The sequence below is a fragment of the Bradyrhizobium sp. USDA 4452 genome (genome assembly GCF_054063575.1).
In genome coordinates this window covers 4,631,133-4,743,606 of sequence record NZ_JBSSGK010000001.1, presented here as the reverse complement: position 1 = coordinate 4,743,606, position 112,474 = coordinate 4,631,133, and the positions used below count along the sequence as shown (strand labels likewise).

The following is a 112,474-nucleotide window of genomic DNA, read 5'->3' as shown; positions in this document are numbered from 1 at the left end:
ATGCGCGAAGGTGAAATGCGCGGTGTCGATCGAACCTTCCACCGCCTGAACCCAATTGCAGTCCTGCCATTTCTTGGTGACGAAGCGGTGCGAGGCCGGCAGCAGCGCCATCTCCAGCGCCGGCAATTCGGGCATCTGATCGGCCGGACCCATATAGGCCCAGATCATGTCACCCCATTCGCGCACCGGGTAGGACTTGATGCGGATCAGGTCCTTGGCGTTGAGATCCGGGTAGGACGTCGGCATGTCGACGCAGCGGCCGTCGGTATCGAACTTCCAGCCGTGATAGACGCAGCGGATGCCGCATTCCTCGTTGCGGCCGAGCCAGAGATTGGCGCCGCGATGCGGGCAATATTGGTCGATGATTCCGACCACGCCTCGCGAGTCGCGGAAGGCGAGCAGCTCCTCGCCCATGACAACGATCTTCTTCGGGTCGCTGTCGGGCTCCGGCAGCTCTTCCGACAGCAACACCGGGATCCAGAACCGGCGCAGCAATTCGCCCATCCCCGTCCCTGCACCGGACTCGGTGAGAAATCTGTTGTCTTCGGCGCGAAGCATGGACGCTCTCCCGATTTATTTTCGTTTTAGTTCGTAGGATATCTCACACCGGCCGCTCGCCCTTCACGGTGACGCGGGTGCCGGAGCGGGTGTGCGGCCAGTAGTCCCACATCGCACGGTGCTGGGCGCAGCGATTGTCCCAGAATGCGATCGCGTTCTCGGTCCAGCGGAAGCGGCACTGGAACAGCGGGTTCTCAGCGTGCTGGTAGAGATAGGCCAGCATGGCATCGCTCTCGTCGCGCGGGATGCCGACGATGAAGCGGGTGAAGCCGCGGTTGACGTAGAGCGCCTTCTTTCCGGTCACGGGATGGGTGCGCACCACCGGATGCTCGGCGCGCGGATAGCTCTGCTTGTCGGCGACGCCGTAATTGGCGTACAGGCCGCGATAAGTCTGCTCACCGTCATGCAGCGCGGTCAGCCCGTCGAGATAGGCCTTCATGCGGTCCGACAGCGCCTCATAGGCGGCGTACATGTTGGCGAACAGCGTGTCGCCGCCGCGCGGCGGGCACTGCTTGATATAGAGGATCGAGCCCATCGGCGGCTCGAGATCGCAGGACACGTCGGTGTGCCAGCCCTCGCCATTGGCGCGCGGCGAATCCTTGTCGGCATAGATCTTCATCAGCGCCGGATCGCCCTCGTTGGGCGCGGCCGGGTGCACGTGCAGCTCGCCGAACTTGCGCCCGAAGGCGAGATGCTGGTCGGGGCTGATGTGCTGGTCGCGGAAGAAGATGACGAGGTTTTCGGCGAGCGCGCGATGGATCTCGTCCATCTGGCGGTTTGAGCGCGCATCGTCGCCAACCAGTTTGCCGATATCGACGCCGGAGATTTCCGCACCGATGATCGGCGTCAGCTTCTCGACGCCGATGGTCTCATAGGGCTCGGATTGGTCGGCGAGGTGGCGGTAGCGCGGACCCTGCTTGCCGGACAACGAGCTCATGGGCGTTCTCCCGATGGTTGTTGTTTTGACCATCGTAGCCCGGATGAAGCGAAGTGCAATCCGGGACCAGCCCATGCATGGCAGCACCGCCCCGGATTTCGCTGACGCTCAATCCGGGCAACAGGACCGCGCTCTACTCAGCGGCGCCGGCCGGCTCCGGCAGCTTGGCGCCGTTGCCGTAGCGCTGGTCGATATAGTCGATCACCAGCGCCTTGAAGTCGGCGGCGATGCCGGGACCGCGCAGGGTGCGGAACTTCTTGCCGTCGACGAACACGGGCGCGGCCGGCGCCTCGCCGGTGCCGGGCAGCGAGATGCCGATATTGGCGTGCTTGGATTCGCCGGGGCCGTTGACGATGCAGCCCATGACCGCGACGTTGAGCTGCTCGACGCCCGGATATTTGGTCTTCCAGGCCGGCATCTCGTCGCGGATGAAATCCTGGATCGAGCGCGCCAGCTCCTGGAACGTGGTCGAGGTGGTGCGGCCGCAGCCCGGGCAGGCCGCGACCAGCGGCACGAAGGTGCGGAAGCCCATGGTCTGCAGCAGTTCCTGCGCGACCTGCACTTCCAGCGTGCGATCGCCGCCGGGCTCCGGCGTCAGCGAGATGCGGATGGTGTCGCCGATGCCCTGCTGCAAGAGAATGCCGAGCGCGGCCGAGGAGGCGACAATGCCCTTCGAGCCCATGCCGGCCTCGGTCAGGCCGAGATGGATCGCATAGTCCGAGCGGCGTACGACTTCCTGATAGACCGCGATCAGATCCTGCACGGCCGAGACCTTGGCCGACAGGATGATCTTGTTCTTCGGCATGCCGAGCTCTTGGGCGCGGGCCGCCGACAGCAGCGCCGACTGCACCATCGCCTCGCGGGTTACCGCACGGGCATCGCGCGGATTGGCCGATGCCGTGTTCTCGTCCATCAGCTTGGTGAGCAGCTCCTGGTCGAGCGAGCCCCAATTGGCGCCGATGCGGACCGGCTTGTTGTTCTTGTTGGCGATCTCGATGATGTCGGCGAACTGGGTGTCGCGCTTGTTCTTGAAGCCGACATTGCCCGGATTGATGCGGTACTTGTCTAGCGCCTCGGCGCAGGCCGGATACTCGGCGAGCAGCTTGTGACCGATATAGTGGAAGTCACCGATCAGCGGCGTGGTGATGCCGCGCTTGCGCAGGCCGTCACGGATGTGCGGCACGGCGGCAGCGGCTTCCTCGCGGTCGACGGTGATGCGCACCATCTCGGAGCCGGCGCGGGAGAGCGCGGCGACCTGGGCAATGGTGCCGTCGATATCGGCGGTGTCGGTGTTGGTCATCGACTGCACGACGATCGGCGCACCGCCGCCGACGGCAACGTTGCCGACCATGACCTGCGTGGTTTGGTGCCGGGCTTGAGGACCTGCGACGTCGTCTTGCGGCAAAATCTCGGGCTTGTTCATGGCGTCTCGAATATCAGGTTTTGGTGACATTCACCAAGGGGGCGATGGGCCTCGCGCACGGCGGGCCAAACGGTGATGTTTCGGAGTGAATTCAACAGCTTATGACGCCGATCGAGGCCAAAGGCAAGCCATGCAGCGGCGTCCTGCATGGTCAGCTATATTGGGCCGAATTGGGGTGAATCAAAGGGCAAAGTGACAGCTTTTCATGTGATCTGGCGCATCTTAGCATCCCGTTAAACACAGACCGGGAGGGCGTCACATGGCCGGCCATAGCGAGCTGATCACCACGGCGGAACTTGCCGAGATCCTGACCCGTCCCGAGCTGCGCCTGTTCGACTGCACGACCTATCTGGAGCCGGCCCCTGCGGGGAGCAACATACCCTATATTGTCGTCTCGGGCCGCCAGACCTTCGAGGCCGGCCACATTCCGGGCGCCAATTTCCTCGATCTGCAGGCCGAGTTTTCCGACGCCCACACTGATCTGCGCTTCATGATGCCGCCGACGGCCCAGCTCGAGGCCGCGTTCGGCCGCCACGGCATCTCGGCGAGCAGCCGCGTGGTGCTCTACTCGATCGGGACGGCGATGTGGGCGACACGATTCTGGTGGATGCTGCATTCGCTGGGCTTTGCGGGCGCTGCGGTGCTCGACGGCGGCATCGACAAATGGACCGCCGAGGGACGCGACATCGAGACCGGGCTTGCCGGCGGCTATCCGCCGGCCACGTTTCCGGCGCGGCCGCAAGACGGCATGTTCGTCGGCAAGCACGACGTGCTCGCCGCCACCACGGAGCGCGACACCGTGATCGTCAATGCGCTCGGCCCGCAATTCTACAAGGGACTGGAGCCGAGCCGCTACGGCCGGCCCGGCCGCATCCCCGGCAGCGTCAGCGTGCCGGCGGCAAGTTTGATCGATCCCAAGGACAAGACGTTCGTGCCGCTGGCCGAGGCCGAAGCAACCTTCGCCGCGCAAGGCATCACCAGGGACAAGCGCGTCGTGGCCTATTGTGGCGGCGGCATTTCCGCAACCATCGACCTGTTCCAGCTGCATCGGCTCGGCTACGACAATCTCACGCTCTATGACGGCTCGATGGGCGAATGGGCGAAGGATGAGACGTTGCCGATCGAGAGGGGTTAGAAGGGCTGCGGCGCCGAGGTCTCACGCCGGCACGTTGGGATCCGGCGTCACCTTCGGGTCGGGCTTGTTGACCAGATAAAGCCCTGCGATCACCAGCAGCGCGGCGACGCCGAACACCGGCGTCAGCGTGTCGTGCATGATGAAATAGGCCGCGACCACGCCGAACAGCGGCGTGACGAAGGTGAAGGCCGACAGCTTGCTCGCCGAATAGGTCTTCACCATCGCAAACCAGATGACAAACGTGCAGCCGACCACCCAGACCGCCTGATAGGCGAGCAGCGAGATCGACAGCGCGCCCGGCACGTGCGCGATGCGCTCGCCCGCGATCCAGGCGGCGAGGCCCAGGATCGGGATCGAGATCGCGACCTGGTAGCCGAGCGCCTTTTCCGGCGCGGCCTTGCGCAGCTGCGTGCCCTTGGCAACCAGCGTTGTTGCCGCCCACAGCGCGCCGCCGCCGACCACCATGAGATCGCCGAGCAGTACCTTGGCGTCGACATTCGGCTGCGGCACGCCGATCGCGAGCGCAACGCCGGCAAAGCTCAGCGCCAGGCCGCTCCATTGCACGGTCGACAGACGCTCGCCGAGAAACTGGTGCGAGCCGAGCGCGACGAAGAACGGTGCAGTGTAGAGGAACACCGAGGCGCGCGACGCCGAAGTGAAGGTGAGCCCGGTGAAGATCAGCACGAACTCGCAGCCGAACATCAGCCCGGCGATCACGCCCGGCAGCAGCGTGCCGTCGCGCTCGAAGAACCTGACGCCGCGCAGCCAGCCGACGATCAGCATGACCGGCAGCGCGCCCGAGGAGCGGATCAACGCCTGCAGCATCGGCGGCACGTCGGGCAGCGCGAGCTTGACCGCGAGCTGGTTGAAGCCCCAGCTCACGCACAGCATCAGCATCAATGCGATGGCGCCCGGCGGCAACCCATGGCCGACGCTGACGGGCCTCGTGACACTGGCGGAGATCGCTTGGGTCGACATTGTTTCCTCGCGGGCCGGCTTGTCGGCCTGTTGTTGTTAGTGTTCGCGTGTCGCTTGGATCGTCATTGCGAGCGGAGCGAAGCAATCCATTTCACCACCCGCCGAAGCATGGATTGCTTCGTCGCTGCGCTCCTCGCAATGACCGGGGTGAAAATCATTTCTGGCAATGCGCGCAGGTGCCGGCGATCTCGACCACGGAGAGCTTTGGGATGAAGCCGGAGGCCCGGGCCGCGGCGGTCAGGCTTTGCGCGACCGGCGCGGCGGGGATTTCGCCGACCGAGCCGCAATGATCGCAGATCAGGAACGCCACCATCGAGGTCTCGTCATGATCATGCGCGCAGGCGAGGAAGGCGTTGCGGCTCTCGATGCGGTGAACGAGGCCATTCTCCATCAGGAAGTCGAGCGCGCGATAGACGGTAATCGGGGCCGGCCGCGGCATCGTCTTGGCCAGCTCGTCGATCACCTCATAGGCGCCGAGCGGCCGATGGCTCGACAGCAGCGCCTGCAGCACCTGACGGCGGATCGGGGTGAATTTTTGGCCGCGGCGCGCACAGACCTGCTCGGCATGCGCCATCGCGTCTGCGGCGCAGCGGCCGTGATCGTGGTCGGGTGCAGGGAATGTCGGCTTGGCCAGGCTCATTGCCCTGATATGTAGCATTCTTGCGTCGGTTCCCATAGCCCGGGCCAGCCGTGCCCGGTCGCTCGCTGCCTTCCAGCCATGTCCGCAGAGCGGGGCAGCCTCCCGTTAACCCGGCATGCGGGAATCATAAGCAAGCTTATTATATGCCAAGCTTATGGAGGCAGCACCGATGCGCGGTTCCGTGGACACGGAGTTCATGTTTACGCTGGGCGAATTGTTCCGGCTGATCCGTGTCTATGCCGACAAGGAGGCCGCGCGCTACGGCATCACCCGGGCGCAATGGGCGGTGCTGTCGAAGGTGGAGCGCCAGGAGGGGCTGAAGCAGACCGAGCTCGCCGAGCTGCTCGAGATGCAGCCGATCACGCTGACGCGGCTGATCGACAAGCTCTGCGACAACGGCTGGATCGAGCGCCGCAGCGACGACAACGACCGCCGCGTCAACCGCCTCTATCTCAAGAAGGCCGCGCGCCCGCTGCTCGGCAAGCTGGCCGGCCTGCGCTCCGAACTCACCGCGACCGCGCTCGAGGGCATCAGCCCCACTGATGCGCATCGCCTGCTCACCCAACTGGAATCGATCAAGGAAAACGTTCGCAATGCCATCCAAAGCCCAGCCGGCGAGCCCTCCCGAAAGGAACAACGCTATGGCTGAACCCGTCCTCAAGCTGGCGCCAGAGCAGAAGAGCAATCCGGGCGAGCCCGTGCCGGCAGGCAAGGCCAGCCGCGCGCCGCGCCGTCGCCTGATGGCGGGCCTGCGGCGCTATCGCCGGGTGCTGCTGCTCGTCGTGCTGCCGATCGTGGCGGTCATCGTCGGCGGCGTGTTCTATCTCAATGGCGGCCGCTATGTCGGCACCGACGATGCCTATGTCGGCGCGCAGAAGGTGCTGATCACGCCGGAAATCTCCGGCAAGATCGACAAGATCGTTGTGAAGGAAGGCCAGCACGTCAAGAAGGGCGACGAGCTGTTCGAAATCGACCCTGTTCCGTTCCGCCTCGCGGTGGACCAGGCCAAGGCGGCACTCGACCAGACCAGGACCACCTATGACACCCTGGTCGACAACATCAAGATCAACACCAGGATGCTGGACTTCGCCCAGCAGAGCATCGAGTTGAAGAAGCGCGACGTCGAGCGCAAATCGACGCTCGCCAAGCAGAACTTCGGCTCGCAGCTCGACCTCGACAATGCGGCCAACGCGCAAGTGACCGCCGAGAGCCTGGCGCAATACATCAAGCAGCAGATATCGAAGGACAAGACCCAGCTGCTCGGCGATATCGATCTGCCGATCGAGCGGTTCCCGCCCTACGCCCAGGCCAAGGCCAAGCTCGACGACGCCCAGCGCAATCTCGATCACACCGTGCTGCGCGCGCCGATGGACGGCGTGGCAACCCAGGTCGACCAGATTCAGCTCGGCCGTTTCGTCACCGCGGGTGCGCCGGTGTTCTCGGTGATCGATGTCGACCATCCCTGGGTCGACGCCAATCCGAAGGAAAGCGACTTCACCTATGTCGCGGTCGGCCAGCCGGTCGAGCTCGACGTCGACGCGTTCCCCAACCACCAGTTCAAGGGCAAGGTCGGCTCGCTGTCGCCGGGCACCGGCGCACAGTTCGCGATCCTGCCGCCGCAGAACGCCACCGGCAACTTCGTCAAGGTGGTGCAGCGCGTGCCGGTGCGGATCTACTTCGACGAGAACGATCCGTTCGTGAAGAAGCTGAAGGCCGGCATGAGCGTCTACGCGACGATCGACACCAACCACCGCCGCACGCTGGCCGGCCTGCTCGGGCTGCGCTCAGCCTCCGCGCACCCGGACCACCAGGAGTAAGATGAAGCAAGATCGAAGCCCCGCGCGTCACCTCTCCCGCTGTGGGAGAGGTCGGATTGCATCGCCAGATGCAATCCGGGTGAGGGATTTGGCTCTCTCGTGGGACCTGCGCCCCCTCACCCGCGCCTTCGGCGCGACCTCTCCCCGCTGGGGAGAGGTGATTCCCTGCTGCATCGACGAATCGGACTAACGCCAATGAATGCACCGTCACCATCCGCCGTGCCCGGCATGCGCCGGAACATGGTGACGATCTGCGCGATGACCGCGACGATCATGCAGGCGCTCGACACCACGATCGCCAACGTCGCGCTGCCCTACATGCAGGGCTCGCTGTCGGCCTCGCAGGACCAGATCAACTGGGTGCTGACCTCCTACATCGTCGCGGCCGCGATCATGACCGCGCCGGTGGGCTGGATCGCCAACCGCTTCGGCCGCAAGCGCATCTTCATCATCTGCTCGGCCGGCTTCACCATTGCCTCGGTGTTCTGCGGCCTCGCGCAGGACATCAACCAGATGGTGCTGTTCCGCCTGTTGCAGGGCGTGTTCGGCGCGGCGCTGGTGCCGCTGTCGCAGGCGGTGATGCTCGATTCCTACGCGCTGCACGAGCGCGCCAAGGCGATGTCGATCTGGGGCATGGGCGTGATGATGGGCCCGATCATGGGCCCCTCGCTCGGCGCCTGGCTGACCGAGACCTATTCCTGGCACTGGGTGTTCTTCGTCAACCTGCCGTTCGGCGCCATCACCGTGCTCGGCCTTGCGGTGTTCATGGACGAGACCAAGCAGGACCTCCGCCTCCGCTTCGACTGGTTCGGCTTCGGCGCGCTCGCGGTCGCGATCGGCGCGCTACAGCTCGCGCTCGACCGCGGCGAGCAGCTCGGCTGGCTGGAATCCAACGAGATCATGATCGAATTCGTCGTCGCGGCGGTCGGCGCCTACTTCTTCTTCGCCCATTCGTTGACCACCGACAAGCCGTTCATCCAGTTCGCGATCTTCAAGGACCGCAATTTCCTCGGCGGCGTCGTGTTCATGACCGTGATGGGTCTCGTGCTGTATTCGACCATGGCACTGTCCTCGCCCTATCTGCAGAACGTGGTCGGCTATCCGATCATCACTGCCGGCCTGTTGCTGGCGACCCGCGGCGCCGGCACCTTCGTCGCGATGATGCTGGTCGGCCGCATGATGCGCTATTTCGAAGCGCGCACGCTGATCGTCTCCGGGCTGGCACTGACCGCGGCGTCGCTGTTCCAGATGACCGGCTGGACCGACATGACTCAGGCGCGCGAGATCATCGTCGTCAGTGTGATCCAGGGATTCGGCTTCGGCCTCGTCTTCGTGCCGCTGTCGACGGTGGCGTTCCTGACGTTGCCGGGCCAGCTGCGTACCGACGGCACCTCGATGCTGACCCTGTTCCGCAACGTCGCGAGTTCGGTCGGCATCTCGATCGTGATCGCACAGCTCACCGAGGGCGGACGGCGGATCTACGCAAAGCTGTCGGAGCAGATCAATCCGTTCAACCACGCGCTGCAGATGCCCGATGTATCGGGCATGATCAACCTCAACACCGACGCCGGCCGCGCGATGGCCGACAAGATGGTGGCTGCGCAGTCGCAGATCATCGCGTTCTCGCACGACTATCAGCTGGTGATGCTGTTCATCCTGGTGTCGATCCCGCTCGCGCTGATGATCGGTTCGACCAAGGCCACGCTGCGCGCACAGTCGGCGCCGCCGGATCATGCCGCGGTGATGGAGTAGGCTCCTCGTCATTCCGGGGCTCGCGAAGCGAGAGCCCGGAATCCATTCATCAGCAAGGTTCGCGGCCCGATGGATTCCGGGCTCGTGCTTCGCACGCCCCGGAATGACGAGGGGAGAAAGCCACGCTCACCCCCTCCCAAAGCGCAACACGCCGCACCCGTAAGCCGCGTTGACTTTCCGACATCGCCTCCCAATACTCCCCGAAAAATAAAATCCGTCGCAAATGACGGCTTCAGGGGAGGACGCGATGCCGACTTCACGCAGGACGCTGCTGAAGACCTCAGCGGCTGCCGCCGCTGCTTTCAGCTTCGATTGGACCCGCGCGCAGGCGCAAGCCGAAACGGTCCGGATCGGCGTGATCTACGACCTGACCGGTCCGTTTGCCGCCGGCGGCTCGGTCGCTTCCTCGATCGGAACGCAGATCGCGATCGATCTCGTCAACGAAAAGGGCGGGGTCGGCGGCAAGTACAAGATCGCGCCGGTCAACGTCGATTCCCAGAGCAAGCCGGATGTAGCGATCAACGAGGCCAATCGCCTGATCGATCAGGAGAAGGTCGACATCCTCAACGGCGTGTTCGCGAGCTCGCACGCGGTGCCGCTCGCCGCCAAGGTCGAGCAGCAGAAGCGGATCCTCTGGATCACGACCGCGGTCTCGACCGCCGTGTTCAAGGACAAGAACCTGCAATACGTGTTCCGCGCCCAGATCCATTCCGACCAATACGGCCAGGCCTTCGGCGGCTTCCTCGGCGAGCACGCCAAGGCCAGGCTCGGCATGGAGCCGAAGGACGTCAAGGTCGCGCTGATCCATGAGGACGGTCCCTATGGCGTCGGCGTTGCCGCCGCCGACGAGATGTTCGCCAAGGAAGCCGGGCTGCAGGTCGTGCTCAAGGAAGGCTATTCGGCCTCCGCGCCCGACCTCTCGGTGCTGGTGACCAAATTGAAGCGCGCCAAGGCCGACATCATCTCGCATGCCGGCTACAACCCCGACATTACCCTGTTCCTGCGCCAGGCGCGCGAGAGCGGGCTGAAGTTCAAGATGCTGTTCGGCGCCGGCGCCGGCTACAGCCAGCTCGACAAGCTGCGCACGACGTTCGGCGCCGACATCGACAATTTCTGCAACATCGACCCGGTCCCCGCCCAGTTGCTCGATCCCGCCAAGCTGGCGCCAGGTGTCGGCGACCTCACCAAGGTGATGGTGGCGCGCTATCGCGAGAAGACCAGCGCCACCGAAGTGCCGCCGCACTGCTCGATGGGGTTCAACCAGACCTGGGTGCTGCTCAACAATGTGCTGCCGGTCGCCAAGGAGAAATATGGCGGCTTCGATCCCGAGGCGATCCGCAAGGCCGCGCTCGACGTCGACATCCCTCCGGGCGGCACCATCCAGGGCTACGGCGTGAAATTCTATCCGCCGGGCACGCCGATGTCAGGCCAGAACGAGCGCTCGACACCGGTCGTGATGCAGAACGCCGGCGAGCGCATCACCGTGGTGTGGCCGACCAACATCAGGACGCAGGACCCGGTATTCCCGCTGCCGAAGGGATCAGTGTACGGGGCGTAGGGACGATCGTTTGCTATGCGGCTCGCCGGAGAATTATCCCCGTCATCCTGAGGAGCCCGCACTTGCGGGCGTCTCGAAGGATCGACGGCCACCGGCCGGGGCCGTGCATCCTTCGAGACGCGCTACGCGCTCCTCAGGATGACGGGTCTGGCGTGAGTATACGCGCGTAATCTCGTCGTTCCCGCCACCCTACAACACCACCCGCCGACCCTCATCCGCCGCCCAATAGCCGGCGTAGTTCACCTTCGTCGTCTCATAGGCCAGCGCAAGGTCGGCGAGCGGTGCGCGGCCAGTTGCGACGCACTCCATGAAGTCCTGGACCTCCTGCAGGTAGCCGCGGGTCCATTCCTCCTCGAGGCAGACATATTGCCAGCCGGTTTTGCGATCGACCTTCTCGGTGATGTAGACCGAAGCGAGCTTCTCCTCTGAGGTCTGGTAACTCATCAGATGCGTGTTCGGCGTGATGTTGGCGAACAGCGAGCCACCTGAGGTGTAGGTCTCGATCAGATTACGCACCCCGCCCATGATCATGTCGCCGGAAAACACCGTGGTTTTGGTGCCGTCGGAGAAGGTCGCGGTCAGCGTGCCCCAATCCTCGACATCGACCGGATTGGCCTTGATGTAGGCGCGCTCCTCCGGCTTGAGCGAGGCGGTGACGTTGCCGACATCGCAGGTGACGCTCGCGACCTTGATAGTTTCCCCGCGGGCCTTCGCCTCGACCTGCTTGAGGTAGAGCACGGCCGACAGCGGATGGCAGCCCATCCGGATCAGCGAGCCGCCGCCGGTCATCGCCCACTCCGCGGCGTGCGCGGCATGCGAGCCGGAATGGCTCTCCTCGCCCTTCATGAACAGGATCTTGTCGCCGGTCGCGCGGATGATCTCCGCAGTCTTGGTCACCGCGGGTGCGTAGATCCAGTCCTCGGCATACATGAAGAGCCTTCCGGTCCTCTCGATCGCGGCGCGGGTCGCCTCCATCTCCTCCATCACGCGCTGGTACATCACGGCCTTCGGCACGTGCCTGCCGATCGGCGTCTTGTCGCCGGGCTGCCCGAAATAGCCGCTGAACGGCTTCTCGCAGATCACGTGCTTGCCGGCCTGCATGGCCTCGACGATCATCGCGGCGTGCAGGTTGGGCGGCGTGCAGATGTCGATGACGTCAAGATCGCGGTCGGCGACCAGCTCGGCGAAGCTGCGATAGGCGTTCGGGATGCCGTGCTTGCGCGCGAACTCGACCACATGATCGCCGCGCGCCGCGACCGCGCGCACCTCGACATCGACGCCATAGACCCGCCGATAGGCGTACATATGCAGCTCCGACACGAAGCCGCAGCCGGCCAGCCCGATCCTGATTTTTTTCATTCAACGCTCCCGCCGTTCAGGCAGGCGGAGAGTAGCGTGCAGCCATCACGGCGTCGAACGCATTTGCCATCGCCGCATGCGGCGGGGCCAATCCGGTGAACAGCTTGAATGCGTCGGCCGAGGCGTTGATTGCGAGGTCACGTCCGGTCAGGACGCTTGCGCCCTTGGCCCTGGCCGCCGTCAGCAATGGAGTCCAAAGCGGCGTGTAGACCGCGTCGGCGACCCACATCGACTGACGCAGCAGCGCATCCGGCACCGGTGTGTCGCGGCTCGGCAGCATGCCGACCGGCGTTGCGTTGACGAGGCCCGTGGCGCCGTCCACCGCGGCCGCTACGCTTGTGGCGTGAACCGCATGGTGATCTTGCAGCTGGGCCGCAAGCTGGGCGGCCTTTCCGGCCTCGGCGTCGAAGATGCGCAACTCGGTGACGCCCAGCCCGGCGAGCGCGAACGCGATTGCCTTGCCGACACCGCCGGCGCCGATCAGCGCGATCGGGCCGTGCGGCGCTGACGCAAGCAACGGCTCGATCGCGCGCGCAAAGCCGGTCGCATCGGTGTTGTACCCGACCAGCCGCGGGCCACGGACGACGATGGTGTTGACCGCGCCGATCGCACGCGCATCCGGCGCGAGGTCATCGATGAGATCGACGACCGCTTCCTTGTAGGGAAAGGTGACGTTGACGCCGGCAAAGCCGAGCCGCCGGATTCCCTCTAACATCGCACGCAGATCGTCGCGCCCGGCGCCATCAGCTTCGATGAGCTGGTAGTGACAATGAACGCCGAGCGCGGCGGCCGCCTGCTCGTGCATCGCAGGCGCCGCCGAATGCGCGATCGGATACCCGATCAGACCGGTCAGGAAACGATCGCGCATTGTCCCTCACGTCAGTGTGCTCAGCTCATGCGGTCGAGCCGAGCATAGCTGTCTTCCATGCCGTGCTCCATGCCGGTCGCGAGCATTGCCGCGCGCGTTTCGGCATCCGGCAAGGTCATGCGCATCGTCATCACGGTGCCGCTGCCGTCGGGCGCGAAGCGGGTCTCGACATGATTGTCCGGTGTCGGATCCGGCAGATGCATGCGCTCGACATGCACGATGCGGCTGAACGGTTCGAGTTCGAGATATTCGCCGGTCAGATGAAAGCCGCCGCCCTTGCCGTCGGTCCACTCGTAGCGGATCTTGCCGCCGGGCCTGAGCTCGCTGATGCAGACCGGCATGGTCCAGCCTTCCGGACCGAGCAGCCACTTCTGCAGCAGCTCCGGCTCGGTATGCGCGCGATACACCGCCTCGGGCGGCGCGACGAAGCGCCTGGTGACGACGATCTGGCGGTCGCCTTCGGTCTTCAGCGTCAACTTGCTCATGGGATACCCTTCAGGTCTCTGGCTTCATGGCGGCCAGCACTCCGTCCAGCCGGTCGTAATTGGTTTCGAGCGCCCGCCGCAGCATGCCGAGCCACTGATCGATCTCGGCGACCGCCGACGGCGCCAGCCGGCACGGCCGCTTGGTGCCTTCAACGCGGCGAACGATCAGGCCGGCACCCTCGAGCACCTTGAGATGGCGGGAGATCGCGGGCTGGGTCAGCTCGAACGGCTCAACCAGCTCCATCACCGTCGCCTCCCCCAGAGCGAGGCGCGCCAGGATCGCCCGGCGGGTCGGATCGGCCAGCGCGGAGAAGGCGGCGTCAAGGTTGGGCATATTCCATCTCGCATCAGTTATATAAATAATATGTTATATAACCGATCTCGCATGGTCAAGCAAAATCCGCTGCGGCGATGGCACGCAGCAGCGGATTTTGGTCATCCCAGTGTTGGATTGGCGCGCCGAGGCGCGGTCAGGGGTTAGACGTCGAAAAACACGGTCTCGTTGTCGCCCTGCAGGTGGACGTCGAACGTGTACGTGCTGCCCGCACCGGCCTTGCGCCTAGCAATCAGCGTCGCGCGGCGATCGGCCGGCACCAGTGCCAGCACGGAATCGGCGGCGTTGCCGGCTTCGTCGTCGAAATAGATCCTTGTGTAGAGATGCAGCAGCATGCCGCGCGCGAACACCGCGAGCACGATGTGCGGCGCCTGCGGCTTGCCGTCGGCATCCGACACCACACCGGGCTTGATGGTGTCGAAGGCATAAGCACCACGCTTGTCGGTGCCGACGCGGCCAAAACCCTTGAACGAGGAGTTCGGCAGCGCGCGCGCATCCTGCGGATCGGAGAAGCGGCCCTGGCTGTCGGCCTGCCAGATCTCCAGCATGCAATCCGGGATCACGGCGCCGTCGCCGTCATACACGGTACCCTCGATGCGGATGCGCTCGCCCGAAGTATCAGGCGTCAGCAGATTGTTGGTGAAGGCATCGTTCCATTCATACTCGCCGTTCGGCGTCAGGCCGTATTTGAAATAGGGGCCGACGGTCTGCGAGGGCGTGATTCCATCAGGACGCTGGTTCGACACTTACTTGGTCTCCATCGGCGTGGCGTTGCGCCCGCGCAGCACGATATCGAAGCGGTAGCACAGCGCCCATTCCGGCTTGGTGTTCTCGAGATCGAATGAGGAAATCATCCGCGCCCGCGCCTTCTCATCCGTCACCGAATTGAAGATCGGATCGAACGGAAACAGCGGATCGCCGGGGAAATACATCTGCGTCACCAGACGCGAGATGAAGGAATAGCCGAACACCGAGAAGTGGATATGCGCGGGCCGCCAGGCGTTGTGGTGATTGCCCCAGGGATAGGCGCCGGGCTTGATGGTGATGAACTTGTAGTAGCCGCTCGCATCGGATTGCGTGCGGCCCGCGCCCGTAAAATTCGGATCGAGCGGCGCCGGGTGCTGGTCGACGACGTGGATGTAGCGGCCACAGGCATTGGCCTGCCACAGCTCGACCAGCGTGTTGGGCACGCCGCGGCCGTCCTCGTCGCGCACATGACCATGTACGATGATGCGTTCGCCGAGCGGCTCGCCCTTGGCCTGGATGGTGAGATCGTTGTCGTGCGGGCGCACCGTCTCATGGCCATAGACCGGACCGGTCAGTTCCGAGAGCGTGTGCCGCATCGGGATCAGCGGCTTCTGCGGTGAACGCTTCACGGTGGAGCGATAATCCGGCGACAGCCGCGCCGGATGGGCCGCAAGCGATTGCAGCGGGTACAACAAGGTCATGGCGAATTCCTCCGCGGCCCACGCGCCCGGCGGGCTCACATCAGATCATTATAGCGCATAACCAAATTGGGGAAGGGCTGTTTTCATCCCTTCCAAGCCATTGCATTAGTTCAGCTTTTCGATCGCTACCGCGACGCCCTGGCCGACCCCGACGCACATAGTTGCCAAGGCAAGCTTCCCGCCCCGCTTCTCCATGCCGTGCACGGCGGTCAAAACCAGCCGCGCGCCGCTCATGCCGAGCGGATGGCCGAGTGCGATCGCACCGCCATGCGGATTGACGAAATCGGCGTCTTCCTTGACGCCGAGCTGACGCAGGCAGGCGATGCCCTGCGAGGCGAAGGCTTCATTGAGCTCGATCAGATCGAAGTCCGACACCTTGAGGCGGAGACGCTCGACCAGTTTTCTGGTCGCCGGCACCGGGCCGATGCCCATGATGCGCGGCGGCACCGCAGCCGAGGCGAGGCCGAGGATTTTTGCGCGCGGCGTCAGGCCGTGCTTCTTCACCGCGGCCTCCGAGGCGAGGATCATCGCGGCGGCGCCGTCATTGACACCCGACGCGTTACCCGCGGTCACCGTGCCCGGATTGCGCACGATCGGCTTCAACTTGGCGAGACCTTCCAGCGTGGTTTCGGGGCGCGGATGCTCGTCCTTGTCGACGGTAATCGGGCCGGCCTTGCCGCCCGGCACCTGGATCGGCACGATCTCCTCGGCGAAATAGCCCGACGCGATCGCAGCACCGGCGCGCTGCTGCGAGCGGATCGCCATCGCATCCTGATCGGCGCGCGAGACCTGGAATTCCTCGGCGACGTTCTCGCCGGTCTCCGGCATCGCATCGACGCCATACTGCGCCTTCATCAAGGGATTGATGAAACGCCAGCCGATCGTGGTGTCGTAGATCTCGGCCGAGCGCGAGAAGGCCTCCGACGCCTTGCCCATCACGAACGGCGCGCGCGTCATCGATTCGACGCCGCCCGCGATCGCAAAATCGATCTCGCCGGCGCGGATGGCGCGGCCGGCGGCGCCGACCGCGTCGAGGCCGGAGGCGCAGAGCCGGTTCAGGGTCTGGCCGGGAACCGATTCCGGCATGCCGGCGAGCAGCAGCGCCATGCGCGCGACATTGCGATTGTCCTCGCCGGCCTGGTTGGCGCAGCCGAAATAGACCTCGTCGACCTCGTTCCAGTTGATGGTCGGGTGCTTGGCCATCAGCGCCTTGATCGGAGCCGCCGCGAGATCGTCGGCGCGCACCTTGGCGAGCGAACCGCCGAAACGGCCGATCGGAGTCCGGACGGCATCGCAAATGAACACATCACGCATTGAATCTCTCCCTGAATGCCGCGACTTAGGCGCTGGATCGGCTGGAACTCGAGGTGAGTTTTAGGAGCGTGCCCGCGGCAGGTCAATTGACGCGGCAGCGCGCCTCGCACGCATTACCGTGAGGGCTGTCATAACTGCACCGTGGACAGGGTGGAAAACCCCGGCTTCGCGGATAGGACCGCGCGGCGAAATTTTGTAGTTTCCCGGCCCTCATGACCATCCAGCAGCCCATTCCCGTTCCGCCCGAAGCCGCTCCCGCCGAGACGCCGTCGCGCGTCACGCCGATGATGGAACAGTATCTGGAGATCAAGGCGGCCCATCCCGGCCTGTTGCTGTTCTACCGGATGGGTGATTTCTACGAGCTGTTCTTCGAGGATGCCGAGATTGCCTCGAAGACGCTCGGCATCGTGCTGACCAAGCGCGGCAAGCATCAGGGCATGGACATCCCGATGTGCGGCGTGCCGGTCGAGCGCTCCGAGGATTACCTGCACCGCCTGATCGGCGCCGGGCACCGTGTCGCGGTGTGCGAGCAGACCGAAAATCCCGCGGAGGCAAAGGCCCGCGGCAACAAGAGCGTGGTGCGCCGCGGTGTGGTGCGGCTGGTGACGCCGGGCACGCTGACCGAAGACACGCTGCTCGACGCCCGCACCAACAATTACCTGATCGCGATCGCGCGCGCCCGTGGTTCGGCCGGCGCAGATCGTCTTGGCCTCGCCTGGATCGACATCTCGACCTCCGAATTCATGGTGACGGAGTGCGCGACATCAGAGCTCGCGGCGACGCTGGCGCGCATCAATCCGAACGAGGCGATCGTCACCGACGCGCTCTACAGCGACAACGAGCTCGCGCCGACCCTGCGCGAGCTGCCGTCGGTGACGCCGCTGACCCGCGACGTGTTCGACAGCGCCACATCAGAGCGGCGGCTGTGCGACTATTTCGCGGTCGCGACCATGGACGGCCTGTCGGCGATGTCGCGGCTGGAGGCGACCGCCGCGGCCGCGGCCGTCACCTATATCGACCGCACCCAGGTCGGCAAACGCCCGCCGCTGTCGCCGCCGGCGCGCGAGGCCGCCGGCACCACGATGGCGATCGACCCGGCGACCCGCGCCAATCTCGAGCTGACGCGTACGCTCGGCGGCGAGCGCCGCGGCTCGCTGCTCGATGCGATCGACTGCACCGTCACCGCGGCCGGCTCGCGCCTCCTCGCGCAACGCCTTGCCGCGCCGCTGACCGATGTCGCCGTGATCACGCGGCGGCTCGATGCCGTCTCGGCGTTCGTTGCGGACTCAGCGGCCCGCGAGGACATCAGGACCGTGCTGCGCGCGGCGCCCGACATGTCGCGGGCGCTGGCGCGGCTCTCGGTCGGCCGCGGCGGCCCGCGCGATCTCGCCAGCCTGCGCGACGGCATCCTGGCCGCCGACCAGGCGCTGGAGCTGTTGGCGCAGCTGACCAATCCACCGGCGGAAGTCTCCGCGGTGATGGCGGCCTTGCAGCGCCCCTCGCGCGATCTGGCGCGGGAATTCTCCCGCGCACTGTCAGAGCAATTGCCGCTGATCAAGCGCGACGGCGGCTTCGTCCGCGAGGGCTATGAAGCCGCGCTCGACGAGAGCCGCAATCTGCGCGACGCCTCGCGCCTCGTCGTCGCCGCGATGCAGGCCCGCTACGCCGAGGACACCGGCATCAAGACGCTGAAGATCCGGCACAACAACGTGCTCGGCTATTTCGTCGAGGTCACCGCGCAGCACGGCGACAAGCTGTTCGCGCCGCCGCTCAATGCAACCTTCATCCACCGCCAGACGCTGGCGGGACAAGTCCGCTTCACCACGTCGGAGCTCGGCGAGACCGAGGCCAAGATCGCCAATGCCGGCGAGCGTGCGCTCAATCTCGAGCTCGAGATCTTCGAGCGGCTCAGCGCGCTGGCGCTCGCGGCCAGCGACGATCTGCGCAATGCCGCGCATGCCTTTGCGATGCTCGACGTCGCGACCGCGCTGGCGAAGCTTGCGATCGACGACAATTACGTGCGGCCTGATGTCGACGGCTCGCTCGGCTTTGCGATCGAGGGCGGACGGCATCCTGTGGTCGAACAGGCGCTGAAGCGTGACGGCCAGCCGTTCATCGCCAATGCCTGCGATCTCTCCCCCGCACCCGGACAAAAATCCGGCCAGCTCTGGCTGATCACCGGCCCGAACATGGCCGGTAAATCGACCTTCCTGCGCCAGAACGCGCTGATCGCGCTGCTGGCGCAGATCGGCTCCTACGTGCCGGCGTCGCGGGCACGGCTCGGCATCGTCGACCGGCTGTTCTCGCGCGTCGGCGCCGCGGACGACCTGGCGCGCGGCCGCTCGACCTTCATGGTCGAGATGGTCGAAACCGCCGTGATCCTCAACCAGGCGAGCGAGCGATCGCTGGTCATCCTCGACGAGATCGGCCGCGGCACCGCAACCTTCGACGGCCTGTCGATCGCCTGGGCCGCGATCGAGCATCTGCATGAGAGCAACCGCTGCCGCACGCTGTTTGCCACCCACTATCACGAGCTGACCGCGCTCTCGGCCAGACTGCCGCGAATGTTCAACGCCACGGTGCGGGTCAAGGAATGGCAGGGCGACGTCGTGTTCCTGCACGAGGTGCTGCCGGGCTCGGCCGACCGCTCCTACGGCATCCAGGTCGCCAAGCTCGCCGGCCTGCCGCCCGCCGTGATCACACGCGCCAAGTCGGTGCTGGCCAAACTCGAGGCCCAGGACCGCGGCCAGACCGCGCGCGCCCTGGCCGATGACCTGCCACTGTTCGCCGTGCCCTCCCGCGCCGCCAGTGAGGACAAGCCGCCGAGCGAGGCGGATTTGCTGGTGGAAGCCGTGAAGGCGCTGCATCCCGACGAGATGTCGCCGCGCGAGGCGCTCGATGCGCTCTATGCGCTACGGGCAAAGCTGCCGAAGTAGTGATTGCGTAGCCCGGATGCAGCGAAGCGAAATCCGGGAACGCTCTCTCCGTTGCACAACCGCCCCGGATTGCGTTGCGCTCCATCCGGGCTACGCATTACCCTTCTCCTTCCCCCTGTAAGGGGGAAGGTCGGGATTGGGGGTCCAGCCGTAGACGACACTGTTTGCGGAGAGGGCAGATCCCCACCCGCTTTGCTCTACGAGCAAAGCGACCTCCCCTTTTCAAGGGGAGGTCAAGATGCCTTCACGGCTTTCCTCCGCCCGAGCTGCCACAGCGCCAGATTCCAGACGATGCAGGTGGCGAGCGCACAGCTGAGCCCGATGGCTGAGCCAAATTGCGCGACCGCGACATGCAGCACGGCGATGCCGAGACCGAAGCCGAGCAGGCCCCAGGCGCTGTTGGCGAGCACCGCCGCGGTGGCGGGGCCGCCGATCCGCGGATGCAGGATCAGCATCATCGAGGAGAACACGATCGGAAACAGCGCGATCACGCCGGTGACGCGCGGCCCGACCCAGCTCGACGCCGTGACCACGGTGCCGACCAGGCTTGCGACCAGCGCCGCACGCAGCGGAATGTCGTACCAGCGCCGCGCGATCAGCGGCATCTTCGCAACATGCCGATAGGGCCTGAGCAGCGGGATGCAGATCGCGAACGCAACGGCGTTGAGGATCAAGCCGCCGGCAAGCGTCCATGCGAACTGGCGGATGATGGTGCCGAGCACGAGCCACAACGCGATCGCGCTTCCCGCGCTGATCCACATGCTGAAGCGCTGCGCCAGCACCGCGTAGGTGAGACCCATGAAGATCGTCGCCGCATTGACCGGCAGGCTCGACAGCGCGCCTTCGGCGATGAAGGCGGCGTGATGGTCGAGCGCGAGGAAAGTGTAGGACGGACCGGCCGAGATCGGCAGGGTGGCGATCAGCGCGCCGATCACCGGTCCCGAGCGCTCCGTGATGATGGACGCGCTGACCACGAAGGCGGCCGCAACCGCCATGCGCAGCACAAGGAGCAGGACGAAGTGGAGTTCGGGGGACATTTTTCCGTCGTCCCGGGCAAGCGAAGCGCGACCCGGGACCCATAACCACGACGCTAGCGGGGAACGAAAGCCGTCGAACAGCAGAATTTCAACGATGGGACACGGCGTATAGGTCCCGGCTCCGTGCGTAATCGCGCACTAGGTCGGGACGACACCGATTAGACCCGTTTAGACCCGCTGCATCGTCACCGACACCTTCGGGCCATTCTTGATGGTCTGGTAGACCACGCAATAGCGCTCGGTGAGCTTCAGCAAGAGATCGAGCTTGTCCTGCGGCGCATCGGTGCCGACGTCGAAGCGGAGGCGGATCTCGCGGAAGCCGACCGGGGCCTCCTTGTCGACGCCGAGCGTGCCGCGGAAATCGAGATCGCCCTCGGCGAACACATTGCCGACCTTCAACGGCACCTCGACGGCGGTCGCGACCGATTTCAGCGTGACGCCGGCGCAAGCGACCAGCGCCTCCAGGAGCATGTCGCCGGAGCAGAGCTCGAGCCCGGAGCCGCCGGTGGCGGGATGCAGGCCGGCAACCGCGAGCGCGCGGCCGGTTTCGACCTTGCAGGACAGGCTGTCGTTGTCGATCGTGCCCTTGGCTTTCAGCGTGATCACGGCGGCCTGGGGATCGGTCTTGTAGCGCTCCTTGATCGGAGCCTGCATCGCGCGGAGTTCGGCGGAGTCCATGGTTCTGCTCCCGGCTATTCTTCTTTATTCCGATGTAAGGCCTTACGGCGCCGATGTCACCACCACATCGCCTCACCGGCGCTGGATTTGTCCGTGACGTCACGCACGGAGCGATCCAGCGAGCGGTCGAGCGCGGTCAGCACACGGCGCTTGAAGGTGTCGAACAGTTCCGATTTGCGGTCACGGGGCCGCGCGAGGTTGATGGTGATCTGCTCGAACAGCCGGCCCGGTCGCGGCCGCATCACCAAGACGCGGTCGGCCAGCACCACCGCCTCGTCGACGTCATGGGTGACCAGGATCAGGGTCGGCCGGGTGTCGGCCCAGAGATCGAGCAGGTGATCCTGCAGGTCGCGCCGCGTGAAGGCATCGAGCGCCGAGAACGGCTCGTCGAGCAGCAGCACTTCGGGCTGCGGCACCAAGGCGCGGGCGATCGCGACCCGCTGCGCCTGTCCGCCGGAGAGCTCGCGCGGCCAGGCGGCGGCCTTGTCGGCAAGGCCGACGCGGGCCAGCGCCGCCGCGACCCGCTCGCGCCTGACGTCGGCGGGAAGGTCGGCGAGACCAAAGCCGATATTGTCGGCGACGCTGAGCCATGGCAGCAGCCGCGGCTCCTGGAAGATGATGCCGATCTTGGCGTGCGGCGATGATATCACCGCATTGTCCAGCGTCACGCTGCCGGTGCTGGCGCGATCGAGGCCGGCGATGGCGCGCAGCAGGGTCGACTTGCCGCAACCGGAACCGCCGATGATGGCGATGATCTCGCCGGGCGAAATCTCGGCCGAGAACCGCTCCAGCGCGTGAACGCCGTTCGGATAGGTCTTGCCGACTTCTTTGAGCGCCAGCATTACTGCCCTCCCCGCGCGCCGAACGCGTCCTGCCAGCGCAGCAGCGGCGCAGCAGTGACTTCGATCAGCCAGTCGGTGAGCTTGCCGAGGATCGCGAAGATCACGATGGCGGCGAGAATCTGCGCCGGCTTGCCGAGCTGCTGGCCGTCGAGCAGCAGATAACCAAGACCTTCCGAGGCGCCGATCAATTCGGCCGCGACCACGAACATCCACCCCAAACCAAGGCCGACCCGCAGCGCCACCACATAGGCCGGCAGCACGGCCGGCAGCAGGATGCGGCGGATCATGGCGGGTCCGGACAGGCGGAACACGCGACCGACCTCGACGATCTTGCGATCGACCGACAGGATCGCACCCATCACGCCGAGATAAATCGGAAAGAAGACGCCGACCGCGATCAGCGCAATCTTCGAGGTCTCGAAGATGCCGAGCCAGAGCACGAACAGCGGCACCCAGGCGAGCGAGGGGATCGCGCGCAGCGCCTGCACGGTCGGATCGAGCAGCCGCTTGGCGAAATCCCAATAGCCGGAGATCGCGCCCATGATGGTGCCGGCGATGACGCCGAGCGCAAAGCCTGCGCCGACCCGCCACAAGGTCGCGAGGATGTGCCGTGACAGCTCACCGCTTTTGGCGAGCACCACGATGGTCTCGAACACCTTGGACGGCGGCGGCACCAGGCGTCCGTTGGAGTAGCCGAGACCAACGACAAGTTCCCAGCCCAGCGCGATCACGACCGGTACCACGAGCCCCAGCGCCGGCCGCGCAAGGCGCGACCACCGCGCGGGCGCAGCCCGCGGCGTGGCCGTCTGTTCCAGCACGGGCAGGTCAGCGGTCATGGCCATAGCAAGAACTATTGTTCCGGTGGGATTGCAAGGTGGGGTGACGTGGTCCGCGGCCTTCTTCCCTTCTCCCCTTGTGGGAGAAGGTGGCGCGGACACAGTCCGCGACGGATGAGGGGTCACCATCCGCGGAGACAAACCCCTCACCCCGCTTCGCTGCGCGAAGCGACCCTCTCCCACGAGGGGAGAGGGTGCAGCGGCGGCTAGTTCGTCGGCAGCGGGACCTGGTCGTCGATCAGCGCATCCAGTGCGGCCTTGACGTCGGTCTTGGCGTCGATCACGCCGGCCTGCTGCAAGGCGAGGCCCGCGGCCAAAATCGACTCTCGCTGCGGGGCGCCGATCCGGCTGTGGGTCAGCTCGGTGCGCTCCTTGAGCTGCTTGTCGACCACGGCATCGGGCAGCTTGGTGACGGCGATGAAGGTCTTCTTCAGCTCGTCATAGTTCGCCAGCGAATATTTCCGCGCCTCTTCGTAAGCCCCGAGCACGCGGCGGACGATATCCGGACGCGCCTTCAGGAACTCCTCGCGCACATTGAGGATGCCCCAGGTGTTGGCATCGGCCTTGCGATAGAACAGTTTTGCGCCGTCCTCGACCTCCGCTTGCGCCATCATCGGATCGAGACCGGCCCAGGCGTCGACGTCGCCGCGGATCAGCGCGGTCTTGCCGTCGGCGTGCTGCAGCAGCACCGGCGTGATGTCCTTCTCCGTCAGCCCGGCGCCGAGCAGCGCTCGGACCAGGAAGATGTGCGGGTCGGTGCCGCGCGTCACCGCGACGCGCTTGCCCTTGAGGTCGGCGACCGAGGTGATCTTGGAGTCCTTGGTGGTGACCAGCGCGGTCCATTCGGGACGCGAATAGACGTAGATCGACTTGATCGGATTGCCGTTGATCTTCGCGACCAAAGCGGCCGAGCCCGCGGTCGAGCCGAGATCGATCGAACCGGCATTGAGGAATTCGAGCGCCTTGTTGGAGCCGGCCGACTGCACCCAGACGATGCTGATGCCGTCCTTGGCGAATTCCTTCTCCAGCAGGCCCTTTTGCTTGAGGACCATCGACACCGGATTGTAGGTCGCCCAGTCGATCCGGATCTCCTTCAGCGCGTCGGCGGCGAGCGCTGTACCGGGCAACAATGTCGAGACCGCGAGCAGCGCAGCGAAGCTGCGCCGGGAAAATTCGTGCATTCGTCGATCTCCTCGATCAGATTGTGAAACAATCTTTTAATTCAATGAGTTAGCCTTGCGGTCAACGAGAAAATCTCTACCCTTTGGGCGACGGCGCGAGAACGATCTTGCTCGCGGCATCGTCAGGAGAGCATGGAGCTGCTGTCGTTATACTTTGGTCAGTGACAGCAACAGCTCCGTCCGATATCGGATGAACGTATGGACAGCGTCGCAGCCGAAGTCCGCGCTGAAGCGGATGATCGTTTCGAGACCGAGCGGATCACCGCGGCGGTCAATGCACTCGCCGAGCAGCATGCCGGCCGCGAGGACCAGTTCCGCGCCGCGATGGCGCAGTTGCTCAAGGCAGAGCTGATCGCGGCGCGCGCCACCGCACAGACGCTGCTGCTGAAGGACCGACACGGCCGGCGCTGTGCCGAACGGCTCTGTTTCGTGCAGGACGAGATCATCCGCATCCTCTACGCGGCGGCGACCCGGCATCTCTATCACTCGCCGATCCCCTCGGGCGCCGAGCGCATGGCCGTGGTCGCGACCGGCGGCTATGGCCGCGGGCTGATGGCGCCGGAATCCGACATCGATCTGCTGTTCATCCTGCCCTACAAGCAGACCGCCTGGGGCGAGCAGGTCGCCGAGGCGATTCTCTATTGCCTCTGGGACATGGGGCTGAAGGTCGGCCACGCCACCCGCTCGGTCGATGAATCGATCCGCCAGGCGCGCGGCGACATGACGATCCGCACCGCGATCCTGGAGACGCGCTTCCTGACCGGCGACCAGCCGCTCTATGACGAACTGGTCGAGCGCTTCGACAAGGAAGTGGTGCAGGGCACCGCGGCGGAATTCGTCACCGCCAAGCTCGCCGAGCGCGAGGAGCGGCATCGCCGCGCCGGCCAGTCGCGCTATCTGGTTGAGCCCAACGTCAAGGACGGCAAGGGCGGCCTGCGCGACCTGCACACGCTGTTCTGGATCGCGAAATACGTCTACCGCGTGCGCGAGACCGGCGAGCTCTTGGAACGCGGCGTGTTCGACGCCCAGGAATACCGCACCTTCCGGCGCTGCGCCGACTTCCTGTGGTCGGTGCGCTGCAACCTGCATTTCTTCGCCGGACGCGCCGAGGAGCGGCTGTCGTTCGACATGCAGCGCGAGATCGCGGTGCGCCTCGGCTACACCTCGCATCCCGGCATGCAAGACGTCGAGCGCTTCATGAAGCACTACTTCCTGATCGCGAAAGACGTCGGCGACCTCACCGCGATCCTGTGCGCCAGGCTCGAAGAGGAGCACAACAAGCCGGCACCGGTGCTGAGCCGGATGGTGGCGCGGCTGCGGCCCGGTACCAAGCGGCGGCGGGTCAACGGCAGCGACGACTTCATCGTCGACAACAACCGCATCAACCTCGCCGCCCCTGATGTGTTCAAGCACGATCCGGTCAACCTGATCCGGATCTTCCGCCTCGCGCAGCAGAACAACCTCGCCTTCCATCCCGACGCGATGCGCACGGTGACGCGCTCGCTGAAGCTGATCAACACCCAGCTCCGCGACGACGAGGAAGCCAACCGCCTGTTCATGGAGATCCTGACCTCGAACGACGCCGAGACCGTGCTGCGGCGGATGAACGAGACCGGCGTGCTCGGCCATTTCATCCGCGCCTTCGGCAAGATCGTCTCGATGATGCAGTTCAACATGTACCACCACTATACGGTGGACGAGCACCTGATCCGCTGCATCGGCTTCCTGCAGGACATCGAGCGCGGCGGCAACGAGGAGTTCACGGTCGCCAGCGATCTGTTCCGCAAGATCCGTCCCGAGCACCGCCCGGTGATCTATATCGCAACGCTCTTGCACGACATCGCCAAGGGCCGGCCCGAGGATCATTCGATCGCCGGCGCCAAGGTGGCGCGGCGGCTGTGCCCGCGGCTCGGCTTCTCCGCCGCCGACACCGAGCTGGTGGCCTGGCTGATCGAGGAACATCTGACGATGTCGACGGTCGCGCAATCGCGCGATCTGTCGGACCGCAAGACCATCGAGAATTTCGCCGCCGTGGTGCAGTCCGTCGAGCAGATGAAACTGCTCACGATCCTGACCACCGCCGACATCCGCGGCGTCGGCCCCGGCGTCTGGAACGGCTGGAAGGCGCAGCTGTTGCGCACGCTGTATTACGAGACCGAGCCGGTGCTGACCGGCGGCTTCTCCGAGGTCAACCGCGCCCAGCGCATCGCGGTGGCGCAAGCCGAGTTCCGCCGCGCCTTCACCGAATGGCCGGAGACCGAGCTCAACGCCTATATCGGCCGGCACTACCCGGCCTACTGGCTCAAGGTCGAGCTGCAACGCAAGATCCGCCAGGCGCGCTTCATCCGCGCCAGCGAACAGGCCGGCCACAAGCTCGCGATCAATGTCGGCTTCGACGAGATCCGCGCCGTCACCGAGCTCACGATCCTGGCGACCGACCATCCCTGGCTGCTGTCGATCATCGCGGGCGCCTGCGCTTCGGCCGGCGCCAACATCGTCGACGCGCAGATCTACACCACGACCGACGGCCGCGCGCTCGACACCATCTCGATCTCGCGCGAATACGACCGCGACGATGACGAGGGCCGCCGCGCGACGCGGATCGGCGAGATGATCGAGCAGGTGCTGGAAGGCAAGCTCAGGCTGCCCGAGGCGGTCGCCAAGCGCGCGGTGCGCAGCAAGGCGCGGCCGTTCATCGTCGAGCCCGAAGTGACCATCAACAACCAGTGGTCCGACCGCTACACGGTGATCGAGGTCTCCGGCCTCGACCGCCCCGGTCTGCTCTACCAGCTGACCACCGCGATCTCGAAGCTCAACCTCAACATCGCCTCGGCCCATGTCGCGACCTTCGGCGAACGCGCCCGCGACGTGTTCTACGTCACCGACCTGCTCGGTGCCCAGATCACCGCGCCGACCCGGCAGGCCGCGATCAAGAGTTCGCTGTTGCATCTGTTGTCGAGCGAGGACCAGGCGGCGAAGCCGGCGGCGTGACGGGAGCGCTAAACCTCCACGCCCTCATGCCTTAGCAGCCAGCGCTTCCTTTCCAATCCGCCGCCATATTTCACCAGCGAGCCGTTGGCGCCGATCAGGCGGTGGCATGGCACGACGACGCTGATCGGGTTGGAGCCGTTGGCATGGCCGACCGCGCGCATCGCATTCGGCACTTTCAGTTCCGCCGCCAGCGCGCCATAGCTCATGGTGGTGCCGTGTGGAATCTTCGGCAGCGCGTGCCAGACCTTCTGCTGGAACGGCGTGCCGGCGACGCGCCATTCGACATCGGCGAGTCGATCGAGATCGCCGCTGAAGTAGTCACTGAGCGCCTTGCGCATCGCGGCCGGCGCGCGGCCGTCCCGCAAGGTCACGGCGCCATAGTGCAGCCGCAGGAGGTCGAGCATGCGCGCTTCATAGTCGTCCCAATCGAGCGCGCGCAGCACGCCGTCGTCGTCGGTTACCAGCAGCGCGGTGCCGATCGGGGTCTTGAGGCGGTCGAGGTTGAAGGTCTGCGCGGTCTTGCGGTCGGCCATATCAGTCGTTCTCGAAACAGTCGCTCGGCATACAATTCACCGCCCGCATGCTAGCGTCCACCCGAATTCCGGTGAGGGGGCCGAGCATGCTTTGGATAGCCAATTTTCTGGTCGCGGTGGTGGCCGCGCTGCATACCTGTTTCCTCGTGCTCGAGATGTTTCTCTGGACCAAGCCGCTCGGGCTGAAGACCTTCCGCAACTCGATCGAGAAGGCAACGGACTCGGCAGTGCTCGCCGCCAATCAGGGACTTTATAACGGCTTCCTTGCCGCCGGACTGATCTGGGGCCTCGTGCATGGAAGTCCAGCCTTCGCGTTCCAGATCAAGACATTCTTCCTGCTCTGTGTGATCGTCGCCGGTGCCTATGGCGCCGCCACCGTCAGCCGCCGCATCCTTTATGTGCAGGCCGCGCCCGCTGCGTTGGCGCTGATCCTGCTCTGGCTTGCCTGACGCGACATCGCGCGCAGGGACATCGCCTTGCAATGCCCCCGTGGTTCCTCCATCATCCCTGACAACGGTGACATCCGCCGGCTTGAGCCTTGCGGACAAGATCACCGGCAACATGGGAGGTCACGGACATGAGGAGCGTGCAATTGCTCGCTGCGACAGCGCTTGCCATCGCGTTGTCGGTTACATCGGCCGCCGCGCAGAAGAAATACGATATCGGCGCGACCGATACCGAGATCAAGATCGGCCAAACCGTGCCGTTCTCGGGCCCTGCATCCGCCTATGCCGGCATCGGCAAGACCCAGGCGGCCTACATGAAGATGATCAACGATCAGGGCGGCATCAACGGCCGCAAGCTGAACCTGATCCAGTATGACGACGCCTATTCGCCGCCGAAGGCGGTCGAGCAGGTGCGCAAGCTGGTCGAGGGCGACGAGGTGCTGTTCACCTTCCAGATCATCGGCACGCCGTCAAATGCCGCCGTGCAGAAATATCTGAATGCCAGGAAGGTGCCGCAGCTGCTCGCCTCCACCGGCGCCTCGCGCTTCTCCGATCCGCAGAACGCGCCATGGACCATCGCGTTCAATCCGAACTACCAGTCCGAGGGACGCATCTACGCCAAATACATCCTGGCCAATCACCCCAACGCCAAGATCGGCATCTTCTACCAGAACGACGATCTCGGCCGCGACTACATCACCGGCCTGAAGAGCGGGCTCGGCGACAAGGCCGCGAGCATGATCGTCGCCGAGGTGTCCTATGAACTGACCGACCCGACCGTCGACTCGCAGATCGTCAAGCTGAAGGCCGCCGGCGTCGACCTGCTCTATAACGCGTCGACGCCGAAATTCGCAGCTCAGGCGATCCGCAAGGTCGCGGACCTCGACTGGCACCCCGTGCACATCCTCGACATCAATGCGAGCCCGGTGTCGGCGACGCTGAAGCCGGCCGGCCTCGACATCTCCAAGGGCATCATCTCGACCAATTACGGCAAGGACCCCGCCGATCCGCAGTGGAAGGACGATCCCGGCGTGAAGGCCTATTTCGCCTTCATGGACAAGTATTATCCGGAGGGCGACAAGCTCAACACCGTCAACACCTACGGCTACTCGACGGCCGAGCTCTTGATCCAGGTGCTGAAGCAGTGCGGCGACGACCTCACCCGCGAGAACCTGATGAAGCAGGTGACCAGCCTGAAGAAGTTCGTGCCGAGCCTCGCGCTGCCCGGCATGTCGATCACGACCGGACCGAACGACTATCGCATCAACAAGCAGATGCAGATGATGAGGTTCAACGGCGAGCGCTGGGAGCTGTTCGGCCCGATCATCGAGGACACCGGCCCGGCGGGTTAGGTTCGCGCCGCATCGAAGCCGCGCATGCAGCTGTCATCCCCGCGAATGCGGGGATCCAGTACGCCGCGGCTTATCGGCTCACTCTCAAATGCCTCTGGAATACTGGATCGCCCGCTTTCGCGGGCGGTGGCAGCTGAGATGCGCGGTGACGTAGCGGAGCGCCCTCCGCTTCCCCCGTTCCCCCTTTTCGCGCCGCCCCCTACTTTCGTTGACTGAAATCGCTCACCTTTTCGGCATCGCTCGTCTTGCATCGCAGCAACGGTTCCGCCAGTATCCCGGCCCAGCGATGGCGACCGCGGGACCTTGAACCCACGGACAAGATCATCGGCCAATCATCAGTCACGTGAGGAAAACAGCATTATGAGGAACGGGATTTTCCACCTGGTCACGGGAACGGCGCTCGCAATCGCGCTGTCTGCAACGTCGGCCTCCGCACAGAAGAAATACGATCCCGGCGCGAGCGACACCGAGATCAAGATCGGCCAGACCGTCCCCTTCTCCGGACCGGCCTCCGCCTATGCCTCGATCGGCAAGACCCAGGCGGCCTATTTCAAGATGATCAACGACCAGGGCGGCATCAACGGCCGCAAGATCAATTTGATCCAGTATGACGACGCTTATTCGCCGCCGAAGGCCGTCGAGCAGGTGCGCAAGCTCGTCGAGAGCGACGAGGTGCTCCTGACCTTCCAGATCGTGGGCACGCCGTCGAACGCGGCCGTGCAGAAATATCTCAACGCCAAGAAGGTGCCGCAGCTGTTCGCCGCCACCGGCGCCTCGAAGTTCACCGACCCGAAGAACTTCCCCTGGACGCTCGGCTTCAATCCGAACTATTTCGTCGAAGGCCGCATCTACGGCCAGTACATCCTGAAGGAGCATCCGAACGCCAAGATCGGTGTGCTCTATCAGAACGATGACCTCGGCAAGGATTACCTGAACGGCATCAAGGCCGGCCTTGGCGACAAGGCGGCCAAGATGATCGTGGCCGAAGCTTCCTATGAGGTCTCCGACCCGACCATCGATTCCCAGGTGATCAAGATCAAGGACGCCGGCGCCGACCTGTTCTTCTCGGCCTCGACGCCGAAGCAGGCGGCGCAGGCGATCAAGAAGATCGCCGAGCTCGGCTGGCATCCGGTCCACATCGTCGACATCAACGCCACCTCGGTCGGCGCCGTGCTGCAGCCGGCGGGCCTCGAGGCTTCCAAGGGCCTGATCTCGACCAACTACGGCAAGGATCCGGCCGATCCGCAGTGGAAGGACGATCCGGGCATGAAGCGCTATTTCGACTTCATGGCCAAATATTATCCCGACGGCGACAAGAACTCGAACTTCAACACCTATGGCTATTCGACCGCCCAGCTGATGGTGCATGTGCTGAAGCAGTGCGGCGACGAGCTGACCCGCGAGAACGTGCTGAAGCAGGCGACCAATTTGAAGAACGTCGACCTCGACATGGCGCTGCCCGGCATCAAGGGCAACACCACGCCGAACGACTATCGCGTCAACAAGCAACTGCAGATGATGCGCTTCAACGGCGAGCGCTGGGAGCTGTTCGGCCCAATCCTCGAGGACGCCGGCCCGGCGGGCTAGTGGTTCGCGCAGGTGTGAAACGCAATCGGCGGCCTCCCGGCCGCCGATTTTGTTTTTGACGTCCCTCAGCGTCATTGCGAGGAGCAACAGCGACGAAGCAATCCATCGCTTCGCAAGCGGCGGAATGGATTGCTTCGCGGAGCCTGTCATCCGGCGGCGCTTCGCGCCGACCGGGTGGCTCGCAATGACGTGGATGGAGCGAAGCACTCCATCGCCATCACCCTGAAGGAGGCCACGCAGCGGCCGTCTGGAAGGGTCGACGGCCAGCCACTCGCGGGGCCGTGCATCCTTCGAGACGCCGCTTCCAGATTAAAGATCCTCGCTTCGTGCGCTCACGCCGGAATCTCGCCGAAATTCTTGCCGACCGGCAGCACGGCATGGCGGATCAGCCGCGAGTCCTCCACCGCGGCCTGGCGGTGCTTCACCGCCTCGCGATAGACGGGATCGCGGATCATCTCGACGAAGGCGGCGACGCTTGGATACTCCGCGATGAAGCAGTGATCCCAGCGCTCCTCCTGCGGGCCGATCAGCATCAGCTCGAAGCGGCCCTGCCAGACGATGCGTCCACCAAGCCGTTCGAACACCGGGCCGCTCTCGCGGCCATAGGCGGCGTAGGCCTCCGCGCCGGTCGCCTTGCGGCCGTCGGGATAGGCGGCCCACTCGCGCAGGCGCACCAGATTGAGCATGTGGATCGGGCCCGGCCGGTTGTTGTCCCGGAATTGCGCGAAGACGTCCTTAGTCGGGTCGATATGGCCCATGCGGTGATCCTTTGTTTTGTTGTTCCATCTACATGTAGCACGCGCCGCCTCACCTCCTAATCCCCCGTTAAGCTTTGCGTAACCGCCCCTTAAACCGGGAACGCTAGCGTGCGACCCTGTCAGGGTGTGAGCGTTGCGGATGGCGTGGGGACGTAAGAAAGGCGGTGCGCGCAAGGAGCCGCTGTTCGGGCTACCGGCCGCGCTTGCCGATCTCCGGCTGTCACCCTCCGATCGCGTTCCCGGCGGCGCCGACGACAAGCCCGCCAAATCCAAACCCAAGAGCAGCGACAACGGCAGCGGTTCCGGCAGCGAGAAACCGCGCGCCTCGCGCGGCGGCAGCAAGCGGCGCAGCAGGTCGCGCGGCTTTGGCATCGGCCGCCTGTTCTATTGGACCGCCGTGCTCGGCCTGTGGGCCGGCATTGCGATGATCGGTGTCGTGGTGTGGGTCGGCGCGCATCTGCCGCCGATCCAATCCCTGGAAATTCCAAAGCGTCCGCCGACGATCCAGATCGTCGGCATCGACGGCAGCGTGCTGGCGCAGCGCGGCGAAATGGCCGGCGCCAACATCGCGCTGAAGGACCTGCCGCCCTATCTGCCGAAGGCCTTCATCGCCATCGAGGACCGCCGCTTCTATTCGCATTTCGGCGTCGACCCGGTCGGCATTTTGCGCGCGGCCGTCACCAACGTGCTGCATCGCGGCGTCTCGCAGGGCGGCTCGACGCTGACGCAGCAGCTCGCCAAGAACCTCTTCCTGACCCAGGAGCGCACCATGCAGCGCAAGCTGCAGGAGGCCGAGCTCGCGCTGTGGCTGGAACGCAAGCATTCCAAGGACGAGATCCTCGAGCTCTATCTCAACCGCGTCTATTTCGGCTCTGGTGCCTACGGCGTCGAGGCCGCCGCGCAGCGCTATTTCGGCAAGTCGGCGAAGAACGTGACCTTGCCGGAAGCCGCGATGCTCGCGGGCCTCGTCAAGTCGCCGTCGCGGTTGGCGCCGAACCGCAATCCCGAGGGCGCCGAGCAGCGCGCGCAGGTCGTGCTCGCGGCGATGGCCGACGCCAAATTCATCACTGAAGCCCAAGCAAAAGCCTCGATCGGCCAGCCCTCGATCGCGGTGAAGCCGGCCGGCGCCGGGACCGTGAACTATGTCGCCGATTGGATCGGCGAGGTGCTCGACGATCTGGTCGGCCAGATCGACCAGGACATCGTGGTGCAGACCACGATCGATCCGAAGCTGCAGGCCGTCGCCGAAGCCGCCGTGATCGACGAGCTTGCCGCCAAGAGCGTGAAGTTCAATGTCAGCCAGGGCGCGCTGGTGGCGATGACGCCCGAAGGCGCGGTGCGTGCCATGGTCGGCGGCCGGAACTATTCCGAGAGCCAGTACAATCGCGCCGTGACCGCGAAGCGGCAGCCGGGCTCGTCGTTCAAGCCGTTCGTCTATCTCACCGCTGTCGAGGCCGGGCTGACGCCGGACACGATCCGCACCGACGCGCCGCTCGATATCAAGGGCTGGAAGCCGGAGAACTACACCCACGAATATTTCGGCTCGGTGACGTTGACCCAGGCGCTGGCGATGTCGCTGAACACGGTGGCGGTGCGGCTCGCCGTCGAGGTCGGGCCTAAGAACGTGGTGCGCACCGCGCACCGGCTTGGCATCTCCTCCAAGTTGGAACCCAATGTGTCGATCGCGCTCGGCACCTCGGAAGTGTCCGTGCTCGAGCTGGTCGGCGCCTATGCGCCGTTCGCCAATGGCGGCTACGCCGCGTCGCCGCATGTGGTGACCAGGATCAAGACCAGCTCCGGCAAGCTGCTGTATGACCGCCCGGCGGATCCGCCCAACCAGGTGATCGAGCCGCGCTATGACGCGATGATGAACGCCATGATGCGCGAGACGCTGATCTCCGGTACCGCGCGCAAGGCGGAGATCCCCGGCTGGACCGCGGCCGGCAAGACCGGCACCAGTCAGGATTATCGCGACGCCTGGTTCATCGGCTACACCGCCAAGCTGGTCACCGGCGTCTGGCTCGGCAATGACGACAACTCGCCGACCAAAAAGGCGACCGGCGGCGGGCTGCCGGTAGAAGTGTGGACCCGCTTCATGAAGGCCGCGCATCAAGGCGTGCCGGTCGCGGCGATCCCGAACTCGCAAGGCAGCTGGGCCCCGGCGAACCTGATGCAGATCTCCTCGCAGATATCAGCGCCTTCGGGGCCGGCGGCACCGCTGCAGATTCAACCGCCGATGCAGGCGCCACCGCCCGCGCCACCCCCGTCCGGCGGCTATTATCGCCAGCCACCGCCGATGCCGGCCCGCGCCCCAGCGCCGCCGCCGAACCCGAACGCGCGGCCGGAGGCTGCGGCGGGGCTCGATGGCTGGCTGGCGGATCGGTTGTTTCGGTAGATCGACTGCGCCTGGTTTCGTAGCCCGGATGAAGCGAAGCGAAATCCGGGACCAGTCGCGCCATCGGTGAAAGCTGCCCGGATTACGCTTACGCTCCATCCGGGCTACGTTCCGCGCCTGCATTCACGCTCAGACCGTCATCCCCCGCGAATGCGGGGGACCCTGTACGTCGCGGCTTATCGGCTGAATACAAATGCCTCTGGAATACTGGATCGCGCGCTTTCGCGGGCGATGGCAGCAGAGGACGGGGCGAAGAGTCCGCCTACTCCTGAATCCCGTAGCGGTGCAGGTCGTTGCCGTGGGTGTCGAGCCAGTTCTTGGCGCGCGTGACCGACGCGCAGACCCTGTCGACCACCCGCCAGAACCGCGCCGAGTGGTTCATCTCGACGAGATGGGCTACTTCATGCGCGGCGAGATAATCGAGCACGAAGGGCGGCGCCAGGATCAACCGCCACGAGAACGACAGCGAACCCGCCGAGGTGCACGAGCCCCAGCGGCTGGACTGGTCGCGGATCGAGATCCGCCGCACCCGTACACCGAGTTCCGCTGCGTGAAGTGCAGCCGCCTTCTGCAGGTCCTTGCGCGCCTCGCGCTTGAGGAAGTCGTGCACCCGGCGGTCCATGTGCTCGACGCCGCCGGCGACGCAAAGGATCTTCTCGCCGCTGTCGCGCGTCTCGGTCCAGACCGTGCCGCGTTCGCCCGAGCGATGCACCAGCCGGTGCGGCACGCCGCGGAGCGGCACCACGGTGCCGGGCTGGAACGGCGCGGCCTTCGGCAAACGGCCGAGACGGGCGGCGATCCAGCCGCCATGAATGTTGGCGAACTCCTTCGCCTCCACGATCGTGCCGCGTGGCGGCATGGTCAGGATCGCTTCGCGGTCAGTCGGATGTATCCTGAGGGTGTAGCGGCGCGCGCGCCTGTGCCGGCGCAGCCTGACGGTGAAGAACTGGGAGCCGTGTCTGACCAATACGGTCGCGGGTTCGGCAGGCCGCCGATAGAGGAGCGCGCGAGTAGCCATTTCTGAGAGTCCGGGGAGCAGGAGTTCGCCCGAACTTTGCCATATCCGCCGCCAGGGAAAGCGCTCGGCGCAAAAACAAATCATTTGCCCAATATACAGGGGCTGGCCGTTAATTGACCTCTACAGGCTGGGGTCGGAACCGGTATTTTTGCGATGAATCAGAGTCGCAAAAAAGGCCCAAGGAATGAAAATAAATTCATCACTTAAGCCTTCGCTGATTTGAGATTCTTTTAGTTAAATCAGTGACTTGCGCGACCGCAGCAATCACGGCCGGGGTGATACCTATTCGGCCGCGGCAACCAGCGAAAGCCGGGTATTGGCCGCCGAAACCATGAAATCGGAGATCCGAGGCACGATTTCGGAGCGGAAACGCGAGCCGTTGAACACGCCGTAGTGGCCGACGCCCTTCTGCACATAGTGCACGCGGCGATGGTTCGGAATCGCGGTGCAGAGCGCGTGCGTTGCCTCGGTCTGACCGAGACCGGAGATGTCGTCCTTCTCGCCTTCGACCGTCATCAGCGCGACGCGGCGGATCTTCGACGGATCGACCGGCTTGCCGCGATGGGTCATCTCGCCCTTCGGCAGCGCATGCTTGACGAACACGAGGTCGACGGTCTGCAGGTAATACTCGGCAGTGAGGTCCATCACCGCGAGATATTCGTCATAGAATTCACGGTGCTTGTCGACGAGATCGCCGTCACCCTTCACCAGATTGGCGAACAGCGCCTTGTGCGCGTCCATGTGCCGATCCAGGTTCATGCTGATGAAGCCGTTGAGCTGCAGGAAGCCCGGATAGACGTCGCGCATCACACCCGGATGCGGGAACGGCACCTTGGTGATGACATTGTTGCGGAACCATTCGATACCGCGCTCCGCAGCCAGGTCGTTGACCGCGGTCGGATTGCGCCTGGTGTCGATCGGACCACCCATCAGCGTCATCGACAGCGGCACGAACGGGTCGTGATTCGCCTCCATTACGGAGACCGCCGCAACCACCGGCACCGAGGGCTGGCACACCGCGATGACATGCATGTTGCCGCCGAGCGCATGCAGCATCTCGATCACGTAATCGACATAGTCATCGAGATCGAACCGGCCTTCCGCGAGCGGCACCATGCGCGCGTCGGCCCAGTCGGTGATGTAGACTTCATGCGTCGGCAGGAACGCTTCGACCGTGCCGCGCAGCAGCGTCGCATAGTGGCCCGACATCGGCGCCACGATCAGCACCCGCGGCTGCGGCGCGCGCAACGGGCGCGTCAGCTTGCGATCGAAATGCAGCAGGCGGCAGAACGGCCTTTCCCAGACCGTGCGAACCTCGACCGCGGTGCGGATACCGTTGACCTCGGTGGTCGGCAGGTTCCAATCCGGCTTGCCGTAGCGGCGCGTGGTGCGCTCGAACAACTCACAGCCGGCGGCGATCGACTTGCCGAACTCGGTGTGCGTCCACGGATTGAGCGGGTTCTGAAACAGGATCTTGGTGGCGTCCGTCACGGCGCGTACCGGATTGAGCGACGCATGCGCCATCTCATACATCCAGTATAGCGGCGTCGTGAGTGCCGGGCTGCCTTCCGCCGCTAGTGGCGGGGCACCGCCAAATTCACCGATGGGCATAGTATTTTCAGACCCCTGTTTTGCGCCGCAGCAGAATGACCGCTGCGTAACAATGCGTCAATGCGCTGCGAGCCGAATCTGGGGCCGATATCGGGCTAAAACACCGAGAATCCACGTGAAAGTGACATTTATTCACCACCCGCGAGCAGCGATCCGTTGCGCTTGGCGCTCTGCAAAAGGGCAAGGAAGACCGCAAAAGAGGCAACGAACAGGATGGCATTGATGGCCAGCGCCCAGGCCATCAGGTCGGCGCGGAAGACGTGGTCGATCAGCAGCGACCGCATGCCTTCGAACACATAGGTCGGCGGCAGCGTCCAGGCGACATATTGCAGCCAAGTGGGCAGCACCTCGACCGGATAGTAGATGCAGGCGAGTGGCATCACCGCGAACATCAGCGTCCAGACGATGCTTTCCGCCCCTAACCCGTTGCGCAGCACGAGGCCCGAGGCGAATACGCCGACCGACCAGCTGGTGAAGATCAGGTTGCAGAAGAACGCGATCAGCGGCAGCCCGATGGCGTAGAAGTTGAAGCCGAAAAAGAACAGCGCCAGCAGCGTCATCGGGATCACGCCGATGGCGAGCCGGATCAGGCTCATGATCATCAGCGAGAGCAGGAATTCGATCGGCTTCAGCGGGCTCATCATCAGGTTGCCGAGATTGCGCGCCCACATCTCTTCCAGGAACGAGATCGAGAAGCCGAGCTGGCCGCGAAACAGGATATCCCACAGGATCACGGCGCCGATCAGCGTGCCGCCCGCCCTGGCGAAGAAGCCGGACGCCTGCGAGATGTAGTTCTGCAGGAAACCCCAGGTGATGATCTGCAAGGCCGGCCAGTAAACCAATTCCAGCAGCCGCGGCCACGACGACATCAGCAAATACCAATAGCGCAGCACCATCGCATTGATGCGTTGCAGTGAAATGCCGCGCGGCTGATGGCTGACGATCTCGCTCATGGTGTCCCCTCTGGCGCGCCCTCCCGGAGGCGACCGCGCGCCACGTCGAGAAACACCTCTTCCAGCGTGTCGCGGTTGTAGCGCGCCATGATCGCCTCGGGGCTGTCGTCGTCCTCGATCTTGCCGCGCTTCATGATGATGACGCGGTCACAGAGGCGCTCGACCTCCAGCATGTTGTGCGAGGCCAGCAGGATGGTCGCGTTGTGGGTCTTGCGGTAGGTCTCGAGATGCTGCCGCACCCAGTCGGCGGTATCCGGGTCGAGCGATGCGGTCGGCTCGTCGAGCAGCAACAGATCCGGCTCGTTGATCAGCGCCTTGGCCAGCGCGACGCGGGTCTTCTGCCCGGCGGAGAGCTTGCCGTTGGAGCGGTCCAAGAATTCCTTGAGATCGAGATCGGCGGCGAGCTGGTCGATCCGCTCGCGCAGATGTTTCACGGCATAAAGTCGCCCGAAGATGGTCAGGTTCTGCCGCACCGTGAGCCGCATCGGCATGTCGACATAGGGGCTCTCGAAATTCATCCGGCCCAGCACCTCGTAGCGCTGTTCCGGAATTTTTGCGCCCAGCACCGCGACGCTGCCCGAGGTCGGCAGCACCAGCCCCATGATCATCGCGATCGTCGTGGTCTTGCCGGCGCCGTTGCCGCCGAGCAGGCCGGTGATGCTGCCGCGCGCGATGCGGAAGGAAATGTCGTCGACCGCGCGGGTGGCCTTGTAGACCTTGACCAGATGCGCAACGTCGATCGCGGCCGATCCGCCCTGATCGGCCGCGGGCGCGTGTCCCTGACCCGTCCCGCTCTGTTGCATATGGCCGTCATTGAGCCATTGCGACAATAAGCGCAAGGCTTGCCTCGCGTGCTTGCGCTAAGTCGCGAATTTGTGCGCCGCCCACGGCACAGCTAAGGTCCCTGACATGACCGACGTCGCTTCCGATTTCCGCCAACCTCGCCGCTACGTCCGCCTGGATACGATCCTGCGGCTGCGCTGGCTTGCCGCGCTCGGCCAGCTCGTCGCGATCTTTATCGTGGCCCAGGGACTGGAGTTCGACGTTCCGATCGTCCCCTGCGTCATCATCGTGGCGTTCTCGGCGCTGCTCAATCTGGCGCTGCAGATCGCGTTCAACCCGATGCAGCGGCTGGAGCCGGCCTATGCCGCGGCCCTGCTCGCCATCAACATCGTCGAGCTTGGCGGCCTGCTATACTTCACCGGCGGATTGCAGAACCCGTTCTCGTTCCTGTTCCTGGCGCCGGTGCTGATCTCGGCCACGGTGCTGCCGATCCGGCTGACAATCGCGCTCGGCTGCCTTGCAGTCGCCTGCGCCTCGGCGCTGTTCTTCTACCATCTGCCGCTGCCCTGGGATGGCGACGATCCGCTGGTGCTGCCGCCGATCTATCTGGTCGGCGTCTGGCTCTCGATCCTGCTCGCGATCGGTGTCACCAGCCTTTACGCATTCCAGGTGACCGAGGAGGCCCGCCAGCTCTCCGATGCGCTCGCCGCGACCGAGCTGGTGCTGACGCGCGAGCAACATCTGACCCAGCTCGACGGTCTCGCCGCCGCCGCCGCGCACGAGCTCGGCACGCCACTGTCGACGATCTTCCTGATCTCGCGCGAGCTCGAGAAGACGGTGCATGATCCAGCGATCGCCGGCGACCTCAAGACGGTGCGCGAACAGGCGCAGCGCTGCCGCGACATCCTGAGCAAGATTGCGCAATTGTCATCGAGCGGCGCGCCGTTCGACACCATGAAGCTGTCGACCCTGATCGAGGAGGCGGTGGCGCCGCATCGCGATTTCGGCATCAACATCAAGGTGCGGCTTGCTGTCGCAGCAACGCGCGAACCGGTCGCGGCGCGCAATCCCGCGATCCTTTACGGCGTCGGAAACATTCTGGAAAATGCGGTCGATTTCGCGCACCAGACCGTCGAGGTGAACGCGTGGTGGAACGCCGAAACCATCGAGATCGTCGTCTCCGACGACGGCCCGGGCATCGCACCTGACATGCTGAAGCGGATCGGCGAGCCGTATTTGTCGCGCCGCCGGGGCGCAGATGAGGCCCAAAACGCCCGTGGCGGCCTGGGCTTGGGCGTTTTCATCGCAAGAACGCTGCTGGAGCGCACCGGAGCCAAGGTGTCGTTTACCAATCGGCCGTTCCCCGATCACGGCGCCGTGGTGCAGATCGTCTGGCCCCGCGAGCGCTTCGAGGAAGCCGCACTGGCGACGAAGCCGAATCCTGAGAAAGGTTCTTAATCGCACCTCCTGGCATACCGGATGCAGCGCTCTTTCCAGAGCTGCACGCGACTTTCGGCTGCCTTGGCAGCGCCGCAGTAGGCCCCCATATATTGGATGTCTGCCACAGGGAAAAATGGATCGTGAACGCCATCGCTGAACTGAATGACCATGCCGACCGCTCGCTCCTCATTGTCGAGGACGACAAGCCGTTCCTGGAACGCCTGTCGCGCGCGATGGAGACGCGCGGGTTCGCAGTGAAGTCATGCGACACGGTGTCTGATGGTCTCGCCGAGATCGGCCGCGCCGCGCCCGCTTTCGCGGTCGTCGACCTCCGCCTCGGCGACGGCAACGGCCTCGACGTCGTCTCGGCGTTGAAGCGCAAGCGTCCCGAGGCGCGCGCGATCGTTCTCACCGGCTACGGCAACATCGCGACCGCCGTCACCGCGGTGAAGATGGGCGCCGTCGACTATCTCTCGAAGCCTGCCGACGCCGATGACGTCGTTGCTGCGTTGCTTGCGACCGGCACCGAGAAGTCCGAGCTGCCGGCCAATCCGATGTCGGCGGACCGGGTGCGCTGGGAGCACATCCAGCGCATCTACGAGATGTGCAACCGCAACGTCTCGGAGACCGCGCGCCGCCTCAACATGCACCGCCGGACCCTGCAGCGCATCCTCGCCAAGCGCGCGCCGCGCTAAGCGGCATTGATATTGTTTTGCGATGGCCGGGTTACTGCCCGGCCATTTGCTTTTGCGGGATGGATGGAGCGGAGCGAGACGGCTTCGCTCCAGCCATCCTACGGAACCGCGCTTCTAAAATTCGTGCCCCTGCGGATCGACCAGGCGATTGATCCGCTGCGCCGCCGCCATCGCAAACCGCACCGTCATCGCCTTGCGGGTGGCCGCAGGCAGGCGATGCTCCGGCGCCTCGCAATGCAGATGCGCCCCGTAGGCGTCGGCGATGATCAGGCCGGTGTCGGCGGGGAAGATCTCGCATGGCAGATCCTGCGTGAAGGCGAAGAACAGCCGGTCGCAATGCATCCGGTAGTCTTGCCATTTCTGGTCGGCGCGCAGATCCTCGAGCGATGACTTGATCTCGACGATCCAGATCTCGCCGCGTTCGTTGAGCGCGACCAGATCGGCGCGGCGGCCCGGACGGCAGAGGCAATTCGCTGATACAGGAGAATCCCAGCGATCTCAAAAGCCGCGCGGTGCCGCGCGCGATCGCAAGCGCGGTCTCCGACTGGCGTCGGTCGAGCGCGGGCACGAGCGCGATCTGGCGGGCGGGTGACTCCATTCAACGAGATTAGCCGATTCCGCGCGAGCATGATCCGGAAAAGTGGAGCCGGCGCGACAAATACGTCGCCGACCACCGCAGGAGCGCGCCGAAGGCATCATCGTTCGACCGCGTGGTCGAGGATACGCTGCACGGCTCATGGTGTCGGCTCATGGTGTCGGCCTGCACCTTGCAGGACGACACTTCGGGCAGGAACCCGTTGCCGCCTCGCCGCTTATCTCCGAACCGCCACGGCGGACCGGAGAGGATAGCCTCGTGATCGACGACCTCTGGTACAAGAATGGCGTGATCTACTGCCTGTCTGTAGGCACCTATATGGATGCCAATGGCGATGGCATTGGCGATTTCAGCGGCCTGCTGCGGCGTCTGGATTATCTGGATGGGCTGGGCATCACCACGATCTGGCTGATGCCATTTCAGACTTCGCCCAACAGGGACGGCGGCTACGACATCTCGGACTATTACGGCGTCGATCCGCGCTACGGCACGCTGGGCGATTTCGTCGAGTTCACTCATGGCTGCCAGCAACGCGGCATCCGCGTGATCATCGACCTCGTCGTCAATCACACCTCGGATGAGCACGCCTGGTTCAAATCCGCACGGAGCTCAAAGGACTCGCCCTTTCGCAACTGGTACGTCTGGTCGGACAAGAAGCCGGCCAACGCCAACACGGGCATGGTGTTTCCCGGCGTTCAGAAATCGACCTGGACGCGCGACAAGCAGGCAGGCGCCTGGTATTTCCATCGCTTCTACGATTTCCAGCCGGACCTCAACACATCGAATCCGCACGTGCAGGCCGAGATCCTCAAGATCATGGGGTTCTGGATTCAGCTCGGCGTCTCCGGCTTCCGCATGGACGCCGTGCCCTTCGTGATCGCGACCAAGGGCGCATCGGTCCGCAAGCCGGTCGAGCAATACGACATGCTGCGATCGTTCCGCGAATTCCTGCAATGGCGCCAGGGCAACGCGATCATCCTCGCCGAGGCCAATGTACTGCCCGAGACCGACATGGAGTATTTCGGGCGCGACGGCGACCGCATGCAGATGATGTTCAATTTTCACGTCAATCAGCATCTGTTCTACGCGCTGGCATCGGCCGATACGAAGCCGCTGGCGAAGGCATTGACGGCGACCAAGCCACGGCCTCCAACGGCGCAATGGGGCCTGTTCCTGCGCAACCACGACGAGCTCGACCTCGGCCGCCTCACCAAGGCGCAGCGCGAGACAGTGTTCAAGGCGTTCGGTCCCGAGAAGAGCATGCAGCTCTATGGCCGCGGCATTCGTCGACGCCTCGCGCCCATGCTGGGCGGCGACCGGCGGCGCCTGGAGCTCGCCTACAGTCTGATGTGCACGCTGCCCGGCACGCCCGTGATCCGCTACGGCGATGAACTCGGCATGGGTGACAATCTCGATCTGCCCGAGCGCACTTGCGCGCGCACGCCGATGCAATGGTCGACCGAGCCGCATGGCGGCTTTACCGAGAGCGATCGGCCATGTGTGCCCGTGATCGACCAAGGTCCGTATGGCTATGAACACGTCAACGCCGCCAAGCAGCGACGCGACCCGAATTCGATGCTGAACTGGACCGAACGCATCATTCGCATGCGCAAGGAAGTCCCCGAGATCGGCTGGGGGGACTTCAAGGTTATCAGCACCCGAAATCCTGCCGTTCTGGTCATTCGTTACGACTGGCGCAACAACTCGGTGCTGTTCGTGCACAATTTCGCGGAGAAGCCGCTCGAGATTTCTTTCGACGTTGGGCTACCCGACGACGCCGGCAATCTCCTGGTCAACCTGCTGACCGAGGATCACAGCCGCGGCGGCGATGGCCGTCACAAGCTTCTGATCGAGGCCTACGGCTATCGCTGGTACCGGGTCGGCGGGCTCGACTACCTGCTCAAGCGCAGCGATATCGATACCAAGACGCCCCGCACATCCCGCTAATCATCCTGGTGCGGACCGAGGATCACGCCCTCATTGCCGCGCAGGTCGAGCACGCCTTCGATCTTCTCGCCCTGCCGGTCCATGGAGGTCGAGAGCAGCACCTCGTTGCTGAATCCGATGGCGCTGGAGGAGACCGACGCGGGCGCCGCGCCGAAATTCAGCGCAATTACGACGACGCCCTCGGCGCTGCGCCGCCGGTAGAGCAGGACATCGCCGTGCGCCGCTGCCGGCTCGTAGCTGCCATGGACGAGCTGCGGCAGCTTTCGCCGCAGCGCGATCAGCGCCTTGTAGAAATTGAGGATCGACGCCCGGTCCGCCTCGAGGCTCGCGACATTGTCGCGGGCGAAATCCTGCGCCAGCGGCAGCCACGGCCGCGCGGTCGAGAAACCGGCATAGCGCTCGGCGCTCCATTGCATCGGGGTGCGGCAGCCGTCGCGGCCGACGCCAATGCCAGGCACGTTCTTCTCGAAGGGATCGCGCACCTCGTGCGGCGCGATCGCAACCTGACGCATGCCGACCTCGTCGCCGTAATACAGCGTCGGGGTGCCGCGCAGCGTCAGCAGCAGCATCGCCGCGACCGGCGCCTGCGCAGGTCCGACCCGGCTCGCCACCCGCGGCCGGTCGTGATTGCCGAGCACCCAGTTCGGCCACGCCCCCGGCGGCAGCGCCTTCTCATAGTCGGCGATGATCTGCTCGACCGCGCGCGCACTCCACAAGGTCGACAGCAGCGCGAAATTGAACGGCATCTGCGCGCCGCGCAGATCATTGCCGTAATAGGCGACCAGCCGGTGCAGCGGCAGGTAGATTTCGCCGATCAGCACGCGGTTGTCGAACTCCTCGGTGACGCGGCGCATCTCGGTGATCACGGCGTGCACTTCGAGCTGATCGGTCGAATATTGCGTCAGCACCTTCTCGTGCGGCGGCCGGCCCTCGCGATAATGCGGGTTCGGCGGATTGTCGCGGAATTCGGCATCCTTGATCAGGTGCCAGATCACGTCGACGCGAAAACCGTCGACGCCCTTGCGTAGCCAGAATCGCATCACATCGTAGATCGCGTCCCTGACCTCGCGATTGCGCCAGTTGAGATCGGGCTGCTGCGCGAGGAAGGCGTGATAGTAGTATTGGCCGGAGGCCTCGTCATACGTCCAGGCGCTGCCGCCGAACTCCGACAGCCAGTTGTTGGGTGGACCGCCATCCGGCGCCGGATCGCGCCAGATGTACCAGTCGCGCTTCGGGTTATCGCGCAAGCTCTTCGCCTCGATGAACCAAGGATGCTGATCCGATGTATGGTTCGGCACCAGATCTAGGATCAGCTTGAGGCCGGAATCGTGCGCGGCCGCGACCAGCGCGTCGAAATCCTCCATCGTCCCGAACAGCGGATCGATGCCGGTGTAGTCGGAGATGTCGTAACCGAAATCGGCCATCGGCGAGGTGAAGATCGGCGACAGCCAGACCGCGTCGACGCCAAGTCGCCTCAGATAAGGCAGCCGCGCGATGATCCCCCTGATATCGCCGACGCCATCGCCGTCGCTATCCCCGAACGAGCGCGGATAGACCTGATAGAAGATGCCGCGCCGCCACCAGTCCCTGTCGTCCTGGTCCATCCATTCCCCCTCGCTCGTCGCCCCCGTGTCCCCGGGGTTGTCCGCAAGTTCAGGGATGACGCATAATTCAGGACGGAAAGATGGCGGCGTAGCGCGGTAGCCCGGATGGAGCGAAGCGCAATCCGGGGACCACTGGCACAACTGGCGAGATTCCCGGATTTCGCTTCGCTCGATCCAGGCTACGAGCAAGCCTAATGCCGGGCCACCGCCAGCTGATAAATGGTGATCAGCACCTCGAACAGGATCAGGAAGACAATGATCAGCTCGAGCCGCAGCGAGCGGCTGGTGTCGATGATGTCGGTCAGCACCTGCGCGGTCTCGGCGACGACTGCGAGCTTGCGGTTCAGCGATTCCGCACGCTCTTTCAACTCGTACTCGTCCTCGAGCCGGGCATAGAGGCGTTCGAGGTGCGGCTTGTCCCAGAGGATGTCGGGCTTCTCCGACACCTCGACCGGGCCGGCCACACGATGCCGCACCAACAGCGCGTTGCCGATGTGCTTGAGGATCGCAACGCGGCCGCCACGGACCTGGCCGCCCTTGGCGAGCTCGCGCGCCAACGGCTCGGTGGTGTCGAACACCGCCCGGACCTCACGCTCATGCCGCGCCAGCACTACGCTCTTGGCCAGCGCTTCGCCGACCAGGATCAGCCGCTCCGGCGACAGGCTTTGCAGATAGATCGGACCGCCCGGCGGAATCTGGTCTTCCTTCTCGGCGGCGAGCTCGATGATTGCGATCTCCTCCTCGCGCCGCGTGAACAGACCGGTCATGCGCGACTGCAGGCTGCGCAGGAATTCATCTTCCTCCAGCGCATTGAGGCCGATCAGGACCACGACGCCATAGCGGAACAGGATCGCCACACCGTTGTCATTGACGCGAAACGCCAACGGCGTCGTGGCCAGCACGTCGCCGCGTTCGAGGCCGGACGTGTTGATGCGGTCCGCGACGAAGAAGGCGCGGGCGGTGGTCCGGGGTCCGCCGAGCGGTGAATTAGGGGCCTGGGTCATGAAGTTCCGGACTGCGAGGACTTAATCGGGATCGAGAGCAACTGCATGCCAGCCTGCTCACGAACCTGTTCGGCTGGAGGTGACCTTATCACGGTCCGTTTTGGGATCACACGCCGGGGCAAGCGCATTTGGCGTGTGTGTTGACGGCATTTCCCGGTAGCCTATGGTGCCCCCATGAACGAGACAACCGACACCAAACCAAAGGCCGGCGCGATCATCGTGCCGGTGACGCTGTTCGAGCAGAACTGCACCATCATCTGGGACGAGCCGACCAAGAAGGCCGTGGTGATCGACCCCGGCGGGGACGTCGCGAAGATCCAGGCCGCGATCAAGCAGACCGGCGTGACAGTCGAGAAGATCTGGCTGACCCACGGCCATATCGACCATGTCGGCGGCGCCGCCGAACTGCGCGATGCGCTACAGGTCAAGATCGAGGGCCCGCATATCGCGGACAAATACCTGCTCGATAACGTGGTCTCGAGCGGCGAGCGCTTCGGCATGACCGGGGTGCGCAATTTTGGACCGGATCGCTGGCTCGACGAGGGCGATCAGGTCTCGATCGGCGACCTCACCTTCGATATCCTGCACTGCCCCGGCCACTCACCGGGCAGCGTGGTGTTCTTCAACAAGGAGCTGCGCTTCGCCCATGTCGGCGACGTGCTGTTCGCCGGCTCGGTCGGGCGCACCGACCTGCCCGGCGGCAGCCATCCGGAACTGATCAAGTCGATCAAGGAGAAGCTGCTGCCGCTCGGCGACGACGTCGGCTTCATCTGCGGCCACGGCGCCGGATCAAGCATCGGCCAGGAGCGGATGACGAACCCGTTCCTCACCGGCGAGATGTAGTTACTTCATCAGGCCTGCGGCGGTCAGCGCCCGCGTGATGACGCCGCCAACGTCGACACCCTTGCTCCGTCGCTTGCGCGGCCGGTCGCTCTTGCGGCCGGATGCGACCTCGGGCGCTTCGGCAGGCACCGGGATCGTCATCGAGATCGTATCGGCGCGCTCGCGCGGGACTCCGGTCGGCGCGATATGTGGCTGACGGACCTTGTCGGTCAGGCCGAAGAAGCTCGCGATGTGATACGACGAGGAAATCCCGGCCTCGATCAGGAACGCCCCCTCCACGCCATAGCGCTCGTCATTGTCGGCCAGCCCGAGCGGCGTGCCATGCGCCATGTCGGTGATGGAGAACGATTCGACCAGCGTTTCGCCGTCGGCGTTCCACCAGACCTCGCGGGGATGGCCGTCGACATCCGCCTTCGACATTGCGGTCAGCGGCAAGCCGTGAACGTCGAGCCACTGCCGTACGATCGCATCGGCATTGCCTGGATGCACGGTGCGGTCGGCGCTGCCGTGCCACACCGAGATCTTCGGCCATGCGCCGTCATGCGTAGACGCGTTGCGGACCAGACCACCGAGCTCGGGCGCGGACAGTGCGCTCGCATGCATCATGGCATTGAGCGCCTCGCGCAGATCAGTGGCGACGCCGAACGGCAGGCCGGCGATGATGGCGCCGGCCGCGAACACATCCGGATAGGTCGCGAGCATGACCGAGGCCATCGCGCCACCGGCGGACAGTCCAGTCACATAGATGCGGCGCGGATCGATCTGATGCGCGCCGACCATCTGCGCGATCATCTGCCGGATCGAACAGGCTTCGCCCTGCCCGCGCGCGATGTCCTGCGGATTGAACCAGTTGAAACAAGTGTTGCCGTTATTGATCGCCTGCTGCTCGGGCATCAGCAGCGCAAAGCCGTAATGCTTCGCCAATGTCGACCAGCCGGCGCCGAGATCATAGGACGCAGCCGTCTGGCCGCAGCCATGCAGCACCACGACGAGCGCAGGCGACCGCGCCAGTTGCGCGGGCACGGACGAGAACATCTTCAGATCGCCGGGATTGACGCCGAATTCGGTCGTCTCGACGAGCGGCGTCGGCACGGCCGGCGCAAGCGCACTGAGGCCGTTGAACGCGTTCATCTTTGGCAGATGACGCAAGAATTCGACGTTGTTGACCAGGGACAACAGCAACTCCTGAGGTGATTCATTCTTCTGTGTCACCCGATCAGATAATTGCTGCACTGCAAAATGAAAAGACCGTGCGCTGTCTTTCCCTGCGGAAATGTGAGAATCGGCGTTAACGTGTGATCGCGCCACGGGCTGGCCGAGATAGTTGCCTTAGCACCTTGTTCGGGCACCAACTTTTCGAAAGTCTGCGCCAGATCACGCGGATCTATGCGCGCGCACGTCGCATCCATGACAGAAATGCGGCTGAAATAATGATCGACAGCACAAACAATGCGCATGCCGCAAACAGCGCCAGACGCGCAGATGCCGCAGTCTCGACGGCGAAGAACACTGCGCCGATCGCGGCAACGCCGGCCGCGTTGCCTATCTGCGTCGTCGTGCCGTACATGCCGGAGCCGGCACCGGCACTTGCAGGCTTCACGCTCGACAGCACCGCGCTCGACAGCGGCGCCATCACCAGACCCTGGCCGTAGCCGAAGATGACGAGCACCAGTGCGAGCAGCGGCGCCGACGGTGATGCGATCGCCTGAACCGTCACGACCAGCACGGCGAGCCCGACGATCTGCAGCGCGCAGCCCTCGATCAGCACCAGCGTGCCGCGATGCCTCGCGCGCACGCCGCTGTGGCGCGAGGCGATCACGAAGGTCAGCGCCAGCGGCACGAACACCAGCCCGGCCTCCAGCGGCGCGATCCGCAAGCCCTTCTGCATGAACATGGTCATGACCAGGTAGAAGGACAGATTGGCGAAGAAGAAGAAAAACACCGCAACCAGGCCGCGCATGAAGGCGCGATCGGACAGCAGCGACAGATCGATCAGCGGCATGCCGCCGCCGCGGGCGACGCTGCGCTCGAAGCGCACGAAGGCGGCAATGATCGCAACACCTACCGCCATCACCAGCCAGACCCATGCCGTCCAGTCGAGATCGTGACCGAACAGCAGCGGCCCGATCAGGCACAGCAGGCCCGCAAACAGCACGATGGCGCCGGGAAGATCGAGCCGCGTGCCGGATCGGCGCGGCACCGTCGGCATGATCTTCAGCGCGGCAGCGATGATGATGACGCCGAACGGCACGTTGACGAAGAACACCGCGCGCCAGCCGAGGCCGGCGAGATCGAGCGCCACCAGCACGCCGCCAAGCATGAAGCCGGCCGCGCCGGCGAGCCCCAGCACGATGCCGTAGATGCCGAACGCCCGCGCGCGGGCGGCATCGGAGAACAAGAGATGCAGCGTCGCCAAGACCTGCGGCACCATCAGCGCCGCCGTCGCGCCCTGCGCGAGCCGCGCGACGATCAACTCGGGTCCGGACTGCGCCAGACCGCACCACAGCGAGGTCAACGAGAAGCCCGCGACGCCGGCAACGAACACGTTCCTTGTGCCGTAGATATCGCCGAGCCGGCCGCCGGTGACCACCAGCGTCGCGTAAGCGATCAGATAGATCGCGATCACGGCCTCGAGCTGCGCCGGCGTCGCATGCAGCTCCGTCGCAATGGTCGGGATCGCGACGTTGACGATGAAGGCATCCACGCCGAACATGAATTGTGCCGACACCACGATCGCGAGCACCCACCAGCGGCGGGAGGTCTCCGCCCGTGTCGAAACGATCTGGTGCATGCCCGGTCCTGCCCGAAATGACGTTATGGCGGACATCAGCAGATTCCGGTCATCAGCTCGATTACCTCGGACGTAAGCGTTGGTTCACGGGCACGTCATCCATGACCATCCCCCGCTTGCCCGCGCTCCGTCGCGCAATTTGCGTTGATGCGCTGGGAAACATTCCGGAGGACGGCAATCGCCGCCGATTTGCGCAACAACCATGCGGGCGCCGCAACCCCGGAGCATTGCCTTGCCCCGGGCCACCCCGTAGGTTGGCGGAAAGCCCCACGAAAACAATCATCCGGAGAGAACGACCCATGGCGCGCCTCAAGTTCGGAGCCTTCCTCGCCCCGCATCACCCGATCGGCGAGCATCCGATGCTGCAATTCCGCCGCGACCTTGATTTCGTCGAGCAGCTCGACGCGCTCGGTTACGACGAATTCTGGTGCGGCGAGCACCATTCCTCGGGCTGGGAGACCATCGCCTCGCCGGAAATGTTCCTGGCCGCCGCCGGCGAGCGCACCAAGCGGATCAGGCTCGGCACCGGCGTGATCTCACTGCCCTATCATCACCCCTTCAACGTCGCGCAGCGCATGGTGCAACTCGACCACATGACCGGCGGCCGCGCCATCTTCGGCTCCGGCCCCGGCGCGCTCGCCTCCGACGCACATACGCTCGGCATCGACCCGATGACCCAGCGCGACCGCCAGGACGAGGCGATCGCGGTGATCCGCCGCCTGTTCAACGGCGAGCGCGTCACCGCCAAGACCGACTGGTTCGAGATGCATGACGCCGCGCTGCAGATCCTGCCGCTGCAGGAGGACATGCCGTTCGTGGTGGCCTCGCAGATCTCGCCGTCGGGCATGACGCTCGCCGGCAAGTACGGCATCGGCATCATCTCGCTGGGCTCGATGTCGACCCAGGGCCTGATGGCGCTGCCGCAGCAATGGCAATTCGCCGAGGACGCCGCCGCGAAGGCCGGCACCACGGTGAGCCGCGCCAACTGGCGCGTGCTGCTGTCCTGGCACATCGCCGAGACCCGCGAGCAGGCGCGGCGCGAGGCCGGCGCCGGGCTGCTGCGCTGGCACAACGAATATAACGTCGGCACCCTGATGCGGCCGGGCCTGACCGCGTTCGCCTCGGCGGACGAGGCCGTCGACAAGACCGCTTTCGTCGAAGGTGCTGCGTCCACCATCGGCACGCCGGATGACCTGATCAAGATGATCAAGAACCTGGTCGACGTCTCCGGCGGCGTCGGCTCGATCATCGGCTTCGCCCATGACTGGGCCAACCCCGAGAACACGCGCCGCAGCTGGGACATGGTCGCGCGCTATGTCGTGCCGGAGATCAACGGCTATATCGACGGCCTGCGCAAGTCGCGCCAGTTCCTGGTCGATAACCGCTCCGTGTTTGAACGCGCCGGCCAGGCCGTGATGGCCAAGATCATGCAGAACGACAAGGCCGCCGCAGCGCTCCAGCATACCGGCACAGGCCGCGTCGCGATCCCGGCCGTGAATGCGCCCGATCTCGCGAAGGAAGCGGCGAAGCAGAAGGCGTGAGGGCAAGAGCCGTCCTGATGTTCGTCCCGTCATCCCGGGGAGCGCGAAACGCGTCGCGAAGGAGGCGCGGCCACGGTCGGGCCGTCGTGCTTCGAGGCTCGCTTCGCTCGCACCTCACCATGACGGAGATGAGACGTCGTCCCGGCCTTCGCCGGGACACCGATGAGGATGGGGGCGCAGCCCAAACAGCGCGATGTCATCCGCCGACATTCCGAGACGAGCCCGCTCTCCCGACGCTAGCTCCCCTCGTGGCTCAGCGCCTGAAACTTGATCTCATCGACCCGCGAAAGCACGAACTGCAGCAACGGAGAGCGGTTCGTCTCGTTGTAGCCGATCACCAGATCGACCATCGGCGGCGCGCCCTGGATTGGGCGGGAGACGATGGTTTTCGGGATCAAGTTCTGCGCATAGAGCGGAAGCAGGCTGATGCCCCCGGTGGAGGCGATCAGTGAAACAGCCATCGCCAGATTTTCGGCCTGGTGCGCTGCCTCGATCGCCAGCCCGTGACGCTTGAAGAAGTCCTCGATCGCCGCGCGCAGCGTTGGCGCCCTTGCCAGGGAGACCCCGATGTAGGTCTGTCCCATCAGATCCTTCGGACGCACCGCGGAGCGTGCCGCAAGCGGATGATCTCGTGGCATCATGGCCAGGATCGGATCATGGCGGAGCAACTTGAACTGAAGACCCGCCGCACTCTTCTCCGGACGCATGAACGCAAGGTCGATCTTGCCCCGCGTGAGTGCCGCAGCGAGCTCAGGAGAGTCCTCGCTACGGATCGTGATTTCCGTGCTGGGCAGCTTGCCGCGCAGGATATTCATGACCGCCGGAAGCCAGTCCATCTCGTAGCCAGTGAGAAACCCGATCGAGAACGCCGATTTCGCCGGCTGGGCGGCACGCCTCGCGGCTTCCGCGGCGGCCTCGACCTGCAGCAGAGCCACCCGCGCGTGGTCGAGAAAGACGCGCCCCGACGGCGTCAGTTCGATGCCGCGCGGTCCGCGCACGAACAACTGCACGCCAAGCTCCAGTTCGAGATCGTGGATCTGACGGCTCAATGATGGCTGCGCGGTGTGCAGGCGCTTTTCGGCTGCAACCGAGAAGCTGCCCTCTTCGGCCACGGCGACGAAGTAACGAAGGTGCCGGAGCTCCATAGCTATCCCTCGAAAGTATAGCTCCAACCTTACGAAGTCTTTCTCAAGGAAGCCAGCCCCAACTAGATCTCCTGTCACTGAAGCCATGCCGACGCAAACGCCTCCGAGGCCCCGCTGCGGACGGGTTGGCGAACCAGGCCGATCAAGCATATCGGCCGCACCAATTGGAGAGTGACATGAGCAAACCCGTTGTTCTGATTACAGGTGCCCTTACCGGTATCGGCCGCGCCACCGCGCTCGCCTTCGCCCGCGAGGGCGCCAGCTTGGTCATTTCTGGGCGCCACGACGATGCAGGCCGCGAGCTGACCGCTGAACTCCGCTCGCACGGCGTCGAAGCCGAATTCGTCCGCGCCGATGTCCGGCGCGAGAGCGACGTTTCGGCACTGATCGAGCAGACGATCAAGCGATTCGGCCGGATCGACGTGGCAGTCAACAACGCCGGCACCGAAGGCGTGCCCGGCCCGCTGACCGAGCAAACCGCCGAGAGCTACGCGGCGACGTTCGATACCAACGTCCTCGGTGTCCTCCTGTCGATGAAGCACGAGCTCCGGGTCATGCAGCCACAAGGCTCCGGCAGCATCGTGAACATCTCGTCGACCATGGGCAGCCGCGGCGCACCGAACGCTTCGCTCTACGTCGCCAGCAAGCATGCTGTCGAAGGCTTGACCAAATCCGCCGCGCTGGAGGCCGCAGCTTTCGGCGTGCGCGTCAACGCCATCGCACCGGGTCCGATCGAGACCGCGATGCTCGACCGATTCACGGGCTCCGCCGATCGCAAGGCCGGGCTGGTCGCCGGAATTCCGCTGAAGCGAGCCGGACGCCCCGAGGAGCTTGCGGACGCCATCGTGTTCGCGGCCTCGAGCAAGGCATCGTTCATCACCGGCCAGATCATCAGCGTCAACGGCGGCAAGACCGCCGCTTGACCAACCCCGACGACAATCCAATCAGGAGAAAAATCATGACCGACCTCATCAGCCGAACTGCTCTCGTCACCGGAGCTTCCCGCGGTATCGGCCGCGCCACCGCCCGCGCACTCGCTCTCGCCGGCGCCCGCGTCATCGTTCACTACGGCAATTCGGCCGAGGATGCGCATTCCCTGGTCGCGGAGATTCGCGAAGCCGGTGGGCAGGCAGACGCCGTCGGCGCCGATTTGTCCGCATCCGATGGCGCGCAGAGGCTCGCCGCCGAGGTGCGCAAGCTCGTCGTCGGCCAACTCGACATTCTCGTCGCCAACGCGGGAATTGCGGTACCTGCCACCATCGAGGCGCAGAGCGTCGAGGATTTCGATCGCATGTTCGCGGTCAACGTCCGCGCGCCATTCTTCCTGGTGCAGCAGTTGCTCCCCATATTGGGCGACGGCTCCAGCATCGTGATGACGTCGTCATTGGCCGCGCGGGCCGCTGTCGGGCAGTTGTCGGCGTATTCCGCCACCAAGGGCGCGATCGACACGATGGTGAAGCACTTCGCCTCGCTCCTTGGACCGCGCGGCATCCGCGTCAATGCCGTGGCACCGGGCATCATCGACACCGACATGTCGGAATTCGCCAAGACGGATGAAGGCCGCGATTACGCGCTCAAGATGCAAGCCCTGCAACGGATCGGTCATGCCGACGACGTCGCCGACGCGGTGACCTTTCTCGCTTCGAATTCCGCCCGCTGGGTCACCGGCGACACCATCCAGGTCGGCGGCGGCTCAAAGCTTTGACTGCGGGAGATCCACCATGAAGCTCTATCAGTCCTCGGCCTCGCCCAACTCGCGCCGCGTCCGGATCTATCTCGCCGAGAAAGGCATCACGATGCCCTTGGTGCCGGCCGATCTCGCCTCGCGCGAACAGTTCTCCGACGCCTACGCGGCAATCAATCCGCGGCGCGTCGTACCCGCCCTCATGCTGGACGATGGGACAGCCATAGCGGAAGTACCGGCGATCATCCGCTATCTCGAAGAGACGCATCCGAACCCACCGTTACTCGGAGGTTCGCCGAAGGAGAAAGCGACCGTCACCATGTGGGAGCGCCGTATGGAGCTGGAGGGTTTCGCTCCCGTCATGGAGGCCGTGCGCAACGGAGCCCCCGGCCTCAAGGGGCGGGCGATCGCAGGTCCTCATGGCTACGACCAGATCCCTGAACTGGTGGTCCGTGGCCATCGCCGGATCGCTGATTTCTACGGCGATCTCGAGGCACGGCTATCCGAAACGGCGTTCGTTGCGGGTGACACGTTCAGTATCGCCGACATCACAGCGAGCGTCGCGATCGATTTCGCTGGCAAGGCCCTCGGATTATCCACGCCGGAAAAACACGGGGCGACGCGCCGATGGTACAATTCCATCGCTTCGCGCCCCAGCATGACCGCCTAGGCATCGAGCGCGATCAGATACCCTGCGATCGATTGGCGGTTCTGGTGCAATGAGAACGTTGCTGTCACTTCCGCCCGCTTGTAGCAGAAATGAGAGCTTACGCCGCCGCTTCGATCCCAACCACGTCGATGCCGTCGACGCGGCCGCGGATCGGCAAGGTGCCGAGATCGCTCACCGGAAATGGCGGCGGCGCGGCGAAGCGCGCCATCGCCGCACGCGAGGCGAGAAAGCCGCCATCGACCTTGCGGCTCAGCTCCTCCAGCCGGGCTGCGGTGTTCATGACGTCGCCGTTGAACACGATCGCGCGCTTGATGTCGCCGATCTCGCCGACGATCACCGGACCGAAATGCAGGCTGCCCCGGATCTGCGGCACCGCGCCGAACTCGCGCTCGAACTGCGGCGCCGCCTTTTGCAGTGCGCGGCGCATTGCCACGAAGCAGCGCAGCGGCCGGCAATCGACCGCGCCGTGCCCCTCCGGCCAGGTCACGATGATCTCGTCGCCGATGTAATTGAGCACCTCACCACGATAATCGACCACCGACTGCGTCAGCAGGCGGAAGGTGCGGTCGAGGAAGCGATGGATGCCGATGCCGCCGAGCCGCTCGGCAAGCCCGGTCGCCCCCGCGATATCGACGAACAGCACGAAGCGGTCTTCCTCGACCGGGGTGTGATAGCGCCCGGTGACGAAGTTCATGAAGGCGCGCGGGCCGATCAGATTGGCGATCGCGAAGCCCAGGTTGATCAGCACCGAGACGCCTGCGGAGTAGGCGAAGCCCCACCAGAAATCTCCAAACGAGGCCCCCCACGGTATCCCCGCAATGCGCTCACCCGGGTGCAACAGCTGGATGCCGATGATGATGGCGGCGTAGACCGCGCTGCGCACCGCCAGGTTGGCGAGAAAGGACAGGCGGCTGAGCCAGCCCCAATCCTCGAGCACGAACAGTTCGACCGTCCCGATGATTGCGCCGAGCAGGAAACCGTAGACGGCACCGGTGATCAAAGGTCCCGTTCCGCTGCCATGGGTGAGGCCAACCGCGATCCCGGACAGGGTGCCAACCACGATCACGGCGGCAAGACGGTGCAGCTTCCGCTCGAGCCTGGCGCTAACGCAGAGGAGCTGTTCGTGGGAGCTCGCCAGATCGACCATTTGCCATCTTCCTCCCCTCCTCGTTGCGAGATGCGAAGCGATGAAGCTTCAAGGATTGCTTCGCTTCGCTCGCAATGAGGATGGTGCTGCTTTATTGCGCCCCCTGATCGAATGCCTTGCGCAGCGCGACGTAGCCCGCCTGCTGCTGGCTCCAGTTGCGGCCGCCGGTGATGGCGCCGTCGACCACGAGGTCATGGCCGTTGATGAAGCTCGACTCGTCGCTCGCCAGGAACACCGCGGCATGCGCGATGTCGTCGGGCAGGCCCGCGCGCGGGATCGGCTGCGCCGCCTTGTAGACCTCGCGCATCACGGCCGGGGTCTGCTCTGCCGCTTCGGTCGACAGCCCGAGCGCCTTGCCGAAAATGCCGGTCGCAATCGCGCCGGGCGAGATCGAGTTGACGCGAATGCCGGACTCGCCGAGCTCCATCGCCGCACATTTTGTGAAGTGAATCACCGCGGCCTTCGCGGCGCCATACACCATCGACGAGGAGAAGCCGGCGAGCCGGCCGGCGATGCTGCCGTTGTTGATGATGCTGCCGGACCCCTGCTGGCGCATGATCGGCGCGACATGCTTCATGCCGAGCATGACGCTGCGCACCAGGGTTGCCATCGCGGCGTCGAACCGCTCGACGTCGAGGCCCTCAATGCCGCCGGTCTGCGCCGGACCGCCGGCATTGTTGAACAGGCAGTCGATCCGGCCGAACTTCTCGACTGCAAGCCCGATCAGCGCCTGCATCTGCTCCTCAACTGTGACGTCGGTCTGGCGAAACACGCAAGGCTCGCCGAGCCGGCGCGCCAGGGCCTCGCCCTCCGGCGCGCGGCGCCCGGCGATCACGATCCTCGCGCCCTCCGCGACAAAGATCTCGGCCGTGCGCAACCCGATGCCGCTCGTCGCGCCGGTGATCACCGCGACCTTGCCGTCCAGCCGTCCCATACCGATACCCCCTTGACGTTTGATGTTGCGGATATTCCTCAGCCGCTCCCGCCAACGCAAGCACAGGTGCGGTTAACGGCCAGCGAGGTCCATCTGTGGCCAGAAGGCCACAACTGCGGTTTTTCGGTCGCAGCGGCCTTATTTTGGATCGCCTGTTCACGTGAACTGGCGCGACCGATGGCGAAATGGATCGACGATTTCAGGGCGGTTTGGCGAGGCGATACGCAGCCATCGCTGCTGCATGCGGCGGCCTTCGCCGTGTTCTGTCTCGTTTTGGCCACGGCCGCGCGCTTCGGGCTCGCCCAGATCAGACCCGACGTGTTCTTCACGCCCTATTTCCCGGCGGTGTTCTTCGCCACCGCCTTTGGCGGCTTCCGGATCGGGATCGCGACCGCGCTGGCCAGCGGCCTGCTCGGCGTGCTGCTCAATTTCAGCAGCGGGCACGCCGATCCGGCGCGCTTTGCGCTGCTGATGATCTTCTGGGTGGTGTGCGGCATCGCGATCTGGGGGGTGGAGCACTACCGTTCCCTGGTCGCGCAGCAGCGCGAAGTTTCCAAGCGGCTGATCGAGGAGGAGCAGTACCGCAAGATCGTGGTCGACGAATTGCAGCACCGGCTGAAGAACAAATCCTCGACCATTCATGCCGTGTTGCATCAGGCGCTGCAGGACCGGCCCGACGTCTGGCAGCGCATCGACCATCGCATCCGCGCGCTCGCGGCGACCGACGACCTGATCGCGCGGGTCGATGGCTATGGCTGCGATATCAAGGATTTGCTGCGCTCGGAGCTCGGCCCCTACGGCCATGTGCGATTCAATCTGAATGGCGAGCAATTATTCCTGCCCGCCAAGCTCGCCGTTTCGCTGGCGCTGATCTTCCATGAGCTCGCAACCAACGCCGGAAAATACGGCGCCTTCTCCTCGCCGCGCGGATTTCTGCAGGTGTCATGGACGGTGGACGACGGGCGTCTCAACGTGATCTGGGACGAAACCGAGGGACCGGTGGTCGAGGTCATCGGCGAAGCCGGCTTCGGCACCAAGCTGTTGAAGTCGGCGCTGCGACCCTTCGACGGCAAGACCGAGATCAGTTACCTGAAGACCGGCGTTCACTGCATCATGCAGTGCAATCTCCCCAACTGTTGATAAGTCTGCTTTTCGGTACACGCGCTTTATTTGCGCGCGCCGATGCAACCGCGCGCGCCGCAATCGCTTTCACCGGCGCCCGATGCCGACATTGATACTCTGTTAATGACGATTGCCGCGACGGCTTGCGAAAGCAGCCCGGGTCTCTTTCTGTCACGGCATTTAGCAAGTCCGCTTAACCAAAACTACAACGGACTTTGCCAAGGTCGGCGCATGCATAGTTTCACCAAGAACGATTTTCAGGCGGGCACAGCAGGTACCGGTCAGGACGACATTTTCAGCAATGAATTGCGCATCCTGCGCGATCTTCTCCAGCTGCTGCCGGCGGGCGTCACCGTTCAGGACGAGCAGGGCCAGTTCATCCTGGTCAACGAAGCGGCGGCGAGCCAGTTGCAGCTGGCCGCCGGAGCGAGCCAGCCATCGCCGGGCGACGAACGCCACGCCGCCAATTTGGACCTGTTGCGCAGCGGCCGTCCGGTGGTGCTCGAGGAGGTCCTCGCCTGCGGCGCATCAAAATACGTGTTCCTCACCTCGCATCGGCCGGTGCAGATCGCCGGCCGCAATCTCCTGATCTCGACCTCGACCGACATCAGCGAGCAGAAGGCGTTCGAGGACCAGCTGTTCCGCTCCGCCTACTACGACGAGCTGACCGGCCTGCCGACGCGGCGGGTGATCGAGCATCGCGTCAACGGCCTGATCCGCGACGCCTCGCAGAGCCAATTCGCGCTCGCCTTCCTCGACGTCGACAACTTCAAGCACATCAATGACTATTACGGCCATGCGATCGGCGATGCGCTGCTGGTCGAGCTGTCCAAGCGGCTCGGCCACGCGCTGCGCGAGACCGATATCCTGTCGCGGATCTCCGGCGACGAATTCCTGCTGCTGCTGAACCCGATCAGCAGCAATGACGAGGTTGCCGAATTCATCCATGTCATGCAGGAACGGCTGAAGGCGCCGTTCTTCATCGAGGACTCCGAGATCTTCGCCTCGACCTCGATCGGCGTCAGCCTCTACCCGGTGCATGGCCGGAGCTACGAGGCGTTGCGCCAGAACGCCGACATCGCGATGTATCGCGTCAAGAACAGCGGCAAGGGGGCGACCGCGTTCTTCGACAACAGCATGGAGCGCGAGGCGCTGGCGCGGATGAAGATCGAGCAGTCGCTGCGGCTGGCGATCCTGGAAAAGCGCTTCTGCTGCGCATTCCAGCCCAAGGTCGATATCCGCTCCCAGGAGATCAAGGGCATCGAGGCGCTGGTGCGGCTGCGCGACGACGAGGGCGTGATCCAGGCGCCGGGCACCTTCATCAACCTCGCCGTGGAGCTCGGCCTGATCGACGAGCTGACGTTTCTGGTGCTGGCGGAGATCGTCAAGTCGATCGACCTGATCAACGACACGTTCGGCCCCACGGCGACGATCAGCATCAATGTCGCCGCCAAGCAGGCCTCCAACCTCGAGTTCATGCGCCGCTTCGCGAGTGCGATCGAGGAGACCGGCTTTCCGAAGCGATTCATGATCGAGGTGACCGAGGACGCGTTCGTGACCCGGTCGCATTTCCAGGACCAGATCGTGCCGATCCTGCGCGGCATCGGCGTCGGCATCTCGATCGACGATTTCGGCATCGGCTATTCGTCGCTGTCGGCGCTCGCCGACATCACCGCCGACGAGATCAAGATCGATCGCTCCTTCGTCACCGACATCCACAAGCGGCCGCGCAGCCAGGGCATCCTGCGCGCGATCGAATCGCTGAGCGAGGCGCTCGGCATGACCGTGATTGCCGAGGGCATCGAATCCTACGAGGAGCTCACCTATCTGCAGGCGGCGACCAAGATCCGCTACGCGCAGGGCTTTTACTTCGCCAAGCCGATCTTCCTCGAGGACCTGAAGCCCGCGACGCCGGTCACCAGCGAGACTCGCGCCAGCATGGCGGCACGCCCGGCCCAGGAAGGCCGTCAGGGCTATTCCCGCGCCAGCGGTTTTCGGCGGTAGGGCAGATCAGGGGCATCGCGACGGGACTGCATTCCCTTCTCTGCAACTGACGTGCCCGCGTCGTCATGGCCAGGCTATCGAACGAGCCCGACAGCCGGATGCGATAGCGTGTCGCAGGGCGCGCGCTGCCAAAATATCGAAAACAACCCCATGCAAAGTAGCCGGCGGTTGCCGGCGTTCGATATGGCAGCTTGACTCGTCGGGCAACTCAGCGGCATTCTTCCATTATTCCGAAATTGTACAAACTCCCCCTCCGAGGCGGGTTTCTCGTGTCCTGCCCGGCGGCGCGAGCTTAGTCGCGATCAAAGGAGATGCAACGCGGCGAGCCCGCGCTCCGCCCATACCTACCGCCACGCCCGACATCGGCCTATATTGGAGGCGTCGGAAGCGGCGCGAAGGTGTCAGCCATGCAGCCTGTGTCTATCCTCCTCAACATCCTGTGGATCCTGATCGGCGGCGCCTGGATGGCGTTCGGCTGGCTGATCGCCGCCGTCATCATGGCGGTGACCATTATCGGGCTGCCCTGGGCGCGGGCGGCGTTCAACATCGCGGTCTACACGCTGCTGCCGTTCGGCTCGCGTGCGGTGCGCCGCGACGAAGTCACCGGCATGTCCGATATCGGAACCGGACCACTCGGCGTGATCGGCAATCTGATCTGGTTCATCCTGGCCGGCTGGTGGCTTGCGATCGGCCACGTGATCACCGCCATCCTGCTGGCGGTGACCATCATCGGCATCCCCTTCGCCTGGGCGCATCTCAAGCTTGCCGGCATCGCGCTGTGGCCGATCGGCAAGGTGATCGTGCCGGCTTGAGGCGACCACATCGCGATCAGCGGGCTTTCGCGCGAGCTCTAAAGCATGATCCGGAAATCTGCGAAGCGGTCTTCCGAAAAGATCATGCTCAAACAAGGAGCTAAAGCGCGATGACGATTCAACCTGATCTCGGTGCGCTTTAGCGCGCGGCCTCGCAGCCGGGGATGTCGAACACCGCAGTCAGGCCGCAGGGCGAGTTGAGCATCTTGCCACCCTGGTGGCCGACGCCGGGCACGTCCCACACGCTGTGGCTCGGGGTGCCGTTGTCGCGGGCCTGCATCGCCGCGACATAGGAATGCCCGCGCGCGTAGCGATACGGCCCTTCGGCCTCCGCCATGCAGGATTTGTCGAGCGCGGGATGATTGGGGTTGGTGTCGAGCGTTCCCAAGAGATAGATCACGCGGCGTGCGACATAAGCCTGCTCGAGCGCCGCCGGTGTCGGCTCGGCGAGATAGGGCGGACGGTCGTCCATGCCGAACTTCCAGCTGTTGTAACCTTCACACATCGCCGCGATCGCCGGCTCCGGCCGCTGCTTGGTGAAATAGGCATAGGAGGACGGATTGGCGACCACGTAGCGCACGCCGATGCCCTCGCGCAGCAGCACCTGATCGCCCTTCACCGCGATCGCATAGCGCTGCACCACCTGGCCGCCGCCGGAATGCCCGAACACGACGACCTGCTTCAGGTTCGGAAACAGCTTGCGGTCGCCGAGTTTTGTCAAGATGGCGTCGAGCGCCTCGAACGAGCTCACAGGACCCGGCGCGACCGCGGGCTCACCGCCCTGCCAGCCATAGAGGCTCCAGCGCAGCGTCTCCGGCGGCAGCTTGAACGCGTCGACGTCGGGCTCGATCAGGAATTGCGGCGCGATCATCAGCGTGCTCTTGCCGATCTCGCCGGCCGCGGCCTGCGCGCTCAGCGCGGCGCGGAAATAGTCGTCGGCATTGCGCAGCACCCCATGCAGCACCAGCACTGCGCGGGTGACGTCCGGCAGCGGATTGGACCAGTCGGCCGAGAGGTAGACCGGGAACGTCGCGCTGCCGACGGCAATGCGACCGCTCGCGATCTCCTTGACCGGCTTCTTGTCACGCTCGATCTGCGCCTGCGATGCGATCGGCGCGTGAGCCGCCGTCACGGCGAGCAGCGCCAGTGCCGCAAGCCAGGCTCGATGGTGCATGGTTCAAACTCCGTTGGCGCCGCGAGGCGCGAGATCAGGCCAGATCATTGCCGGTTGGAATCCGAATTGCGCGTGAATTTTTGGAAATCTTCCTCGCATATTCGGACTGCATCTTACGCCGCGAGCCGCCCGCGATTGTTGGCGGCAAGGATCGGCCGGATCAGGCGGCCGAACCGCTCGGCCTCCTCGTCGTGCAGATAGCCGGACAGGCAGAAGGAGTGACAGCCGGCGTCGATGAACTGCTGCAGGGTCGCGGCGCATTGTTCGGGATTGCCGACCACGGCGATGCCGGCGCCGGGTCGCACCTTGGTGATCCCGGTCCACAGATGCGGCATCAGCAGGTCGCCATAGTCGCGGGCGAGCTGCTGCACGCGCTGGTTGGCCTCGGACCTGACATAGAGCGTCTTCATCTCCTGCTTCTGCCGCTCGGTGGCGTGGCGCACCAGCTGGTCGGCCGCCTCCCAGGCATCGGCCTCGTTCTCGCGGCAGATCACCTGTAGCCGCATGCCGAAGCCGATCGCGTCGCCGCGGTCATGCGCCTGCGCCATCCGCCTGATCTCGGCGATGTTGTCCGCGATCCGCTCCGGCAGGTCGCCCCAGAACAGATGGACGTCGGAGTGCTTCGCCGACACCTCCCAGGCCTGCCGCGAGCCGCCGCCGAGATAGAATCTTGGAAACGGCTGCTGCAGCGGACGCGGGCGGATATGCGCGCCCGAGATGGTGTGAAACCTGCCCTGGAAGTTCACCGGACCACGCGTGGTCCACAGCGCCTTGAGGATCGAGACCTCCTCGTCCATCAGCGCGTAGCGTTCCTCCTTGGCGTAGCGGACGCCTTCGGCCTCGACCTCGCTCTCGTTCTGGCCGGCGATCAAATTGATGCAGATCCGCCCGCCCGACATCTGGTCGAAGGTCGAGATCATCTTGGCCATCAGCACCGGGTTGATATAGCCGGGCCTTGCCGCGATCAGCGGCTTGATCCGCGCCGAGCGCGCCGCCATGAAGGCGCCGGAGATCCAGGCCTCCCAGCACACCGAGCCGACCGGGATCAGCAGATACTCGAACCCGGCATCCTCGGCCGCCTTGACCACGCGCTCGCAGAGTTCCGCCGACCCCGCGACCTGCGCCTCCATCAGCCCATAGGCCGTGGTGTCGCCATGCGTGGGCAGATACCAGCCGAATTCCAGCGGACGCATGGGCAAACTCCCTCGAAAGACGGCCTTCTCGGAAGACCTGTCATATTGGCTCAGGCAGTTTACAGCCGTTAACGGGCCGGACAACGCCGTTGCCGACCCGGAGCCAATCAGCTAAATGGTGGCCTGCACGCACCCGTAGCTCAGCTGGATAGAGCGTTGCCCTCCGAAGGCAAAGGTCACACGTTCGAATCGTGTCGGGTGCGCCAGTAAATCAAGCCTTTTTTGTACAATCTCTATTTCGACCGATCGACCGGGTAAGCAATAGGTAAGCACGCTGCGACTCTAATCCGCCGGCTTGTCACCCATCAACTATTCGACGCACACCGAGCTGCCGAATTTTTTTTAGAGACCAGCCCCCCTGTTGGGTGAGGTGCGCATACTAGCGAGCAACAAAAGGCCATTTTCCGCCAGCTTCTCGCAATGGCGCTAAGAACGAGTTGATGGGTCCGCCTGTTCGTTGGATGGATACGGCGCGCCGTACGGAAGCGAGAAACGAAGTTCAACTCTATTGGCGTCCTGACCACTAATCCCATGGATGCTAAGTGTTTGGGACTTATTGGGCAGGCCGCCCGAGGCAACCTCGTAGCCCATGACGACCATCACGAGCTGCGATCCAAGTGAAATGGCGTATCTCCTACCCTGCATTCCCGCTGCTGGCATGACGGCTCGCGGCCGATCAGTTGTATCATGGAATTTATTCTCAATAACTACGGCTTCTTCGACGTGCAAATCCAGCTTGCCGCCTCCAACTCTGGTAGCTTCGGCCACCTTTAGGCCCCGCGAGCGCAAACTATTTCTTAGAAGGTCCTGAAGCGCATCTTCGCTGGGGAGATCTTTGCCGACGTACCCCCCATCGAACCATACATCCACAAACGCATACATGCTTTCGAGCACTCTTGTGAGCGTGTCGAGATCCTCTGCAGTCAAGCCGCCGCGCAGATGCTTGCCAATGTCGACCGTAAAACACTTGTTCTTCGTGCAAGGACAAAGCAGCGTGCTGGACCTCACCAACAACGGCCAAATGGCTTTCGCATTCGTCTTGGATGTTTCGGCTGCCAGGAAAGAGGTAGAGACACGCCTGACTATCGATCAAATGCGAAATTTTGATCTCAGCAACCAGCGGATCATATTCGCCGCAGAAGGTTAACGCTGCTTAGCGGTCTCTCAGCGGCCAAACGCCGTCGGCAGATCAAGCGAGAGCGCTCCTGGTCAAAGGACCCAGAAGATGCCATTCAGGACCGGCCTGTCGTTCACCCGAGGAACGCCAAAGGGCTTGTTCGGCAGCATCGGCTTGATGGCGGTCCATTCATGGCGGCGAGTTAGCGCACGATTCGAGCCCCCCAGTTCGGGAGTTTGAATCACGGCAGTCCGGCCGACGCAACGTTCTTGGCCAGCCCTTGGTTGGTCTTACGGACAGGAGCGGACGTCAACCAGCCCTCAATTCTGCTCTTTAGAGTGGCCTGATTGGGCGTATGCTTCTCGGATGGACCTTCGGCTGATCCGGGCACACCTAGCTCAGGCTGAGCGCCACGTCGCGCTGAGCGAAAAGCATATTGCCCGCGAGATCGAAATCATTCACGAGCTAGAACGTGCGGGCCGCTCCACCGACCTCGCCCTAGACATTCTTGCCACGTACCGCCTGCTTCGCGCTTCGCATGTTGAGCACAGGGACGCCCGAGCATTTCGACAAGACCTTCAACACCAATGCCCGCGGCACATATTTCACCGTCCGAAAGGCGTTGCCTTATCTGAATGACGGTGCGTCGATCATCCTCGTGGCGGCGGCCGGGAAGAACAAAGGCCTCCCCGGCCGCAGCGCCTACAGCGCCAGCAAGGCGGCGATCCGGTCATTTGCCCGGACCTGGACCAGCGAACTCAAGGATCGAGGGATCAGGACCAACGTGTTGAGCCCGGGCGCGGTCGACACGCCCATGTTCGACGATCAGTTCCCGTCCGGACAGGGCGCGGCCGAAGCCAGAAAGCAGATCGTCGCGATGACGCCTTTGGCGCGCCTGGCGTATCCCGATGAGATCGCCTGCGCGGCTTTGTTCTTGGCCTCGGACCTCAGCAGCTACGTCGCCGGCATCGACCTTCCCGTCGATGGCGGCCTGACGGCCATCTAGCTAACCTACGATTTTGCGCAGCGTCGATCGTCATTTCCGAGGAGCCTGTGATGACACACGCAGCGAATTATGCAGTCCCGGAGCCGGGGAAATTTCGGCGCGCCCTCGCAGCCGCCTGGGCTTTCCTGCAGGCGATGGAGTCAATCAGCTTCGACTATACGCTCGACCGCGTCGAGCGCGTGGAGCGGGAGGTGGCACGACTGAAGGAGGAGCTGCGCCAAAGCCGAAATCCGGAGGCGGAATGGCAAAGGTCACACGTTCGAATCGTGTCGGGTGCGCCACGTCGTTTTTTCTACGCGCATCGTTGTCCGGCCATGGTGCCGGCCGACCTGCCGGTTTCCGGCAGACCGGCCTCGCCTCAATGATGCGCCGACACGCTCTTCATGCATTGGGACATGAGATCGGCACCGGCAAAGTGGCCGACATCGCCGAGGCTGATCATGCCGACCATGCGTTTGCTCTTGTTGATGACAGGCAGCCTGCGGATCTTCAGCGTTTCCATGTGATGCACCGCCTTCGCCAGGTCATCGTCTTCCCGGCAACAGTGGATGCCTTCGGTCATCACATCGCGCGCTGTGGTGCGCGCAGAGTTGAAGTTCTTGCTGGCAAGACCTTTGCAGACGAGGTCGCGATCGGTCACCATCCCGATCAGACGATCGTCTTGCCCGATCGGAATGCAGCCGATGTCGTGCCCTTGCATCAATTTTGCGATTTCGGTGATCGGGGTATCGGGGCTGACCCAGTCGACACCCTTGTGCATCACTTCCTCGACTTTCATGGAGGACCTCCCTTGCAAGGCAGCAGCCCCCTCAAAACAGAACATAAGTCCTGCTGCAGGACACTGCAATTCAATCGCTAGTTCGGCCGCCGCGCCAGGTCCAGGTTCCGGGCCTTGTCCAGATTGCGGGCCCCGGCCAGCGCCGTCGCGCCGGGCAAGACGGCCGACGCTAGGTCGGCCTCGGTGAAATCGGCGCCGGCGAGATTGGCGCCGGAGAGGTCGGCTCCCGCAAGGTGAGCCTTGCTGAGGTTGCAGTTCGCCAGATTGGCGTTCTGCAACTGCGCGAATTCGAGATCGGCGCGCGCGAGATTGGCGCCGCTCAAATCCGCGTTGCGGAGATCGGCGGATTTGAGCACGCCCCGCATCAGACCCATCGACTGGTTGCGCATATCGGCGCTCAAATCCGCGTCGGCGAGCTTGGCCCCGACCAGGCTGGCACCGGATAGATCGGCGGTGATGCGAGCGCCGCTCAAATCGGCGCCGCCAAGCCTGGCGCGCTGCATCTGCGTGCCGAGCAGCGACGCCTTGACGAAGGACGCCCCCGTCAGATCTGCGTCGATGAGCCAGGCCTGATTCAGCTTGGCCTGATCGAAGCGTGCGGCTTTCAGATTGGTCCGGTTGAGCTTCACAAGATGAAGATTGCCGCCGGAAAAGTCGAGGCCCGAGAGATCGAGGCGCGACAGCCGCTTTCCGTCCAAATCCACGGTGTGTCGGTCTCCTTGAGGCGCGGCCTTGAGGAGCGCGTCGACTTCGGCGCGTGTCATCTCCGACGTCGTCATGTCGGGACTGTCGAGGTCAACGCTGCGCAACATGTCCTGCGACACGGCGGCAATCGGATTAGCGAGCAGCGCCGCCATCGATACAAAAGCAAACGCGAGACGAAACCGCATCGCCGTCTCTCCGCCCTTAAGGTATCGCCTCTCGCATCTTCGCGCCGGCCGCGCCTTGGAGGTGCGCTTCCGGCATCATAGTATGAAACGAGATCACGATCCGGGCAATGCTCGTGGCCGTTTCGGGCGCAGGAATGGGACCTGGCAGCGCGACAACGCGCCGATGCGAAACGGCCGCGCTTCTCAGCCTCGGCTCAGCAATTGCCAGGTCGATGTGGCATGCGCGATCGCCTCGCCGGCGGCGGTGGATGCCTGCGATTGCAGGAAGAAGGTCTTGCGGCCGCGCTTGAGGAAGGTCGCGTGACAGGTCACGCGCCCTTCGCGGACCGCGGCGAGGTACTGCACCTTCATCTCGAGCGTGGTGCCGGGCCCCGCGACGTGGTTGACGAGATGCCCCATCGAGATGTCGAGCGCGGTCGCCAGAACGCCGCCGTGCAAGGTGCCTTGCGGGTTGAACATGGGCTTCTCGACGTCGAAGAAGACGATGCACGCCTCGCCCTGGTAGGCGATCTCAAGGCCGAAGAAGCGCGACAGGAAGAACGAGCCGAATTCCTGCCGCTCGTGTTCGACGGCGCGGCGCATCATCTGCTCGGCGATATCTCTCATGGCGACACTCACTTGATGCTCACTTGATGCTCACTTGGGCGATCGCACGAAGGTCCGTCCAAAGTCTCCGAACGCGCCGTCGCGGGCGAATCTCTCCAGCCGATCGTCGGTCCAGCCGCGCCATTCCGCAAGCACCTCGCGCGTGTGTTCGCCGAGCATCGGCGGCGACGTGGAAGGCGCCGGCGGTTCGTCGCCGAACCGTGTCGGCCGGGCAATGAATCTCACATCTCCCGCGGCGGCATGGCGGACAGTCTGCACCATGCCGCGCTGCGTGAGTTGCGGCGTCTCGCAGACTTCGCCGACCGATTTGATCGCGCCACAGGGAATGCCGGCCGCGCCCAGCGCCTGCAGCCAGTCGGCGCAGCTCCTGCGGGCGAGGATGGGAGCGAGGACCGCGATGAGTTCGTTGCGGCTCGCCGCACGCTGCGGGGCGGTTTCGAAACGCGCATCATCGCGCAGATCCGGCCGGTCGATGACGTCGCAAAAGGCCGCCCAGAACTTGTCGTTCGCGACCCCGACATTGATCCAGCCGTCACGCGCCTCGAACGGTTCGTACGGGCTGATGGTCGGATGGACGTTGCCCCGGCGCCTCGGGCTTTCTCCCGTGGCGAAGTAGATGCCGGCGTTGAAGGTCAGCAGCGACGCCATCGCGTCGAGCATGGAGACGTCGACCCGACCGCCCTCGCCGGTGCGGCTCTTCCGCATCAAGGCGGCAAGCACCGAATGCGACGCATACAAGCCGGTGACGAGATCGGCGATCGAGGTGCCGACCTTGGTCGGCGGCCCCTTGGGATCACCGGTGACGTCCATCACGCCGGATTCACCCTGCAGGATCAGATCGTAGCCCGGACGCAAGGCATCCGCACCGGTGCGGCCGAATCCCGAGATGCTGCACAGGATGATGTCGCCCTTGCGGGCCCGCAGCGCGTCGAAGCCGAGGCCCCATTTGTCGAGCGTGCCCGGGCGGAAGTTCTCCATTACGACATCGGCGGCGGATGCAAGATCGAGCACCGCATCGCGCCCCGCCGGCGACTTCAGATCGATGGCGCAACTGCGCTTGTTGCGGTTCACCGACAGGAAATACGCGCTCTCGCCGCCGATGAAGGGCGGCCCGTAGCGGCGGCTTTCGTCGCCTTGCCTGGGATCCTCGATCTTGACGATGTCGGCGCCGAGATCGCCGAGTTGCATCGTGGCGAATGGACCGGAGACCACCCGGCAGAGGTCGAGGACCCTGATGCCCGACAGCGGCTCGCGATCAGACGATCGCATCGGCGAGGTCCTTCATCGACGGCACCAGGATGTCGGGCTGGTGCGGCGTGATGCCGAACGGGCGGCTGCGCCGGTCGATGAAGGCCGTCCGCATGCCGGCGGACTTGGCGCCGATGCAGTCGAAGGCGTGATTGGCCACGAACAGCACCTGATCGGGCTTCACGCCCATGATCTCGGCCGCCTTGGTGTAGGTCGCGACATGCGGCTTGAACGAATTGGCCTCGGCCACCGAGATCACGCGATCGAACGGCACCTTGTGGTACTGCTTCGCGGTCTCGAGCATGTCCGGATCGCCATTCGAGAGCACGACCAGCTTGTATTTGGCCTGCAGCCGCGCCAGTGCCTCCGGCACCTCCGGAAACGGCACCAGCTTCTCGATCTCGCCGACGAGGTAACGCACCTCGTCCATCGTGTAGTCGATCCTGGCGCGGTCCATCACGTGGGCCACCGCGCGATGCCCGATCTCGCGATAGGGCGTGTGCTCGCGATGCAGCAGCGCATCGATCATCGAGTTCTCGAAATGGGTGCGGCGCCACCAGGTGACGAAGGAATTCGGATCGCCCTTCCAACCCTTCTTCTGAAGGAACGGCGTCGCGATTTTGGTCAGGCCGCCCTGCATGTCGACGACCGTGCCGTACTGGTCGAACATGCAGATCTTCACGTCGCGCTTGATGGTCTCAAAGCTCATTGATGCCTCCTGGGTTCAGCTCGACTGGATACGCCTCGCATCGCCATAGATGAAATGGATTTGTGATCTCTCGATATTCACGATATGAATGACGGCATGAATCTCCGATCCATCGACCTCAACCTGCTCGTCGCGTTGGACGCACTGCTGACCGAGCGGCATGTCACCAAGGCGGCCGACCGCGTCGGCCTCAGTCAACCGGCGATGAGCAACGCGCTCAACCGGCTGCGCGCGATGTTCGAGGACGAGCTGCTGGTGCGGACGACGAGCGGCATGAAGCCGACGCCGCGCGCCACCGAACTGGCGGAGCCGCTGCGCCAGGTGCTGCGTCAGGTCGAGCGGGTGATGGCGAGCGATGCGGGCTTCGATCCGGGCCGGACCGAACGCAGCTTCACGATCAGGATGTCGGACATTCTCGCTTGCCTGCTGCTGCCGCGACTTGCCGCTGCGCGGCCGCCGGAGGCGCGGATCTCCTACAACATCATCCACCTGCCGCCCGCCCTGACGATCGATGCGCTGGAGCGGGACGAGATCGACGTTGCTGTCAGCATGGGGCTCGAACATTCCGCATCGATCCGGTCCGAGACGCTGCTGCGCGACCGCATGGTCTGCCTGATGCGGAGCGGTCACCCGATCAAGCGCGGACGGCTGACTTTCGAACGCTTCATCGCGCAGGACCACATGAAGGTCTCGATGAGCCCGACCGACCTTCGCTTCGTCGACGACGTGCTCGCCGAACGCGGTCACCATAGACGCATCACGCTGAACGTGCCGCATTGGCTGGTCGTACCCCACGTTCTGAAGCAGACCGATCTGCTCGCGGTGATGCCAAGGCATCTTGCCGCCGTGCTGATGGACGACGGCCTGCGGATGGAGGAACTGCCGTTCGAATCCGCGCCGTTCGACTGGATGTTGTACTGGCATCGCAGATACGATCAGAGCCATGCCAACGGCTGGCTGCGCGACCGGATCAAGGCATCGTGCTCCGATCTGCGCTAGGCACCGATGTCCGCCGGCCTCCTCGCCATCGACGCGTGACTTGCTGCCTCGCCGTCCGGGACGGCCGAGGCGTCCTCCAGTGAGCGCCCCTTGGTCTCAAATCCGAATATCAGAAAGACCACGGCCTGGAAGACGAGGATGCCGGCCAGCGTCGTCAGCACGCCGGTCAACCCCTGCCAGGCGAAGATCGCGACCACGACGTACTGGACCAATGCGGTCGAGATCCGCCCCGACGTGGCGCAGATCGCGGTCCCGCGAAGCCGGTAGCGCGTCGGGAAAAGTTCCGGGACGTGCATCGCGAACCCGGTCGCCAGCATGACATAGATCGCGGTGACCAGCAGGAAGCCCACGGTTGCGAGCGGAACACCGTCCGGCATGGTGGGGTAGGCGATGCCGAGCACGGCTGCCGCGATCGACGAGCCGACGATCGAGAGCCGGCGCCCGAGCCGGTCCGCCAGCACGAGCCCGATCAGCGATCCGACCGGACCGCCCAGCGCCATCACGCTGGTGTAGCCCAGCGAGGAGACCACGCTGTGGCCGCCCTTGACCATGAAGGTCGGCAGCCAGCCGATGAACCCGTAGAGGCTGAAGCCGACGACGATGTGCAGCAGGCTGCCGAGCAAGGTGCGCGCAAGATATGGCGGCTGGAACAGGCGCCAGACCGCACCGGGCGATTCCTGCACCGGCGCGCCGGCGACGACGGGAGCCAGCGTTGTGTTGCGCGCGGCCTCCGCTTCGATCGCCGACAGAATCGCCTCCGCCTGGTCGCCGCGCCCGTTGGCGGCGAGCCAGCGCGGCGATTCCGGCATCGACTTGCGCAGGAACCAGACGATCATCGCCAGTATCCCGACGAGGCCGAACATGTAACGCCAGCCGAGCGTCGGGATCACCCACAGGCCGATCATGGACGACGCGAACAGCGAGAAGTTGGTGATCACGGCCAAAAGTCCGATCCAGCGTCCACGCGAGGCGGCCGGCACGAACTCCGTCAAGGTCGCATAGCCGACCACGATCTCGGCGCCGAGCCCGATGCCGATGACGAAGCGCAGGCCGATCAGCACCGTCATGCTGGGCGCGAAGGCCGCCGCGATCGATGCGAGGCCGAAGATCGCGAGATTCATCTGATAGGAGAACCGGCGGCCGAAGCGGTCGCCAAGGATGCCGGAGAACCAGGCGCCGATCGTCATTCCGACAAAGGTCGCGGAGACGAACGCGGCGTTGAGCTCGAGTGTCGACCAGCCTTCCCTGAGCACCGCGCCGAGCACGCCGCCGGCCAGATAGATGTCGAATGCATCGAGAAACATGCCGGCGCCGATCAGGGCCAGGATGCGCCAATGGAATCCGCAGATCGGCAGCCGGTCGAGGCGCGCGCCCGCGTTGATATCGATGTCGGCGGATCGCGCCATTCAAACCTCCCTGCCCGGCCTCGTGCGGGCCGGATGTTCCGATGATCGATTGATGACGTGCAGGGGGGCATCGTCCAATTCAAATCGAAAATTCGACTATTCGGCGCAGTGATGAAGCGGGCGAGAGCGACGCGCTCGCGTCTCGTGCGACTCGCGTGGTCCATATCCGAACTACGAGTCGTCGTGATTTGCGTTCCATCCTGACAACAAGCTGACGCGCATTCGCTGTCGTTAACGCATTCATCGACGCGCGATCGCGAAATCACGGTGTCGGCACAAACATTCACAGCGGGTTCATGTCGCCGCCACTATTCACTCCAACGCTGGGGGAAGAAGATCGGAGTATCTGCCATGCGCCGCATCGCCGGACTGCCTTTCGCCTTAGCTCTCAGCCTCTGCTGTCTCTCTCCACCCGCGCCAGCGCGCGCGCAGCTTGCCATCGGCATCAGCATCAGCGTCGATGCAGCACCGCCGCCCCTGCCTGTCTACGAGCAGCCGCCGATCCCAGGCGACGGCTACATCTGGACTCCCGGCTATTGGGCGTGGAGCGACGATACCGGTTACTACTGGGTTCCCGGCACATGGGTGCTGCCGCCCGCGCCTGAATTGCTATGGACACCCGGCTACTGGGGCTGGAACGATGGCGTCTACGCCTTCCACGCCGGTTATTGGGGAGCGACCGTCGGCTTCTACGGCGGCATCTCTTATGGCTTCGGCTACACCGGCGTCGGCTATGAGGGCGGCTACTGGCGCGGCGGCAACTTCTTCTACAACCGCTCCGTCAACAACATCTCGAATGTCTCAGTCACCAACGTCTACAACAAGACCGTCATCAACAACACGACCAACATCAGCTACAACGGCGGCACCGGCGGCATCACGGCGAGACCAACGCCGCAGCAGCTCGCCGCCGCGAACGAGCACCATGTGGCTGCGACCGCCGAGCAGACCCGGCACGCGGAAGCGGCGATGAAGGATCCGGCGCTGACGCTCGCCAACAACCACGGTCATCCGGCGGTCGCCGCGACCGCACACGCAGCACATTTCAGCGGCGCGGGCGTGATCGCCGCGCACCCGGGCAAGCCGATCGCGGCGCCGCCGCCGCATCATGCGCAATCCGCGACAGGCCATGCTCCGCAGACCGGAAATGCTGTGCCGCCAGGACACGCTCTGCCGAGCGGAAACGCGCTGCCGCCCACACATGCAACGCCGACGGGGCACGCCTTGCCTTCCGGAAACGCACTGCCGCCGGCACAGACAACGACGACAGGACACGCTCTGCCGACCGGAAGCGCGCTACCGCCGGCACACGCGTCGACAACGGGACACGCCTTGCCTGCGGCAAGCGCTTCGCCGGCTGCACATGCACCGCCGACCGGACACGCTCCGCCTGTCGCCGCCCACCATCCCGCTCCGGCGCCGCACGTCGCAGCGCCAGCCGCGCATGCGCCGAGACCGCAGATCGCACAGCACGCGCCGCCTGCGCCACGCCCGGCTGCGCATCCGCCGGCGCCGCGCGTCGCGCAAGCGGCTGTGCATCGTGCTCCGCCGCCGCCCCGGCGTCCGCCGCCACCGCATGTGTCGCGGCCCGCACCGCGGCCGCATCCTGCGCCACGGCCGCAGCATCCCGCTGCGAGGCCGGCGCCACACAGGCACGCGTGATCCAGCCTATCGGCGTGCCCCAACGGCACGCCGATTTTCTATGAGAACCGATCGCGTGCAGGACGGCACGCGATGCAAATCGTCAGTCACGAGATCAGGCCAGCTCGTCGGCCGCATCGGCAATCGCGGCATAAATCTCAACGAGGTCCGCCTCCGTCACGCAGTAGGGCGGCATCAGGTAGATCGTGTTGCCGAGCGGGCGCAGCAGCAGGTTTCGACGCGTGAAGAAGGCCTGAAGTTTCGGACCGATGCCGGCGAGATAGCCTGCATCGCTGGCCTTCAGGTCAAGCGCGGTGATGGTGCCGGTGCGGCGGACGTTCTCGAAGCGGGCGTCGGCGCGGAATGGTGCGATCAGCCGCTCCTGCATCGCTGCGAGAGATGTGGCACGTTCGCCCGCGCCGTGTTGCCACAGCTCGAGGTTCGCCCTTGCCGCGGCGCAGGCGACCGGATTCGCCGTGTAGGAGCTGGAATGGAAGAAGGTTCGCGAACGATCGCTGGAATAGTGCGCATCGTAGATCTCGGCACGGCAGAGCGTCACTGCGAGCGGCAGCGATCCGCCGGTGAGGCCCTTCGAATAGCAGGCGATGTCCGGCGTGACGTCGGCCTGCTCGCACGCGAACAAGGTGCCGGTGCGGCCCCAGCCGGTCATCACCTCATCGGCAATGAACAGCACGTCATGGGCTTCGCAGATGCGCTTCATTTCCTTCAGCACCCAGGGCGGATACATCAGCATCCCGCCCGCGCCCAGGATCAGCGGCTCGACGATGAACGCCGCCGCGGTTTTCTCGTTGCATGCGGCTTCGAGCGCATCGAGTGTCGCCTGCTCGTGGCCGGCCGCGGGAAACGGGATTGATGCCACGTCGAACAGCAGCGGCTCGTACGCCTTGTTGAAGACGCCGCGGGCGCCGACCGACATCGTCCCCACGGTGTCGCCGTGGTAAGAATGCTGCATGACGATGATCCGCGTGCGCGGCACGCCGATATTGTGCCAATAGCCGAGCGCCATCTTCAGACCGACTTCCACGCTGGTCGAACCGGAGTCGGAGAAGAATACATAGTCGAGGCCAGGCGGCGCCAGCTTCACGAGCTGCGCGGCAACCGCTTCCGCCGGATCGTGGGTATGGCCGGCAAAGATGATCTGGTTGAGCTGTTCGGCCTGGTTCTGGATCGCGCGCACGATATGCGGATGGCAATGGCCGTGGGTCACGACCCACCAGGACGCGATCGCATCGATGATGCGGCGGTCATCCGCGGTGTAGAGATAGGCACCCTCCCCGCGCACGATCCTGGTCATCCGGTCGTGCAGCGCGTGCTGGGTGAAGGGGTGCCAGATCGGCGATCTCTGAGCTGATATCATAGATTGAAATCGTCGCGCTGGAACGAGGCGTTGAAAGCCGCCCGCAGCGTGTCTGCCGTGAGCGGAGACAGCCATGGCAACCGGCCGAGCCGGCGCACTTGCCCGAACGCGCAGATGGCGCGCTCGCTCTCGGGATTGCTCTCACCGATGAAGGCGATTCCGAGGATGTCGATCCGACGCCTGCGCAGCGCTTCGACCGACAGCAGCGAGTGATTGATGGTGCCAAGTGCGGTGCGGGCGCACAGCACGACCGGCAGCCGCCATCGCTCGAACATGTCCATATAGAGCGTGTCGTCATTGAGCGGCACCATCAGCCCGCCTGCGCCCTCGATCACCAGCGGCCGTCCCCGCGTGTCGGGCACGTCGAGCGCGGCAGGATCGATGCGCACGCCGTCGATCGCGGCGGATTGATGCGGCGACGCCGGCGTCCGAAGCCGATAGCGCTCCGGCACGATGCGATCGGCTGCAAGGCCCGCAAGCCGCGCCACGAGTTGTGCGTCGGTCTCTTCCTCAAGGCCGGACTGGACCGGCTTCCAATAGCTCGCGCCCAAGAAACCGGCGAGGCCCGCGGAGAAGATCGTCTTTCCGATCCCGGTATCGGTGCCGGTCACCACGATGCGGCTGATCATTGCGCCCAGCCCTGCGTCTCCGCGACGAGCGCATCGAGCAGCGCGCGCACGTCGTCCTCGTCGACATTAAGGGTCAGCGCAATGCGCAGCCGCGCGGTGCCCGCCGGCACGGTCGGCGGCCGGATGCCCCTGATGTCGAAGCCGCGCGCTTGCAGCGCCGAGGCAAGCCGCATCGCGCGCGCATTGTCGCCGACGATATAGGGCACGATCTGCGAACGCGACGGACTGCGCCAGCCACGCCGATCGAGCTCGCGATGCGTGAACGCGACCAGTTCTGCGAGCCGTTGCTGACGCTCGGGCTCCTCTCGCAGGATCAGCAGCGCCTCGCGCACGGCGACGGCCACAAGCGGCGATGGCGCGGTGGCGAAGATGAACGGGCGGCAGCGGTTGACCATGAAGTCGCGCAGCACCGTAGAGGCCGTGACCAGCGCACCGGCGGCGCCCAGCGCCTTGCCGCAAGTATGCACGATCACGAGATTCTCGCGTCCCTCATAGCGCGCGGTCAGCCCGCGGCCCTGTTCGCCGTAGACGCCGGTGCCGTGCGCTTCGTCCACCATCAGGAATGCGTCGTGCCGTTCGGCGATCGCAACGAGCTCGTCGAGCGGCGCGACATCACCGTCCATGCTGTAGACGCTTTCGACCACGATCCAGACCCGGCCCGTTCCACCCTCGACGCGCCAGCCGCGAATGGTGTCCTCAACCGACTGCGGATCATTGTGCGCGCTGAACCGGAACGCGGCCCGGCCGGCCCGTGCACCTTCGTGAATGCTGGCGTGCACCAGCGAATCGAGGACGAGCAGGTCGCCGCGCTGCGGCAGCGTCGTCAGCACAGCGAAGTTGGCAACATAGCCGCCGCCGAAGAACAGCGCGGTCTCGGCGCGAAAGAAAGCTGCGGCCTCGGCCTCCAGCCGTTCGTGCTCCGCGCAATTGCCGCGCAGCAGCCGCGAGCCGCCAGCGCCGATCGGCGTGCCGGCCTCGAGCGCGGCCAGGACGGCCTGCTTCAGGCGCGGCGCGCTCGCCAGTGCCAGATAGTCGTTCGATACGAAATCGATGCCCGCACGCGGCTTGAGACCGCGCAGCCGATCGTCCTTGCTCAGGGCGTGCAAGGCCGCGGCGTAATCAGCGGCCTTCGCCGCCTGGATTGCGCTCATGCTTCACTCTCAGGATGATGGTTGGTCGCGCGGCGAGTGTCGCCGCGCGCGCCGGATGATTGCGTCAGGCCAGCCGCGACGTGATGCCGAGCCGGTCCAGCAGATCGGCGTCGCGGTCGCGCTGCGGGTTCTTGGTGGTCAGCAGCACATCGCCGATGAAGATCGAGTTGGCGCCGGCGAGGAAGCACATCGCCTGCAGTTCATCGGTCATGTATTGCCGCCCGGCCGACAGCCGCACCACGCTCTTCGGCATCATGATCCGCGCGGTCGCGACCAGCCGCACCAGCGCGATCGGATCGGGCCGCTCGGCGGTGTCGTTGACCGGCACGCCCTTGACCTCGTTCCACAGATTGATCGGCACGCTTTCCGGATGGCTCGGGAGATTGGCAAGCAGCATCAGCATGCCGAGCCGGTCCTCGACCTGCTCGCCCATGCCGATGATGCCGCCGCAGCAGACCTTGATGCCGGCGTCGCGCACATGCGCGAGCGTATCGATGCGGTCCTGCAAGGTGCGGGTGGTGATGATCTTGTCGTAATACTCCGGCGAGGTATCGACGTTGTGATTGTAGAAATCGAGCCCAGCGTCGGAGAGCCGTTCGGCCTGCTTTGGCGTCAACATGCCGAGCGTGACGCAGGTCTCCATGCCCAGCCCCTTCACCGCGCTGACCATGTCGCAGACCTGATCGAGATCGCGGTCCTTGGGAGTACGCCAGGCCGCGGCCATGCAGAAGCGGGTGGCACCGGCGTCCTTGGCGCGCTGCGCGACGGCGACGACCTCGTCCCGCGGCATCAGGCGGGTCGCCTTCAGTCCGGTGTCGTAATGCGCACTCTGGGAGCAGTAGCCGCAGTCCTCCGGACAGCCGCCGGTCTTGATGCTGAGCAGGCTCGCGGTTTCGACGTGGTTCGGATTGAAGTTGGCGCGATGGATGCCCTGCGCTTGGAACATCAGGTCCGCGAACGGCAGGTTGTAGAGCGCCTCGGCTTCGGCACGCTCCCAGTGCTTGCGGAGCGGTGCGCTTCTGCTTCTGTCGGTCCGTTCGATCTCAACCACATCAACCATCGGGCTTGCCTTCTCGTTTGCGATGGATCATAGATAATTGGATATATTATCTATGATCATGGGTTTGAAACGATGCTAGCCGAGGCCGAGCGAGGGCGCACCCATTTTTATGATAGATAATCTATGACTGACGTCGGCGAGAATTCGACGACCGCGGGACGCATTGCCGAGGCGATCGGCGAACGCATCATCAGCGGCGCCTTGCCGCCGGATGCCCCGCTCCGGCAGGACCATGTCGCGCGGGAATTCCATTCGAGCCACGTCCCGGTGCGCGAGGCCTTCAGGCAATTGGAGGCGCAGCATCTCGTCGTTGCGGTGCCCCGGCGCGGGGTGCGGGTGGCGCCGCTCGATACCAAGTCAGTGAAGGAGATCGCCGAGATGCGCGCCGCGCTCGAGGTGGTCGCGTTGCGCAATGCCGCGCCGAGGTACACATCCGCCCATCTGGCACGGATCGAGGTCGCGCTGATCGAAGGCGACAATGCCGAGACGGTTGAGGAATTCGAACTGGCCAACCGCGCCTTTCATCACGCGCTGGTGGCGCCCTGCGCGATGCCGCGTCTGCTCGCCAGCCTCGACGGATTGCAGCTCGCAAATTCACGACTGGTGTTCGCTATGGCGCGCAACGCCGGCTGGCGGCCGCGGCCGAGCCAGGATCATCGCGTGATCCTGCAGGCGCTGCGCGCGCGCAACATGGAACAGGCCTGCAGCCTGCTCGCACGGCATATTCAGACCATCGAGCGGCTTGCCCTGCCGGCGGCGTGATCGGAGCAACGATCCGCTCCACGTTAGTTTTTCTCGCACCATGGGCGAGTTCTTGAAGATTGTCCGGCTCGCAACCGGGAGATACGTTCACTCCGAACAGGAGACACACGGGCAGCATGGTGGACGACATGAAGATGCGAGCCGGCCAGTGCCATTGTGGCGCGGTGCGTTTCGAGGTGACGCTCAGCGACGACCTCAATTCGATTCGCCGCTGCACCTGCTCCTATTGCCGAATGCGCGGCGCCGTCGTCGCCATGGCAGAAATGGGCGGGATCAAGTTCCTGCAAGGCGAGGACGTGTTGACGAGCTACCGCTTCCATACCGGATCGGCGCAGCACTTCTTCTGCTCTCGCTGCGGAATATACACTCATCATCAACGGCGATCCGACCAGAGTCTCTATGCCGTCAACGTGGCTTGCCTCGACGGGGTAAGCCCGTTCGATTTCCCGGAAGTACCCGTGATGGACGGCGTCAATCATACCAACGACACCGGCAAGCCGACGCGTCGCGCTGGCACGCTGCGCTTCATCGCGGCCGACTAGTCTAACGATCGCCGTCCGCAACGACCGCGCCCCGCGAGTGCGACAAGAACCAGTAGAGCTAGGCGATCGCGACGATCTCCAGCTCCTGGGCGCCCGATCCGACGACGTCGCCCACGGCCTTGCCCATCAGCGACCGCGCCACCGGCGAGACGAACGAGATCGAGCCGGCCTTTGGATCGGCCTCGTCCTCGCCGACGATGCGATAGGTCTGCACGCGGCCATCGGCGCGGCTGAAGGTCACGGTGCTGCCGAACGCAACGCTTTCGGTCGAGGCGGGGTCGGGGACGACCTGCGCGGTGCGGAGCCGTTCGGTGAGATAGCGCGTGTCGCGCAACGGCACCGCCGACTGGCGTCGCCGTTCGTTGACGTCGTCGAGCTGCTGCGCAGCCTCGTAGGCCTCACGCGCCTCCTGGAGCTGGCGCTCCAGCGCCTTGCGGCCGGCCTCGGTCACCAAATTGGGATGCGGCGAAATGGGGCGATCCGGCAACAGCGTTTCGGACGCAGTCTCGGCACTTTCTTCCTTGGTGAAGGCAACGCTCAATCCAGAACTCCATCGATCGGGGCGGGAAGTATAGCCCCGCCTCACCCGCACGGCCAATGCGCGATGGGATTAGGCTGATCGTCGCCGCACATTCGCCCGTTGCGCACGCGGGATCTTTCCGGATCACGCTAATGCGAGGCAGGATGTTCCGCCTTGCTGCGACGGCCGAAACGGCTTTTTGCACCCTCGCGCCAGCCTTGGAAGGTGACGAACAGCATCGGCACCAGGAAGATGCCGATCGAGCTGGCGGCAAGCATGCCGCCGAACACCGCGGTGCCGACCGCACGGCGGCTGATTTCCGCGGCGCCGGTCGCAACCACCAGCGGCACCAGGCCGAGAATGAACGCGATCGAGGTCATCATGACCGCGCGGAACCGCATCTGCGCGCCCATCGTCGCGGCCTCCGCGATCGGCCTGCCGGCCTCGCGCTGCTCCTTGGCGAATTCGACGATCAGGATGCCGTTCTTGGCGGCGAGCGCGATCAGCACCACGAGGCCGATCTGGCCGTAGAGATCGAGGTTGAGGCCCGCAAGCTTGATCGCAAGATAAGACCCGAACACGCCGACCGTGACCGACAGCAGCACCGGAATCGGAATCGTCCAGCTCTCATACAGCGCCACCAGGAACAGATAGGCAAACAGCACCGCGAGCGCGAGGATGATGCCGGTCTGGCCGGAAGCCGCCTGCTCCTGATAGGCCGTGCCGGTCCATTCATAGGAATAGCCCGAAGGCAGCGTCGTCTTGGACAGGTCGGCCATCGTCGCGATCGCGGTGCCCGAGGACACGCCCGCGGCCGGGCTGCCGTTCACCGTGACCGAGCGATAATTGTTGTAGCGCGTGATCACCTGCGGGCCGGTGACGATGCGCAAGCTTGCGATCGAGCGGATCGGCACCATCTCGCCGCCGGTGTTGCGCACATAGATCTGCCAGATGTCGGGAATGTCGCGCCGGTCGGCCGCATCGCCCTGCACGTTGACCTGCCAGGTGCGGCCGAACAGGTTGAAATTGTTGACGTAGATGCCGCCGAGCGTGGCCTGCAGCGCGGTGAACACGTCGGCCATGTTGAGGCCGAGCGCCTGCGCCTTGGCGCGGTCGATATCGAGATAGACCGACGGGTTGGTCGCGGTGAAGGTCGAGAACACCCGGGCCAGATTTGGATTGCGGTTTGCAGCGCCGATCAACCCGCCCATCACGCTGCTGAGCGAAGCCGGATCCTGCCCTTCCAGCGCCTCGAGCTGATATTCGAAGCCGCCGGAGGTCGAGAGCCCGATGATCGGCGGCAGGTTGAACGGCAGCACCGAGGCCTGACGGATCTGCGATCCGCCGACGAAGGTCTGCCCGATCGCGGCCTGCACCGATTCGGTGACGGCCCTGCGGTCCGCGAACGCCTTCATGCGCGCCACCATGAAGGCGGAGTTCGGCTCGCTGGCGCCGTCGAGCAGCGAGAAGCCGATGATCGACAGCACGTGGTCGACCGCGGGATTCTTCTTCAACAGCGCCTCGACCTGCTTGGTGACCTCGCTGGTGCGTGCCACTGACGCACCGTCAGGCAGCTGCACGGCGATGAAGAAGGCGCCCTGGTCTTCCTCGGGCAGGAAGCCGGTCGGCGTGATCTTCGACACCGCGAACACCGCGCCGGCAAACACCAGCACCGCGACCAATGACAACACCGCCACCCGGACCAGCCGCTGCACCACGCTGGCATAGCGGTCGCGGACCCAGTCGATGCCGCCGAGCACCCGCCCCATGATACCGCGGCGCGGCCCGCCGTGACGCAGGAACACCGCGCACAACGCCGGCGACAATGTCAGCGCATTCAGCGCCGAGATCACCATCGCGGCGCTGATCGTCACCGCGAACTGGCGGAATAGCGTACCTGAGATACCGGGAATGAACGCTATCGGCACGAACACCGACAGCAGCACCAGCGAGATCGCGATGATCGGCGCCGTGATCTGCGCCATCGCCTTCTTGGTGGCGTCGGCCGGCGACAGCTCGGGCTCCTCCTCCATGACGCGTTCGACGTTCTCGACCACGACGATGGCGTCGTCGACCACGATGCCGATCGCCAACACCATCGCCAGCAGCGAGACGGTGTTGGCGGAATAGCCGAGCGCCAGCAGCACCGCGAAGGCGCCGATCAGGCTGACAGGAACCGCGACCGCCGGAATCACCGTGGCGCGCAGATTACCGAGGAACAGGAACACCACGATCACGACGAGCACGAAGGCCTCGCCGAGCGTCTTCATCACTTCCTTGATGGTATCGGAGACGAAGGTCGTGGAGTCGTACTGCACGAGGTAGGTCAGCCCGGGCGGGAACCGCTCCGACAGCTTGGCAAGCGTGGCCTGCACGGCCTTGGCCGTGGTCACGGCGTTGGCGCCGGGCGCAAGATAGATGCCCATCGGCACGCCGGGATTGCCGTCGATCCGCGACTCCGAGTCCGAGTTCTGCGCGCCGATCTCGACGGTTGCGACGTCCCTGATCCGCAGCACCGAGCCGTCGGGATTGGCCCGCAGCACGATGTCGCCGAACTGCTTGGACGTCGTCAGGCGGCCCTGGGTCTGCACGTTGAACTGGAATTGCTGGTCGTTGCTGATCGGACGCGCGCCGATGCGGCCGACCGGCGCCTGCACGCTCTGGGCGCGGATCGCGGCGATCACGTCCGACGGCGCCAGATTGAGGCTGGTCAGGCGCTGGGTGTCGAACCAAATCCGCATCGAATAGTTCAGCTTGGCGAACAGCGAGGCCTGGCCGACGCCTGGCGTGCGCGAGATCGCGTCCAGCACGTTGATGATGGCGTAGTTGGTGATGAACAGCGGATCCTGCTCGCCGCTCTTGCTGTAGAGCACGATGAACTGCAGCACGGCCGAGGATTTCTTCTGCACGGTCAGGCCCTGCGCCTGCACCTCGGTCGGCAATTGCGCCAGCGCGCTCTGCACGCGGTTGTTGACGTTGACGGTGTTGATGTCGGGGTCGGTGCCGAGCGCGAACGAGACCGTCAGCGTATAGCTGCCGTCATTGCCGCTGGTCGACTTCATGTAGAGCATCTTGTCGACGCCGACGACCTGCGCTTCAAGCGGTTGGGCGACGCTTGATTCGACGACTTCGGCCGATGCACCGGGGAACACGGCCGAGACCGTGACCTGCGGCGGCACGATGTCCGGAAACTGGGCGACCGGGATTTGCATCAGCGCCAGCGCGCCCGCGATCGTGATCACGAACGCGATGACGATCGCAAGCCGCGGACGATCGACGAAGACGGCGGAAATCATGGGTTACTGCCCGTCGATTTCGGCGCGCTGCCGGTGCCGCCGTCCGCCGAAACCTTCATGCTGGACTGGATCTGCGCGCTGGCGGGCCCCGGCGCGACCACCTCGCCCGGCCTGACCTTCTGCAAGCCCTCGACGATCACCTTGTCGCCAAGCGCGATGCCGCTTGTCACCGCGGCGATCGTCGATGTCGATTGCCCAAGCTGGATCCGCTTCTGCTCGGCCTTGTTGTCCGCGCCGACGACGTAGACATACTCGCCCTGCTGGTCCGACAGTACCGCCGAGCGCGGGATCGCCACCACCTCGACCGGCTGCACGCCTTCCAGCAGGACGGTCACGAACTCATTGTCGGTGAGCTCGCGGAGCGTGCCGCCGGTTGCGGCCGAGGTGTAAGTCGACGGATTTGGGATGGTGCCGCGCAAGGAGATGGTGTCGGTGTTCTGCGCGATCGTGTTGTTGACGAAATTCAATTCACCGGTCTGCTCGTAGAGCCGGCCGTCCGGCAGACGCAGGCGGATCACGACGGCCTTGAAGCCGCCGCGCGTCGCATAGCGGTCGCGCAGATCGAGCGACTCGCGCACCGGCACGGGGAACGTGACGTACATCGGATCCTGGCTGACGATGGTCGTCAGGGTTCCCGAGCTCGGCGTCACGACGTTGCCTTCCGTGACCGCGGTGCGCCCAATCCTGCCGTCGATCGGCGAGTGGATCTCGGTGTAGTCGAGATTGATCTGGGACAGGTCGACCTGCGCCTGCGCGGCCTGCACCTGTGCCTCGAGGCTCTGCTGGTTGGCGACGGCGGCATCGACGTTCGATTGCTGGCCGGCCGGTCCGCCCATCAGGGCCTTGGCGCGATCGGTGGTCAGCTTGGCGTTGACCAGCGTCGCCTGCAACTGGGCGACCTGCGCCTTCTTCGAGGCAAGGTCGGCCTCGAACGGACCGCGCTCGAGTTGATACAAGAGGTCGCCGGCCTTGACCTCGGCGCCCTCGACGAAGTTCCGCTTCTCGAGAAACGCCGTGACGCGCGCCACCACGTTGACGCGGTTGGGGGCCTCGATGCGCCCCAGAAACTCATTGGTCTCGGTGACCGGCCGCTTCACCGCCTCGAACACGCCCACCGCAGGAGGTCCGGGCGGCCCCGCCTGAGCATGGGCCGCCGACATCCCGATCACCGCCAATCCCGCCGATACCAGAAGCCCTGCCAATCCACCGCGCATTCGTTCCGTACCACTCATGCTGTCCAACCCTTCGGCTACCAACAAGCTCCACGAGATGGATATGACGTCGAGTTCCCTCAGACCGGTGAAGGCGAGGATAGGCAAGGCGCATCACAAGAGATCATAACGCGCTAAATCCGCATCCGACAATCCCGTGACCGAATTGGCCGCTCGACACCAGCCCGTGACGACCGCGCTTGAGTTACGGCTCCCTCTGGAGGCTGCCGCCATCAAAGCCTCACAACGACCATGCCGAGATACCGCCCGTTGATCGTATCGGACAAGGCGCATGTGGCGCGCTCAAGCCCGTCGATCATGACATGCGGAAGACGGATGTCGCCGGTCCGCGACCAAGCCGCAAGGCGGGCGAACCATTCCTCACGCGCCTGCGGATGATCGTCGGCGCTGAAGCCGCGGATGGTGATCTTCCTCAAAAGTATCTGAGTCGAATCCAGCACGACGGGCGCGGTGCGGCCTGTTCCTGCCACCGCGAGCTGACCCGACAGCGTCCCGACGATGACGAAGCGGGCGCCTTCGCGGGCTACGCCAATCGCAGCCTGCAGCTGCTCGCCCCCGACATTGTCGAGAAAGATATCGACCCCGTCGGGGGCCGCCTCGTTCAGCCGGTCGACGAAAGGCTCGTCTCCGTCGCGGACCACCACCGCGTCGTAGCCGAGTTCAGTGATCAGGCGATCCGCTTTCGCGCGCGAGCTGGTGCTGCCGATCACGCGGCCCGCCCCCAGCAAGCGAGCAATCTGCCCGGCCATCGAACCGATCGCGCCGGCGGCGCTCGATATGAAGACCGTCTCGCCGTTTGCGATCCGCACGCCGCGGGTCAGTGCCGCATAGGCGGTCGCACCATGCCCGAGATAGCCGAGGTAACCTAGCGGCTCCGGCAACGGCGCGTCCAGCCGGACGCATCGCGCGACAGGTACAATGGCGTAATCACGCCAACCGAACATGTGCTGCACGATATCGCCCGGCAACAGACTCCCGCCGGCGGGCGCCGTCATCACTTCTCCGATCGTCTCGCCGAAGAGACCGTCGCCAGGCCGCAGCGCGGGAAACGGCACGCCCGGTATGTCCTCCGCTCCCTCGCTCACCATTTGGCGGAGTGATGCCGAGACGACGAAGGCGCGGTTGCGCACCAGCACCTCGCCTGCGCCGGGAGTTGGCACGGGAGTCTCGGTAATTTCGAAATGTTGCGGTCCGGGCAGGCCCTGCGGCCTGATCTTCAACCTGACCTCGCGGCCGATCTCGATCGCTGCCATGTGCAATCCTTTGACTTGGCCCGTCGATGGGGCGAAATGTGAGCACTTGGCTCACATTACTGGCGGAGAGGTCCAGGTGGCTACTCGCATTCCGGCAGCGACGAGCAAGATGCGGAAAGTGCCGCGTCAGGCCCGTTCGCGTGCTACCATCGAGGCCATCCTCGACGCCGCCGCTCACATTCTCGGCGAGCGCGGCTGGTCCGCGACGACGACCAATGCGGTGGCGGAGAGGGCCGGCGTCAGCATCGGATCGCTCTACCAATACTTCCCCAACAAGCTTGCGCTGGTCGAGGCAACCAGGCGTCGGCACTTCGATGAATTGCTGGCGGTGCTATGCACCGCGACCGACGACACAAGATCGCGAGCGTGCCGCATCGTCGCATTCGTCGACGGCATGATCGACGTGCATCGCCGCTTTCCCGCGGCCCATCGGGTTCTGCTCGAGGAAGCGCCGCGTGATGCAGCCGGCGCGGCCACGCATCGCCGGTTCGAGACGGAATATCGCAAGGGCTGCGAGGCGCTGTTCACCGCGAACATGCGGGGCAACGCCACCGATACCCGGATCGCCGCGCGGGTGCTTGCCGCAGCAGTCGCCGGCGTCGTGCACGAGGCCGCGCGGCTGGATATTCTGGCATCGCCTGCCCTGCGGCAAGAGCTGATCGCATTGGTCGGAGCCTGCCTCTCGAAGCGGCGCGCTGTCGCAGGCAAATGATCGGGGATCCTCGCAACGCGCGGAGCCGACCGAGCCGAGCTTGGCCACAGCGACGATTGTCCTCACAACGCGATGGCGTTCTTCAAGCGAGACGTCTCTTGATACGCCGGCGACGCCAGATGGCCGTACAGCCATGGCCTTGCGCGCTTGCCGCTGACCTCATGCACGCCGTCGAACACGTCCATCTCGATCAGATCCGGATGGGCCGATGACGCATAGACGGATCGCATCTCCGCGAACTTCTCGTCCCGCCCGAGCTCGACCGCGTTTGCAGCATCGCGGCTGCCGATCTCGACGAACAGCGGACACGGAGAGAGCAGATACGCGAGCTCCGCGCCGGTATACCTGGCGCGGCTGTTGGCGAAATGAATGTAGGTTGCGAGCTCGATGCCGAGGTTCTTGCTGACGACGGACGACGTCAGAAGCTTCCTCTCGTCGCGCATATATCCGGAGATGACGGTCGGCCGCATTTGTCCGGTGGCGGCTTCCAGATGCAGCGCCAGAAGCGCACCCCAGGACGCCCCGTAGACGCCGACATTCAGACCTGACACACCGGTCAGCTTGCGGCAGACGATCTCTCCGGCGTCGATCGAGGCGCACGACACGTTGTGCGCGGAGACGCTATGGGATGCCAGCATCGCGGCGATGTTGTTCTGGCTTTCCTGGTTTCCGATCTGGACGATGTAGGGACACCAGACCACATAGCCGTCCTGGCAAAGCTGTTTGCCGAGCGCGTTCATGTAGTCCTTGTCGGCGTCATCGAAGCACCGCTCCGGCGTGCTCGCCATACCGTGGCCGAGCAGGATCAATCCCTTGAGCGGGCCGTCGGGAATCCCGAGACATCCGCGCACCGGCACGCCGCATTCCAGATCGAACTCGACCTTCACGACCGAGAATCCATCCGCCGTGCCGCGCCAGAGAATCCGGATCTCGTCGTGCGATGGCCTATACAGCCGCCGCTCCCGGAACAGCGACCGCATTTCCCTTCGGATGCCCTGGCCGGTGGCGACTGCGCGCAGCTTTCCTCTCGCCGCGATATCGAAGAACGACCGGCAGAACGTGTCGTAGCCAAGCGCCGGCAGATCGACATTCGCGCACGATCCCTGGCAGTGACTGAGTGCCAGCGTGTTGCCGGTGACCGATGAGGGTCCGACCAGCGTCATCAACAATCCGGAAAGCGCCCTGCGGCTGATCATCGGCCCTCCCTGAGCCGGCGATGGCTCGACCACATGTCGCCGCCCAGCAGGCGCGACAAGTCGCGCGGATACAAATTAAAGGATGTTCATGGTCGAAGGTTCGCGCGCGGCGTTGCAAGCGTGTGACGCTCGCAGGCCTAGCGCCGCGACAATTCAAGCCGAATACGTTTCGAGACGCTTCGGAAGTATTTCCGACTGTCACACGGGTTCAATTTCGCCACACGCGGCGACGACCGTCGGGTCAGATCTTGGACTTGACCTCGGTAACCTTGGCATCGGCGGCCTTCGGCGCTTCGCCAAAATCGAGCTTCTTCTGGAAGCCGATCTGCACGTTCACCGCCCACGGCTGGACCTCGTCAGGCCGGCGGACCTGCCGGACAGAGGCGCCGGCCGTGCCGATATATCCGTCGCCGAAATCGTGCGCGAAATCGAGGCCGGTGAGGAACGTCGTGCTCCATAGATCGGTGTTGAGATAATCGTCACGGCGATAGCGCGCCAGCAGGCTGACGGCGTTCTTGTCGTCGAACTTGTAGCTGACCGAGGCCTCGTTCGACTGCCCGACATCGAGCGAGGCGAACGAGAGCGTGGTGTCCGAGACCGTTCGCGACGACCCGACGCCGAAGGTCCATGAACCGGCCTGGTACTTGGCCTTGGCGGTGTAGAGCAGCTGCTTGACGTCGTCGAAATCGGTCGTGTCGTAGCTCGCGAAGTATGGCGATACGGAGCCTTCGACGTCGACGCCGCTGCTCTTCACCGTGAAGAACACGTTCGGCTGCACGATATTGTGGCTGCGATCGAGGCCGAAAATGTCGGTCGCAAGATAAGCCACGCGCGACAGCACGAGCGACGTGCCGATCTCGCCGGTCCCGAACTTGTAGGCGAAGCCGGGCATGAAGGTGCGCGTCACGAAGTTCTCGTCCTGGGGCAGGAAATCACCCAGCGTGAAGATGTTTCGCTCGTTGAGCGCGTTGATGCCGGTGTCGACATTGGCGAATATTCGAAAATCGGTGGTGTCGTATTCGACGCGGTTGCGCAGCTGCACGCCGTGCGAGCGGCGCGCCCAATTGTCGTCGACCGTCGTCGTCAGCGTGGTACGCAACGCCAGCTTCGGTGCAAGCTCGATCGCCCCGCTGGCTGCGATGATGGCCGTGGTGCTGGGGGCGGCGACGCCGGGATCGTATTGCGTGTCGGTAAACTTGACGCTGAGTCCGATGATGCCGTCCTGAAGCGAGCCGCGCAGATAATCGTAGTTGATCGTCTGCGTCGCGAACGCGCTGCCACGCGCGCCCAGCGTGTCGGTCGGATTGGCATCGTAGCCCGTGCGCAGGCCGATCGAGCCTGCATTCACGGTTACCGTCCCCGCCGGAACGGTCTGTGCAAGTGCCGCAGAGACGCCGAGCTGCGAAGCAACAACAACCGCCGCCAACGACGCACGCCGAATCATGGACGCGACCCTCCGCTCACAGCGTCGGAAATCATGGTTAATCCGCCGTTAAATGTGCAATTTAAGGTTGATTTCGGTGTCCCGTCTGAAGCGCTTCGCGACCGATTTTGATGGCATCATCAGCATAGATGAAGGCATCAGGAATTTCGATAACATGGTTAACGCTAAGTATTAGAGTAAAGAACCACTTCAAGTTGTATGCGAATCCGGAACGTGAATAGTGGCGGCGACCAAGCAAACGGCTTGGCTTGATAACAACGGAGGAAGTCATGAAGCAGTATATCGTCGCCGTCGCTCTTGCCTCGCTCGTCGCCTCGCCGGCCTTCGCCGGCGGCCCCCGCGGTGGTGGCGGTGGCCTGATCGGTTCGGTGATCGCCCCGATCACGACCGCGGTCTCCGCGCTCAATGTCAACGCGCTCAACAACGTCAACGTGCTCGGCGGCGGCGTGAACGTCCTGAACGGCAACAAGACCAACGTTTCGGCCATCCTGCCGATCAGCCTCAAGAACACCAACATTCTGTCCGGGATCCTTGGCGGCGGCCACTCGCACGGCTGCGGCTGTAACTAAGTGCTGATGTCGGGAGGCACCGAGGTGTCCTCCCGACAGCTTCGGGCGAGAGCTTCCTGCAAGCCACGCCACTCGACCAATTCACCCCGTCCAACCATCCAGGCAACCTCCTCCTCAAGACTCCGGATCGCGTCACGGCGGTTGTCGGACGCAGAGGTTCCGGTCATCATTCGGCAGGCTGATTGCCTTGCGAGACCGGGTTGCCAGTCCTGCCTTTGCCGAATTCCTGCGCGAGCAACTCGCGCCGCTCGGCCGAATCACGATGCGGCGCATGTTCGGCAAGACCGGCGTATTCTGCGACGGCGTGATGCTCGGGATGGTCACCGACAACACATTCTACGTGCGGGTCGACGATCAGAACCGCGAGACGTTCAGGGAGGCGGCGGCGAGCCCGCCGCTCAACTACGCCAAGCAGGGCGTGACCATCGATCTCGCATTCTGGCGGGTGCCGGAACGGCTGTTCGATGAGCCCGACGAACTCGTCGTCTGGGCGCAGGTTGCGCTGGCCGCCGCGCGCCGGGTCGCAGCCAAACGAGCCGGGCCCGCCGCGCCCGCGCGAAAATCCCGAACAAGCCCGCCGAAACGCCGCAATTCCTCGTGACGCGCGCTGGCGCGCACCGGGAAAGCCCGGACTCGTGGCTCGGGCTGAATTGCTCTACGCAATAATTTCGCGATCGATGGGTTAATCTTTTGGGCAGCAATATTTTCCTGGAATGACCGATGGCGAACGACCTGCACGAGCACCTGATTGACCTGGCCTATGAGGCCGCTGTCGTCCCCGAGTTGTGGCCGAACGTGCTGCATCAGGTCGGCGGGATCGCGCGAGCGCGCGGTATCGTGCTGCTGACGGCAGCCCCGCACGACGTCCGCTGGGTCGCATCCCCCGACATGCACGACGACACGGTGGCCTATGTCGAGGGCGGCTGGCACGAGCGCAACGGGCGGTTGCCGCGCCTGCTCGCGGCCAATCATGCCGGCTTCCTGCGCGACATCGACGTGTTCGACACACCCGAGGAGGTGCAGCAGGATTTCCAGATCCGCGAGTTCTTCCGTCCGCGCGGGCTCGGATGGGGCGCCGGTACTGCGATTCCGGTGCCGAGCGGCGACGTGCTGATCTACAGCGTCGAGCGCGAATACCGGCACGGACCGATCGAGCGGGAAGCGATCGAGCAGCTCGACGCGCTGCGCCCGCATCTGGCGCGGGCGGCGCTGCTGTCGGCACGGCTCGGGATGGAGCGCGCCAGGGCGGCAGCCGAGTCGCTGGCGATGCTCGGACTGCCCGCGGCAGTGCTGCGGCGCGGCGGCCGTCTGATGGCGGCCAACCCGCTGTTCGACCGCCTGGTGCCCGATGTGATGCAGGATCGCTCCGATCGCCTGACGCTGGCGGCAACCGCCGCCGACGCGCTGTTCGCGCAGGCGCTGGCCGCGCTCGATCAGGGTCTCATCAGCGCCGAGGTCCGCTCGGTCCCGATCGCTGCGCAGGACGATCGCCCGCCGCTGATCGTGCATCTGGTCCCGATCCAGGGCGCGGCGCGTGACCTGTTCGACCGCGCGCTGGCGATCGTGATCGTGACGCCGGTGGTGCCATCGGAAGTGCCGACCGCGGAAGTGCTGCAGGGCCTGTTCGACCTGACGCCCGCCGAAGCGCGGGTCGCGCGCGGCATCGGCGAAGGACGAACCGTCGAGGCCATCGCCGTCGCGTTCGGCATCTCCCGCGAAACCGTGCGCAACCAGCTCAAGGCCGTGCTGGCGAAGACCGGGCTCGGCCGACAGGTGGAATTGGCCGGATTGCTCGCCGGCGCCAAGGTGCCGCCGGGTTCAGCGGCGGATTGAGACTCAAGCTGCGCCCAGACGAGCCTGCAAGAAACCGGCAACACGGTTAACCGCATCGGCCGTCGTTGGATCATTCTTCGCGACGCCGTGCGCCCTGCCCGGATGGAGCGCGCGCAACCATCCGCCGGCCCGCGCCCCTCGGGGGCATCGCAAAGGATCGCATGTTCAAACGGCGCGGGTTGCGCTAGTGATACCTCCCCTCCTCCCACCGTGCGCCCACCCCGGCGTACATCCAGTCAATGAGTGTATCTGAATGGCCGAAGCCGACCTCGACGCCGTCATCCGGCAAACCGCAAGAGCGCAGACCAAGGCCGTGATGGCGGCTGCCAGGAAGCGCCAGGCCGTCTGGGTCGCGCGCGCCGCCAAGGCCAAGGACAAGGAGACCAAGGCGCGCTTCCGCCACCTCGCCAAGAGCACGATCCTGAACGCCACCGCGACCGCCAAGCGGTTGCAGAACTCGGCGGAGAACGCTGCCGACGCCTATGCCCGCGCCATGAAGAAGGCGATGGAAGAGCCGCCGCCGGCCAACAAGCCGGAGAAGAGCCCTGAAAAGAAGCCCGATACGAAACCCGACAGGACATCCGGGAAGAAGCCGGCGAAGAAGAAAAAGGCCGCCTGAGAAGGGAGCGCACGCATGCTCACCGTTCACCATCTCGGCAAGTCGCAATCGGAGCGCATCGTCTGGCTGTGCGAGGAGCTGGAGATTCCATATGAGCTGAAGTGCACCACGCGCGATCCGGTCACGATGCTGGCGCCAGCCGACTACAAGGCACTGCATCCGATCGGCGCCGCGCCCGTCATCACCGACGGCGCGCTGGTGCTGGCCGAATCCGGCGCTGTCGTCGAATACATCGTCGCCAGATACGGCAATGGACGGCTGACACTGCCATCAGACCATCCCGACTTCGCCCAGTTCCTGTACTGGTTTCACTTCGCCAACGGCACGTTGCAGGCGCAGATGGGCCGCAGCATGATCCTGCACCGCCTCAACCTCGCGGCCGACAATCCGATGCTGGTCGCGACCAAGGCGCGGGTCGACCGCTCGTTCGACCTGATCGAGGCGCGGGTGCGCGACGCGCGCTATCTCGCAGGCGATGAATTCACGACCGCCGATATCATGATCGGCTTCTCGCTGACGACGATGCGTTATTTCGTGCCCTACGACCTCGGCCGCTGCCCCAACATCAGGAACTATCTCGGCCGCATCGCCGCGCGCCCGGCCTATCAGCGCGCGATGCAGAAGGGCGATCCGGGCATGGCACTGCTGCTGACGTGAGGTCGTGATGCCGCGTTACGTCGCCTTGTTGCGCGCGGTCAATGTCGGCGGCACCGGCAAGCTGCCAATGACCAAGTTGAAGGCGATGTGCCTCGACGCGGGATTTGCCGACGTCGAGACCTATATCGCCAGCGGCAATGTCGTGTTCTCCTCGAAGCTCGGCGCAGCGAAGGTCAAGGCCGCGCTGGAGCAGCGGCTGCACGCCTATGCCGGCAAGCCGGTCGGCGTTGCGGTGCGGAGCGCGGACGAGATCGCCGCGGTGCTGAAGGCCAATCCGTTTCCCAAAGCGCCGCCGAATTTTACGGTCGCAATCTTCCTCGACGAGCCGCCGCCGAAGGACGCCCTGAAGCACGTGAAGGGCCAGCAGGACGAGCAGGTGCAGCTCGGCAAGCGCGAGATCTATGTCGCCTATGGCAGCGGGATGGGCCGCTCCAAGCTGAAGATCCCCGCCGCCGCCAGCGGCACCGCACGCAACATCAACACGATCGCGAAGCTCGCCGAACTTGCGGCGGGTGAGGATTAGCGAAATTCGTCTGCATATCTGACCCGTCATCCTGAGGAGCGCGCGTAGCGCGTCTCAGGATGACGGGTTGAGTGCTTCGACTCGCGGCCAAGCAACGCGTTGCTACGTCTCCCGCACCGCGAATCCTTCAGCGCCGAGCCGCGCCAGCACCTCTTCCAGATGCGCGCGGTCGCGGGTTTCGATCACGAGCTCGAGCAGCGTCGCCTTGGCCGGCAGATCGGAGAAGGTGCGCTGATGCGAGACCTCGATGATGTTGGCGCCGGCATCCGCAAGCAGGATCGACACCGCCGCGAGCTGTCCTGGCCGATCGACGATGTCGAGCGCCAGCTGCGTCAGCCGTCCCTCGCGCGCCAGCTCGCGGGTCAGGACCGAGGCGATCAGCCGGGTGTCGATATTGCCGCCGGTCAGCACGAGGCCGACATTGCGGCCGGCGAAGCGTTCCGGTGCCGCGAGCACCGCCGCGAGGCCGGCAGCGCCGGCGCCCTCGACCACCGTCTTCTCGATCGAGATCAGGGTCGCGACCGCGCGCTCGATCTGGTCCTCGCTGACGAGGACAATGTCGTCGACGAGCTTGCGAACGATTCTGGTGGTGATCTGGCCGGGCGCCTTGACGGCGATACCCTCGGCAAGCGTATCGCCGCGCATCGGCAGCTGCGCGCCTTTGACGGCATTGTACATCGACGGATAGAGCTGGGCCTGCACGCCGATCACCTGCATCGACGGGTTGATCGCCTTCGCCGCGGTGGCGATGCCCGAGATCAGTCCGCCGCCGCCGATCGGCACCACCAGGATATCGAGCTCCGGCACCGCCTCGAGCATTTCGAGCCCGATCGTGCCCTGTCCGGCAATGATCAGCGGATCGTCATAGGGATGGACCAGGATCAGGCCGCGCTCGGCGGCATGCGCGTCGACGAACGCGAAGCATTCTTCCAGCGTCTGCCCGGTGATGATGACCTCGGCGCCGTGCCGCCTGGTGTTCTCGATCTTCACCATCGGCGTGCCCATCGGCATCACGATGGTGGCGGGGATACCGAGCCGCTTGGCGTGATAGGCCACGCCCTGGGCGTGGTTGCCGGCCGACATCGCGATCACCCCGCGCTTGTGCTCCTCGGGGGACAGCGCCTGCAGCCGGTTCAGCGCGCCGCGCTCCTTGAAGGTCGAGGTGAATTGCAGGTTCTCGAATTTGAGGAACAGGCGGCAGCCGCAGATCTCGCCCAGCGTGCGGCTCTCGTTGCACGCCGTGACCATGACGGAATCCCGGATCACGTCGGCGGCGCGGCGCACGTCGGCAAGAGTCACGCCCGCGAGGGGCGCAGCGGTAGTATCGGAAGAATGCGGCATCGGGTTTCGCTTTGGACCGTTTCGTCAGCGGAACCTAGCGTGTTTTGGCGCCGAAAACGACCGCGCTCGGACATGATCCGGAAGAGTGCGAAGCGGTTTTCCGGAAAGATCATGCTTGGACAACGAGCTGGAGCGCGATGAGGGTTTAACCCCGCCGCGCTTCAGCTTGCCGTCAAGGCCTCTTCCTCCGGCTTGGCCGGCCGGGCCAGTTCGGTCGCATCGCATTTGGGGCAAAGCAGCGCGGTGCGGAAATGCCTGTCGAGCACAATGGTGCGCGTCCTGCCGCACTGGCAGCGCATCGGCTTGTCCATGGAAGATCGGCCCCGGTTCGAGACGCAAGGAAGGCTGCGCTTTGCTACCCCGGTCCGGTTAACCCAATATGACGTGCCGCCGGAAAAATCAGAAGAAGCCCGCGCTCAGATCGAGGCCATAGCTCGCCCTGAGCACCGCGACGAACAGGATCGCAAAGCCGAACAGCAGGACATGCCGGGCGATATTGCTCCGAAGCGAATTGGCCGGAAACACGCGTGCGATCGATTGAGCCAAAGCAGTCATTTGCGACCTCCAGAGCCACGTCCCGAAGTTAGGTCGCGCGCGAGGCCATGAGGTTCAACGCGGCTCGCGGAACGGCCGGCGGCGCACCGATGCGCTCGGCTCCGGGTCACGCTGCGGCCGCGCCTTGTTCCTGAAGCGGTGACCGACCACGATCAGCTTGCCCTCTTCGCGGATCTGGGACTCGGCCAATGGCACAGGCGGCAGATTGTCTTGCGTGACGGCCTCCAGCGCGCGCAGGAACTCACGACCGGCCGCTGTGATCTCCCAGCCTTCGACGTCACGCAGCACGTAGCGATTGCTAAAGATATCGAGTTCGGGAACCCGTGACGCCAGGCGCTTGATCCGCGCATGCCAGCCGTCGCCGCTCGAGGAGAGAATGGCGAGGTCGTGCTTGAGTGAATCGAGCGTAGCTCTGCCGCTGACGTGGCTGGCCAATATTTTTAGAATCGCAACCTGTATGCTCAACTGAAAGCCTCGACCGCCACGGTTCTTTTTGTTCTGCGCAGCCGATCTGGAAATTATCGCGCTGATGACTCCAGCGTCCAGTCATCAGCGCCAGTTATCCAGAAGACCGCATGACGGTATCGATTTACGCCGCGCGCGATGTGCCGACGCGGCGCTCAGGCCGCTGCGACGACATCGATTCCTCTTCCGTATCTTGCGGCGCGCCCCAAAACTCCCGCACCGTCGGCCCGTGCCTCAACCTGCGAGCGCGCAGGAAGCCGAGAATCTCGTGCGGCCAGACCCGGCGACCCATCTGCGTGTACCAGCGCATCGCGTGACGAAGCCCGGCGTCGCGGTGCAGCAGCACGCGGAGCAAGGCCTTCGGGCGGCATTGCAGCACCATCTCGGTGAACTTGAACCAGAGCAGTACCCGCCACGGCGGCATGTGCCGGGTCGCGAGCACCTGATGCTTGTAGTCCCAGAGCCGGCGATCGGTCTGGATGACGCGCCGCTCTGCCGCGAGACGGAAATACGGCGTCCAGCGATGCGGCGTGACGTAGAGCATCTGGATCTGATCGGGATCGTAGGACAGCAGCTGCCGCAGGCCGCGCCAGTGATCGCGATCGGTCTCCTCCTCGAAGCCGACCACCCAGGTCGCCATCGACAGGATGCCGTGCCGGCGCATCAGGCGAATGGCCTCGCGATCGATCGTGGTGGTGGCGCCCTTGCGGATCAGCTCCAGCGTCTTCTCGTCGGTGTTCTCCATGCCGAGCAGGAAACGCTGCCAGCCCGCTTTCTTGTAGAGATGCAGGATGTCGGCATCGCGGACGATGTCGTCGGCACGGGTCGAGCCGACCAGGATCAAATCGACATTCTCCGCGATCAGGGCCTCGAGGAAGGTCCGCCAGGCTTTCTTCGAGACAGTCGGGTTTTCGTCGGCGAAGTTGATCACCTTGACGCCGTGCTCGCGATGGAGCCGCGCCAATTCCGCGGCGAAGCGAACGGGATCGCGGTGCCGCCATCGCGTCCAGAAACCGCGCTGGCCGCAATAATTGCAGAGATGCGGACAGCCGCGCGAGAACTGCACCACGATGGCGCGCAGCCCTCCCCAGTAGCTGTAGCGCGCGTGATCGATCAGCTCCCAGCCGACGCGATAGGCATCGAGATCGCGTATGACGGGCGCGGGCCGCGTGGCGCGCGGCCCATCATCGTCGCGGAATGCGATGCCGTCGATGCAGCCGAGATCGCCGCCATACTCCAGCGCCCGCATCAGGCGGCGCGCGGTCTCCTCGCCCTCGCCGCGCACGATCGCGGTGACGTAAGGCTCCTCGCGCAGGATCTCGCGCCAGTGGTAGGTCGGGAACACGCCGCCATAGACGATCAGCGTCCCGGGCACCGCCCTGACGATCGCCTGCGCCACTTGCGTGATGACCGGATGGCCCGAGGTCGAGCCGGAATGGCCGAACAGCACCGCATCCGGCGAAACCCGCGATGCCTCCCCCAGGATCGCCGCAAGCGGCATCGGCCCGAACTCGGCATCGAGAAGCCGGACTTCATGTCCGTCGTCGATCAGGGGACCGCCGATCGACAGCAGGCCGAGCGGTGGTAAATGGTCGTCGGGGATCCGGCTGCCGATCGCCGGATGCGGCACGTTGATGAGAAGAATGCGCATGGATGATCGCTCCCGCTTTGGTTGGCGTGATCGTTCGTCCCCGCATCTGCGTAGAGAGAGCCCAACCCCCCGGCCGGGCTTTGGAACTACTGACAGCGCGACTGTGCGCTAGAGATTCGGCACCTCCGCCGGCGCGATCGCGGTCAGCCCGCCGAAGCGGCGTTCGCGACGATGGAACGAGGCGAGCGCGTCGGCGAGATCGTCGGCCTCGAATTCGGGCCACATCCGCTCGGTGAAATGCAGCTCGGCATAGGCGCCTTCCCAGAGCAGGAAGTCCGACAGCCGCTTCTCGCCCGAGGTGCGGATGATCAGGTCGACGTCACGCAGGCCGGCCTCGCCGGTGATGAGATCCGCAAAAGCCTCGCGGCTCAGCTGGCCTGCGCCGGCGGCGCGCGCGGCCGCGCTCAGGATCGCGTCGCGCGCCGAATAGTCGATCGCGATGCGCAGATGCAGCGTGGTGCCGTCGGCGGTCTCGGCCTCGGCGCGCGTGATCGCGGCGGCGATGCCGTCGGGCAGCCGGTCACGGCGGCCGATCACGGTGAGACGGACACCGTTGCGCACCAAGGCTGCGATCTCGTTGGCGAGATAGAACCGCAGCAGGCCCATCAGCGCCGTGACTTCAGCCTTCGGACGGCGCCAATTGTCGCTCGAGAACGCGTAGAGCGTCAGCGTGCCGACGCCCTGGTCAGGCGCGGCCTCGACGATGCGGCGGATCGCCTCGACGCCCGCCTCATGTCCGCGCAGGCGCGACAAGCCGCGCCGCGTCGCCCAGCGGCCGTTGCCGTCCATGATGATGCCGACATGGAGCCTCGCGACGGCTTCCGGCTTGAGCGCAATATTACTTTGCATCACAAAGTCTCCAGGTAAAAAATGGAATAATCAAATCGTCTGAACGCGGAGCCGCCCGGGCGCGCCTTCGTGCTTGCCGGCGGGCTTTTCAGTCTTGCCGCCGGCCCTTTCAGCCGTGCCGGCGGCCTTGGCCGCGTCGCGCACCAGTTGCTCGAGCACGGCGAGATAGTCGAGGAAGCGACGGCGGCCGCTCTTGGTCAGACGACAGGTGGTGTGCGGGCGATTGCCTTCATAGCCCTTGATGACGTCGACGAGGCCGGCCTCCTGCAGCACCTGCAAATGCCGGCTGAGATTGCCGTCGGTCAGGCCGCAGAGCTGCTTGAGATCGGCGAAGGCGAGCCCCTTCGGATGCGCCATTAGCGAGGTCAACAGGCCGAGCCGCGCCTTCTCGTGGATGACACGGTCGAGGCCATCATAGGCGAATGGCGCGGTGGTCACGTCAGTCTTCGACATCATTGCCTCCGGAAGCGAAATACAACAGTGCTGCGAGCAGCAACTGGCCGATCGCGAATGGCAGACCCATGGTCCAGGGCGACAGCGCGTGGCTCTGGCTTGCGATCAAGAGCACCGTGAAGCCCGACAGGAAATACCAGGCGCCGCCGAGCGCGATCGTGCGCGGCAGCAGGCGGACCGAGGCGAACACGCCGAGGCTGACCAGCACCTGCCACAGACCGGGCAGCATCCACAGCGTCTCGGGCGCGAATTTCCATTGCAGGACCGCGAGCAGCACGCCGGCGATGACAGCGGGAACAAACTGCTCGATCGCCTGCTGCACCATCGCGTCCGCAAGGCCGGAATGATGCCGCCGCGAGCGCGCCTGCATCTCGATCCAGATCAGCACCGCCGAGAGCAGCGCGGCTGCCGCCCAGCCCGCGAGGAACACGATCGGTTGATGGGTCGGATCATCGAGCCAGAAATATTGCGCCAGCGCCGTAATCAGCGCGATGCCGCTGGTGGCGGCGACCGTCGCCGGACCGTAGCCGCGGAATGCTGTTCCCGCCGCGATCTGGCTGCGGATCGCGAGAATATCGGCCAACGCCTTGTCGAGGTCGCGCATCTTCTGCCCGCACTTTGTACTGCAAAGTATACGGGATCGCCAAGCAAACGCAAGCGGCATCGCGCGACTTGCCGGTCGTGATGTTTAACGGCCGGTTATTGCACGGATTGCGGCGAAAGCGTGCCGCCTCAGACCTTCACCAGGCTGGCAAAGCCGCCATAGATCATCCGCTTGACGTCGAACGGCACGTCCTTGCCCATCGATTCCAGGCGGGGATCGGCCATCACCTTGGCGTTGATCCTGTCGCGCTGGGCGCGCGACTTGTAGGTGATCCAGGCGAACACGACGGTTTCGCCAGCCTTCAGTTTCACGCTTTGCGGAAACGAGGTCAGCTTGCCCGGCTTGACGTCGTCGGCGACCCACTCGCGATAATCCAGTGCGCCGTGTTCGCGCCAGACCTTGCCGGCCATCTTCGAGAGCTTCGCATAGGCCTTGAGCTTCTTCTTCGGCACGGCGACGACGAAACCATCGACGTAGGGCATGGGCGTTTCCTGTTGTCCGGTTCCCCGTCACTGCGCGGAGCCAACGAGGCGCGCGCCCGTGCGACCTGTTGGCTCGCAAATGACGATCAGGAGTGACAGCAGGATGCCTGAACCGGCGCCGGTTGGTACTGGTCACGTAGCCGCACCCAATCCATCGGATAGGGCAAGCCCTCCTCGTGGCGCCCGAGCGGCGTCAGATCGAGATAGTGATAGGCCGCATTCATCATGTCGAGGCCGCGCGCGAAGGTCGAGTAAGTGTGGAACACGCTCCCCTTCTCGTCGCGGAAGAACACGCTGATGCCGGGCAGTTCGGGACCATAGAGCGGGGTCGTGCCATAATTGTATTTCGCGTCGCCCGCATCGATCTGGCTTTGCGTGAACGACACGCCGTAATCGTAGTTGAAGTCATTGGCGCCCGACGACACCCAGTCGAAGGTCCAGCCCATCCGCTGCTTGAACGCCTCGAGCTTGGCCGATGGCGCCAGCGAGATCGCCACCATCGTCGTGTCGCGTGCTGCCAGATGCGGGGCCATGCGGTCGAAGCCGTCGACCCAGAACGAGCAGCTCTTGCACGCTGCGTCCCACTCCGGCGCGAACATCACGTGCTGCACCACGAGCTGCGGCCTGCCCTTGAAGAGGTCGCCGAGCGTCACCTTGCCGGCCGGACCGTCGAACACGTAGTCCTTGTCGACCTTCACCCACGGCAGCTCGCGGCGCTCTTGGCTCAGCGCCTCGCGAGCCCGGGTGAGCTCCTTCTCGCGAGCCATCAGCGCCTTGCGGGCCGCGATCCATTCGTCACGCGAAACGATCTTGTGCTGTTGCATGAGATGCTCCGTTGCGGTTCAGGCGTCGACGTACTGCGCGAGATTGCCGAGGAATTCGGTCCAGCCGCGCTGGTGATTGTCGCGCGCGGTCTCGTCGACGAACTGCGCGTGATGGAAGGTGAGCAACGTGCCGCCGGCGTCGGGCTTGATCGACACCGTCACCTCGGATTCGCGTTCCGGCGTCGAATGCCAGGCCCAGCTGAACACCAGCTTCTGGTTCGGCACCACCTCGCGATAGATGCCGCCGACCTCGTGATATTCGCCGTTGGCGCCGGTGAACTTGATCCGGTAGCGTCCGCCGACACGGACATCGAGCTCGGCCTGCGTCGTGCCGGGCTTGACCTGGCCCGGACCGAACCATTGCACTAGGTTTTCCGGCTCGGTCCACGCGGCGTAGACCTTTTCCGGCCGGGCGCGGAGGCGCCGCGTGAGGGTGAGGCTTGGTCGCGCGGCGAGGCCGGCGTCGGCTGCGGCTGCGGACTTGTTGGCTGCCATGGGTCTTCCTCCACAAAAGCGGCAAGGCGGTCGAGATTGTCGGACCAGAATTGCGCATAGCGATTGAGCCAGTTCATCGCCTGCTCCATCGGCCGCGCGGTGAGCCGGCACGCGACCGTACGGCCGGTCTTTTCGCGCGCGACCAGGCCGGCATCCGTCAGCACGTCGAGATGCTTCATGATCGCCGGCAGCGACATCGCGAATGGCTGCGCCAGCTCGCTCACCGACAGGCTTTCCTGCTCGCCGAGCCGCGCCAGCAGCGCGCGGCGGGTGGGGTCGGAAAGCGCCGCGAAGGTGCGGTCCAGCGTTTCGTCCTGATACTTAACCATGTGGTTTAGTATAGGCGCAAACGGCACGACGTCAAGCGCCTACCTTCACGATCACGTCAATGCCGGGGCGTCGCGACACCAGATGGTTGGGACGATCGCAGGCGGAGAGCAGAAGCCCTCCCGGCCGGCGACTACTGCCGGTGATGCCGATGCCGGTGACGGTGCCCATGACGATACACAGGAGCCTGCTCCGGCTGCAGCTGCGCGCGAAACAGGAAGCGAGGGTTCTCCCCGCAGGCCAGGTAGCGTCCGGACACGCTCGCAAGGCACTGATCGTAGGTCCGATAGGCGCATTCGCCGGGATAGCCGAGGCTCGGGCCCTGCGCGCACCACGGGTAGTCATAGGGATCGGCGGACGCGCGATCGATGCCGGCCAACGCGGCCAGCGTCATCGTTCCCAACACCAGCACTGCCAATCGCGATGTGCGCATGATCCCACCCGTTCCCGGTCCAAAACAGCCGCAGTCAATCAAGCGCGGCATAACGGGTATGGTTCCCGAAGGCCACTCTATTCTGCATCAAGGCCGGTCAACTCTTCGGAGCGGGCGACCGGACAAGTTCGCCCCGCGGCTGGACCCGGCCCGCGTGTTCAGTGCGAGGCTACTCGACCTTGAGCCCGGCAAACTCGACCACCTTCTTCCACTTGTCGGTCTCGGCCTTGATGTCGTTGCCGAACGCTTCCGGCGTCTGGATCAGCGAGTCGCCGCCGAGCTCGACCAGGCGCTTCCTCATGTCGGGTTCGGCGAGCACGGCGTTGATCTCGGTGTTGAGCTTGGCGACCAGCTCCTTCGGCGTGTTCTTCGGCGCACCCATCCCGAACAGCGCGCTCGCCTCATAGCCCTTCACGGTCTCGGCGATCGCCGGCACATCAGGCAGTTGCGAGGAGCGCTCCGCGGTCGTCACGCCGAGCGCGCGCAGCGAACCGGAGCGGATGTGCTGGATGATCGACGGCATGTTGTCGAAGATCACCTGCACCTGGCCGCCGAGCATGTCGGTGATCGCAGGCGCGGCGCCGCGATACGGCACGTGCTGCATCTTGCAGCCGGTCATCGACATGAACATCTCGCCGGACAGATGCACCGAGGTGCCGTTGCCGGACGACGCCATGTTCACCTTGCCGGGATTGGCCTTCACGTACTCGATGAACTCGGCGACGTTCTTCGCCGGCACATCCTTGTTGACCGTCATCACGTTCGGCACGCGGTTGAAGGAAGCGACCGGCGCGACGTCGCGCACGAAGTTGAATTTTAGATTGGCGTAGAGCGAGGCGTTGATGTAGTTCGCCGGATTGACCAGCAGCACGGTATAGCCGTCCGGTTCGGCATTGATCGCAGCTTCGGTGCCGATATTGTTGCCGGCGCCCGGCTTGTTCTCGATCACGAATTGCTGGCCGAGCTTCTCCGACAGCCGCTGTCCGATCAGGCGCGCGATGATGTCGGTGGCACCGCCCGGCGGATAGCCCACGATCCAGCGCACCGGCCGCGCCGGATAGTCGGCAGCAGACGCGCGGCCGATCGCGAATGTCGAAATCCCCGACCCGATCAGGCCCAGCGCGGCGCGGCGTGAAATCATGAAGTCTCTCCCGATCCCGCAGGGTTTGACCCCTGCCCGTTTCTGTTGCGTTGCGTGCGCCGCGGTTCTAACAAACAATGTCTGACGCGGCCAGTGCGACACGTGCGACACCGACCGCGACAAAAGACTAAGCTGCAACGCTCCCGGACCGAAGAGGATCGATCATGTCCGTCAAGGTGAATGGGCTCGACCATCTCGTGATCAACGTCACCGATGTCGTGCGCTCGGTTGCCTGGTACAGCAGGATCCTCGGCATGGAGGTGAAGGTGTTCGACCCCGGCAAGGGCAAGACGCCGCGCACCTCGCTGGTGTTCGGCAACCAGAAGATCAATGTGCGCCCGCTCGATGCCGACAAGGTGGAATGGTTCACCGCCGACCATGAGGCCGCCGGCAGCGACGATCTCTGCTTCCTCACGTCGAGCACGCCCGAGGAGGTGGTCGCACATCTGAAGGCCCACGGCGTCAAGATCGAGGAAGGCCCCGTCGCCAAGCAGGGCGCGCGCGGCACGCTGCGCTCAGTCTATTGCCGCGACGCCGACGGCAGCCTGATCGAGATCTCGTCGTATGAGCGCGATTAGCCTCGTCGTTGCGAGACAACGAACAACGCGAATGCGCGACCGACTGCGCGCGGTTTGAGTAGAGCAAGCCGTTCCGCGCGACGGAACGCGCTGCTTCAGCACAAGATTGCTCTGCAAATCCCGATTTGCTCTCGGCGCGCGCCGATGGCAAAACTGCTCCCAACCAAGATCAATCGCGGCCGGCAAGGCTGCGCGGGAGGACACATGACCAGTTCGAAAGCAGCGCCGGGCATCGTTGGACCGTTTGCGGGGCTCGACGTGCCGTGGCTGCTCAGGATGCGCGCCGAGGTGCGCCGCGATCATCCATTCCTGATCTGGGCGCCGTTCGATGCGCCGGCGCGGCGCTGGAGCTACGGCGAATTCCATGAGCGCGTCGGCGCGCTCGCGGCGGGCCTCGCCAGGCGCGGCATCAAGCAGGGCGACCATGTCCTGATCCATCTCGACAACTGCGTCGAGGCGATCATGGCGTGGTTCGCCTGTGTCGAGCTCGGCGCGATCGCCGTCACCACCAACACCCGCTCGGCTGCGGCCGAGATCGAATATTTCGCCGGCCATTGCGGCGCGGTCGCCGCGATCACCCAGCCGGCTTATGCCCAACTGATATCCGCCAACTGCAAGGGGCTGCGCTGGATCGCGGTGACCTCGCACGACGCGGGGCAGGCGCCGGCGCAGCCACCTGCGCACGGCGACAGTTTTGACGCGTTGTTTGCCGACAGCGCCGACCGGCCGAAGCGCGCGATCGATCCGCTCGCGCCCTGCAGCGTGCAATACACCTCAGGGACCACGTCGCGGCCGAAGGCGGTGCTGTGGACGCACGCCAACGCACTGTGGGGCGCCAAGATCAACGCCGCCCATCAGGATCTGCACGCCTTTGACGTGCACCAGACCTATCTGCCGCTGTTCCACACCAACGCGCTGGCCTATTCGATGCTGGCGAGCCTGTGGGTCGGGGCGACCTGCGTGATCCAGCCGCGCTTCTCGGCGAGCCGCTTCTGGCCGGTGGCGCTCGAGCACGGCGCGACCTGGACCTCGACGATCCCGTTCTGCATGAAGGCGCTGCTGGAGCACGAGGTTCCTAAGAACCACAAGTTCCGACTCTGGGGCACCGCCGTGAACGAGCCCCCGGCGTTCGCCGTGTTCGGCATCAAGATCATCGGCTGGTGGGGCATGACCGAAACCATCACCCACGGCATCATCGGCGAGGTCGACCAGCCCAACACGCCGATGTCGATCGGCCGCGCCGCACCCGAATACGAAATCCGCATCATCAACGATGACGGCGCGCCGACCGGCGTCGGCGAGACCGGCAATCTGCTGATCAAGGGCATTCCCGGCCTGTCGTTGTTCGCCGAATATCTGCACAACGAGAAGGCGACGCGCGAAAGCTTTGACGAGCACGGCTATTTCATCACCGGCGACCGCGTCACGATGCTGGAGCGCGGCTACCTCAGGTTCGGCGACCGCGCCAAGGACATGCTCAAGGTCGGCGGCGAGAACGTCGCGGCCTCCGAGATCGAGCAGGTGATCGCGGTGGTGCCGGGCGTGCGCGAAGCCGCCGTGGTGGCGAAGAAGCACCCGATGCTGGACGAGGTTCCGGTCGTCTTCATCATCCCGCAAACCGGCGTCGCGGCGCTGCCCGCCGACCTGCACGACAAGATCATGACCGCCTGCCGCTCCGCGCTCGCCGACTTCAAGGTGCCGCGCGAGATCCGCTTCGTCGACGAGATGCCGCGCTCGACGCTGGAGAAGGTCGCGAAGGCGGAGTTGCGGAAGATGCTGGAGTGACGACTCGCCTCGTCATTGCGAGGAGCGAAGGGACGAAGCAATGACGGCCAAACCTCAATTCACCTCGAACCGGATCGGCAGCTTCTTCGGGCCATTGACAAAATAGGCCTGCGTCATCTTCACTTCGCCGTCGAGCGACAGCGATTTCAGATGCGGCAGCAGCTCCTCGAACAGGATCCGCATCTCGAGCTTGGCGAGATACTGCCCGAGACACAGATGCGCGCCATAGCCGAATGCGACGTGGCGATTGGGCTTGCGGTCGCTGCGGAAGCGATCGGGGTCCTCGAACACCTCCTCGTCACGGTTGCCCGAGGCGTAACACAGCATCAGCCAGTCGCCCTTGGCGATCTTGCGGCCGCCGAGCTCGGTATCCGCGGTCGCCGAGCGCATGAAATGCTTGACCGGCGTCATCCAGCGGATCGCCTCGTCGACCAGGCCCGGGATCAATTCCGGGTTGGCCTTCACCTTGGCGAATTCGGCGGGGTCCGTGGCCAGCGCCCAGATCGCGCCCGCGGTCGAGGATGAGGTGGTGTCGTGGCCCGCGGTCGCGACGATCATGTAATAGCTGGTCTGATCGTGCTCCGGCATGTAGTCGCCGCCGATCTTCGCGTTCGCAATCACGGTCGCGAGATCGTCGCGCGGATTCTGCCGGCGTTCCTCGGTGATCTTGCGGAAGTAGGCCGAGAAGTCGGCGATGATCGCCTGCAACATCACGGCGACCTGTTCGGCGCTCAGCGCGTCGCGGACGCGCGCCGTGTCGGGATCCTGCGGGCCGAACAGCTCCTGCGTCAGCTTGAGCATGCGCGGCTCGTCCGCTTCGGGCACGCCGAGGATCTCCATGATGACGTGCAGGGGATAGCCGAGCGCGACGTCCTCGACGAAATCGCAGGCGCCGCCGCGGTCGAGCATGCGCCGCACGGTGGCGCGCGCGATCTCGCGGACGCGCCCCTCGAACTTGCCGAGATTGGCCGGCATGAACCAGCCCTGAGTCAACGCGCGGTATTTCGGATGGTCGGGCGCATCCATCTGCACCAGCGAACGCACCAGATTGGGGCCGCCGGTGATCTTGCGCACGCGCTCCTCGAGCGCCCGGTTGGTCAGCGTGGTCGGCCGGTCGGCATTGTGGAACAGCTCGTTCTGCCGGCTGATGGCCTGGATATGGGCGTGCTTGGTCACCACCCAGAACGGATCGAACTTCTCGGGCCGCGCGATGCCGAGCGGGTTGTTGGCGCGCAGCCAGCGATAGCTGCCGTGGATGCGGTCGTCGGCATAGGCGACGGGATCGACGAGGGTTTCCGCGATATTGGCAGGGATGTCGAAATCCCCGGTGGTTGCCGTGTCCATGATCGTCCTCACCTGCCCAAGCACCGGTCGCTCGCCGATGATCGCCGAAATCTAGGCGGAGGTATGGAGGACGACTTGCGTTGATTGGCTAACGCCGCGCCGCACGCGCTATTGCCCGGAGTGGCGGAGCAATGACGACGGGCTCAATAATGCCCGAACGCCACCGGGCGGAACGCCTGCAGCAATTGCTGGTCGAGCTTGCCGCCCATCTCCTCCATCATGGAGAACGCCTTGGCGTGAGTGAATTGCAGCCGGTAGGCGCGCTTCTCGACCAGCGCGGCATAGACGTCGACGATCGTGGTGACGCGGACGATGTCGCTGATCTGGTTGCCGTTAAGCCCGTTCGGATAGCCGGTGCCGTCGAGGAATTCGTGATGATGCAGGATCACGTCGAGCATTTCCGGCGGGAAGCCGCCTTGCGCCGACAGCGCCTCGTAGCCGCGGCGCGGATGCTCGCGCATCTCGGCCATCTCCTCCACCGTGAACGCGCCAGGCTTGTCGAGCAGCGCGACCGGAACGAAAGCCTTGCCGACGTCGTGCAGCAGCGCAGCGCGCGCGAGCCGGCGCTGGTCATCGTCGCGCATGCCGAGATGCTGCGCGAACGCCACCGCAAAGCCGGTCACGAACAGACAATGGCGATAGGTCTCCTGGTGATGGCAGCCGACCGTGGTCAGCCATTCACGCAGCGAGTTGTGCTTGATCGCCTTGAGGATCTTGTTTTCGGCGGCAACGATGTCCTCGAACTTCAGCGGCTCGCCGGCGCGCATCCGCTCGAACATCTTGACCATCACGCCATGCGCGGCCTCGACGCCGCGGTTGAGCGCCTTGCCGCGGTCGGTCTCGTCATAGCCGCTGTTGTCGGGAAACGCCGCACGGATGCGCTGCAGGATGCCGCGCGCGTCGAACGGCCGCGAGATCGTGTCGGTGGCGCCGAGCGCCCAGGCCTGCATCGAGGCGTGGTGCAGCGCATCCGCCAGCACGAACAGCCGCGGCATCTCGCGATAGGCATCGGCCTGCAGCTTGGCGCGGACCATCTGCACGGCTTCGGGCGAGCGCAGATTGATGTCGACCACGATGCCGGAGAGGTCGCGGGCCGGCTGCTCGGGAATGTCCGAGGTCGGAACGGTATCGACTTCACCCACCGAGCGCAGGATGCTGGCGAGTTCGTTGCTCTGATCGCTTCGATCTGACGCCAGCAGCAGGCGGCGCTTCGAAGTCTGGTTGTTGGCCAAGGCTGTCATGAAATCCCCGTCGCGGTATCGACCGACGCCAGGACGCTAGCTGACGATGCGTTCCCTCCGGCTTAATGGGCATGCTGAACGGCGGTTGAGTGCAATGGGTACAATTTGAGCGACCGCCAAAATCCGCCAGCAAAATCAGGCCAACTGAAAATACCTGCGGGCGGCTGCAGCGCCGGCCAGTCGTGAATTTTTGCAGCGCTAAGGGCGTCGATGCCGCCCCCACCCGGCCAACGCCCGGAGCAAACAAAAACGCCGGAGAGCGGTCAAGCTCTCCGGCGTCGTCATTGGTTCAGGCCGTTACGCCTTCATCGCAGCCTTGACGGCCTCCGCGGTGATCGGCAGGCCGCGGACGCGGGCGCCGACCGCGTTGAAGACGGCGTTGCCGATCGCCGGCGCCACCACCGTCACCGCGGGCTCGCCGACGCCGGTCGCCTTCTCGCCATTGGCGATGACGTTGACCGCGACTTCCGGCAGCTGGCTCATCCGAAGCGGCGTGTAGCTGTCGAAATTGGTCTGCTCGATGCCGCCGTCCTTCAACGTCGCCTTCTCGAACAGCGCCAGTGACATGCCCCACAGCGCCGCGCCCTCGACCTGGGCCCGGATGCCGTCGGGATTCACCTGCGTACCAACGTCGGTCGCAACCGTCAGCTTCTTCACCGTCACCTCGCCCGAGGGGGCGACGGCGACGTGGGCGACGCAGGCGGTCCAGCTCGCCGTGGCGCGCTCCTGCGACGACACGCAGGCAACGCCCATGCCTTCGCCCTTCGGCAGCTTCTTGGTGCCGTAGCCGGCAAGACCCATCGCCGCGAGCAAGGTGTTACGGAGACGCTGCGCGCCGCCGTCGTTCTTGCCCTTGCCGTCCAGCAGCTCGACGCGAAGCTGGGCCGGGTCCTTGCCGGTCGCATGCGCGATCTCGTCGACCATGCTTTCGACCGCCCAGAACGTCCAGCCCGGCGCCACCGAACGGAGCTGACCCGACGGGGTGGCGTTGTGCGCCATCTCGTTCTTGATCGCCCGCACATAGTGGTTGGGGACGGTGTAGAAGAAGTCCGAACCGTTCACCGTGAACGCATCGAGCGGTCCCTTCTTGTCGACCGAGGGCGACAGGAAGTCGGGGATGCCCCAACGCTGGGTCGGCCAGGCCGAGACCACGTCGTGGCTCAATGCGACGAGCTTGCCGTCGCCGTCCACGCCGGCCTTTACTTTCTGGTAGGTCAACGGACGCGAGAAATCCATCGTCATGTCGTTCTCGCGCGTGTAGATGACCTTGACCGGCTTGCCGACGGCCTTGGCCGCCTGCACCGCGGGCACCATCATGTCGGCGTCGAGACGCCGGCCGAAGCCGCCGCCCAGCCACATCTGATGCATCACCACGAACTTCGGATCGATCCCGGCGGCGCCGGCGGCGATCGCGCCGGAGCGGGTCGCGAACTGGTTGCCGGAATAGATGTGCAGGATGTCGCCCTTGAACTCCGCGGTGGCGTTCATCGGCTCCATCGGCGCGTGGATGTTGATGTTGGTGGTGTATTCCGCCTCCAACACCTTGGCCGCCGTGCCGAAGGCGGCGTTCGGATCGCCGTCCTTGACGAAGAACTCGCCGGAATCGCTCAAGCCCTGCAGCCGCTTGGCTTCAGCGAACAGCGCATCGCTCGACAGCTTGGCGTTCGGGCCGCCGTCATAGCTGATCTTCAGCGCCTCGGCCGCCTTCTTGGCCTGCGCATAGGTGTTGGCGACCGCGACGACCCAGCCGGTCGTGGTCGTGGTCTTGTCGTCCAGGGTGACGGCCTTGATGAAGCCCGGCACCTTCTTGGCCGCGCTATCGTCCACCGACTTCACGGTGGCGCCGTAGCGGATCGGCGGGGTGACCAAAGCGCCGTAGACCATGCCCGGCAGCATCACGTCGATGCCGTACTTGGCGGTGCCGTTGACCTTCAACGGAATGTCGAGCTGCGGCACCGAGACGCCGATCATGGTGTACTGGTCGGGCGACTTCAGCTTGATCGCCTTCAGATCATCCGCAGTGAAAGTCTTGGTCGCCTTGCCGCTCTTCACGACGTCGGCAAAGGACATCGACTTCTTCGACTTCGGATGGCTGATCGTCGACGCGCGCACCACCAGCTCGCTGGCCGGCACGCCCATGGAGGCTGCCGCCGCCTCGGTCAATGCGATGCGCCCGGCGGCGCCGGCGCGGCTCATGGCGTCGAAGTTCATCATCGTCGACCAGCTGCCGCCGGTGATCTGCGCGCCCAGCACGGGATCGTTGAACTTCGGATCGTTGGAGGCGAGCTGGACCCGCATGTCCTTCCAGTTCGCGCCGAGCTCTTCGGCCACGATCTGCGCCATCGTCGAGGCGACGTGCTGGCCCATGTCGGCCTTGCCGCAGGTCACGGTGACGAGACCATCGGGCGCGATCGAGTACCAGACGCTCGGCTCGAAATTGGCGGGCGCGGGCGCCGCGAGCGCATGATCGACGCCGGACGCGGCGTAGCCGAGCACGAGGCCGGTTGCAGCGGTGCCGACCAGGAAGGAACGGCGGCTGAGGTCGGTCGTCTCAGGAGCGAGGTTTGTCACGTGCTTGTTCATGTGGCCCTCCGCTCGGATCCGGTGGCCGATGCGGTGCGCATGTCGGACGCAGCGCGCATGATCGCCTTCTGGATTCGTGAATAGGTCATGCAACGGCAGAGATTGCCGTCCATATGCGCGACCACTTCTTCCTTCGTCGGGTTGGTATTCTTCGACAGCAGCGCTGCCGCCTGCATGATCTGGCCGGACTGGCAGTAGCCGCATTGCGGCACCTGCTCGGCGACCCAGGCCTTCTGCAAGGGATGTTCGCCCTTGGCGGAGAGGCCTTCGATGGTGGTGATCTTCTTGCCAACGGCGTCGGCGAGCGAGGTCTGGCAGGACCGCACCGCTTCGCCGTTGAGGTGAACCGTGCAGGCGCCACAGAGACCGGCGCCGCAACCGAATTTGGTGCCCGTCATCTGCAATTGCTCGCGGATGACCCAAAGCAGCGGCGTGTCACTGGCCGCTTCGACGGACATATTCCGCCCGTTGATATTGAGATTTGGCATCTCTCTCCCCTTCCGGTGTCGGAAGCCGCTTACGGCGGCAACTCACTGTTGGGTCATGGCTGTCGCCCACCGGGTAAGCGACAGTTGCCGAAACAATGATCCGGTTCCCGGCTGGAGGCAATCCAATTTGGAATTGCTCGAAAAGAATAAATTGCGGAGACTGCCGGTTGTGCGATGCGGCAATGGCATGAAGCTTTTGAAATGCCAGCATTGATGCCGTATCGATCACTCCTACCAAGGTCGGGTGCGCTGCCGGACCTGACATCGACAACAGAAGGAGCCCGTCAATGGCCAAGCTCAACCGCAGCGGCGTCGATATCTATTACGAGATTCACGGCAGCGGCCCACCCCTGATCCTCACCCACGGCTACTCGTCGACCTCTGCGATGTGGCGGGGCCAGATCGAGGCGCTGTCGAAGCGGCACAGGCTGATTCTGTGGGACATGCGCGGACACGGCCAGTCCGACTATCCCGACAATCCGGATGCTTATAGTGAAGCCCTGACCGTGGGCGACATCGCCGCCCTGCTCGACGCCGCCGGCGCCGACAAGGCGATCGTTGGTGGCCTTTCGCTCGGCGGCTACATGTCGCTTGCCTTCCACCGCGCCCATCCGGAGCGGGTGCGCGCGCTCTTGATCATCGACACCGGCCCGGGATTCAAGAAAGACGACGCCCGCGAGGTCTGGAACAAGCGCGCCCGCGACACCGGCGACCGGTTCGATCGCGAAGGGCTCGACGTGCTGAAGTCGGCGAGTGCCGAGCGCGCGTCGGTCACGCATCGCAACGCCCGCGGCCTCGCGCTCGCCGCGCGCGGCATGCTGACGCAACGCGATGCGCGGGTGATCGAGTCGTTGCCGGGGATCAAGGTGCCGTCGCTGGTTGTGGTCGGCGCCGACGACACGCCGTTCCTGGCGGCGTCCGACTACATGGCGGCGAAGATCCCTGGCGCACAGAAGGCGGTGATTCCGAACGCCGGCCATGCCGTCAACATCGACCAGCCGCAGGCCTTCATCGCCGCCGTGCTGCCGTTCCTCGATAGCCTTGAGGCCGGCGCACCGGGAAAGGCCGCCTCATGAAGACGATTGTCGCCGCCTTGTTGCTGACCGCCGCCGCAACGGAAGCGAGCGCGCAGAAGCAGCCGTTCGTAACGGCCCCGTCTACCTTCACCGCGACGCTGTCGAATAACACGCCGCTGGTGTTCGGCATGGGCGTCGACGACGCGCAGCGCGCACTCGGCACGCCGCTCGCCTATGTCAGCGGCCGGCCCGGCAACGAGATCTTCCTGACCTTCCGCGACCTCGGCGGCAGCGGGCTGTTCCCGCACCATGACCGTCTCTTCCTGCAATTTCGCAAACACCGGCTGACCGGCTGGAAGGCCGACTGGGGCGAGAACTGGATGTGGCGCTAACCCTCATCATCGAAAGCTTCATGCAACCCCCAACATGACAAGGATGGACCATGGGACAAGACATCAAACTGAAAGCGTCGGACGGATTTGAATTCGGTGCCTATCGCGCCGATCCCACCAGTGCGCCGAAGGGCGCGATCGTCGTGATCCAGGAGATCTTCGGCGTCAACCATCACATCCGCTCGGTCTGCGACCGGCTGGCGGAGGAAGGCTATGTCGCGGTTGCGCCGTCGATCTTCGACCGCATCACGCCGAACTTCCAGAGCGGCTATTCCCCCGATGAAGTGGCCGAGGCCCGGAAGTTCGTCGCCAATCCGGACTTCGCCGCGATGCTGCGCGACAGCCAGGCGGCGATCGACGCGGTCAAGTCGATCGGGCCGGTCGGCATCATCGGCTTCTGCCTCGGCGGCAGCATCGCCTATGCGGCTGCAACCAAGCTGACCGGGCTCTCGGCCGCGATCGGCTATTACGGCGGCGCCATCATCCGCTTCGCCGACGACAAGCCGGCGGTGCCGACGCAGCTGCATTTCGGCGAGAAGGATGCTGGCATTCCCTTGAGCGATGTCGAGACCATCAAGTCGAAGCGACCCGAGGTCGAGGTCTTCATCTATCCCGGCGCGCAGCACGGCTTCCATTGCGACGAGCGCGCCAGCTACGACAGGGCGAGCGCCGACATCGCCTGGCCGCGCAGCATGGAGTTTTTTGCGAAGCATTTGCGCTGACCGTCATTGCCGGGCTTGATGACCCGGCAATCCATCATCTT

General features: G+C 64.7%; 106 protein-coding genes, 1 tRNA gene and 3 pseudogenes (1 of these 110 running past the window's edge). 41 read left to right on the top strand and 69 right to left on the bottom strand.

Going from position 1 to position 112,474, the window contains the following annotated elements; translation table 11 throughout:
- From ACVISU_RS22750 to ispG, 3 genes are all read right to left on the bottom strand, one after another.
- Window positions 1–558, bottom strand: the beginning of a protein-coding gene (locus tag ACVISU_RS22750) for a Rieske 2Fe-2S domain-containing protein (protein ID WP_050404765.1). The gene continues 783 nt to the left of window position 1, outside the view; 558 of the gene's 1,341 nt are visible here — the first part of the coding sequence; the start codon lies at window positions 556–558; the stop codon falls past the left edge of the window.
- A 43-nt stretch (window positions 559–601) separates the two neighbouring features.
- Window positions 602–1,495, bottom strand: coding sequence for a TauD/TfdA dioxygenase family protein (locus tag ACVISU_RS22745; protein ID WP_050404764.1), 894 nt, complete (start codon window positions 1,493–1,495; stop codon window positions 602–604).
- 133 nt (window positions 1,496–1,628) lie between these two features.
- Window positions 1,629–2,918, bottom strand: coding sequence for a flavodoxin-dependent (E)-4-hydroxy-3-methylbut-2-enyl-diphosphate synthase (gene ispG, locus ACVISU_RS22740; RefSeq protein ID WP_050404763.1), 1,290 nt, complete (start codon window positions 2,916–2,918; stop codon window positions 1,629–1,631).
- 259 nt (window positions 2,919–3,177) lie between these two features.
- Here ispG and ACVISU_RS22735 point away from each other — a divergent pair, with 259 nt between their 5' ends.
- The gene (locus ACVISU_RS22735) at window positions 3,178–4,053 is read left to right on the top strand and encodes a sulfurtransferase (protein ID WP_050404762.1); all 876 of its coding nucleotides are present in this window, start codon (window positions 3,178–3,180) and stop codon (window positions 4,051–4,053) included.
- A 21-nt stretch (window positions 4,054–4,074) separates the two neighbouring features.
- Here the strand turns inward: ACVISU_RS22735 and ACVISU_RS22730 are convergent, their stop codons facing one another.
- On the bottom strand, window positions 4,075–5,031 hold the full coding sequence (locus ACVISU_RS22730; RefSeq protein ID WP_050404761.1) for a DMT family transporter: 957 nt from the start codon (window positions 5,029–5,031) through the stop codon (window positions 4,075–4,077).
- Window positions 5,032–5,185: 154 nt separating this feature from the next.
- The gene (locus tag ACVISU_RS22725) at window positions 5,186–5,671 is read right to left on the bottom strand and encodes a Fur family transcriptional regulator (RefSeq protein ID WP_028338147.1); all 486 of its coding nucleotides are present in this window, start codon (window positions 5,669–5,671) and stop codon (window positions 5,186–5,188) included.
- A gap of 169 nt (window positions 5,672–5,840) precedes the next feature.
- On the opposite strand from ACVISU_RS22725, the gene ACVISU_RS22720 reads away from it, so the two are divergent.
- From ACVISU_RS22720 to ACVISU_RS22705, 4 genes are all read left to right on the top strand, one after another.
- Window positions 5,841–6,320, top strand: a complete 480-nt coding sequence (locus tag ACVISU_RS22720; protein WP_050404815.1) for a MarR family winged helix-turn-helix transcriptional regulator — start codon at window positions 5,841–5,843, stop codon at window positions 6,318–6,320.
- Window positions 6,313–7,488 (top strand): HlyD family secretion protein, encoded by a 1,176-nt coding sequence (locus tag ACVISU_RS22715; protein WP_050404760.1) that lies wholly within the window; start codon window positions 6,313–6,315, stop codon window positions 7,486–7,488. The genes ACVISU_RS22720 and ACVISU_RS22715 overlap by 8 nt, the downstream gene beginning before the upstream one ends.
- A gap of 195 nt (window positions 7,489–7,683) precedes the next feature.
- The gene (locus ACVISU_RS22710) at window positions 7,684–9,240 is read left to right on the top strand and encodes an MDR family MFS transporter (RefSeq protein WP_456708382.1); all 1,557 of its coding nucleotides are present in this window, start codon (window positions 7,684–7,686) and stop codon (window positions 9,238–9,240) included.
- Window positions 9,241–9,487: 247 nt separating this feature from the next.
- Window positions 9,488–10,798, top strand: coding sequence for an ABC transporter substrate-binding protein (locus tag ACVISU_RS22705; protein ID WP_050404758.1), 1,311 nt, complete (start codon window positions 9,488–9,490; stop codon window positions 10,796–10,798).
- 189 nt (window positions 10,799–10,987) lie between these two features.
- On the opposite strand, the gene ACVISU_RS22700 is transcribed toward ACVISU_RS22705, so the two are convergent.
- From ACVISU_RS22700 to pcaF, 7 genes are all read right to left on the bottom strand, one after another.
- The gene (locus ACVISU_RS22700) at window positions 10,988–12,157 is read right to left on the bottom strand and encodes a Gfo/Idh/MocA family protein (protein ID WP_456708381.1); all 1,170 of its coding nucleotides are present in this window, start codon (window positions 12,155–12,157) and stop codon (window positions 10,988–10,990) included.
- A gap of 16 nt (window positions 12,158–12,173) precedes the next feature.
- Window positions 12,174–13,025: a shikimate dehydrogenase gene (locus tag ACVISU_RS22695; RefSeq protein ID WP_456708380.1), complete on the bottom strand. Its 852-nt coding sequence runs from the start codon at window positions 13,023–13,025 to the stop codon at window positions 12,174–12,176.
- Window positions 13,026–13,045: 20 nt separating this feature from the next.
- The gene (locus tag ACVISU_RS22690) at window positions 13,046–13,510 is read right to left on the bottom strand and encodes an SRPBCC domain-containing protein (RefSeq protein ID WP_456708379.1); all 465 of its coding nucleotides are present in this window, start codon (window positions 13,508–13,510) and stop codon (window positions 13,046–13,048) included.
- 10 nt (window positions 13,511–13,520) lie between these two features.
- Window positions 13,521–13,844: an ArsR/SmtB family transcription factor gene (locus ACVISU_RS22685; RefSeq protein WP_456708378.1), complete on the bottom strand. Its 324-nt coding sequence runs from the start codon at window positions 13,842–13,844 to the stop codon at window positions 13,521–13,523.
- A 143-nt stretch (window positions 13,845–13,987) separates the two neighbouring features.
- Complete coding sequence (gene pcaG, locus ACVISU_RS22680; RefSeq protein ID WP_050404753.1) at window positions 13,988–14,590, bottom strand: protocatechuate 3,4-dioxygenase subunit alpha; 603 nt, start codon at window positions 14,588–14,590, stop codon at window positions 13,988–13,990.
- Window positions 14,591–15,292 carry a protocatechuate 3,4-dioxygenase subunit beta gene (gene pcaH, locus ACVISU_RS22675; RefSeq protein WP_456708377.1) on the bottom strand — a complete coding sequence of 234 codons (702 nt, stop codon included), beginning with the start codon at window positions 15,290–15,292 and terminating at the stop codon, window positions 14,591–14,593. It lies immediately after the preceding gene.
- A gap of 105 nt (window positions 15,293–15,397) precedes the next feature.
- Window positions 15,398–16,606, bottom strand: coding sequence for a 3-oxoadipyl-CoA thiolase (gene pcaF, locus ACVISU_RS22670; RefSeq protein ID WP_456708376.1), 1,209 nt, complete (start codon window positions 16,604–16,606; stop codon window positions 15,398–15,400).
- Window positions 16,607–16,818: 212 nt separating this feature from the next.
- Between pcaF and mutS the strand changes: the two genes are divergently transcribed.
- Window positions 16,819–19,542, top strand: a complete 2,724-nt coding sequence (gene mutS / locus ACVISU_RS22665) for a DNA mismatch repair protein MutS (protein WP_456708375.1) — start codon at window positions 16,819–16,821, stop codon at window positions 19,540–19,542.
- Window positions 19,543–19,775: 233 nt separating this feature from the next.
- Here mutS and ACVISU_RS22660 read toward each other — a convergent pair whose 3' ends face one another.
- From ACVISU_RS22660 to ACVISU_RS22640, 5 genes are all read right to left on the bottom strand, one after another.
- Entirely contained in the window at window positions 19,776–20,579 is an 804-nt protein-coding gene (locus ACVISU_RS22660; protein WP_456708374.1) for a hypothetical protein, read from the bottom strand.
- Window positions 20,580–20,747: 168 nt separating this feature from the next.
- On the bottom strand, window positions 20,748–21,257 hold the full coding sequence (locus tag ACVISU_RS22655) for an OsmC family protein (RefSeq protein ID WP_050404748.1): 510 nt from the start codon (window positions 21,255–21,257) through the stop codon (window positions 20,748–20,750).
- Between the two features lie 56 nt (window positions 21,258–21,313).
- Complete coding sequence (locus tag ACVISU_RS22650; RefSeq protein ID WP_050404747.1) at window positions 21,314–22,099, bottom strand: ABC transporter ATP-binding protein; 786 nt, start codon at window positions 22,097–22,099, stop codon at window positions 21,314–21,316.
- The gene (locus ACVISU_RS22645) at window positions 22,099–22,935 is read right to left on the bottom strand and encodes an ABC transporter permease (RefSeq protein ID WP_456708373.1); all 837 of its coding nucleotides are present in this window, start codon (window positions 22,933–22,935) and stop codon (window positions 22,099–22,101) included. Before ACVISU_RS22645 ends, ACVISU_RS22650 begins: the two co-directional genes overlap by 1 nt.
- Before the next feature lie 206 nt (window positions 22,936–23,141).
- Window positions 23,142–24,116, bottom strand: a complete 975-nt coding sequence (locus tag ACVISU_RS22640; protein ID WP_456708372.1) for an aliphatic sulfonate ABC transporter substrate-binding protein — start codon at window positions 24,114–24,116, stop codon at window positions 23,142–23,144.
- A gap of 198 nt (window positions 24,117–24,314) precedes the next feature.
- Here ACVISU_RS22640 and ACVISU_RS22635 point away from each other — a divergent pair, with 198 nt between their 5' ends.
- Window positions 24,315–27,107, top strand: a complete 2,793-nt coding sequence (locus ACVISU_RS22635; protein ID WP_050404745.1) for a [protein-PII] uridylyltransferase — start codon at window positions 24,315–24,317, stop codon at window positions 27,105–27,107.
- A gap of 8 nt (window positions 27,108–27,115) precedes the next feature.
- Here the strand turns inward: ACVISU_RS22635 and ACVISU_RS22630 are convergent, their stop codons facing one another.
- Window positions 27,116–27,640: a methylated-DNA--[protein]-cysteine S-methyltransferase gene (locus ACVISU_RS22630; RefSeq protein ID WP_456708371.1), complete on the bottom strand. Its 525-nt coding sequence runs from the start codon at window positions 27,638–27,640 to the stop codon at window positions 27,116–27,118.
- Window positions 27,641–27,726: 86 nt separating this feature from the next.
- Between ACVISU_RS22630 and ACVISU_RS22625 the strand changes: the two genes are divergently transcribed.
- From ACVISU_RS22625 to ACVISU_RS22615, 3 genes are all read left to right on the top strand, one after another.
- Window positions 27,727–28,089: a DUF1304 domain-containing protein gene (locus ACVISU_RS22625; RefSeq protein WP_456708370.1), complete on the top strand. Its 363-nt coding sequence runs from the start codon at window positions 27,727–27,729 to the stop codon at window positions 28,087–28,089.
- A 128-nt stretch (window positions 28,090–28,217) separates the two neighbouring features.
- The gene (locus tag ACVISU_RS22620; RefSeq protein ID WP_456708369.1) at window positions 28,218–29,438 is read left to right on the top strand and encodes an ABC transporter substrate-binding protein; all 1,221 of its coding nucleotides are present in this window, start codon (window positions 28,218–28,220) and stop codon (window positions 29,436–29,438) included.
- A 360-nt stretch (window positions 29,439–29,798) separates the two neighbouring features.
- Window positions 29,799–31,025: an ABC transporter substrate-binding protein gene (locus ACVISU_RS22615; RefSeq protein ID WP_063695695.1), complete on the top strand. Its 1,227-nt coding sequence runs from the start codon at window positions 29,799–29,801 to the stop codon at window positions 31,023–31,025.
- Window positions 31,026–31,357: 332 nt separating this feature from the next.
- Here ACVISU_RS22615 and ACVISU_RS22610 read toward each other — a convergent pair whose 3' ends face one another.
- Window positions 31,358–31,783, bottom strand: coding sequence for a DUF1330 domain-containing protein (locus ACVISU_RS22610; protein WP_456708368.1), 426 nt, complete (start codon window positions 31,781–31,783; stop codon window positions 31,358–31,360).
- Window positions 31,784–31,922: 139 nt separating this feature from the next.
- On the opposite strand from ACVISU_RS22610, the gene ACVISU_RS22605 reads away from it, so the two are divergent.
- Window positions 31,923–34,178: a transglycosylase domain-containing protein gene (locus ACVISU_RS22605; RefSeq protein WP_456708367.1), complete on the top strand. Its 2,256-nt coding sequence runs from the start codon at window positions 31,923–31,925 to the stop codon at window positions 34,176–34,178.
- A gap of 262 nt (window positions 34,179–34,440) precedes the next feature.
- On the opposite strand, the gene ACVISU_RS22600 is transcribed toward ACVISU_RS22605, so the two are convergent.
- The 4 genes from ACVISU_RS22600 to ACVISU_RS22585 form a co-directional block, all read right to left on the bottom strand.
- On the bottom strand, window positions 34,441–35,280 hold the full coding sequence (locus tag ACVISU_RS22600; protein WP_050402172.1) for a M48 family metallopeptidase: 840 nt from the start codon (window positions 35,278–35,280) through the stop codon (window positions 34,441–34,443).
- A 198-nt stretch (window positions 35,281–35,478) separates the two neighbouring features.
- The gene (locus tag ACVISU_RS22595) at window positions 35,479–36,807 is read right to left on the bottom strand and encodes a polyhydroxyalkanoate depolymerase (RefSeq protein ID WP_050402173.1); all 1,329 of its coding nucleotides are present in this window, start codon (window positions 36,805–36,807) and stop codon (window positions 35,479–35,481) included.
- Window positions 36,808–36,935: 128 nt separating this feature from the next.
- A complete protein-coding gene (locus tag ACVISU_RS22590) occupies window positions 36,936–37,760 on the bottom strand; it encodes an ABC transporter permease (protein WP_050402174.1) in 825 nt (274 codons plus the stop codon).
- Entirely contained in the window at window positions 37,757–38,563 is an 807-nt protein-coding gene (locus ACVISU_RS22585; RefSeq protein ID WP_050402175.1) for an ABC transporter ATP-binding protein, read from the bottom strand. Before ACVISU_RS22585 ends, ACVISU_RS22590 begins: the two co-directional genes overlap by 4 nt.
- A gap of 106 nt (window positions 38,564–38,669) precedes the next feature.
- Here ACVISU_RS22585 and ACVISU_RS22580 point away from each other — a divergent pair, with 106 nt between their 5' ends.
- Complete coding sequence (locus ACVISU_RS22580) at window positions 38,670–40,001, top strand: ActS/PrrB/RegB family redox-sensitive histidine kinase (RefSeq protein WP_456708366.1); 1,332 nt, start codon at window positions 38,670–38,672, stop codon at window positions 39,999–40,001.
- 122 nt (window positions 40,002–40,123) lie between these two features.
- Window positions 40,124–40,678: an ActR/PrrA/RegA family redox response regulator transcription factor gene (locus tag ACVISU_RS22575; protein ID WP_050402177.1), complete on the top strand. Its 555-nt coding sequence runs from the start codon at window positions 40,124–40,126 to the stop codon at window positions 40,676–40,678.
- A 114-nt stretch (window positions 40,679–40,792) separates the two neighbouring features.
- On the opposite strand, the pseudogene ACVISU_RS22570 reads toward ACVISU_RS22575, so the two are convergent.
- Window positions 40,793–41,276, bottom strand: a pseudogene (locus ACVISU_RS22570) (MmcB family DNA repair protein).
- A gap of 255 nt (window positions 41,277–41,531) precedes the next feature.
- On the opposite strand from ACVISU_RS22570, the gene ACVISU_RS22565 reads away from it, so the two are divergent.
- On the top strand, window positions 41,532–43,220 hold the full coding sequence (locus tag ACVISU_RS22565; RefSeq protein WP_456708365.1) for an alpha-amylase family protein: 1,689 nt from the start codon (window positions 41,532–41,534) through the stop codon (window positions 43,218–43,220).
- Here the strand turns inward: ACVISU_RS22565 and ACVISU_RS22560 are convergent.
- Both ACVISU_RS22560 and ACVISU_RS22555 read right to left on the bottom strand, forming a co-directional pair.
- Window positions 43,217–44,824 carry an alpha-amylase family glycosyl hydrolase gene (locus ACVISU_RS22560; protein WP_456708364.1) on the bottom strand — a complete coding sequence of 536 codons (1,608 nt, stop codon included), beginning with the start codon at window positions 44,822–44,824 and terminating at the stop codon, window positions 43,217–43,219. The two genes, ACVISU_RS22565 and ACVISU_RS22560, sit on opposite strands and share 4 nt — an antisense overlap.
- Before the next feature lie 191 nt (window positions 44,825–45,015).
- Window positions 45,016–45,828 (bottom strand): RMD1 family protein, encoded by an 813-nt coding sequence (locus ACVISU_RS22555; RefSeq protein WP_050402181.1) that lies wholly within the window; start codon window positions 45,826–45,828, stop codon window positions 45,016–45,018.
- A 174-nt stretch (window positions 45,829–46,002) separates the two neighbouring features.
- Between ACVISU_RS22555 and ACVISU_RS22550 the strand changes: the two genes are divergently transcribed.
- Entirely contained in the window at window positions 46,003–46,671 is a 669-nt protein-coding gene (locus tag ACVISU_RS22550) for an MBL fold metallo-hydrolase (protein ID WP_050402182.1), read from the top strand.
- Here ACVISU_RS22550 and ACVISU_RS22545 read toward each other — a convergent pair whose 3' ends face one another.
- Window positions 46,672–47,847, bottom strand: coding sequence for an extracellular catalytic domain type 1 short-chain-length polyhydroxyalkanoate depolymerase (locus ACVISU_RS22545; RefSeq protein ID WP_456708363.1), 1,176 nt, complete (start codon window positions 47,845–47,847; stop codon window positions 46,672–46,674).
- Between the two features lie 208 nt (window positions 47,848–48,055).
- A complete protein-coding gene (locus ACVISU_RS22540; RefSeq protein WP_456708362.1) occupies window positions 48,056–49,462 on the bottom strand; it encodes an MFS transporter in 1,407 nt (468 codons plus the stop codon).
- Window positions 49,463–49,761: 299 nt separating this feature from the next.
- Between ACVISU_RS22540 and ACVISU_RS22535 the strand changes: the two genes are divergently transcribed.
- A complete protein-coding gene (locus ACVISU_RS22535; protein WP_456708361.1) occupies window positions 49,762–51,003 on the top strand; it encodes an LLM class flavin-dependent oxidoreductase in 1,242 nt (413 codons plus the stop codon).
- Between the two features lie 236 nt (window positions 51,004–51,239).
- Here the strand turns inward: ACVISU_RS22535 and ACVISU_RS22530 are convergent, their stop codons facing one another.
- A complete protein-coding gene (locus ACVISU_RS22530; protein WP_456710878.1) occupies window positions 51,240–52,148 on the bottom strand; it encodes a LysR family transcriptional regulator in 909 nt (302 codons plus the stop codon).
- A 176-nt stretch (window positions 52,149–52,324) separates the two neighbouring features.
- Between ACVISU_RS22530 and ACVISU_RS22525 the strand changes: the two genes are divergently transcribed.
- The 3 genes from ACVISU_RS22525 to ACVISU_RS22515 are packed head-to-tail and all read left to right on the top strand — an operon-like array spanning window position 52,325 to window position 54,502.
- On the top strand, window positions 52,325–53,071 hold the full coding sequence (locus ACVISU_RS22525; protein ID WP_456708360.1) for an SDR family NAD(P)-dependent oxidoreductase: 747 nt from the start codon (window positions 52,325–52,327) through the stop codon (window positions 53,069–53,071).
- Between the two features lie 35 nt (window positions 53,072–53,106).
- Entirely contained in the window at window positions 53,107–53,853 is a 747-nt protein-coding gene (locus tag ACVISU_RS22520) for an SDR family NAD(P)-dependent oxidoreductase (RefSeq protein WP_456708359.1), read from the top strand.
- A 16-nt stretch (window positions 53,854–53,869) separates the two neighbouring features.
- The gene (locus ACVISU_RS22515) at window positions 53,870–54,502 is read left to right on the top strand and encodes a glutathione S-transferase family protein (RefSeq protein ID WP_456708358.1); all 633 of its coding nucleotides are present in this window, start codon (window positions 53,870–53,872) and stop codon (window positions 54,500–54,502) included.
- Window positions 54,503–54,599: 97 nt separating this feature from the next.
- On the opposite strand, the gene ACVISU_RS22510 is transcribed toward ACVISU_RS22515, so the two are convergent.
- A complete protein-coding gene (locus tag ACVISU_RS22510; RefSeq protein WP_456708357.1) occupies window positions 54,600–55,649 on the bottom strand; it encodes an adenylate/guanylate cyclase domain-containing protein in 1,050 nt (349 codons plus the stop codon).
- A 91-nt stretch (window positions 55,650–55,740) separates the two neighbouring features.
- The gene (locus tag ACVISU_RS22505; protein ID WP_456708356.1) at window positions 55,741–56,583 is read right to left on the bottom strand and encodes an SDR family NAD(P)-dependent oxidoreductase; all 843 of its coding nucleotides are present in this window, start codon (window positions 56,581–56,583) and stop codon (window positions 55,741–55,743) included.
- Window positions 56,584–56,760: 177 nt separating this feature from the next.
- Between ACVISU_RS22505 and ACVISU_RS22500 the strand changes: the two genes are divergently transcribed.
- The 3 genes from ACVISU_RS22500 to ACVISU_RS22490 all read left to right on the top strand — a co-directional run bounded on the left by ACVISU_RS22500 (window position 56,761) and on the right by ACVISU_RS22490 (window position 60,521).
- Window positions 56,761–57,723: a sensor histidine kinase gene (locus ACVISU_RS22500; RefSeq protein WP_050402191.1), complete on the top strand. Its 963-nt coding sequence runs from the start codon at window positions 56,761–56,763 to the stop codon at window positions 57,721–57,723.
- Window positions 57,724–57,936: 213 nt separating this feature from the next.
- Entirely contained in the window at window positions 57,937–59,709 is a 1,773-nt protein-coding gene (locus ACVISU_RS22495; protein ID WP_456708355.1) for a putative bifunctional diguanylate cyclase/phosphodiesterase, read from the top strand.
- A 407-nt stretch (window positions 59,710–60,116) separates the two neighbouring features.
- Window positions 60,117–60,521: a YccF domain-containing protein gene (locus tag ACVISU_RS22490; protein WP_212312132.1), complete on the top strand. Its 405-nt coding sequence runs from the start codon at window positions 60,117–60,119 to the stop codon at window positions 60,519–60,521.
- Between the two features lie 139 nt (window positions 60,522–60,660).
- On the opposite strand, the gene ACVISU_RS22485 is transcribed toward ACVISU_RS22490, so the two are convergent.
- Entirely contained in the window at window positions 60,661–61,695 is a 1,035-nt protein-coding gene (locus ACVISU_RS22485; protein WP_456708354.1) for an alpha/beta fold hydrolase, read from the bottom strand.
- Between the two features lie 113 nt (window positions 61,696–61,808).
- Window positions 61,809–62,888 (bottom strand): LLM class flavin-dependent oxidoreductase, encoded by a 1,080-nt coding sequence (locus ACVISU_RS22480; protein WP_456708353.1) that lies wholly within the window; start codon window positions 62,886–62,888, stop codon window positions 61,809–61,811.
- 129 nt (window positions 62,889–63,017) lie between these two features.
- Between ACVISU_RS22480 and ACVISU_RS22475 the strand changes: the two genes are divergently transcribed.
- Window positions 63,018–63,094 (top strand) — tRNA-Arg (locus tag ACVISU_RS22475).
- Window positions 63,095–63,314: 220 nt separating this feature from the next.
- On the opposite strand, the gene ACVISU_RS22470 is transcribed toward ACVISU_RS22475, so the two are convergent.
- Window positions 63,315–63,896: a hypothetical protein gene (locus ACVISU_RS22470; RefSeq protein WP_456708352.1), complete on the bottom strand. Its 582-nt coding sequence runs from the start codon at window positions 63,894–63,896 to the stop codon at window positions 63,315–63,317.
- 662 nt (window positions 63,897–64,558) lie between these two features.
- Here ACVISU_RS22470 and ACVISU_RS22465 point away from each other — a divergent pair.
- Window positions 64,559–65,011, top strand: a pseudogene (locus tag ACVISU_RS22465) (SDR family NAD(P)-dependent oxidoreductase); the annotation flags it as partial.
- A gap of 50 nt (window positions 65,012–65,061) precedes the next feature.
- The gene (locus ACVISU_RS22460; protein WP_456708351.1) at window positions 65,062–65,376 is read left to right on the top strand and encodes a hypothetical protein; all 315 of its coding nucleotides are present in this window, start codon (window positions 65,062–65,064) and stop codon (window positions 65,374–65,376) included.
- Here ACVISU_RS22460 and ACVISU_RS22455 read toward each other — a convergent pair.
- The 5 genes from ACVISU_RS22455 to ACVISU_RS22435 form a co-directional block, all read right to left on the bottom strand.
- Window positions 65,370–65,789, bottom strand: a complete 420-nt coding sequence (locus ACVISU_RS22455; RefSeq protein WP_456708350.1) for a CBS domain-containing protein — start codon at window positions 65,787–65,789, stop codon at window positions 65,370–65,372. The two genes, ACVISU_RS22460 and ACVISU_RS22455, sit on opposite strands and share 7 nt — an antisense overlap.
- A 77-nt stretch (window positions 65,790–65,866) precedes the next feature.
- Window positions 65,867–66,679, bottom strand: a complete 813-nt coding sequence (locus ACVISU_RS22450) for a pentapeptide repeat-containing protein (protein WP_456708349.1) — start codon at window positions 66,677–66,679, stop codon at window positions 65,867–65,869.
- A gap of 183 nt (window positions 66,680–66,862) precedes the next feature.
- Window positions 66,863–67,285 carry a PaaI family thioesterase gene (locus ACVISU_RS22445; RefSeq protein WP_456708348.1) on the bottom strand — a complete coding sequence of 141 codons (423 nt, stop codon included), beginning with the start codon at window positions 67,283–67,285 and terminating at the stop codon, window positions 66,863–66,865.
- Window positions 67,286–67,315: 30 nt separating this feature from the next.
- Window positions 67,316–68,554, bottom strand: a complete 1,239-nt coding sequence (locus ACVISU_RS22440; protein ID WP_456708347.1) for a CaiB/BaiF CoA transferase family protein — start codon at window positions 68,552–68,554, stop codon at window positions 67,316–67,318.
- Window positions 68,541–69,242, bottom strand: a complete 702-nt coding sequence (locus ACVISU_RS22435; protein ID WP_456708346.1) for a haloacid dehalogenase type II — start codon at window positions 69,240–69,242, stop codon at window positions 68,541–68,543. Before ACVISU_RS22435 ends, ACVISU_RS22440 begins: the two co-directional genes overlap by 14 nt.
- Before the next feature lie 96 nt (window positions 69,243–69,338).
- On the opposite strand from ACVISU_RS22435, the gene ACVISU_RS22430 reads away from it, so the two are divergent.
- The gene (locus tag ACVISU_RS22430) at window positions 69,339–70,241 is read left to right on the top strand and encodes a LysR family transcriptional regulator (RefSeq protein ID WP_456708345.1); all 903 of its coding nucleotides are present in this window, start codon (window positions 69,339–69,341) and stop codon (window positions 70,239–70,241) included.
- Here ACVISU_RS22430 and ACVISU_RS22425 read toward each other — a convergent pair.
- Window positions 70,238–71,647 (bottom strand): MFS transporter, encoded by a 1,410-nt coding sequence (locus ACVISU_RS22425; RefSeq protein WP_456708344.1) that lies wholly within the window; start codon window positions 71,645–71,647, stop codon window positions 70,238–70,240. The two genes, ACVISU_RS22430 and ACVISU_RS22425, sit on opposite strands and share 4 nt — an antisense overlap.
- A gap of 351 nt (window positions 71,648–71,998) precedes the next feature.
- On the opposite strand from ACVISU_RS22425, the gene ACVISU_RS22420 reads away from it, so the two are divergent.
- A complete protein-coding gene (locus ACVISU_RS22420; protein ID WP_456708343.1) occupies window positions 71,999–73,309 on the top strand; it encodes a hypothetical protein in 1,311 nt (436 codons plus the stop codon).
- Between the two features lie 94 nt (window positions 73,310–73,403).
- Here the strand turns inward: ACVISU_RS22420 and ACVISU_RS22415 are convergent, their stop codons facing one another.
- From ACVISU_RS22415 to bioB, 4 genes are all read right to left on the bottom strand, one after another.
- Complete coding sequence (locus ACVISU_RS22415; RefSeq protein WP_050402202.1) at window positions 73,404–74,666, bottom strand: adenosylmethionine--8-amino-7-oxononanoate transaminase; 1,263 nt, start codon at window positions 74,664–74,666, stop codon at window positions 73,404–73,406.
- Window positions 74,663–75,295: a dethiobiotin synthase gene (gene bioD, locus ACVISU_RS22410; RefSeq protein WP_456708342.1), complete on the bottom strand. Its 633-nt coding sequence runs from the start codon at window positions 75,293–75,295 to the stop codon at window positions 74,663–74,665. The genes ACVISU_RS22415 and bioD overlap by 4 nt, the downstream gene beginning before the upstream one ends.
- Complete coding sequence (locus ACVISU_RS22405; protein ID WP_456708341.1) at window positions 75,292–76,446, bottom strand: 8-amino-7-oxononanoate synthase; 1,155 nt, start codon at window positions 76,444–76,446, stop codon at window positions 75,292–75,294. The genes bioD and ACVISU_RS22405 overlap by 4 nt, the downstream gene beginning before the upstream one ends.
- A gap of 64 nt (window positions 76,447–76,510) precedes the next feature.
- A complete protein-coding gene (gene bioB, locus ACVISU_RS22400; RefSeq protein ID WP_456708340.1) occupies window positions 76,511–77,506 on the bottom strand; it encodes a biotin synthase BioB in 996 nt (331 codons plus the stop codon).
- Window positions 77,507–77,629: 123 nt separating this feature from the next.
- On the opposite strand from bioB, the gene ACVISU_RS22395 reads away from it, so the two are divergent.
- Together ACVISU_RS22395 and ACVISU_RS22390 are read left to right on the top strand one after the other, a co-directional pair.
- Window positions 77,630–78,268 (top strand): GntR family transcriptional regulator, encoded by a 639-nt coding sequence (locus tag ACVISU_RS22395; protein ID WP_050402206.1) that lies wholly within the window; start codon window positions 77,630–77,632, stop codon window positions 78,266–78,268.
- Window positions 78,269–78,384: 116 nt separating this feature from the next.
- Window positions 78,385–78,810 (top strand): GFA family protein, encoded by a 426-nt coding sequence (locus ACVISU_RS22390; protein ID WP_456708339.1) that lies wholly within the window; start codon window positions 78,385–78,387, stop codon window positions 78,808–78,810.
- A 58-nt stretch (window positions 78,811–78,868) separates the two neighbouring features.
- Here ACVISU_RS22390 and greA read toward each other — a convergent pair whose 3' ends face one another.
- The 4 genes from greA to ACVISU_RS22370 form a co-directional block, all read right to left on the bottom strand.
- On the bottom strand, window positions 78,869–79,351 hold the full coding sequence (greA, locus tag ACVISU_RS22385) for a transcription elongation factor GreA (RefSeq protein WP_050402208.1): 483 nt from the start codon (window positions 79,349–79,351) through the stop codon (window positions 78,869–78,871).
- 128 nt (window positions 79,352–79,479) lie between these two features.
- The gene (locus ACVISU_RS22380) at window positions 79,480–82,626 is read right to left on the bottom strand and encodes an efflux RND transporter permease subunit (protein WP_456708338.1); all 3,147 of its coding nucleotides are present in this window, start codon (window positions 82,624–82,626) and stop codon (window positions 79,480–79,482) included.
- On the bottom strand, window positions 82,623–83,858 hold the full coding sequence (locus ACVISU_RS22375) for an efflux RND transporter periplasmic adaptor subunit (protein ID WP_456708337.1): 1,236 nt from the start codon (window positions 83,856–83,858) through the stop codon (window positions 82,623–82,625). The genes ACVISU_RS22380 and ACVISU_RS22375 overlap by 4 nt, the downstream gene beginning before the upstream one ends.
- A 212-nt stretch (window positions 83,859–84,070) precedes the next feature.
- Window positions 84,071–85,078, bottom strand: coding sequence for an MDR family NADP-dependent oxidoreductase (locus ACVISU_RS22370; RefSeq protein WP_456708336.1), 1,008 nt, complete (start codon window positions 85,076–85,078; stop codon window positions 84,071–84,073).
- Here ACVISU_RS22370 and ACVISU_RS22365 point away from each other — a divergent pair.
- Entirely contained in the window at window positions 84,981–85,823 is an 843-nt protein-coding gene (locus tag ACVISU_RS22365; RefSeq protein ID WP_456708335.1) for a TetR/AcrR family transcriptional regulator, read from the top strand. The genes ACVISU_RS22370 and ACVISU_RS22365 overlap by 98 nt on opposite strands.
- A gap of 62 nt (window positions 85,824–85,885) precedes the next feature.
- Here the strand turns inward: ACVISU_RS22365 and ACVISU_RS22360 are convergent, their stop codons facing one another.
- Together ACVISU_RS22360 and ACVISU_RS22355 are read right to left on the bottom strand one after the other, a co-directional pair.
- The gene (locus ACVISU_RS22360; RefSeq protein ID WP_456708334.1) at window positions 85,886–87,019 is read right to left on the bottom strand and encodes a hypothetical protein; all 1,134 of its coding nucleotides are present in this window, start codon (window positions 87,017–87,019) and stop codon (window positions 85,886–85,888) included.
- A gap of 241 nt (window positions 87,020–87,260) precedes the next feature.
- Window positions 87,261–88,367 carry a hypothetical protein gene (locus ACVISU_RS22355; protein WP_456708333.1) on the bottom strand — a complete coding sequence of 369 codons (1,107 nt, stop codon included), beginning with the start codon at window positions 88,365–88,367 and terminating at the stop codon, window positions 87,261–87,263.
- 365 nt (window positions 88,368–88,732) lie between these two features.
- Here ACVISU_RS22355 and ACVISU_RS22350 point away from each other — a divergent pair, with 365 nt between their 5' ends.
- The 6 genes from ACVISU_RS22350 to ACVISU_RS22325 all read left to right on the top strand — a co-directional run bounded on the left by ACVISU_RS22350 (window position 88,733) and on the right by ACVISU_RS22325 (window position 92,664).
- A complete protein-coding gene (locus tag ACVISU_RS22350) occupies window positions 88,733–89,032 on the top strand; it encodes a hypothetical protein (RefSeq protein ID WP_050402215.1) in 300 nt (99 codons plus the stop codon).
- A 187-nt stretch (window positions 89,033–89,219) separates the two neighbouring features.
- Window positions 89,220–89,633: a TfoX/Sxy family protein gene (locus tag ACVISU_RS22345; RefSeq protein ID WP_456708332.1), complete on the top strand. Its 414-nt coding sequence runs from the start codon at window positions 89,220–89,222 to the stop codon at window positions 89,631–89,633.
- Window positions 89,634–89,752: 119 nt separating this feature from the next.
- Complete coding sequence (locus tag ACVISU_RS22340; protein ID WP_456708331.1) at window positions 89,753–90,865, top strand: helix-turn-helix transcriptional regulator; 1,113 nt, start codon at window positions 89,753–89,755, stop codon at window positions 90,863–90,865.
- Window positions 90,866–91,118: 253 nt separating this feature from the next.
- Entirely contained in the window at window positions 91,119–91,484 is a 366-nt protein-coding gene (locus tag ACVISU_RS22335; RefSeq protein WP_050402217.1) for a hypothetical protein, read from the top strand.
- A gap of 15 nt (window positions 91,485–91,499) precedes the next feature.
- Window positions 91,500–92,141, top strand: a complete 642-nt coding sequence (locus ACVISU_RS22330) for a glutathione S-transferase family protein (protein ID WP_456708330.1) — start codon at window positions 91,500–91,502, stop codon at window positions 92,139–92,141.
- A 7-nt stretch (window positions 92,142–92,148) separates the two neighbouring features.
- Window positions 92,149–92,664 carry a DUF1697 domain-containing protein gene (locus tag ACVISU_RS22325; RefSeq protein WP_456708329.1) on the top strand — a complete coding sequence of 172 codons (516 nt, stop codon included), beginning with the start codon at window positions 92,149–92,151 and terminating at the stop codon, window positions 92,662–92,664.
- A gap of 102 nt (window positions 92,665–92,766) precedes the next feature.
- On the opposite strand, the gene ACVISU_RS22320 is transcribed toward ACVISU_RS22325, so the two are convergent.
- The 14 genes and pseudogenes from ACVISU_RS22320 to ACVISU_RS22255 form a co-directional block, all read right to left on the bottom strand.
- Entirely contained in the window at window positions 92,767–94,005 is a 1,239-nt protein-coding gene (locus tag ACVISU_RS22320; RefSeq protein ID WP_456708328.1) for a threonine ammonia-lyase, read from the bottom strand.
- A gap of 161 nt (window positions 94,006–94,166) precedes the next feature.
- A complete protein-coding gene (locus ACVISU_RS22315; RefSeq protein ID WP_157113668.1) occupies window positions 94,167–94,316 on the bottom strand; it encodes a hypothetical protein in 150 nt (49 codons plus the stop codon).
- Window positions 94,317–94,404: 88 nt separating this feature from the next.
- Window positions 94,405–94,560, bottom strand: a complete 156-nt coding sequence (locus ACVISU_RS22310; protein ID WP_244522179.1) for a response regulator — start codon at window positions 94,558–94,560, stop codon at window positions 94,405–94,407.
- Window positions 94,561–94,614: 54 nt separating this feature from the next.
- The gene (locus ACVISU_RS22305; RefSeq protein WP_456708327.1) at window positions 94,615–95,025 is read right to left on the bottom strand and encodes an aminoacyl-tRNA deacylase; all 411 of its coding nucleotides are present in this window, start codon (window positions 95,023–95,025) and stop codon (window positions 94,615–94,617) included.
- A gap of 124 nt (window positions 95,026–95,149) precedes the next feature.
- The gene (gene bchE, locus ACVISU_RS22300; RefSeq protein ID WP_456708326.1) at window positions 95,150–96,676 is read right to left on the bottom strand and encodes a magnesium-protoporphyrin IX monomethyl ester anaerobic oxidative cyclase; all 1,527 of its coding nucleotides are present in this window, start codon (window positions 96,674–96,676) and stop codon (window positions 95,150–95,152) included.
- Between the two features lie 108 nt (window positions 96,677–96,784).
- The gene (locus ACVISU_RS22295; RefSeq protein ID WP_456708325.1) at window positions 96,785–97,525 is read right to left on the bottom strand and encodes a di-trans,poly-cis-decaprenylcistransferase; all 741 of its coding nucleotides are present in this window, start codon (window positions 97,523–97,525) and stop codon (window positions 96,785–96,787) included.
- 30 nt (window positions 97,526–97,555) lie between these two features.
- Window positions 97,556–97,978: a transcriptional regulator gene (locus ACVISU_RS22290; protein WP_456708324.1), complete on the bottom strand. Its 423-nt coding sequence runs from the start codon at window positions 97,976–97,978 to the stop codon at window positions 97,556–97,558.
- On the bottom strand, window positions 97,965–98,582 hold the full coding sequence (locus ACVISU_RS22285; protein WP_050405436.1) for a hypothetical protein: 618 nt from the start codon (window positions 98,580–98,582) through the stop codon (window positions 97,965–97,967). The genes ACVISU_RS22290 and ACVISU_RS22285 overlap by 14 nt, the downstream gene beginning before the upstream one ends.
- A 128-nt stretch (window positions 98,583–98,710) precedes the next feature.
- Window positions 98,711–99,064 carry a DUF1428 domain-containing protein gene (locus ACVISU_RS22280; protein ID WP_456708323.1) on the bottom strand — a complete coding sequence of 118 codons (354 nt, stop codon included), beginning with the start codon at window positions 99,062–99,064 and terminating at the stop codon, window positions 98,711–98,713.
- A gap of 86 nt (window positions 99,065–99,150) precedes the next feature.
- Window positions 99,151–99,888: a DUF899 domain-containing protein gene (locus tag ACVISU_RS22275; RefSeq protein WP_456708322.1), complete on the bottom strand. Its 738-nt coding sequence runs from the start codon at window positions 99,886–99,888 to the stop codon at window positions 99,151–99,153.
- A gap of 18 nt (window positions 99,889–99,906) precedes the next feature.
- Window positions 99,907–100,269 (bottom strand): annotated as a pseudogene (locus ACVISU_RS22270) (SRPBCC family protein); the annotation flags it as partial.
- Window positions 100,254–100,712 (bottom strand): ArsR/SmtB family transcription factor, encoded by a 459-nt coding sequence (locus tag ACVISU_RS22265; RefSeq protein ID WP_456708321.1) that lies wholly within the window; start codon window positions 100,710–100,712, stop codon window positions 100,254–100,256. The pseudogene ACVISU_RS22270 and the gene ACVISU_RS22265, both read right to left, overlap by 16 nt.
- Before the next feature lie 131 nt (window positions 100,713–100,843).
- Window positions 100,844–101,143: a DUF3551 domain-containing protein gene (locus tag ACVISU_RS22260; RefSeq protein WP_347336848.1), complete on the bottom strand. Its 300-nt coding sequence runs from the start codon at window positions 101,141–101,143 to the stop codon at window positions 100,844–100,846.
- A 169-nt stretch (window positions 101,144–101,312) separates the two neighbouring features.
- On the bottom strand, window positions 101,313–102,284 hold the full coding sequence (locus tag ACVISU_RS22255) for a Bug family tripartite tricarboxylate transporter substrate binding protein (RefSeq protein ID WP_456708320.1): 972 nt from the start codon (window positions 102,282–102,284) through the stop codon (window positions 101,313–101,315).
- A gap of 164 nt (window positions 102,285–102,448) precedes the next feature.
- Between ACVISU_RS22255 and ACVISU_RS22250 the strand changes: the two genes are divergently transcribed.
- On the top strand, window positions 102,449–102,862 hold the full coding sequence (locus ACVISU_RS22250) for a VOC family protein (RefSeq protein WP_456708319.1): 414 nt from the start codon (window positions 102,449–102,451) through the stop codon (window positions 102,860–102,862).
- A gap of 204 nt (window positions 102,863–103,066) precedes the next feature.
- Entirely contained in the window at window positions 103,067–104,647 is a 1,581-nt protein-coding gene (locus ACVISU_RS22245; protein ID WP_456708318.1) for an AMP-binding protein, read from the top strand.
- Between the two features lie 54 nt (window positions 104,648–104,701).
- Here the strand turns inward: ACVISU_RS22245 and ACVISU_RS22240 are convergent, their stop codons facing one another.
- The 5 genes from ACVISU_RS22240 to ACVISU_RS22220 form a co-directional block, all read right to left on the bottom strand.
- Window positions 104,702–105,991 carry a cytochrome P450 gene (locus ACVISU_RS22240; protein ID WP_456708317.1) on the bottom strand — a complete coding sequence of 430 codons (1,290 nt, stop codon included), beginning with the start codon at window positions 105,989–105,991 and terminating at the stop codon, window positions 104,702–104,704.
- Between the two features lie 143 nt (window positions 105,992–106,134).
- The gene (locus ACVISU_RS22235) at window positions 106,135–107,232 is read right to left on the bottom strand and encodes an HD-GYP domain-containing protein (RefSeq protein ID WP_456708316.1); all 1,098 of its coding nucleotides are present in this window, start codon (window positions 107,230–107,232) and stop codon (window positions 106,135–106,137) included.
- Between the two features lie 297 nt (window positions 107,233–107,529).
- Window positions 107,530–109,815, bottom strand: a complete 2,286-nt coding sequence (locus ACVISU_RS22230) for a molybdopterin cofactor-binding domain-containing protein (protein WP_456708315.1) — start codon at window positions 109,813–109,815, stop codon at window positions 107,530–107,532.
- Window positions 109,812–110,303: a (2Fe-2S)-binding protein gene (locus ACVISU_RS22225; RefSeq protein ID WP_050405446.1), complete on the bottom strand. Its 492-nt coding sequence runs from the start codon at window positions 110,301–110,303 to the stop codon at window positions 109,812–109,814. Before ACVISU_RS22225 ends, ACVISU_RS22230 begins: the two co-directional genes overlap by 4 nt.
- Window positions 110,251–110,514, bottom strand: coding sequence for a hypothetical protein (locus ACVISU_RS22220; RefSeq protein ID WP_172803651.1), 264 nt, complete (start codon window positions 110,512–110,514; stop codon window positions 110,251–110,253). Before ACVISU_RS22220 ends, ACVISU_RS22225 begins: the two co-directional genes overlap by 53 nt.
- Window positions 110,515–110,590: 76 nt before the next feature.
- Between ACVISU_RS22220 and ACVISU_RS22215 the strand changes: the two genes are divergently transcribed.
- Genes ACVISU_RS22215 through ACVISU_RS22205 form a run of 3 tightly spaced genes read left to right on the top strand, consistent with a single transcriptional unit; the run spans window position 110,591 to window position 112,433 of the window.
- Window positions 110,591–111,379, top strand: a complete 789-nt coding sequence (locus ACVISU_RS22215; RefSeq protein WP_456708314.1) for an alpha/beta fold hydrolase — start codon at window positions 110,591–110,593, stop codon at window positions 111,377–111,379.
- Entirely contained in the window at window positions 111,376–111,711 is a 336-nt protein-coding gene (locus tag ACVISU_RS22210; RefSeq protein WP_050405448.1) for a hypothetical protein, read from the top strand. The genes ACVISU_RS22215 and ACVISU_RS22210 overlap by 4 nt, the downstream gene beginning before the upstream one ends.
- A 50-nt stretch (window positions 111,712–111,761) precedes the next feature.
- Window positions 111,762–112,433, top strand: a complete 672-nt coding sequence (locus tag ACVISU_RS22205) for a dienelactone hydrolase family protein (protein ID WP_456708313.1) — start codon at window positions 111,762–111,764, stop codon at window positions 112,431–112,433.
- The last annotated feature ends 41 nt before the right edge of the window (window positions 112,434–112,474 follow it).

Excerpts from the sequence above, each read along its gene's own strand:
- ACVISU_RS22610 (WP_456708368.1), bottom strand. The coding sequence starts at position 31,783 with ATGGGCCATATCGACCCGACTAAGGACGTCTTCGCGCAATTCCGGGAC.
- ACVISU_RS22585 (WP_050402175.1), bottom strand. The coding sequence starts at position 38,563 with ATGCAACAGAGCGGGACGGGTCAGGGACACGCGCCCGCGGCCGATCAG.
- ACVISU_RS22395 (WP_050402206.1), top strand. The coding sequence starts at position 77,630 with ATGACTGACGTCGGCGAGAATTCGACGACCGCGGGACGCATTGCCGAG.
- ACVISU_RS22375 (WP_456708337.1), bottom strand. The coding sequence starts at position 83,858 with ATGAGTGGTACGGAACGAATGCGCGGTGGATTGGCAGGGCTTCTGGTA.
- ACVISU_RS22265 (WP_456708321.1), bottom strand. The coding sequence starts at position 100,712 with ATGGTTAAGTATCAGGACGAAACGCTGGACCGCACCTTCGCGGCGCTT.
- ACVISU_RS22540 (WP_456708362.1), bottom strand. The coding sequence starts at position 49,462 with ATGCACCAGATCGTTTCGACACGGGCGGAGACCTCCCGCCGCTGGTGG.
- ACVISU_RS22440 (WP_456708347.1), bottom strand. The coding sequence starts at position 68,554 with ATGCGATCGTCTGATCGCGAGCCGCTGTCGGGCATCAGGGTCCTCGAC.
- ACVISU_RS22275 (WP_456708322.1), bottom strand. The coding sequence starts at position 99,888 with ATGCAACAGCACAAGATCGTTTCGCGTGACGAATGGATCGCGGCCCGC.
- ACVISU_RS22500 (WP_050402191.1), top strand. The coding sequence starts at position 56,761 with ATGGCGAAATGGATCGACGATTTCAGGGCGGTTTGGCGAGGCGATACG.
- ACVISU_RS22555 (WP_050402181.1), bottom strand. The coding sequence starts at position 45,828 with ATGACCCAGGCCCCTAATTCACCGCTCGGCGGACCCCGGACCACCGCC.
- ACVISU_RS22715 (WP_050404760.1), top strand. The coding sequence starts at position 6,313 with ATGGCTGAACCCGTCCTCAAGCTGGCGCCAGAGCAGAAGAGCAATCCG.
- ACVISU_RS22280 (WP_456708323.1), bottom strand. The coding sequence starts at position 99,064 with ATGCCCTACGTCGATGGTTTCGTCGTCGCCGTGCCGAAGAAGAAGCTC.
- ACVISU_RS22205 (WP_456708313.1), top strand. The coding sequence starts at position 111,762 with ATGGGACAAGACATCAAACTGAAAGCGTCGGACGGATTTGAATTCGGT.
- ACVISU_RS22695 (WP_456708380.1), bottom strand. The coding sequence starts at position 13,025 with ATGCGCGATCGTTTCCTGACCGGTCTGATCGGGTATCCGATCGCGCAT.
- ACVISU_RS22620 (WP_456708369.1), top strand. The coding sequence starts at position 28,218 with ATGAGGAGCGTGCAATTGCTCGCTGCGACAGCGCTTGCCATCGCGTTG.
- ACVISU_RS22450 (WP_456708349.1), bottom strand. The coding sequence starts at position 66,679 with ATGCGGTTTCGTCTCGCGTTTGCTTTTGTATCGATGGCGGCGCTGCTC.
- ACVISU_RS22630 (WP_456708371.1), bottom strand. The coding sequence starts at position 27,640 with ATGGCCGACCGCAAGACCGCGCAGACCTTCAACCTCGACCGCCTCAAG.
- ACVISU_RS22480 (WP_456708353.1), bottom strand. The coding sequence starts at position 62,888 with ATGCGTCCGCTGGAATTCGGCTGGTATCTGCCCACGCATGGCGACACC.
- pcaH (WP_456708377.1), bottom strand. The coding sequence starts at position 15,292 with ATGACCTTGTTGTACCCGCTGCAATCGCTTGCGGCCCATCCGGCGCGG.
- ACVISU_RS22590 (WP_050402174.1), bottom strand. The coding sequence starts at position 37,760 with ATGAGCGAGATCGTCAGCCATCAGCCGCGCGGCATTTCACTGCAACGC.
- ACVISU_RS22515 (WP_456708358.1), top strand. The coding sequence starts at position 53,870 with ATGAAGCTCTATCAGTCCTCGGCCTCGCCCAACTCGCGCCGCGTCCGG.
- ACVISU_RS22340 (WP_456708331.1), top strand. The coding sequence starts at position 89,753 with ATGGCGAACGACCTGCACGAGCACCTGATTGACCTGGCCTATGAGGCC.
- ACVISU_RS22295 (WP_456708325.1), bottom strand. The coding sequence starts at position 97,525 with ATGCAAAGTAATATTGCGCTCAAGCCGGAAGCCGTCGCGAGGCTCCAT.
- ACVISU_RS22285 (WP_050405436.1), bottom strand. The coding sequence starts at position 98,582 with ATGCGCGACCTCGACAAGGCGTTGGCCGATATTCTCGCGATCCGCAGC.
- bioD (WP_456708342.1), bottom strand. The coding sequence starts at position 75,295 with ATGATCAGCCGCATCGTGGTGACCGGCACCGATACCGGGATCGGAAAG.
- ACVISU_RS22535 (WP_456708361.1), top strand. The coding sequence starts at position 49,762 with ATGGCGCGCCTCAAGTTCGGAGCCTTCCTCGCCCCGCATCACCCGATC.
- ACVISU_RS22530 (WP_456710878.1), bottom strand. The coding sequence starts at position 52,148 with ATGGAGCTCCGGCACCTTCGTTACTTCGTCGCCGTGGCCGAAGAGGGC.
- ACVISU_RS22560 (WP_456708364.1), bottom strand. The coding sequence starts at position 44,824 with ATGGACCAGGACGACAGGGACTGGTGGCGGCGCGGCATCTTCTATCAG.
- ACVISU_RS22720 (WP_050404815.1), top strand. The coding sequence starts at position 5,841 with ATGCGCGGTTCCGTGGACACGGAGTTCATGTTTACGCTGGGCGAATTG.
- ACVISU_RS22580 (WP_456708366.1), top strand. The coding sequence starts at position 38,670 with ATGACCGACGTCGCTTCCGATTTCCGCCAACCTCGCCGCTACGTCCGC.
- ACVISU_RS22420 (WP_456708343.1), top strand. The coding sequence starts at position 71,999 with ATGCGCCGCATCGCCGGACTGCCTTTCGCCTTAGCTCTCAGCCTCTGC.
- ACVISU_RS22660 (WP_456708374.1), bottom strand. The coding sequence starts at position 20,579 with ATGTCCCCCGAACTCCACTTCGTCCTGCTCCTTGTGCTGCGCATGGCG.
- ACVISU_RS22700 (WP_456708381.1), bottom strand. The coding sequence starts at position 12,157 with ATGAAAAAAATCAGGATCGGGCTGGCCGGCTGCGGCTTCGTGTCGGAG.
- ACVISU_RS22235 (WP_456708316.1), bottom strand. The coding sequence starts at position 107,232 with ATGACAGCCTTGGCCAACAACCAGACTTCGAAGCGCCGCCTGCTGCTG.
- ACVISU_RS22360 (WP_456708334.1), bottom strand. The coding sequence starts at position 87,019 with ATGATCAGCCGCAGGGCGCTTTCCGGATTGTTGATGACGCTGGTCGGA.
- ACVISU_RS22435 (WP_456708346.1), bottom strand. The coding sequence starts at position 69,242 with ATGAGCTTTGAGACCATCAAGCGCGACGTGAAGATCTGCATGTTCGAC.
- ACVISU_RS22615 (WP_063695695.1), top strand. The coding sequence starts at position 29,799 with ATGAGGAACGGGATTTTCCACCTGGTCACGGGAACGGCGCTCGCAATC.
- ACVISU_RS22705 (WP_050404758.1), top strand. The coding sequence starts at position 9,488 with ATGCCGACTTCACGCAGGACGCTGCTGAAGACCTCAGCGGCTGCCGCC.
- ACVISU_RS22250 (WP_456708319.1), top strand. The coding sequence starts at position 102,449 with ATGTCCGTCAAGGTGAATGGGCTCGACCATCTCGTGATCAACGTCACC.
- ACVISU_RS22640 (WP_456708372.1), bottom strand. The coding sequence starts at position 24,116 with ATGCACGAATTTTCCCGGCGCAGCTTCGCTGCGCTGCTCGCGGTCTCG.
- ACVISU_RS22380 (WP_456708338.1), bottom strand. The coding sequence starts at position 82,626 with ATGATTTCCGCCGTCTTCGTCGATCGTCCGCGGCTTGCGATCGTCATC.
- ACVISU_RS22225 (WP_050405446.1), bottom strand. The coding sequence starts at position 110,303 with ATGCCAAATCTCAATATCAACGGGCGGAATATGTCCGTCGAAGCGGCC.
- ACVISU_RS22710 (WP_456708382.1), top strand. The coding sequence starts at position 7,684 with ATGAATGCACCGTCACCATCCGCCGTGCCCGGCATGCGCCGGAACATG.
- ACVISU_RS22430 (WP_456708345.1), top strand. The coding sequence starts at position 69,339 with ATGAATCTCCGATCCATCGACCTCAACCTGCTCGTCGCGTTGGACGCA.
- ACVISU_RS22600 (WP_050402172.1), bottom strand. The coding sequence starts at position 35,280 with ATGATTTGTTTTTGCGCCGAGCGCTTTCCCTGGCGGCGGATATGGCAA.
- ACVISU_RS22330 (WP_456708330.1), top strand. The coding sequence starts at position 91,500 with ATGCTCACCGTTCACCATCTCGGCAAGTCGCAATCGGAGCGCATCGTC.
- ACVISU_RS22290 (WP_456708324.1), bottom strand. The coding sequence starts at position 97,978 with ATGTCGAAGACTGACGTGACCACCGCGCCATTCGCCTATGATGGCCTC.
- ACVISU_RS22690 (WP_456708379.1), bottom strand. The coding sequence starts at position 13,510 with ATGAGCAAGTTGACGCTGAAGACCGAAGGCGACCGCCAGATCGTCGTC.
- ACVISU_RS22735 (WP_050404762.1), top strand. The coding sequence starts at position 3,178 with ATGGCCGGCCATAGCGAGCTGATCACCACGGCGGAACTTGCCGAGATC.
- ACVISU_RS22320 (WP_456708328.1), bottom strand. The coding sequence starts at position 94,005 with ATGCCGCATTCTTCCGATACTACCGCTGCGCCCCTCGCGGGCGTGACT.
- ACVISU_RS22495 (WP_456708355.1), top strand. The coding sequence starts at position 57,937 with ATGCATAGTTTCACCAAGAACGATTTTCAGGCGGGCACAGCAGGTACC.
- ACVISU_RS22725 (WP_028338147.1), bottom strand. The coding sequence starts at position 5,671 with ATGAGCCTGGCCAAGCCGACATTCCCTGCACCCGACCACGATCACGGC.
- ACVISU_RS22625 (WP_456708370.1), top strand. The coding sequence starts at position 27,727 with ATGCTTTGGATAGCCAATTTTCTGGTCGCGGTGGTGGCCGCGCTGCAT.
- ACVISU_RS22425 (WP_456708344.1), bottom strand. The coding sequence starts at position 71,647 with ATGGCGCGATCCGCCGACATCGATATCAACGCGGGCGCGCGCCTCGAC.
- ACVISU_RS22335 (WP_050402217.1), top strand. The coding sequence starts at position 91,119 with ATGGCCGAAGCCGACCTCGACGCCGTCATCCGGCAAACCGCAAGAGCG.
- ACVISU_RS22595 (WP_050402173.1), bottom strand. The coding sequence starts at position 36,807 with ATGCCCATCGGTGAATTTGGCGGTGCCCCGCCACTAGCGGCGGAAGGC.
- ACVISU_RS22525 (WP_456708360.1), top strand. The coding sequence starts at position 52,325 with ATGAGCAAACCCGTTGTTCTGATTACAGGTGCCCTTACCGGTATCGGC.
- ACVISU_RS22240 (WP_456708317.1), bottom strand. The coding sequence starts at position 105,991 with ATGGACACGGCAACCACCGGGGATTTCGACATCCCTGCCAATATCGCG.
- ACVISU_RS22745 (WP_050404764.1), bottom strand. The coding sequence starts at position 1,495 with ATGAGCTCGTTGTCCGGCAAGCAGGGTCCGCGCTACCGCCACCTCGCC.
- ACVISU_RS22405 (WP_456708341.1), bottom strand. The coding sequence starts at position 76,446 with ATGAGCGCAATCCAGGCGGCGAAGGCCGCTGATTACGCCGCGGCCTTG.
- ACVISU_RS22350 (WP_050402215.1), top strand. The coding sequence starts at position 88,733 with ATGAAGCAGTATATCGTCGCCGTCGCTCTTGCCTCGCTCGTCGCCTCG.
- ACVISU_RS22485 (WP_456708354.1), bottom strand. The coding sequence starts at position 61,695 with ATGCACCATCGAGCCTGGCTTGCGGCACTGGCGCTGCTCGCCGTGACG.
- ACVISU_RS22325 (WP_456708329.1), top strand. The coding sequence starts at position 92,149 with ATGCCGCGTTACGTCGCCTTGTTGCGCGCGGTCAATGTCGGCGGCACC.
- ACVISU_RS22520 (WP_456708359.1), top strand. The coding sequence starts at position 53,107 with ATGACCGACCTCATCAGCCGAACTGCTCTCGTCACCGGAGCTTCCCGC.
- ACVISU_RS22490 (WP_212312132.1), top strand. The coding sequence starts at position 60,117 with ATGCAGCCTGTGTCTATCCTCCTCAACATCCTGTGGATCCTGATCGGC.
- ACVISU_RS22605 (WP_456708367.1), top strand. The coding sequence starts at position 31,923 with ATGGCGTGGGGACGTAAGAAAGGCGGTGCGCGCAAGGAGCCGCTGTTC.
- ACVISU_RS22685 (WP_456708378.1), bottom strand. The coding sequence starts at position 13,844 with ATGCCCAACCTTGACGCCGCCTTCTCCGCGCTGGCCGATCCGACCCGC.
- mutS (WP_456708375.1), top strand. The coding sequence starts at position 16,819 with ATGACCATCCAGCAGCCCATTCCCGTTCCGCCCGAAGCCGCTCCCGCC.
- ACVISU_RS22550 (WP_050402182.1), top strand. The coding sequence starts at position 46,003 with ATGAACGAGACAACCGACACCAAACCAAAGGCCGGCGCGATCATCGTG.
- ACVISU_RS22415 (WP_050402202.1), bottom strand. The coding sequence starts at position 74,666 with ATGATATCAGCTCAGAGATCGCCGATCTGGCACCCCTTCACCCAGCAC.
- ACVISU_RS22460 (WP_456708351.1), top strand. The coding sequence starts at position 65,062 with ATGACACACGCAGCGAATTATGCAGTCCCGGAGCCGGGGAAATTTCGG.
- ACVISU_RS22455 (WP_456708350.1), bottom strand. The coding sequence starts at position 65,789 with ATGAAAGTCGAGGAAGTGATGCACAAGGGTGTCGACTGGGTCAGCCCC.
- pcaF (WP_456708376.1), bottom strand. The coding sequence starts at position 16,606 with ATGCGTGATGTGTTCATTTGCGATGCCGTCCGGACTCCGATCGGCCGT.
- ACVISU_RS22255 (WP_456708320.1), bottom strand. The coding sequence starts at position 102,284 with ATGATTTCACGCCGCGCCGCGCTGGGCCTGATCGGGTCGGGGATTTCG.
- ACVISU_RS22230 (WP_456708315.1), bottom strand. The coding sequence starts at position 109,815 with ATGAACAAGCACGTGACAAACCTCGCTCCTGAGACGACCGACCTCAGC.
- bioB (WP_456708340.1), bottom strand. The coding sequence starts at position 77,506 with ATGGTTGATGTGGTTGAGATCGAACGGACCGACAGAAGCAGAAGCGCA.
- ACVISU_RS22315 (WP_157113668.1), bottom strand. The coding sequence starts at position 94,316 with ATGGACAAGCCGATGCGCTGCCAGTGCGGCAGGACGCGCACCATTGTG.
- ACVISU_RS22220 (WP_172803651.1), bottom strand. The coding sequence starts at position 110,514 with ATGCTGGCATTTCAAAAGCTTCATGCCATTGCCGCATCGCACAACCGG.
- ACVISU_RS22635 (WP_050404745.1), top strand. The coding sequence starts at position 24,315 with ATGGACAGCGTCGCAGCCGAAGTCCGCGCTGAAGCGGATGATCGTTTC.
- ACVISU_RS22260 (WP_347336848.1), bottom strand. The coding sequence starts at position 101,143 with ATGCGCACATCGCGATTGGCAGTGCTGGTGTTGGGAACGATGACGCTG.
- ACVISU_RS22730 (WP_050404761.1), bottom strand. The coding sequence starts at position 5,031 with ATGTCGACCCAAGCGATCTCCGCCAGTGTCACGAGGCCCGTCAGCGTC.
- ACVISU_RS22210 (WP_050405448.1), top strand. The coding sequence starts at position 111,376 with ATGAAGACGATTGTCGCCGCCTTGTTGCTGACCGCCGCCGCAACGGAA.
- bchE (WP_456708326.1), bottom strand. The coding sequence starts at position 96,676 with ATGCGCATTCTTCTCATCAACGTGCCGCATCCGGCGATCGGCAGCCGG.
- ispG (WP_050404763.1), bottom strand. The coding sequence starts at position 2,918 with ATGAACAAGCCCGAGATTTTGCCGCAAGACGACGTCGCAGGTCCTCAA.
- ACVISU_RS22655 (WP_050404748.1), bottom strand. The coding sequence starts at position 21,257 with ATGGACTCCGCCGAACTCCGCGCGATGCAGGCTCCGATCAAGGAGCGC.
- ACVISU_RS22645 (WP_456708373.1), bottom strand. The coding sequence starts at position 22,935 with ATGACCGCTGACCTGCCCGTGCTGGAACAGACGGCCACGCCGCGGGCT.
- ACVISU_RS22505 (WP_456708356.1), bottom strand. The coding sequence starts at position 56,583 with ATGGGACGGCTGGACGGCAAGGTCGCGGTGATCACCGGCGCGACGAGC.
- ACVISU_RS22510 (WP_456708357.1), bottom strand. The coding sequence starts at position 55,649 with ATGGTCGATCTGGCGAGCTCCCACGAACAGCTCCTCTGCGTTAGCGCC.
- ACVISU_RS22445 (WP_456708348.1), bottom strand. The coding sequence starts at position 67,285 with ATGAGAGATATCGCCGAGCAGATGATGCGCCGCGCCGTCGAACACGAG.
- ACVISU_RS22390 (WP_456708339.1), top strand. The coding sequence starts at position 78,385 with ATGGTGGACGACATGAAGATGCGAGCCGGCCAGTGCCATTGTGGCGCG.
- ACVISU_RS22650 (WP_050404747.1), bottom strand. The coding sequence starts at position 22,099 with ATGCTGGCGCTCAAAGAAGTCGGCAAGACCTATCCGAACGGCGTTCAC.
- ACVISU_RS22245 (WP_456708318.1), top strand. The coding sequence starts at position 103,067 with ATGACCAGTTCGAAAGCAGCGCCGGGCATCGTTGGACCGTTTGCGGGG.
- ACVISU_RS22310 (WP_244522179.1), bottom strand. The coding sequence starts at position 94,560 with ATGACTGCTTTGGCTCAATCGATCGCACGCGTGTTTCCGGCCAATTCG.
- ACVISU_RS22215 (WP_456708314.1), top strand. The coding sequence starts at position 110,591 with ATGGCCAAGCTCAACCGCAGCGGCGTCGATATCTATTACGAGATTCAC.